The organism is Pseudomonas allii (assembly GCF_055380095.1).
In genome coordinates this window covers 6,257,646-6,368,315 of the sequence record NZ_AP039450.1, presented here as the reverse complement: position 1 = coordinate 6,368,315, position 110,670 = coordinate 6,257,646, and the positions used below count along the sequence as shown (strand labels likewise).

Here is a 110,670-nt window from a genome sequence, read left to right as displayed (position 1 = left end):
CGTGTACCAGTGGGCGCCGCTGATCAGCCGTGAAGGCGGTGTCGATCCCTTCGCCCGAGGCCTTTACGGGTGCAGCGAAATGTTCGTCAACGGCCTGTTGGTACTGGCGGACGCGGGGATTATCCGTCGTAAGGTCTACCCGGACGTAGCGACGCAACAGCAGGCCAACGCCGGCACGCTCGACGATGCGGCGCAGCCTGACGGCATTTCGATCCACGGCGGATTTTTTCTTGGCCCGCGCAGTTTCTACCTGCGCCTGCAGGAAATGACCCACGCCAAGCGCCTCGAATTCAACATGACCCGCATCAGCTACATCAACGAGCTGTACGGCCAGGAAGCACTCAAGCGCCTGCAGCGGCTGGATGCACGGTTTATCAACAGCGCGATCATGGTGACGCTGCTCGGCGCGGGTGTGGCCGACCAGTTGGAAGATGGCCGTGTGCTCAGCGGTGTGGGCGGGCAGTACAACTTTGTGGCCCAGGGCCATGCGCTGGAAGGTGCGCGGTCGATTCTGATTTTGCGCAGTTGGCGCGAGTCAGCGGGGGAGGTCAGTTCCAATATCGTCTGGGACTACGGCCACTGCACGATTCCCCGGCATCTGCGGGATATTGTCATCACTGAATACGGTATTGCCGATTTACGTGGGCAGACGGATGCCAAGGTGATCGAGGCGTTGCTCAATATCACCGACTCACGCTTCCAGGACGATTTGATCAAGGAGGCGCAAAAGGCCGGCAAGCTGTCCAAGGATTTCCAGCTGGAGCCGCGCTTCGCCGATAACACGCCGGAGCGGTTGCAGGGGATTCAGGCACGCCATCGCCGGTTGTTTCCGGAGTATCCGCTGGGCAGCGATTTCACCGATGAAGAGCGGGATTTGTTGCGGGCGCTGAACTGGCTCAAGAGCAAATTCAAGCTGACGGAGATTCTGGAGTTGGGCAAGGCGGCGTTGGATGCACCGGAGCCGGAGGCGTTTCCCAAGCATCTGGAGCGGATGCGGTTAGGTAAGCCGGAGGGGCTGAAAGAGGATCTGTACCAGCGGCTCCTACTCGCCGGCCTACAGGCCACCGCGCACTGACAGACAACACAGAGTCAATGTGGGAGGGGGCTTGCCCCCGATTGCAGTGTGTCAGTCAGCCCATCTGATACTGATACATCGCTATCGGGGGCAAGCCCCCTCCCACTTTTACAACCACTTTGAGGCTGGGGTTATTCGATGAAAGTGACGACGCCACCTTCCAGCGACTTGACCCGCGCCAGCGACTCAACCCGATAACCCTGCGCATCCAATTCCGCACGCCCACCCTGGAACGACTTCTCGATCACGATCCCCAAACCGGCGACGGTCGCGCCGGCCTGCTTGATGATCGAGATCAGCGCCTGAGACGCCTTGCCGTTGGCCAAAAAGTCATCGATCACCAGCACACGGTCGCTGCTGGTCAGGTGGCGAGGGGAGATTGCCACGGTGCTTTCGACTTTCTTGGTGAAGGAATACACCGTTGCCGACAGCAGGTTTTCCGTCAGGGTCAGGGACTGTTGCTTGCGCGCGAAGATCACCGGTACACCCAGGTTCAGGCCGGTCATGATCGCCGGCGCGATGCCCGACGCTTCGATGGTGACGATCTTGGTGATGCCCGAGTCCTTGAACAGTGCGGCGAATTCGTCGCCGATCAGCTTCATCAGCGCCGGGTCGATCTGGTGGTTCAGAAAGGCGTCGACCTTGAGTACCTGATCGGAAAGCACGATGCCTTCTTCGCGAATTTTCTTGTGCAGTGCTTCCACGGAAAGCTTCCTCTAATGACGCGGTGTGCGCCGAAAGTAGATTGAAAAGTAGTCGATTCTAGCGCTTTAACATCGCGCGTATGTCCGCCAAGGCGGTGTTGCCGCGAACGGCCTTCACCTCGGTCGGGGTGTCGTCATTGCCTTCCCAGGCCAGGTCATCCGGCGGCAGTTCATCCAGGAACCGGCTGGGGGCACAATCGATGATTTCGCCGTACTGTTTGCGCTTGGCGGCAAAGGTGAAGGCCAGGGTCTGACGCGCGCGGGTAATGCCCACGTAGGCCAGGCGGCGTTCTTCTTCGATGGTGTCGGCTTCAATGCTGGAGCGGTGCGGGAGGATTTCCTCTTCCATGCCCATGATGAACACGTAGGGGAATTCCAGGCCCTTGGACGCATGCAAGGTCATCATCTGTACACCTTCGGCGCCGTCTTCCTCTTCCTGCTGGCGTTCGAGCATGTCGCGCAGCACCAGCTTGCCGATGGCGTCTTCGACGGTCATCTCGCCGTCTTCGTCTTTTTCCAGGGTGTTCTTCAGCGCTTCGATCAGGAACCAGACGTTGCTCATGCGGTAATCCGCGGCCTTGTCGCTGGAACTGTTGGTTCGCAGCCAGTTCTCGTAGTCGATGTCCATGACCATGCTGCGCAGCGCGCTGATCGGGTCTTCGCCGGCGCATTGCTCACGCACCTTGTCCATGAAGCGCTTGAAGCGCGACAGGCGATCGGTGAAGCGCGAGTCCAGGTGTTCGCCCAGGCCGATTTCGTCGGTGGCGGCGTACATCGAGATCTTGCGTTCAGTGGCGTAGTTGCCGAGTTTTTCCAGGGTGGTGGAGCCGATCTCGCGACGCGGCACGTTGATCACGCGCAGGAAGGCGTTGTCGTCGTCCGGGTTTACGATCAGGCGGAAGTAGGCCATCAGATCTTTTACTTCCTGGCGTCCGAAAAAGCTGTTGCCGCCCGACAGGCGATACGGCACCTGGTGGTGCTGCAATTTCAGCTCGATCAGCTTGGCCTGGTAGTTGCCGCGATAGAGGATCGCGAAATCGCTGTAGGGCCGGTCGGTGCGCAGGTGCAGGCTGAGGATCTCGACGGCCACGCGCTCGGCTTCGGCGTCTTCGTTGCGGCAGCGGATCACGCGGATCTCATCGCCGTGGCCCATCTCGCTCCACAGTTGTTTTTCAAACTCGTGGGGGTTGTTCGAGATCAGCACGTTGGCGCAGCGCAGGATGCGGCTGGTGGAGCGGTAGTTCTGCTCCAGCATCACCACTTTGAGGGACGGGTAGTCGTCCTTGAGCAGCATCAGGTTTTCCGGGCGGGCGCCGCGCCAGGCGTAGATCGACTGGTCATCGTCACCGACCACGGTGAACTGGTTGCGCTTGCCGATCAGCATTTTTACCAGCAGGTACTGGCTGGCGTTGGTGTCCTGGTATTCGTCCACCAGCAGGTAGCGCACCTTGTTCTGCCATTTTTCGAGGATGTCGGCGTGTTCCTCGAACAGCTTTACCGGCAGCAGGATCAGGTCGTCGAAGTCCACTGCGTTGAACGCCTTGAGCGTGCGCTGGTAGTGGGTGTAGACGATGGCGGCAGTCTGTTCCTTGGGGTTGCGCGCATTTTCCAGGGCCTGGGGCGGCAGGATCAGGTCGTTTTTCCAGGCGCCGATCATGTTCTTGATCTCGTCCACGCCGTCGTCGCCTGCGTATTCCTTTTGCATGATGTCGGTCATCAGCGACTTCACGTCGGTCTCGTCGAAGATCGAGAAGCCCGGCTTGTAGCCCAGCCGCACATGCTCCTTGCGGATGATGTTCAGGCCCAGGTTGTGGAAGGTACACACGGTGAGGCCACGGCCTTCGCCACCCTTGAGCAGGGTGCCAACGCGCTCTTTCATTTCCCGCGCAGCCTTGTTGGTAAAGGTCATGGCGACGATGTACTGGGCGCGGATGCCGCACTGCTGGATCAGGTGCGCGATCTTGCGGGTGATCACGCTGGTCTTGCCGGAGCCTGCGCCGGCGAGCACCAATAGAGGGCCGCCGACGTAGTTCACGGCTTCTTGCTGCCGGGGATTGAGTCGGGACATACAGAATTCAGGGAGTCGTTGTTCAAAAGGGCGGGCATTTTAACAGGCTGGCAGGATTCTGCTCTGTCAGAACGACAGTGTGACGTACCACTCGATCTAAATTTGCCGGTTTTGTTACTTTGCCGCAGGATGTGAGGGTTGTTTTGAGGCTAATGTTCACAGTTCGCGTGTTTGATAACCCCTATCATTGGTGATTATCCGGCCGCACGTCATAATGCCCGTCGCCACGAATTTTTGCAGAGTCTAGGGAGCTAGCTTGTCTACGCCTGTCGAACCCTTGCGTTTGCTGCTGCTGGCCGATGAGCCCGCGTGGGCAGCGTTATTGCGCGAGTGCCTGGCGCCGATGGGCGATGGGGCTGTGCTGATCAGCGCACCAAACTGGGAATCCGTGAGCCGTCTGTTCGATGACGACCACAGCGCTGTGCTATTGACCACGCCCGGCCTGCAACCCGGGCCTGGCCGTTGCAGCCTGCCGTGCGTGTTGTTGCTGGAGCAGGAACCGCTGGTTTCACCGCTTGGCGTCAGCGATTGGCTGGTGCGTGATGTATTGGATGCCGACACAGTGCGCCGCTGCCTGCGCCACGTCCGCGAGCGCGGCGTGCTGGAAAACACCCTGCAACGCCTGGCCGAGCAGGACCCGCTCACCGGCATCGCCAACCGCCAGGGCTTCCAGACCCTGTTGACCGCGCGCCTGGCCGAGAACGAAGGCCGTGGCCTGGCCCTCGGCCACCTGGACCTCGACAACTTCCGCCACGCCAACGATGCCCTCGGCCACCAGGCCGGCGACCGGTTGATCCTGCAAGTGGTGTCACGGCTCAAGAGCCAGCTGGAGGTCGGCGACCAACTGGCGCGCCTGGGCAGCGATGAATTCGCTCTGCTGATCGACACCCGTCGTGCGCCCCAGCGTGCCGAGTGGATGGCCGAGCGCATCACCGAAGTCATGGCTGAACCCTATTGGGTGGATGGCGAAAGCTTGCTGATCGGTTGCAGCCTGGGCGTGGCCCATGCCCGCGCTCGCGCTGGCGCCGACCCTTTGATGTGGCACGCTCATATCGCCATGCAGCAGGCCAAGAGCACCCAAGGCTGCACCTTTCATATTTTCAACGAGCGCATCAACCGCAACGCCCGCAGCCTTGCCGACCTGGAAAGCGAGCTGCGCCGCGCCTTGCGCCGTGACGAACTGGAGCTGCATTACCAGCCGCGCCTGGACCTGGACGACGGCCATATCGTCGGCCTGGAAGCCCTGGTGCGCTGGCGCCATGGCGAGCGCGGCCTGTTGCCACCGAGTGAGTTCGTGCCACTGGCCGAACAAAGCGGCCTGATCGTGCCGCTGGGCTACTGGGTGATCTCTCGGGCCCTGCGCGACATGCAAGACCTGCGCGAACGCGGCCTGCCGCCGTTGCACATGGCGGTCAACCTGTCGTTCCGCCAGTTCCAGGACAGCCAGTTGCTCTCCACACTCAGCCGGCTGATTGCCGAGCGGGGCGTGGAGGCGCAATGGCTGGAGTTCGAACTCACCGAAACCGCTGTGATGCGCCGCAGTGACCTGGTCAAGCAGACCATGGATGCCCTTGGCCGCCTGGGTGTGCGGTTTTCCCTGGATGACTTCGGTACGGGTTTCTCATCGTTCGTGCACCTCAACAGCCTGCCGATTGCCTTGTTGAAGATCGACAAGAGCTTTGTCGGTGGCATGGAGGAGCGCGAAGAAAACCGCAAGCTGGTGCATGCCATGATCAACCTGGCGCACAACCTCAACCTGGAGGTGGTGGCCGAAGGGGTGGAAACGCCTGAGCAACTGGCGCTGTTGCGTTTGTTTGGCTGCGACCAGGCCCAGGGTTACCTGATCAGCAAGCCTCTGCCGTTGCCGGAGTTGGTGGAGTACCTGACCTTTGGCAAAAGCCAGCAAGCCTTGCTCGGTTAGAGGTGTGGGAGGGGGCTTGCCCCCGAGGGCGGAGTGTCTGCCAGCTCATCTGTGACTGACCCATTGCTATCGGGGGCAAGCCCCCTCCCACATTTCCTGCCGCGGGGGCTCCTGCCGAATCATCCGCTTCATCTTTGCCTCAAACGCCCAGGTCAGGCTCACCGCCGCGCATGCCAGGCCCAGCGCCAGGCCCCACCACACGCCGGTCGGTCCCCAGCCCAGGGTGAAGGCCATCAGCCAGGCCGACGGTGCGCCAATCAACCAATAGCAGCCCGCGCCGATCAGGAAGGTGGTCTTGGCGTCCTTGAGCCCGCGAATGCAGCCCATGGCGATGGTTTGCACGCCATCGAACAGTTCGAACCAGGCGGCGACGGCCAGCAGGCTGACGGCCAGGACGATCACGTCGTGGAACGCCGGGTCGTTGTGGTCGATGAGCAGGCCGATCAGCGGGTCGGAATAGAGCCACAGCACGCCAGCAAACCCCAGCATGATCGTCGCGCCAAAGCCGATGCCGACGCGCCCGGCCAGGCGCGCCTGCAGCAACTGCCCGGCGCCGTAGTGCTGGCCGATGCGCATGGTCACCGCGTAGGACATTCCCGCAGGCACCATGAACGCCACCGACACAATTTGCAGTGCAATCTGGTGCGCGGCCAACTGCGTACTGCCCATGGTGCCCATGCACAGCGCCGCAAACGCAAACAACCCGACCTCCACCGCATAGGTGCCACCAATCGGCAGGCCCAGCCGCCACAGTTCACGCAGGTACTGAGTGTTGAGGCGTAGCAGGCCGGTGCTCAGCGGGTAGGCCGCGTAGGTCCGGTTGCTGCGGATGTACCACATCAGCGTCAGCGCCATGCCGTTGGCGACGATGGCTGTGACCAGGCCGATGCCCATCAGGCCAAGCTTGGGCAGGCCGAACATGCCTTCGATCAGCGCGTGGTTGAGCAGGTAGTTGATTACCGTACCGCCAAGGCTGATCACCATCACCGGCGTCGCCTTGCCGATTGCACTGGTAAAGCCACGCAGGGCCATGAAACTCAGGTAACCGGGCAGGGCGAACGGCAAGATTGTCAGGAATTGCCCGGCCGAATGCACGTTGGTCTCGGTCTGGCCAAACATCAGCAGCACTGGCTTGAGGTTCCACAGCAGCAAACCGGCCGCCAGGGCCATCAGCCAAGCCAGCCAGAGTCCGGCCTGGGTCAGGCGTGTGGCGCCTTCGATATCGCCCGCGCCGTGACGGATGGCCACCAGGGTGCCCACGGCGGCAATCACGCCGATGCAGAAAATCGCCACGAACGAGTAGGTCGCCGCGCCCAGGCCGCCACCGGCCAAGGCTTCGGGGCTCAGGCGCGCCATCATCAGGGTGTCGGTCAGCACCATCAGCATGTGTGCCAACTGTGAGGCAATCAACGGCCCTGACAGCCGCAGAATGGCCCAGAGTTCGGTACGTGCCGGATGTTGCATGATCATCACGCTCGAAAAGTCAGAGGGTTGGGGAAGGCTTGATTCTCGACGCTCTCGGCTCATTGCACAAAAGGATTAAAGCGATGCTGTGCATGACTTAAACTCATGTCTGCTGATCTGCTAGGGTGCGGTATTGCTCTGTAGGAATTTACCGATGTCTCGACGTCTTGCTCCGCTGTATGCCTTGCGCGCATTCGAGGCCGCCTCTCGGCACAATTCCTTCACCCGGGCAGCGGAGGAGCTCTCCATCACGCAAAGTGCGGTGAGCCGACATATCCGCACGCTGGAAGAGCATTTCGCCTGTCGCCTGTTCCAGCGCAGTGGTCGCACCTTGCAGCTCACCGAAGCGGCACGCCTGCTCTTGCCGGGCGTGCGCGAAGGTTTCGCCGCGCTGGAACGGGCCTGCCATACCTTGAACGCCGAAGACGACATCCTGCGCATGAAGGCACCGTCGACCCTGACCATGCGCTGGCTGCTGGCGCGGCTCAGCCGCTTCCGCGCGTTGCAGCCAGGCAATGAGGTGCAACTGACCAGCGCGTGGATGAGCGTGGACGAGGTGGATTTCAACCAGGAGCCCTTCGACTGCGCGGTGCTGCTGAGCTACGGGCACTTCCCGGCGGACTGGGAGGCCAGCTACCTGTTTCCGGAGCTGCTGATCCCGGTAGGTGCGCCGAACCTGCTGGAGGACGGGCCCTGGGATGCCGCCCGCCTGGCCACCGCGGAATTGCTGCACCCCACGCCCGACCGTCGCGATTGGCGCAATTGGTTGGAGCGCATGGGGTTGTCATCCCAGGTGTCGCTCAAGGGCGGGCAGGTATTCGATACCCTCGAACTGGGCATGATCGCCGCTGCGCGGGGCTACGGTGTGTCCATGGGCGATTTGCTGATGGTGGCCGAAGACGTGGCCCAGGGTCGATTGAGCCTGCCCTGGCCAACGGCGGTGGCCAGTGGCGAAAACTACTACCTGGTATGGCCGAAAACCCGCCCCGGCGGTGAGCGTTTGCGGCGCTTGGCGGAGTTTCTGCAGGCGGAAGTCAAGGCGATGGAATTGCCTCAGGTCGAACGCCTCGAGTGAGGGGCGACAGACTGCTTGTGCAATCGTTTGCGTGATACCCCTGCGGATCGCTCAAGTATTGCCTCGGCTCGCCGAAGTAGGTGTGTTGGAACCATCGTACACCAACGTTTCCCACTGGATAATTTGCCGAGCAACGCTATGAGATCAGGATGATCCTGGCCTCGGCCAGGAGCCGTCATGTCTCAACCTCGCGCCCGGATAGCCTCCCAGTTAGGCCTGGCATTAGCCGTGATTCTGGCTGTCGTCATCAGCGGCAGCACCGTGTTTGCCTTGCGTTCCCTCGACTCCGCCAACCTCGCTACCCGCGAGGAGCACCTGGCCAGCGAGGCACGTTTGCTCGCCGACCAACTCAACACCTTCCACAGCACCTTGCGCGAAAGTACCCAGCGTTTGAGCGGGCTGTTTGAAAAGCGCTTCGGCGCTGGCTTGAGCGTGCATGCGGACCAGCTTGTGACCGTGGCCGGTGTGCAGACGCCTAGCCTGTACCTGGGCAATCAGGTGTTGAACAACAACTTCAATGAAGTGGATGAGTTCAAGCAGATGTCCGGCGGCGTGGCCACGGTATTCGTGCGCAGCGGCGAAGACTTTATCCGCATCAGCACCTCGTTGACCAAGCAGGACGGCAACCGCGCCATCGGTACGGTGCTGGATCGCCAGGGCCCGGCCTACCAGCGGGTGCTCAGCGGGCAGACCTATATCGGTCGGGCGGTGTTGTTCGACCGCTCCTACATGACCCAGTACAGCCCGGTGCGCGACAGCAGTGGGCAGGTGATCGCGGTGTTGTTCATCGGGTTCGACTACACCGATGCGCAGAATGCACAGTTCGACAACCTCAAGCGGTTCCGCATCGGCCAGACCGGCTCCCTCGCCTTGCTGGATGAACAGAAGCGCTGGCTGGTGCCGCCGGCGGGCGTGCAGGCGCTGGATCAAGCCGTGCTCGTGATGCTGGACCTGGCCAAGACGCCGGGCACAGGACGCTTCTGGGCAGACAAAAACGAAGATTTCTACAGCGTGTCGGTGCCTTTCGAAGGCGGGCCGTGGGCCGTGGTCGCGAGCATGCCCAAGGCTGAGATCCGCTCGGTGACATGGGACGTCGGTATCCGCCTGGTGATCGGCAGCGTGCTGGCCATGCTGCTGGCGGTCGGTGCAACGGTGTGGTTGCTGCGCAGCAAGCTGGCGCCGTTGGGCGACCTGGTGCGCCAGGCCGAAGCCTTGGGCGCGGGCGACTTGAGCGCACGCTTGAATGTGTCCAGTCATGACGAAATCGGCCAACTGGCGCGCAGTTTCAACCAGATGGGTGAAGCGCTGTCGACCATGGTCTCGCATATCCGCAAGGCGGCCGAAGAGGTCAACAGCCGTGCGCAGGCGCTGTCCGGTTTGTCCGGTGGCGCCTATGAAGGCATGGAGCAGCAGTCCGGCGAGATCACCAGTATGGCCGGCGCGGTGGAAGAGTTCAGCGCCACCTCGCTGAACATTGCCGACAACATGGGTAGCACCGAACGCCTGGCCCAGGAAAACGCCCAACAGACCCGCATCGGGCGCAACTCGATGCAAGAGGCGTCGTCATCCCTGGAACACATCGCCACTGCGCTCAACAGCACGGCCACGGTGATCAACACCCTGGGCCAACGCTCCCAAGAGATCGGTGGAATCGTCGGCGTGATCACCTCGATTGCCGAACAGACCAACCTGCTGGCGCTCAACGCCGCCATCGAGGCCGCCCGCGCCGGTGAACAAGGCCGTGGGTTTGCCGTGGTCGCCGATGAGGTACGGAACCTGGCGTCGCGTACCCGCGAGGCCACTGACGAAATCTCCGGAATGATCCAGAGCATCCAGCAGGAAACCGGCAACGCCATCAGCACCATGGAGCGCGGCAATGTGTTGATGCAGGAAGGCCTGTCGCGTAACGCTGACGTGGCGTCGGCCCTGGCGCGTATCGACGAGCAAAGCCGCTCGGCCGGTCAGCAGTTTGCCGCGATCACCACCGCCACCCAGGAACAGAGCAGCACCGCGACCTTGCTCAGCAGCAACCTGCAGAGCATCGCGCTGGCCAATAGCGAGCAGCGGGAAGTGGTGTCGAACCTGGCGATTACCGCCAAGGAACTCGAAACCCTGGCGGCGGGCTTGCGGCATGAGGTGGACCGGTTTCGTTGAGGCCTAGCGGTCGCCCAGGCCTGGGTCAACGCGCTTGCCGATGTCCTTCAGGCGCGCCAGTTGGTCGACCATGCCGGGGGCTTCGTCCATGCTGGTGACGAAGGTCCACAGGTAGGTCATGACCGCGTAGATATGGCCGGCCTTGACTGCGGGTGACAGCGCCAACTGGCTGATGGCGACCACAAACAGCAAGGCGGCCAGCGTGCCGAGAAACAGGTACGCAGCCGCCTCGCGATCCGACAGCCAGATGCGCAGGCGTGAAAGGACCCGGTAATGGCGCCGCAGGGTTGGTGCGCCGACTTTTTCCACCAGGCCGATTTCTTTTTCCAGCCGGTTGTTTAGCCGTTCATGCAGCTCCTGGTTGCGCCGGGCAAAGCGTGGCAACAACGTGATGCACAGCACCAGTGCGCCCAGGCACGCCAGGCCTACCCAGGGCTCGATTACGATCAACATCACCGCCGCGCCAATAATCGACACCAGCGCCGTGGCGATGATCGGCACATGCTTCTCAAAGAAGTCGACGAACTCCCGGGCGAGCACCACCCGCGCCGCCGATTTCGACGTGCTGTGGTTCTGCAGGCGTTGATTGAGGATCACCGGCACCGCCAGATCGGCGTAAATCCGCGTGAAGGTTCGCGTATCCAGCGCCCGGCGTGCCGCGCCGACCACCCAGAATGCCAGGACCACGGCGGCGTAGAACAGCGCGTTGCCGGCGTCGCCACGGATGATCGCGTCCACCGCAAACCCGGCAAACAACGGGTAGGCCAGTAGCAGCGCGTTCTCCAGCGCGACCAGCGACAGCGTGGCGGACAGCTTGCCGGGATAGGCTTTGGCGATGGCCTTGAGGGTCTGGCCGGCGGATTGCTGGCCGATTTTCTGGCTTTCTTCAATCAGGATTTGAGGGGTGACGGATGTCATGGATGCACCAAAGGGGTGGTAGACGCTATGATTGAGCGACTGCTCAAGTATCCTTGAGCGATCGCTCAAAAAGCAAGCGCCGCTTATCTGCGGCGTCGAAAGGAATTGCCCATGTCGCGTAACGACCGTAAAGACCAGATCATCGCCGCCGCCCTGGAGCTGTTTCGCAGCAAGGGTTTTGCCGATGTGTCCACCCGCGACCTGGCCGAACATGCCGGCCTGTCCCGCAGCCACGTCTATCACTATTTCAGCGATTGGAAGGAACTGCGCCGCGAAGCCTTCGTGCGGTTTGCCAATGAGCAGTTGGACGAAGTGCGCGCGCCCCTGGCAGAAGCAGCGCCCCTGGACGCCTTTGTGGGGTTTTTGCGTGACTGCCTGCCAAGTACCGCCGATGCAGGGTGGGCACTGTGGCTGGATGCCTGGGACGAAGCGATGCAGGACCCGGAAATGGCCCAGGCTTACCTGGCGATCAACGCCCAATGGCAACGCATGCTCGCCGAGGTGATCGAGCGGGGTGTGGCTGCCAACGTCCTGCGTTGTGACTCGCCACAACGCGCTGCCCGCCAGATCTTTGCCGTGGCGATGGGCTATGCCGACGACCTGATGCTCAAACCCTCCATGGAATCGGCCGAAGCGGCCTTGGATGAAGTGATGGAAGTGGCGCGCCTGCTGTTGGACTTCCCAGACGTACCCTAGCCGACAGCCGCGGGCCGATACTGCAACGCTTCCGCCAAGTGCGGTCGAGTGATGCTCTCGGTGTGCTCAAGGTCGGCCAGGGTACGCGCCACTTTGAGCAGGCGATGGGCCGCGCGCAGGGAAAGCGTCAGCCGTTCACAGGCGGTTTCCAGCCAGCCTTCATCGGTTTTTGTCAGCTTGCAGTGCTTGCGCAGCCCCGGCAGATCAAGGAACGCATTCGCACAGCCCTGGCGTTGCTGTTGGCGATCGCGGGCCTGGGCGACCCGTGCCGATGCCTCGGCCGTGTTATCGCCCGCCTGCTGGGTTGGATTCAATGCGGTGGTTTCTCGCGCCACAGTGAGGTGCAAGTCAATACGGTCCAGCAAGGGGCCGGAGAGCTTGTTGCGATAGCGCTGAACCTGCTCCGGCGTGCAGCGACAACGCCCGCTGGGTTCGCCCATGTACCCGCAAGGGCAGGGGTTCATGGCGGCTACCAGTTGGAAGCGAGCCGGGAAGCTGACGCGATCGCGGGCGCGGGAGATGACGATGTGGCCCGATTCGAGAGGCTCGCGCAGTACCTCCAGCACCTTGCGGTCGAACTCCGGCAATTCATCGAGGAACAGCACGCCGTGATGGGCCATGGTGATTTCTCCAGGCTGCGGTTTCGACCCGCCGCCCACCAATGCCGGACCTGAGGCAGAGTGGTGCGGCTGGCGAAACGGTCGGTGTGGCCAGTGACTCAGCGGCGCCAGGCTGACGACCGACTGGATCGCCGCCACTTCCAGGGCTTCCTGCTCGCTCAACGGTGGCAACAACCCCGGCAGGCGACTGGCAAGCAGTGTCTTGCCGGTGCCGGGCGGGCCGCTGAACAGCAGGTTATGCGCGCCCGCCGCCGCGATCAGCAGTGCACGCTTGGCGGCGAGCTGGCCCTGTACTTCGCTCAGGTCCGGGTATGGCTTGTTCAGGTACAGCAAGCCGTCGGATTTGTAGGGCTCTATAGGCTGATGCCCATTCAGATGCGCCACCACCTGCAGCAAATGATCCACCGCGATCACCTTCAACCCCGAGGCCAGGCACGCTTCCTCGGCATTCGCCCGAGGCACTATCACGGTGCGCCCGGCCTTGCGCGCCGCCAATGCCGCAGGCAACACGCCTTTCACTGCACGCACCTCGCCGGACAGCGCCAATTCTCCCAGACATTCCACGTCGTCGAGCATCAAGGCTGGCACCTGCACGCTGGCCGCCAGGATGCCCAACGCTATCGCCAAGTCAAAGCGCCCGCCGTCCTTGGGCAGGTCGGCGGGCGCCAGGTTGAGGGTGATGCGGCGGGCAGGGTATTGCAGGGCGGAGTTGAGAATGGCGCTGCGCACGCGGTCCTTGCTTTCCTTGACGGCGGTTTCCGGCAAACCCACCAGGGTGAGGGATGGCAAACCGTTGGCCATGTGCACTTCGACGGTGACGGCAGGGGCTTCGACGCCGATCTGGGCGCGGCTGTGGACGATGGCGAGGGACATGCTCGTTCCTTGAAAAGAGGGCCGCTTCCTGCGGTTTTTCAAGGGTAGACGAGGTGGAGAAGTGCGAGGCGAGGGAGGTTTTACAGAACGTATCCAGAGTCGTTCGCAGCGCTTTATGTGGGAGCTGGCTTGCCTGCGATAGCATCGTCTGCGTGCAACAGATACACCGAGGCGTCTGCATCGCAGGCAAGCCAGCTCCCACACTGACCGCGTTTATTCAGCAGAGGGCGGTGTCATCTTGGCTTCCAGCTCAGCGACTTTGGCCTCCAGGCTCTCCAGCCGCGCACGTGTGCGGGCCAGCACCACCATCTGGCTATCAAACTCTTCCCGACTCACCAGGTCGAGTTTGCTGAAGCCGCTTTGCAGCAGCGCCTTGAACTGGCTTTCGATTTCATTGCGGGGCAGCGGGGTGTCGCCGCTGAACAGGCGAGAGGCGTGGCCGCTCAGGGCGTCGAGGAGGTCTTTGGGCGCGAGCATGGGAAATATTCCGGAAAACTGTTGGCCGGCAGTGTATCACGCAGCGTCTATAGTCTTTTCCGTGGCGGCGAGCGCACGCTTTTCGCGCAGCGGTCTGGGCGGTGGCGCACTGTTTTTGTGCGCATTGCCGCCGTCAAAAAGCCCCGCAGGTGGGCAAAAGTGAGCAAAGGACTGATTTCAGTGATTTTTACGGAGCTGGCAAGGTTTCTGCTTAGACGATCATGACCCATGCACTGATGCAGTCGCTGTGACGAATGCAGTGCGCCGACGGATCAGGGGTACAGGTTTCGTCACCAGTGGTTCGCTGGCGTCGTAACGGCAAATGCCGAGGCGACGACGCGTTACAAAGCCAGGCACTGCGCTTAGACTTGAGACGGGTTTGTTTTCCTGGGGCAAGTCCACCAATTCGGGAGAGAGTTTTCATGAAGCTAGTCACTGCCATCATCAAGCCGTTCAAGTTGGACGATGTACGCGAGTCGTTGTCCGAGATCGGCGTGCAGGGCATTACCGTTACTGAGGTCAAAGGCTTCGGTCGGCAGAAGGGTCACACCGAGCTGTATCGCGGCGCGGAATACGTAGTCGATTTCCTGCCGAAGGTGAAGATTGATGTCGCCATTGACGACAAGGATCTTGACCGGGTTATCGAGGCGATAACCAAGGCCGCCAACACCGGCAAGATCGGTGACGGCAAGATCTTCGTGGTCAATCTGGAACAGGCTATTCGCATCCGTACCGGCGAAACCGATACCGACGCAATCTAAGCCGCCAAACCCCAACGCCCCAGGAGAAAACAATATGACTCTGCGTAAATTCGCAGGGCTCGGAGCCCTGTTGTCCATCGTAATGCCAAGCCTGGCCATGGCGGCAGACGAAGTGGCGGCTCCAGTCCTCAATTCCGGCGACACGGCGTGGATGCTCACATCCACCGCGCTGGTGCTGTTCATGACCATTCCAGGCCTGGCGCTGTTCTACGGCGGCATGGTGCGCTCCAAAAACATTCTTTCCGTGATGATGCAGTGCTTCGCCATCACTGGCCTGATCAGCGTGTTGTGGGTCATCTACGGCTACAGCATCGCGTTCGACACGACCGGTATGGAGCAGGGCGTCGTCAACTTCAACTCCTTCTTCGGCGGCATGGGCAAGGCGTTCCTGGCGGGCGTGACCCCGGCCAGCATCACCGGGCCTGCGGCGTTGTTCCCGGAAGCGGTGTTCATCACCTTCCAGATGACCTTCGCCATCATTACCCCGGCGCTGATCGTCGGTGCGTTCGCCGAGCGCATGAAGTTCTCCGCGATGCTGATCTTCATGGCCATCTGGTTCACCCTCGTCTATGCGCCAATCGCACACATGGTCTGGAGCGGTAATGGTGGCTTGCTGTGGGACTGGGGCGTGCTGGACTTCGCTGGCGGCACCGTGGTGCACATCAACGCCGGTGTGGCTGGCCTGGTGGCGTGCATCGTGCTCGGCAAGCGTAAAGGCTTCCCGACCACCCCGATGGCACCGCACAACCTCGGTTACACCCTGATTGGCGCGGCGATGCTGTGGATCGGCTGGTTCGGCTTTAACGCCGGCTCCGCCGCTGCGGCCAACGGCACTGCCGGCATGGCGATGCTGGTCACCCAGATCGCTACCGCTGCTGCGGCGCTGGGCTGGATGTTCGCCGAGTGGATCACTCACGGTAAGCCAAGCGCACTGGGCATCGCCTCGGGGGTGGTGGCCGGCCTGGTGGCAATCACTCCGGCTGCTGGCACCGTAGGCCCGATGGGCGCCCTGGTGATCGGCCTGGTCGCCGGTGTGATCTGCTTCTTCTGCGCCACCAGCCTCAAGCGCAAGCTGGGCTACGACGATTCCCTGGACGCATTCGGTGTACACGGTATCGGCGGTATCGTCGGTGCGATCCTCACCGGTGTGTTCGCAGCCCCTGCACTGGGCGGCTTCGGCACGGTGACTGACGTGGCTGCACAGGTCTGGATCCAGGCCAAAGGCGTCGGCTTCACGGTGATCTACACCGCTATCGTGACCTTCATCATCCTCAAGGTGCTGGATATGGTCATGGGCCTGCGGGTGACCGAAGAGGAAGAGGCGGTCGGCCTCGACCTGGCGCAACACAACGAACGCGGCTACAACTTGTAAGTACGCGAAAAAAAGATGCCCGGCTTGCCGGGCATTTTTTTGTCTGGTGTTTGTCAGTCGTAACACGCTGTAGCGGTTTTTAAGCGATGTTTGTGATGGGATGCACACGGCACTTTTCCGCATGCCAATGTCTTACAGGCATGTAGGCGTATTCGGCACTTTGTTTTTTCCCTGAGCGCGCTAGAATGCGCGCCGATGGGCGGAGAACTGTATGTGGCAACAGACCCTGATTACCCTGCGGGCCAAGCCCCGGGGCTTTCACCTGGTAACCGATGAGTTGCTGGCCGGCTTGCCTGAATTGAAGGCCTGTCGCGTGGGCTTATTGCATCTGTGGCTGCAGCACACCTCGGCCTCGTTGACCGTCAACGAGAATGCCGACCCGGCGGTACGCCGTGACTTCGAACGTTATTTCAACTCGCTGGTGCCGCAAGGCCTTGCAGGGTTCGAACACAACGACGAAGGTCCGGATGACCTGCCGGCGCACTTCAAGGCCAGTCTCCTGGGCTGCCAGCTGAGTTTGCCGGTGAAGGCCGGCCGCTTGGCGATGGGGACCTGGCAAGGTGTTTATCTGGGCGAGCACCGTGATCATGGCGGTGCTCGTAAAGTCCTTGCCACCCTGCACGGTGACGGGGCATAAGCCACTGGTTATCCAGTGGATGTTGATTTTTTTCCGGCAGCCGTCGACAGAGGGTGAAGCTGGGCTATAACTAATCTGCTTTTCGCAAGTCATGAGGTAGAACATGAGCGACGATGATCTGGAAAACGACGAACTCGAAGTAGGTGACGAAGACGACACCGAAGAAGGTCTTGAAGCGGCGGCGGAAGACGTTGCCGACGACGACGGTGGCGATGATGCACCCGTCCCGGCTGCCAAAGGCAAAGCCAAGGCGGCTGTGTCGGTCGATGAATTGCCGAGCGTTGAAGCCAAGAACAAAGAGCGTGATGCCCTGGCCCGTGCGATGGAAGAGTTCCTCGCTAAAGGCGGCAAAGTGCAGGAAGTCGAGGCTAACGTGGTGGCAGATCCACCGAAGAAGCCGGATAACAAGTACGGCAGCCGACCTATCTGAGGTCAGTCACCTGCTTGTAAGAAAAAACCCGCCGTCGCTGCGGGTTTTTTCATGCCCGGAGGTCACCGGCGATAAAAAATGTGGGAGGGGGCTTGCCCCCGATAGCGGTGTATCAGCCAACGAATATATTGGCTGACCCACTGTCATCGGGGGCAAGCCCCCTCCCACATGTTGAGCTACGGTGTTACTTCCAGCTGCGCAGCAGTTCCGGCAACTCTGTCAGGCTACGAATCTGCGCATCCGGACGCTTGTCTCCCTCCCATGCCTTACCCATCGGGTTAAACCACACCGCCCGTAACCCCGCCTGCTGCGCCCCGGCAATATCATCCCCAGGGTGATCGCCAACATGCACCGCCGCACCAGCGTCCACGCCACCACGTTGCAACGCTTCCTGAAACAACCGCACATCCGGCTTGGCGATGCCGATATCTTCGGCGCGCAGCGCAAAATGGAAGTAGTCCGCCAGGCCAACGCGCTGCACATCCGCATTTCCGTTGGTGATCACACCCAACAGGAAGTGCTGGCGCAGCGCCTGGAGCATAGGTTCGGCTTCGGGAAACGGGGTGAGCTGGTGGCGCGCGTGGATGAATGCTTCGAAGCACACATCTGCCATTTCCGTGGCCTCAGGCTGTGGATAACCAGCCTCTTCAAACGCATGCAGCAACACCCGGTGGCGCAGGATGCTGATGCGGTGTTTCAGCTCAGGATGGCGCTCCAGCACCTGCTGGCGAAGACTGGCGAAGTGCTCCAGCGGCAAATCGCCGACTTTGGCGGCGTTGAGCGCCAGCCATTCGCGCATCGACGCCTCGGCGCTGATGATGACGGGAACGTTGTCCCAGAGCGTGTCGTCCAGGTCGAAGGTGATCAGCTTGATACTCATGAGTCGCCGTCCTTGATGCGTTTGGCCCTTGGGTGGGCGCTGTCGTACACCGTTGCCAGGTGTTGGAAATCCAGATGGGTATAGATCTGTGTGGTCTTGATATCGGAGTGGCCCAGTAGCTCTTGCACGGCGCGCAGGTCCTGGGACGATTCCAGCAGATGGCTGGCGAAAGAGTGTCGCAGCATATGTGGGTGCAGGTTCTGCCCCAGCTCTCGCTCCCCGGCGGCCTTCACCCGCACCTGAATCGCCCTTGGTCCAAGACGCCGGCCTTGCTGACTGACGAACACCGCATCGTCCGCCGGGTTGGTCAACAGGCGCAGCGGCAACCACAGCTGCAACGCCTCCCGTGCCTTGCGGCCTACCGGCAGGACGCGGGTCTTGCTGCCCTTGCCGAGCACTTGCACCAGGCCATCTGCCAGGTCCAATTGATCCAGGTTCAGGCCGGTCAGCTCAGAAAGGCGCAGGCCCGAGGAATAGAACAGCTCCAGGATCGCCTGGTCGCGATGGGCGAGAAAGTCATCCTCGACCGCACCATCGAGCAGTTGCAGGGCGCGGTCGGTGTCCAGGGTCTTGGGCAGGCGTCGCTCGCCCTTGGGCGGCGACAGGCCGTTGGCCGGGTCGTGGTCGCACAGGCCTTCACGGTTCAGGTAGTGATAGAGTCCGCGCACCGCCGAGAGCAGTCGCGACAGGCTGCGCGAGGATTGGCCGGCCTGGTGCAGGCGCGCGATCAGGCTGCGCAGGCCCTGGATATCCAGGGCCTTCCAGCTGTCGATCCGTTGTTTCTCGCAGTACGCCAGGACCTTGTTCAAGTCCCGTCGATAGGCTTCCAGGGTATGGGGCGACACCTGGCGCTCGTTGCGCAGGTGAGCGCAGTAAGCGTCCAGTTGCCGTTCCATGGCTAGCGCACCGCGCGCAGGGCGGTGGTGAAGCGCGGCAGGACGCGGCCCAGCACTTCGGCGATGTAGGTCAGGAACAAGGTGCCCACGGAGCTTTTGTAGTGCTGAGGATCGCGGCTGGCGATGGCCAGTACGCCATGCAGGCCTTGATGACTGAGGGCGACGACGGCGGTGGAGCCGATCTGCTTGCGCTGTTCGGCGCCGAACAGGAAGTCCAGCTCATGCTCACGCAAGGTGCCGCTGATGGTCTTGCCTTCGGACAGCAGCCCGCCGATGGCGGTTTGCGCGTCGCTGCCGCTGACCCAGCGACCCACCGGCATCGGGTTGTCGCTGAACAGGATCAGGCTCACGAACGGCACCTGGAAGTCCTGGCGCAGGCTGTCTTCCACCGCGATCACTGTTTCTTCCAGGCTGGTGGCGTCCATCAGGGTCAGGATGAGGCGGCGGGTTTTCTCGAACAGGCGGTCGTTGTCGCGGGCGACGTCCATCAGGTGCGAGAGCTTGTGGCGCATTTCAATGTTGCGCTCGCGCAGGATCTTCATCTGCCGCTCCACCAGCGATACGGTGTCGCCGCGTTGGTGAGGAATGCGCAGTGCCGGCAACAGCTCTTCGTGTTCGACGAAGAAGTCCGGATTAGCCTCAAGGTACGCCGCGACGGCAGCGGCCTCCAGGCTGTCGCTCGGGGTTGCTTGTGCGGGTACTTGAGGCTTATCGGTCATTGGCTTGACTCACTCATAGACGGACCTGTCCTTCGTATACGCGCGAGGCCGGCCCGGTCATCATCACCGGGTGGCCAGGGCCTGCCCACTCGATGGACAAGCGTCCACCGGGCAGGTCGATCAGCAGCGGCGAATCCATCCACCCCTGGCTGATCGCAGCCACGGCAGCGGCGCATGCACCGGTGCCGCAGGCCTGGGTTTCGCCGGCGCCGCGTTCCCACACGCGCAATTGCGCGCGGGTACGGTCGATCACCTGCAGGAAGCCCACGTTGACCCGTGCCGGAAAGCGCGGGTGATGTTCGATCTTCGGCCCCCATTCATGCACGGGGGCGTTATTGATGTCGTTGACCCGCAGCACGGCATGGGGGTTGCCCATGGACACGGCAGCGATGTCGACGGTCTTGCCGTCCACGTCCAACGCATAGCTGACTGCCTGCTCGGTGGCCTGGAACGGAATATCCGCCGGCACCAGGCGTGGCGCGCCCATGTTGACGCTGATCTGGCCATCGCTGCGGATATCCAGCTCGATTACGCCGCTCTTGGTCTCGACGCGGATCTGCCGCTTGGCGGTCAGGCGCTTGTCGAGCACGAAGCGGGCGAAGCAGCGCGCGCCGTTGCCGCACTGTTCCACTTCGGACCCGTCGGAGTTGAAGATCCGGTAACGGAAATCCACTTCCGGGTTGCTCGGCGCCTCGACGATCAGCAACTGGTCGAAACCAATGCCGGTGTGACGGTCGCCCCACTGTTTAGCGTGCTTGGGCAGGATATGCGCGTGCTGGCTGACCAGGTCGAGGACCATGAAATCATTGCCCAGCCCGTGCATCTTGGTAAAACGCAGCAGCATGGCTTACTCCGGCAGCAGGCTTTCGCCAGCATACAACTCGGCTACCGTCTCGCGGCGACGCACTTCAAACGCTTGATCACCGTCCACCAGCACCTCGGCGGTACGCCCGCGGGTGTTGTAGTTGGAACTCATGACAAACCCATAGGCACCGGCCGAATGCACGGCCAGCAGATCGCCTTCTTCCAGGGCCAGCTGACGCTCCTTGGCCAGGAAGTCGCCGGTCTCGCAGATCGGGCCGACGATGTCGTAGGCGCGGGCTTCGCTGGCGCGAGGCGTCACGGCGGTGACATTCATCCAGGCCTGGTACAGCGCCGGGCGGATCAGGTCGTTCATCGCCGCGTCGACGATGGCGAAGTCCTTGTGCTCGGTGTGCTTGAGGTACTCGACCTGGGTCAGCAGCACGCCCGCGTTGGCGACGATATAGCGGCCCGGCTCGAACATCAGCGTCAGTTCGCGGCCTTCGATGCGCTCGCGCACGGCATGGATATAGTCGGCAATCAGCGGCGGCTCTTCGTCGCGATAACGCACGCCTACACCACCACCGAGGTCGATATGGTGCAGGTAGATGCCGCATTCGCCGAGACGGTCGATCAGCGCCAACAGGCGGTCAAGAGCATCCAGGAACGGTGGCAGGCTGGTCAGCTGCGAGCCGATATGGCAGTCGACGCCCAGCACTTCCAGGTTCGGCAGTTGGGCGGCGCGGATGTACACGTCTTCGGCGTCGGCGATGGCGATGCCGAACTTGTTCTCTTTGAGACCGGTGGAAATGTACGGGTGGGTGCCGGCGTCGACGTCCGGGTTGACGCGCAGGGAGATCGGCGCGCGAACGCCCATCTCGGCGGCCACGACCTGCAGGCGCTCGAGTTCGTCGGTGGATTCGATGTTGAAGCAATGCACGCCGACTTCCAAAGCGCGGCGCATGTCTTCGCGGGTCTTGCCGACGCCGGAGAACACGATCTTGTCGGCTTTACCGCCGGCAGCCAGTACACGTTCCAGCTCGCCACGGGAGACGATGTCAAAACCAGCGCCGAGTCGCGCCAGGACATTCAGTACACCCAGGTTGGAGTTGGCCTTGACCGCGTAGCACACAAGGTGCGGCACGCCGTCGAGCGCATCGGTGAACGAGCGGTACTGGGCTTCGATATGCGCACGGGAGTACACATAGGTGGGGGTGCCAAAGCGCTGGGCAATCGCGGACAACGCCACGCCTTCCGCGAACAGCTCGCCGTCCCGGTAGTTAAAAGCGTCCATGGAGTACCCTTATTCGTAGGTGTCGTGCTTATGCGCTTTGGATGGTTTTTGCGACGATTGCGCCTGTTCATTCGGGTCTTTGCTGTCATCGGGCAGGTACAGCGGGCCTTTTTGACCACAGGCACTAACGAGGCAAGCGACCGCGACGAGCGCAGCAAGGGAAGAGATCAGGCGCTTCATGGCGAAATCCTTGAATATGCATTAATTGCGCCCGAGTATACCGACCACCCGCCAGCTTGCCTATGCGCTGGAATACCCGTCCGGCGGGGGTTTGCCGACAGGGTTATGAAGTGGACTACGCTGGCCGTGGATATTTCATACCGCCAATCGCGATGGAATCGGTATCCTTTGCAATCGGCGGGGCTCGCCCGTATCGTGCGGCGCTTGAGCAAAACCAGACACTTTTGAGGTTGCCACAATGAGTTTGACCGAAGCCCGTTTTCACGACCTGGTGGATTCGACCCAGCAGGCGCTGGAAGATATTTTCGATGACAGCGGCCTGGACGTGGACCTGGAAAACTCGGCTGGCGTGCTGACCGTCAAGTTCGAGAGCGGTCAGCAACTGATCTTCAGCCGCCAGGAGCCTTTGCGTCAGCTGTGGTTGGCAGCACGTTCCGGTGGCGTTCACTTCGACTATGACGAAGAAAGCGGCAAATGGCAGTGCGACAAAAGTGAGGAGCTGTTGGGTGAAATGCTCGCGCGCCTGGTCGAGGAATATACCGGCGAAGCGCTGGACGTCGACGAGATTTGATCGTGACCCAGTCTGCTCCCGTACGTCCGCCCAAGCCGCTGTTCAGTAATGTCAGCCCGGCGGTGCCGTCACCTTGTATCAGTTTGTGTCGCCTGGACGAGCAGAAAGTCTGCCTCGGCTGCTTCCGCCATGTGGAAGACATCCGTGAATGGCGCTCTGCCGACGATGCACGGCGCCGGATCATCTGCGCCGAGGCCGAGCAGCGCCGGGCCCACGCCTGAGGCTGTCTTGTTTATTTGTGACGCTGTGGTAGTGTCCGGATACGCCTCAACTCATCGAGGCCCGTGAGAACCCCGCCTTTCCTGGCGGGGTTTTGCTTTTTTGTGCAGAAAAAAGGAGTCTGCCTGAATCATGACCACCGCACCGTCCATCATCCTCACCCGTCTTGACGTGCAGCGTCTGGAGCAACTGATCGACCGCCTGGGCGACGAATCTCCCGGCGTCGAAGCGTTGCAAGCCGAACTCGACCGCGCCGAAGAAGTGGTTGGCCACGATGAAGTGCCTGCGGGTGTCGTGACCATGAACTCCAGCGTGCATTGCCGTGAGCAAGGCAGCGGCAAGGATTACCACCTGACCCTGGTCTACCCGAAAGACGCCAATGCCGATGAAGGCAAGATTTCGATTCTGGCGCCGGTGGGCAGCGCCTTGCTGGGTCTGCAGGTTGGCCAGCACATCGACTGGCCAGCCCCGGGTGGCAAGACGCTCAAGCTGGAATTGCTCAGTGTTGAAGGCCAGCCTAAAGACGGCGGTGCCTTCCCCCTTTAAATCTGGCCCAGTGCCTCGTTAAGCGACAGTTCCAGCTCGGCCTTGTACCGCAGGTACAGGTTGCTTGGGCTTTGCACATCACCGAGCAGGCCGGACAGGTCGAGGTCGGTGATGTAGCAGCGGTAACGTTCGGGCTCCCGGCGTTGCCCGACGATTTCCTGGGCGACCACTGCAAATAGCTGGTCGCCAAATTCCAGTTCGGAAAACTCCCGCTGATTGCAGTACAGGGTGATCCCCACCTGGCCCGGCGCGGCCTTGCCGATAATCGCCTGCACGTCATAGAACGGTTTGTTCGCCGGGTTCAATGGCGCAGGACGAGGCTCGATGCCACGTGCGCGACCGCTGCCCGACGGCAACAGTTGGTAGTACAAGGTTTGCACTGCGCCCAGTGGCTCATGCGGGTCCAGCGGTGACAGCGCGTCGCGGCGATAAATGATCGACTGCAAGAAACGCTGCAACGGCGCCAGCAGGCTCTGTTCGTCATGGAACGGCAAGCGCTGTTGCCACAGCGCGTTGAACTCATCCAGCACATACAGCTCAGCGAAGCCCTCGTTGACCCGGTAAAACACCTGCACACAATCGGGCAGGCCCATCGGCAGCAGCAGCGCCAAGTCGTGGTCCTCCAGCGCCATGGCGTCCAGGTGCAGCGGGCTGTAGCTGGCCAGTTCTTCGCTGAGGTAGGCGATCAGCGCCTCCTGGGTCGGCAGTGACACGTGAGTGGCCTGGCCCGGTATCAACTCCATCACGTGATAGTGCTGCTGCACCTGGAGCAGGTAACGATGATTGCCCTGGCCCAGCAGCAGGTTCTGCGCGGTGTCGAAGATTTCTTCCACGCGCTGGGCAATGAACTGCGCACGGTTGTGACAGAAGCAGCGCACCCGCAGCCGTGGCAGATGGTCGGCCGGCAATTGATTGAGGTAGTCGCGCAGGCAGTCGAGCAGGGCGTGCGGGCCGTCGTAGCGGCTGACCATCACCTCGTTCCAGCTATTGAGCGTGACTTGGTCCAGCGTCAGCACCAGGTTGTCGCGCACCCCGGCATAGCTCAGGGAGTCGGTGCGCTCGGTGGTCATCAGGATGTTCAGGTCGCGGTGGTGCTTGAGCGGGTCGACGCCGACGTTGATCAGCAGCAACACTTCTTCGGGCACCGCCGAGCGCAGCAGGCGTTCTTCATCGACACTGACCAGGGGCAGGGCGATGCTCTGTTGCAGGCTGCCCAGCAGGTTGAACAGCTCGAACTCGGTCATGTCGCTGGTGCCGGGGTGCAGTGCCAGGCGGGTGCTGCTGTCGATCACGCCGTTGCGATGGCACCAGGTGAGCATCTCCAGCAGATCGCGGCTGCGCTTGATCGGCGCGAAGTGCTCCCACTCCAGGGCTGTCAGGTTGCCGTTGTAGAGGCCCCAGTGGTGCTGGCCCGGCTCCTTGCGATTGGGTGATTGCACCAGGGTCAGGGTGTCTTCGGCCAAGTCCGGGGCGATGCCAGGGTTGATGAACTCGACCTTGCCGGCCTTGCGTTCAAAGGCGGCGTACAGGCGCCGACCCAATACGTTGAGGTCGCGTTTGTTGATCAGGCTGACGGTCTGTTCGGTGCGGGCGAACTGGGTCAGGAAGCGATAGCTGTAATTGAGCTCGTTGACCAGCGCCCGGCGCTCGGAAGCAACCTGACGTACTTTCCATTGGCTGCGACTGTCCAGCAGCGTCAGTTGGCGTTGGTCCCAGCCCCACTCATGGGCCAGGCGCTCCAGCAGCAGGCGTTGCCAGCTGGTGCTGCGCTGGCCGGCGCTGAGTTTGCGGTTGACCTTCAGGTACAGCGCGCGCCGCACCAGTTCCAGACGCTCGGGCTCGTTGCGGGCCTTGAGGTATTCCTCGATGCGGCGGTACACCACGATGTACGGGTCCAGCTCATCCAGATCCATCTGGTTGGCGAATACCGCCCGCTTGAAGCGCAGGCTCAGGCAATGCACGTTCGGATGTTCGCTGGCGTAGACCTCGGTCAGCAGCAGCTTGAGCACCGATTTGTAGGGCGACTCGATGCCCTTGAATAGCTGCCACAACCCGGCGCCGATGAATTCGCCCGGCGGGATGCGCGCCAGATGGCCAAGGTCCAGGGTCTCGTCGGCACGGATAAAGCGCTTGGAAATCAGCGTGTGGGTGAACTCGGCATAACGAGTCTCTTCATACACCGGCACCAGCCACCAGATAGGCGTGCGCCCGGCCAGCCAGATGGCGGTGCGGTAGAACTCGTCCAGCAACAGGTAATGCTGGGTGGTGCCGCAATCGTCGGAACTCAGTTGGGTGTCGCGCTCACCGAGCACGAAGCGTGTCGGCTCGATCAGGAAGAAGTGCGCCTCTGCGCCCATGGTCAGGGCCCAGGCTTCCAGCAATTGGCATTTCTTGCGCAGTTCGGCCAGTTCCGTCTCGCTCAGGTCTGCGGCGTGACACACCCACACATCCATGTCGCTCTGGTCGGCCTGGGCCAGCGTGCCAAGGCTGCCCATCAGGAACAGGCCGTGGATCGGCTGTGGTGGGTTGCCGTGGCGTGGCTTGTAGGAGAACGAGCGGGTCAGGCGCTGGGCTTCGGTCAGCGCCTGGGCGTCGGGCTCGAAATTCGACAGGCCGGCCGGTGTACTGCCCGACACATAGCCAGGCAGCAGCGGATGATTGACGTGAAAGAACAGCGGCAACAAGGTCAGCACGCTTTGCTGACGCGGTGTCAGCCCTTCGACAGCCCGGGCCATGCGGCCTTCGTTGAGGGCCATGAAACGCGCGCGCAATTGGGCCAGCACCTTGCGGTCGATGCCTTCGTCCAGGTCGGGGCGGATTTCATGGGTGCGGGTCATGTCGAGGTCGGTGGCTCGCAGGGCCCGACGTGGGCAGCCGTGTAGGAGTTTACAGCCAGTAGCGTAGGAGGTTTAGAGGGAAATGGTTTTTGACGTCAGAATTTTTGCGCGTGCACGGCAACGCCCTTGAAATCCGCACGGGGCGGACTCCATGGGCGGTGTCAGGTATCAGGCGGCTTCTTTGGTGGTGGCGGTGGTCAAGATAGTCAGCAGGGTCTGGGCTTGTTCGGCAGCGTCCCGGCCAAGGCTGGTCAGGTAGCCCCCGTCCGGTTGGTCGATAAGTCCTTTCGCGTGCAGGCGCTTGGCAGCGGCGATGGCAGTGGGCGCAGCGGTCTGGTGAACTTTCAGACCTTCCTTGGTGCTGTCCAATGGGAAGAGTACAAGGATTTCCAGTTCGGCAACCAACTCAGGGGTATACGACATAAGGACTCCAGACTTTCTAAGAATTTATTAGAGGCTAGCAGGCCATAAGGTGAACGCACTTTGCCGAACTGTCCAGCGTGTTGCTGCGCCCCTGGATTATTGCTTTTCCGGAGGCAGTTCCGGCAGGGCGCGCAGTGCAGTTTCATACCATTCGGTATTGAAGGCGCGGTCTTCTTCCAGCAGCGCATCGATCTCGACAGCCAGCACATGGGCCATCAGTTGCAGGATCTCTTCACGCTCGTAACCCACCAGGGTCAATTTGTTGAACGTGGCTTTGGCCGCTGGTGGGTTTTCGCTTTCGATCTGGTTTTCGATCGCTTCGATCAGGGTGTTCTCGGCGAATTCTTCTTCGTCGTTGTCGATATCGGTCGGCTCGCTCATGGCAGGCTCCTCAAGGAAAGGGTGCCAGTCTACCCCCATTCAGGTGGGTGATGCTGCTGGCAAGGCCGGGCCCTGGGGGCTATAAAACTTGCAGCCAACCCCATTCCCGGCCTGGAGGCACCTGTAATGCTCAAGCTCTACGGATTTTCGGTCAGTAACTACTACAACATGGTCAAGCTGGCGCTGCTGGAGAAAGGGCTGCCGTTCGAAGAGGTGCCTTTTTACGCGGGCCAAACCCCGGAGGCCCTGGCGGTGAGCCCGCGAGGCAAGGTGCCGGTGCTGGGCGTGAAACAGGGTTTTATCAACGAAACCAGTGTGATCCTTGAATACATCGAGCATACCCAGGAAGGGCCAGCGCTGCTCCCGGCCGAGCCATTCCAGCGTGCACAGGTGCTGGCGCTGTGCCGGGAAATCGAGCTGTACATCGAGTTGCCTGCTCGCGCGTGTTTTGCCGAAGCGTTTTTCGGCATGCCGGTGCCGGAGGCGATCAAGGAGAAGTCCAAGGCCGAATTGTTGTTGGGTTTTGGTTCATTGGGCAGGCACGGCAAGTTCGCGCCTTATGTCGCTGGGGAGAGCTTCACGATTGCCGATTTGTATTTCATGTACAGCGTGAACCTCGCCTGCGCGGTGGGCGAGAAGCTGTTTGGGCTGGATTGGCTGGCTGAGATGCCAAAGGCCAAGGCGTTGTTGGACAGGCTGCATGCAATGCCCAATGCCCAGAAGGTGGCAGCGGACAGGGAGGCGGCGATGCCGGCGTTTATGGCGATGATTGCTGCCAAGAAATAAGCCAGCACGAGCGGATCAAGTGTGGGAGCGGGCTTGCTCGCGAAAGCGGTGGGTCCGCCAGCGCATGTAGCGACTGACACTCCGTATTCGCGAGCAAGCCCGCTCCCGCAGTTGACCGAGGTGTCTGGTGGTACTCGGTTTCCTGTGGGAGCTGGCTTGCCTGCGATGCTTTTAGCGGCTGGCGAGCAACGCCTGACCGCGCACGACGGCGGCCTTCACCTGCGCCGGCGCAGTCCCGCCAATATGGTCACGCGCATTCACCGAACCTTCCAGGGTCAGCACGGCAAACACGTCCTGCTCGATCTGATCGCTGAACTGGCGCAGTTCCTCCAGGCTCATTTCCGCCAGGTCCTTGCCGGTGTCCACGCCGTACTTCACGGCATGGCCGACGATTTCGTGGCAATCGCGGAACGGCAGGCCACGGCGCACCAGGTAGTCCGCCAGGTCGGTCGCGGTGGAGAACCCGCGCAGCGCCGCTTCACGCATGATCGCGTGCTTGGGCTTGATCGCCGGGATCATGTCGGCAAACGCGCGCAGCGAGTCGCGCAGGGTGTCGGCGGCGTCGAACAGCGGCTCCTTGTCTTCCTGGTTGTCCTTGTTGTAGGCCAGGGGTTGGCCTTTCATCAGGGTCAGCAGGCCCATCAAGGCGCCGAACACGCGGCCGCTCTTGCCACGCACCAGTTCGGGCACGTCGGGGTTTTTCTTTTGCGGCATGATCGAACTGCCGGTGCAGAAGCGGTCCGGCAGGTCGATGAACTGGAATTGCGCGCTGGTCCACAGCACCAGCTCTTCGGAGAAGCGCGACAGGTGCATCATCGCAATACTGGCGGCGGCACAGAATTCGATGGCGAAGTCACGGTCCGACACGCCGTCCAGCGAGTTGCCGCCAACGGCGTCGAAGCCCAGCAATTGTGCGGTGTACTCGCGGTCGATCGGGTAAGTGGTGCCGGCCAGAGCGGCGCTGCCCAGAGGCATGCGGTTGGCGCGCTTGCGGCAGTCCACCAGGCGCTCGTAGTCGCGGCTGAGCATTTCGAACCAGGCCAGCAGATGGTGACCGAAGGTCACCGGTTGCGCGGTCTGCAGGTGAGTAAAGCCCGGCATGATGGTGTCCGATTCACGCTCGGCCTGCTCCAGCAAACCTTTCTGCAGGCGGGTGATTTCGGACAGGATCAGGTCGATCTCGTCACGCAGCCACAGGCGGATATCAGTGGCCACCTGGTCGTTGCGGCTACGGCCGGTGTGCAGCTTCTTGCCAGTCACACCGATGCGGTCGGTGAGGCGGGCCTCGATGTTCATGTGCACGTCTTCCAGGTCGACGCGCCAGTCGAAGGTGCCGGCCTCGATCTCGCCACGGATGGTGGTCAGGCCGTCGATGATGCTATCGCGCTCGGCATCGGTCAGCACGCCGACCTTGGCCAGCATCGTCGCGTGGGCGATGGAGCCCATGATGTCGTGGCGGTACAGGCGCTGGTCGAAGGTGACGGAGGCGGTGAAGCGGGCGACGAAGGCGTCGACGGGTTCACTGAAGCGGCCGCCCCAGGACTGGTTGGTCTTGTCGGTGCTCATGGATTCGCTCGTGATCTGCTTAATAAAGAGGCATGGAAGTGTGCCGGCGATAATAACAGGGTTGCCCGTGGACGCGGTGCCGCGGGTCGTCGGCATTTTTATTTGTGCAAAGGATGGCTAAGTGCCTTGCCGCCGACCGCGTCCAGGACGAGACTGAGCGAAGGGGCTTTATTGAAACGATATTTGACGATTGAGCAATGTCGTCTCAGCGAGCGTCTACAGTTGGACTGATAGTGTGTGAATGCACCAAAGTCGGGTAATGCGGTCAGAGCCCAGACTATCCATTAAAAAAGGGGGGTATTCGGATTGTGTATCAGCAAACCCTACGACGATGCCCGAAGGCAGCAGGTCTTGGGCGCTATTGAACAGGTCCGGGTAAATATGGGTGCCACTCTCAGGGCACTTTTTGCCGCTCGCGCTAGTCTTAGCGTGGATCGCTGTGACGCAAGTCACCGCACCTGTCTACGCTATCCTTGTGCGAGACTCACGCAGGAATCCAGCGCAATATGAATGTCCTGATCGTTGATGACGAACCCCAAGCCCGCGAGCGACTGAGCCGTCTGGTCAGTGAACTCGAGGGTTACGCAGTATTAGAGCCGAGCGCCACCACGGGCGAAGAGGCATTGACGCTGATCGACAGCCTCAAGCCGGATGTGGTGTTGCTCGATATCCGTATGCCGGGCCTCGATGGCTTGCAAGTTGCGGCTCGATTGAGCGAACGAGAGTCGCCACCTGCCGTGGTGTTTTGCGCAGCCGTTGAAGAGTTTTCCGCGGAAACGCTGGAAGCCAGCGGTGTCAGCTTCCTCACCAAACCGGTGGTGGGCGACGCCTTGCTCAAGGCCCTCAAAAAGGCTGAGCGCCCAACGCGCGTCCAGCTTGCCGCCCTGACTCAGCCTGCCGCCCAAAGTGGTAACGGGCCACGCAGTCATATCAGCGCCCGTACCCGCAAAGGCATCGAACTTATCCCGCTGGGTGAAGTGGTCTATTTTATTGCCGATCACAAGTACGTGACGCTGCGTCACCAGGGCGGCGAAGTGTTGCTCGATGAGCCGCTCAAGGCGCTTGAGGATGAATTCGGCGACCGCTTCGTGCGTATCCACCGCAACGCGCTGGTGGCCCGTGAGCGCATCGAACGGTTGCAGCGCACGCCCCTGGGGCATTTCCAGCTATTCCTCAAAGGCCTTAACGGCGACGCGTTGATCGTCAGCCGACGGCATGTGGCCGGTGTGCGCAAGATGATGCAGCAGCTTTAGAACACGGACTTTAGCGAGGCCTGCATTCCATATCCCGGTGCGACGTGGCCAGGGAGGCCCCGCACTTGCTGATTCAAATCAAAGCGTATTTGCCTGAGCTGTTATTATCTGCCGTATCTATTCAGTACGGATTGATCCATGTCCTCTCGCGAAATCCGCATCGCCACCCGTAAAAGCGCCCTGGCCTTGTGGCAGGCCGAATACGTCAAAGCACGCCTGGAGCAGGCCCACCCTGGCCTGAAGGTGTCTCTGGTGCCCATGGTCAGTCGTGGCGACAAGCTGCTCGACTCGCCACTGTCGAAGATCGGCGGCAAGGGCCTGTTCGTCAAGGAACTGGAAACCGCGCTGCTGGAAAACGAAGCCGACATCGCCGTGCATTCGATGAAAGACGTACCCATGGACTTTCCTGAAGGCCTGGGCCTGTTTTGCATCTGTGAGCGTGAAGACCCGCGTGATGCCTTCGTTTCCAACACGTATGCATCGTTGGATGAGTTGCCCCTGGGCAGCATCGTCGGTACGTCGAGCCTGCGTCGCCAGGCACAGTTGCTGACTCGCCGCCCGGACCTGCAGATTCGCTTCCTGCGCGGCAACGTCAACACCCGCCTGGCGAAGCTGGACGCCGGTGAATATGACGCGATCATTCTCGCCGCCGCCGGCTTGATCCGCCTGGGCTTTGAAGACCGTATCACCTCAGCCATCAGCGTCGAGGATAGCCTTCCCGCCGGTGGACAAGGCGCCGTGGGTATCGAATGCCGCACCGCCGACAGCGAAATCCATGCCCTGCTCAAACCCCTCGATCACCACGATACCGAGGTGCGCGTCACGGCCGAGCGCGCCCTGAACAAGCACCTTAATGGTGGTTGCCAGGTGCCGATCGCCTGCTACGCCGTGCTCGAAGGTGAAAACCTTTGGTTGCGTGGCCTTGTGGGTGATCCAGAAGGCGGCACCCTGCTGACCGCCGAGGTCCGTGGTCCGCAACGTGATGCCACTGCCCTCGGTATCCAGGTGGCTGAAGCGCTGCTGGAGAAGGGCGCCGGTGCCATTCTGCAAAAAGTTTACGGCGAGGCCGGCCCGCAGTGACCGAATGGCGTGTGCTGCTGACGCGGCCTGCCGAGGAGTCGATGGCCCTGGCGGCCACGTTGTCCGATGCGGGGGTTTTCAGCAGCAGCTTGCCGTTGCTGGACATTGAGCCGCTGCCGGTCACTCCGGAACAGCAGGCTGTCTTCCATGACCTGAGCCGCTACTGCGCGGTGATCGTAGTGAGCAAGCCGGCGGCGCGACTTGCAGTCGCGCAGCTGGATCGCCCATGGCCGCAGTTGCCATGGTTCAGTGTCGGCGCCGCCACCGCGCAGGTATTGGCGGATCACGGCCTCAACGTTCACTATCCTCCCACTGGCGACGACAGCGAGGCCTTGCTTCAATTGCCTGCGTTGCGCGAGGCTATCGCACGCCCTGGTGCCCAGGTGTTGATCCTGCGAGGCGAGGGTGGTCGTGAGCTGCTGGCGGAGCGTTTGCGTGAGCAAGGTGCTAGTGTCGACTACTTGGAGTTGTATCGCCGTTTCCTGCCGGCCTACCACGCCGGGGTACTGATGCAACGCATCCAGTTGGAACGCTTGAACGGCCTGGTGGTCAGCAGTGGGCAGGGTTTTCTACACCTGCAAGCCCTGGCCGGAGCCGATTGGCCGCAAGTGGCACAGCTACCGTTGTTCGTGCCGAGCCCGCGAGTCCAGGAGATGGCGCGGGCCGCCGGTGCAGAAAAAGTTGTGGATTGTCGTGGTGCGAGTGCCGCGGCTTTGTTAGTGGCGATACGGAGCTATACCGTTCCCACTCTCTGAAACGCAAAGGACGGATACGTGAGCGAAACAGCCTTGCCTAAAGATGAAACCCAACCCGCGCTTGATGCGCCGGTTGAGTCACCGGTCACCGCGCCGCGCCGTGGCAATGGCCTGGCAATCGTCGCCCTGCTGCTCGGCGCCGCCGGTGTTGCCGCGGGCGGTTGGGGGATCTGGCAGGTCCGCGCCCTGCAGGCCAGCAGCCAACAGCAGTTGGGCCAGGTGCAGACCCTCGATGACCAGTCCCAGTCCCTCAAGCAAAGCCAGCAACAACTGGCGGCGCGCCTGGCGCAGTTGCCGGGTGCGGATGAGCTTGAGGAGCGCCGTCGTTTGGTGGCCCAGTTGCAGGGCGACCAGCAACGTCTGAGCCAGCGCCTGGAAACCGTGCTGGGCGCCAGCCGCAAGGACTGGCGTCTGGCCGAGGCCGAACACTTGATTCGCCTGGCGAGCCTGCGTCTGTCTGCCCTGCAGGACATCAACAGTGCGCAGGCGCTGGTACAGGGTGCCGACGAGATTCTTCGCGAACAAAGCGATCCCGGCTCCTACGCTGCCCGCGAGCAATTGGCCAAGAGCCTTGCCGCGCTGCGCAGCACCGAGCAGCCGGACCGCACCGGGCTGTACCTGCAATTGGCGGCCTTGCGCGACCAGGTCGTGCAGTTGGCGGCCATCGCCCCCGAATATCAGTTGACCGAGCCGGCTTCCCAAGGGCGCCCGACCACGGACACCGAAAGCCGCTGGAGCCAATGGTGGGAGCAGCTTTCCCGCTACTTCCGCATCGACTTCAACCCGGACGACAACATTCGTCCGCTGCTGGCCGGCCAAGGCTTGAACCAGGTGCGCTTGGCCCTGAGCCTGGCCCTGGAGCAAGCACAATGGGCTGCGCTCAATGGTGAGTCGGCGGTCTACAGCCGCTCCCTGGGCGAAGCGCGTAGCGTCTTGCAGGACAACTTCAACCAGGACAACCCGCAGAGCAAGGCGATGCTGGCACGTATCGCCGAGCTTGAGCCCAAGGCGGTGTCGGTAGTGACGCCGGACCTGGCTGCGAGCCTGGCGGCTGTGCAGGCGTACCTTGAGCGGCGTCATCTGTCTGCCGACGAAGCCAAGGCGGCGGCGACGCCGGCGAAGCAGGAGTAGAGCCGATGAAACGTTTCTATGTGATCCTGGTGCTGGCGATTGCCATCGCGCTGGCACTGGCGGTGGGCATTTCGAAACACACTGGCTACGTGTTGGTCACCTATCCGCACGTGCTGCATTACGAGTCGAGCCTGTGGGCGACCGTGGTGGCGGTGTTTGCCATCGGTTTGGCGATCTATCTGATCCGCGTGTTGCTGAGCCTGGTCACCACTTCCGGTGGCGTGGTCAACCCGTGGTCGCGGCGCAACCGCAGCCGCCGCGTGCAGATCGCCATCGAACAAGGCCAGATGGACCTCGCCGAAGGCCGCTGGGCCAGCGCCGAGCGTCACCTGCACCGCGCTGCCGAAGCCGAGCGTCAGCCACTGCTGTACTACCTCGGCGCAGCCCGTGCTGCCAATGAGCAGGGGCGCTACGAAGAGTCCGATGGTTTGCTGGAGCGTGCCCTGGAGCGTCAGCCTCAGGCCGAGCTGGCGGTTGCCTTGAGCCATGCCCAGCTGCAACTGGACCGTGGTGATACGGAGGGGGCGCTGACCACCTTGCAGGCGATGCACGAACGCCATCCCCATAATGCGCAGGTGCTGCGCCAATTGCAGCGCTTGCATCAGCAGCGGGGCGATTGGTCATCGGTGATCCGCCTGTTGCCGGAATTGCGCAAGGATAAAGTCTTGCCCGCCAGTGAACTGGCCGAGCTTGAGCGTCGTGCGTGGGGCGAGAACCTCAGCCTCGCAGCCCAACGCGGAGAACAGGGCGAGGCCGGCTTGCAGTCTCTTGAACGGGCTTGGCAACAACTGACGTCCGCTCAGCGTCAGGAGCCGCAATTGGTCCTGGCTTACGCCGAGCAATTGCGCCAACTGGGCGCCGACGCCAAGGCTGAGGAAGCACTGCGTGCCGCGATCAAGCGTGGTTACGACAGCCACCTGATCCGGCTGTACGGTCTGTTGCGTGGCAGCGATCCGGCCCGGCAGCTGAAGTTTGCCGAAGGTTGGCTGAAGGATCATCCTGGCGATGCCAGCCTGCTGCTGACGTTGGGCCGTCTGTGCCTGCAAAACAGTTTGTGGGGCAAGGCGCGGGATTATCTGGAAAGCAGCCTGCAGGTGCAGCGCAACCCTGAGGCCTGTGCCGAGCTGGCCCGCTTGTTGGCCCAACTGGGTGATACCGAGCGCAGTAACCAATTGTTCCAGGAAGGGCTGGGGTTGCTGGATAACCGTTTGCTGGCTTCACCGCTACCCGTCCCGGCCCGGGTTTGAGGTAGGAAGACAGGCGAGGGTTGGCTCGAATAGTTCTGGCAGCCAAACCCTCAGAACCTCGGAAAGCGGTTATCAGCGCGATTGTGGGCAAAGTCCGACGCTCTGTTGTCCAAAGTCTTCCATCTTCTGGCGGGATCTCCTTACCCTCTCGCGGAATCGTCTGATCCTGCATGTATTGAAAGCGGTCAGGCCTTTCCTCTACCGTAGCGACCTATCTTTCGCGATGCGGATAAAGCATGTCTTTGGCCCCTTCACGCTCCTTGTTTTTCCTGGCGTTCCTGGCGGGTGCGCTGACATTGGGCGCCTCGTTTTACCTCGAGTTCGGGGTGTCGTTGCGTCCTTGCTTCCTGTGTCAGATGCAACGGGGTTTCCTGGCCGGTTTTACATTGGTCAATCTGGTCGCCGCCCTCCATAACCCCAAGCGCTCGGTTATCTACCTGTATGGGCTGGCGAGCATGGGCTTCGCACTGCTGGGTGCCATTACCGCCGTACGCCAGGTACTGCTGCAAAACGCCGCACCGGGACAGTCGGCTGATTGCTGGCCCAGCCTGCATTACATGATCGAAAACCTGTCGTTTTGGCAGGCTCTGCAATTGACCGTCAAAGGCACCGTCGACTGCGTTGAGATCAACTGGACGCTGTTTGACTTGAGCCTGCCGGAGTGGAGCCTGCTGTTCTTCATTGGGATGTTGATACTGGGCGTCATGCAATTTTCACAGCTGTTTTTGAGCCAACGTTTGCGCCTGGCGAGGCGCTGATATCGGGTTGCAGTTTGTAGGACGGGATTAAACACTTGTATGAACTTTCTCTCCTGCGTACCTTGAAGCCATAGTCATGCGGGCATAATCTGGCCCGCACGTATTGTTGAAACCGTTTGTCAGATGCGGCCTTGTCCGGCTGCTGCTTTATCCTTGAAGTGTTGCGCGGGCACCAGGCGGCAGCGCCCCTATTAGGGAAGAGAGATCATCATGCTGGAAAGTTGTCAGAATGCTCAGGAACGCTGGGGTGGGGTGCACAAGCTGATCGACAGCTGGTTGAAGGCACGTCACGAACTGGTTCGGGCCTTTGATGCTCTTGGCGCCAAGCCTGAAGCACTGGCCGAGAACCGTGAACCGTTGCAGGACTTTTGTGGTGTGTTGGTGGACTACGTGTCAGCCGGCCATTTCGGTGTCTACGAGCAACTGACCAAGGAGGCGGAGGCCTTCGACGATCAGCGTGGCCTGGATTTGGCGGAGACCATCTACCCGCGTATCGATGTCATCACCGAGAAGCTGCTGGAGTTCACCGACCTGTGTGATGCCGGTAACTGCGTGGCGGATAAATTCAAGGAATTGGGCGCGTTGCTTCACGAGCGATTTGAACTCGAAGACTGCTTGATCGAAGTGCTGCACAACGCCCACAAGGAAGAGTCTGCTACTCAAGCTTGATCCACGACGGCGGTACAAAAAACGGTGCGCATGGCGCACCGTTTTTTATTGCCTCAGTGTCGGGTACCGAGCAATTCGATCTCGAACACCAGGGGTGTATAGGGCGGAATCAATTCGCCGGCACCGTCGGCGCCATAGGCCTGGGCTGATGGAATCACCAGGCGCCATTTGGCGCCCACCGGCATCTGTTGCAACGCGCTGCTCCAACCGCTGATCACACTGTCCAGGCGAAACCATTGAGGTTGCGCGCTCTGGTCGAACACCGTCCCATCGGGTAGCCGTCCCACGTACTTCACTTGAACCTGGTCGCTGGCCTTCGGTTTGTCGCCAGTGCCTGGGGTGAGTTCGGTGAGCAGGACACCATCCGCCAATTCGCGCACACCTTTTGCGGCTTTTTCTTTGCTCAGGAATTGTTGTTCGGCCGCGAGCGCTTTTTCGCTCTGAGGCGCCTGCGCATCAGCTTCGTTTTGTGCTTCGTGCTGGGCCAGAATCTGTTCGATGCGTGCGTTGTCCAGCGCCAGGGGTTTGCCTTGATAGGCTTGCTTGAGGCCGTCGATCAGCGCCTGGATCTGCAGGTCGGGAACCTCCTGGCGCAAGCGTTCACCGAGGCTGGCACCCAGGCTGTAGGCGAGGTCGTGCTGGTTCTGGTCGGTGTTTTTTACCGGCGATTGTTCGCTCGCATTGGCCACCGAAATTGCCAGGCCGAGCACAAGAAAAAGGTAACGCGACATGGGCATCCTCCCGCCGAAAGTGCGACGGATTATGCCAGTGCGGTGACGTAAAAAGTGCCGCGTATTTTCGTTATATCGATAAGAATTTTCTCACGGTGCAACGCAAGGCAAACGATACTGTCAACATGCCCTAGCGGCGGTAAGAGCAGAGGGCTAGTATGAGCCGCACCCACGTCAGCCAGGAGGTAAACCATGTCGGCCAAACAGAAGCCTGTTAATACCCCGTTGCATTTACTCCAACAACTCTCGGGCAGCTTGCTCGAGCATCTGGAAAGCGCCTGTTCCCAAGCGTTGGCCGATGCAGAAAAACTGCTCGCCAAGCTGGAAAAACAACGCGGTAAAGCGCAAGAAAAGCTGCACAAATCCCGCACCAAACTGCAAGACGCCGCTACTGCCGGCAAGGCCAAGGCACAAGCCAAAGCCAAAGACGCTGTCAAAGAACTTGAGGATCTGCTGGACGCCCTCAAGGATCGCCAAGCTGAAACCCGCGCCTACATTTCCCAATTGAAAAAAGATGCCCAGGAAAGCCTGAAACTGGCTCAGGGCGTTGGTCGTGTGAAGGAAGCCGTGGCTAAGGTGTTGGGCGCTCGTACCCCAGCCAAAGCTGTTGCAGCGAGCGCGGCGAAGAAGCCGGCGAGCAAAACTGTTGCTGCCAAGGCACCCGCTAAAGCTGTAACAAAACCTGCTGCAAAACCAGCCGCCAAGCCAGCTGCTAAAACCGCTGCTGCAAAACCAGCCGCCAAGCCAGCTGCTAAAACCGCTGCTGCAAAACCAGCCGCCAAGCCAGCTGCTAAAACCGCTGCTGCAAAACCAGCCGCCAAGCCAGCTGCTAAAACCGCTGCTGCAAAACCAGCCGCCAAGCCGGCTGCTAAAACCGCTGCTGCAAAACCAGCCGCCAAGCCGGCTGCTAAAACCGCTGCTGCAAAACCAGCCGCCAAGCCGGCTGCTAAAACCGCTGCTGCAAAACCAGCCGCCAAGCCGGCTGCTAAAACCGCTGCTGCAAAACCAGCCGCCAAGCCAGCTGCTAAAACCGCTGCTGCAAAACCAGCCGCCAAGCCAGCGGCTAAACCTGCTGCTGCGAAACCAACCGCCAAGCCAGCGGCTAAACCTGCTGCTGCGAAACCAGCCGCCAAGCCAGCGGCTAAACCTGCTGCTGCGAAACCAGGCGCTAAGCCAGCCGCTAAACCTGCTGCTGCCAAGCCAGCAACACCTGCTGCCGCCCCGGCTGCATCCACCGCTCCAACTGCCCCGGCCAGCAGCACGCCTGCCCCGGTAGCGCCAAGCACCACCCCAACTAGCGCTTCCTAAGTACTGGTGGCCACGACGCGCAGCTGTTGCAGCGCGTCGTGGTCAAGGTTGGCGGCATCCTCAGCCGCCAGTCCTTCCAGCCACCCTCGCCGGTCCCCCGCATCGCCAGTCGGCCACGTTTGAGCCAACGCTTCCAGGCGTGCCAGCAACTGCCGTTCGGCGTCTAGCTCCAGGGCCTTGACCCGCTCGCGTAACCCCGCCAACTCCTCATCCTGCTGCGCCATGGCGCGCCATTGCATGCGCACCTGTCGTAACGGTTTGATTACGTGTGTCTGCCAAGGCCCGGCGATCTGTTTCAGCGCCTGCATGCGCTCGGCGGTCGCTGCCACCGCGCGCTGCTCCAGCCACGCACCACATAGCAACAGGCACACGTCCGCACCTTGCTCCTGCAAACGCAGGCAAGCGGACTCGCACCCTGAGCGGGCGTAAGTCGAAAGGGCAAAGCTCCACAGGTCAGCGCACATATTCACACCCAAGCCAGCGGCCAACGAAGCTGGTAGACTCCGCCGCCATTATGATCCGACTTCAAAGCCTAACATTACAGCGTGGCCCGCAACGTCTTCTCGAAGACGCCGAGCTGACCCTGCACGCCGGTCACAAAGCCGGCCTGATCGGTGCCAACGGCGCCGGCAAATCCACGTTGTTCGCCCTGTTGCTGGGTGAGCTGACCCCGGATTCCGGGGACTGCTTGCTGCCGGCCGACTGGCGCATCGCCCATATGCGCCAGGAGATCGACACCCTCGACCGTATTGCAATCGACTACGTGCTCGACGGCGACCTGCGCCTGCGTCAGGTGCAACACGACCTGGCCGAGGCCGAGAAAGCCCAGGACGGCGCCGCACAGGCGCGCCTGCACTCGGAACTCGACAGCGCCGACGGCTACACGGCTGACGCCCGGGCGCGCAAAATGCTCGCCGGCCTGGGCTTTACCAACGAACAGATGGACCGCCCCGTCGCCGATTTCTCCGGCGGCTGGCGCATGCGCCTGAACCTGGCGCAGGCGTTGATGTGCCCGTCCGACCTGCTGCTGCTCGACGAACCGACCAACCACTTGGACCTCGACGCGATCCTGTGGCTGGAAGACTTCCTCAAGAACTATCAGGGTACTTTGCTGCTGATTTCCCACGACCGGGATTTCCTCGATGCCGTGGTCGATAACATCGCCCACGTCGAACAGAAGAAAATCACCCTCTACCGTGGCGGCTACACCGCGTTCGAACGCGCCCGCGCCGAACGCCTGGCCCAGCAGCAACAGGCTTACGAGAAACAGCAGGCGCAACGTGCGCACATGGAAAGCTACATCGCCCGCTTCAAGGCCCAGGCCACCAAGGCCCGCCAGGCCCAAAGCCGGATCAAGGCCCTTGAGCGCATGGAAGAGCTGTCGGCGGCCCACGTCGACTCACCGTTCGACTTCGTGTTCCGTGAGTCGGTGAAGATCTCAAGCCCGTTGCTGGATCTTTCCGATGCGCGTCTGGGCTACGGCGACAAGACCATCCTGGAAAAAGTGAAACTGCAGCTCACGCCGGGTGCGCGTATCGGTTTGCTCGGCCCCAACGGCGCGGGCAAGTCGACGCTGATCAAGAACCTATCAGGCGAGCTGTCGCCATTGGCTGGGCGTCTGACCCGTGGCGAGAACACGGTGGTGGGTTACTTTGCCCAGCATCAGTTGGACTCGCTGGACGCCAAGGCCAGCCCGTTGCTGCACCTGCAGCGCCTGGCGCCGACCGAGCGCGAGCAGACCTTGCGCGACTTCCTCGGTGGTTTCGACTTCCGTGGCGCGCGTATCGACGAGCCGGTGCTGAACTTCTCCGGCGGCGAAAAAGCCCGCTTGGCCCTGGCGCTGATCGCCTGGGACCGCCCGAACCTGCTGCTGCTCGATGAACCGACCAACCACCTGGACCTGGAAATGCGCCTGGCGCTGACCATGGCCCTGCAGGAATTCAGCGGTGCGGTACTGGTGGTGTCTCACGACCGCCACCTGCTCAAGAGCACCACCGACAACTTCCTGCTGGTGGCGGATGGCAAAGTCGAAGAGTTCGATGGCGACCTGGATGACTACGCGCGCTGGCTGACGGATTACCGCCTGCGCAACGCGCCGGTCAGTAACACCCCGGTCAACCCGGACAAGACCGACAAAAAAGCCCAGCGCCAGGCCGCCGCCGCACTGCGTCAGCAGTTGGCGCCGCATAAGCGTGAAGCCGATAAGTTGGAAGTCGAGCTGGGCAAGGTGCACGAGCGCCTGGCCAAGATCGAAACTAGCCTGGGCGACAGCGCCGTCTACGAAGCTGCCCGCAAGGACGAACTGCGCGACCTGCTGGCCGAACAGGCCAAGCTCAAGGTGCGTGAAGGGCAATTGGAGGAGACCTGGATGGAAGCCCTCGAATTGCTCGAAACCCTGCAAGCGCAGCTGGAGGCGCTGTCCTGATGGAGGCGTTGCAACTGCCGATCCCGACGCAGTGGGTCGAACCCGTATGGGTCGGTGTGCAAATCCTGTTGATCCTGCTGGCCGGCTACCTCGCCCAGCGGTTCGTGGCCAAAGGCCTGACTCGCCTGGGGGAGCGCTACCCGTTCCCGCCGCAACTGCTGATGCCACTGCGCGGTGGCCTGCGCTGGCTGATCATGGGCAGTGCGTTGATCTTTGTGCTGGGCCGCCTGGGAGTGTCCGCCACGGTGCTGTGGACGGCGCTTTCCGGGTTTGTCGCGGTGGCCGCCGTGGCGTTCTTCGCCATGTGGTCGGTGTTGTCCAACCTGCTGTGCGCCATTCTGATCTTCACCGTCGGACCTTTCCGCCTGGGTGATATCGTCGAACTGGTGGATACCGTCGACAAACCGGGCGTGAAGGGCAGGGTCGTGGCGATCAACCTGCTCTACACCACGCTGGTCGAAGTGGCCGAGGCCGGTACCGACAGCGCGATGGTGCAGGTGCCTAACAGCCTGTTCTTCCAGCGCTCTGTGCGCCGTTGGCCAGGTACCCATGTCTTTCCGGGCGACCGCTAGTATTCACATCCTGTAAAAATCTATAGCCATCCTTTGGTCGGCGGAGTTAGCTTAGGGCACAACAGCAAACTCCCTCCTGAGGTGTGTAATGGCACTCGATACGTGGCTGGCCTTTTTCCTGGCCAGTTGGATCATCTCCCTTTCCCCTGGCGCTGGCGCCATCGCCTCGATGTCCAGCGGCCTGCAATACGGTTTCCTGCGTGGTTACTGGAATGCCATCGGCCTGCAACTGGGCCTGGCGATGCAGATTGCCGTGGTCGCCTGCGGCCTGGGTGCCATTCTGGCGACATCCTCCACCGCCTTCTATGCGATCAAATGGTTTGGCGTGGCGTACCTGGTGTACCTGGCCATCAAGCAATGGCGTGCCTTGCCCATGGACATGACCGATGATGCGGCCGTGCGCCCGATCGGCAAGCCGATGGCGATGATGTTCCGTGGCTTCCTGGTCAACGCCAGCAACCCCAAGGCCCTGGTGTTCATGCTGGCGGTGCTGCCGCAGTTCGTGAACCCGCAGGCGCCGCTGCTGATCCAGTACCTGATTCTGGGTGCGACGATGATCTGCGTCGATATGGTGGTGATGGCGGGGTATACGGGACTGGCGTCGAAGGTGTTGCGTCTGTTGCGTACGCCTAAGCAGCAGAAGCGGATGAACCGTACGTTTGCTGGGTTGTTTGTGGGCGCTGCGGGCTTCCTCGCCAGCTTGCATCGTGCCACGGCATAACTGACAACACCGGATTAAAAAATGTGGGAGTGGGCTTGCCCCCCGATGGCGGTGTGTCAGTCAGCTAACGTGTAGCTGACCCACTGCTATCGGGGGCAAGCCCCCTCCCACATTAGTTTTGCGGTGTTTGTGAATAGGACGTCAGCGCAAGATCTTCGGCGCTTCATCCCTTGGCAGGTTATTGCGCAACGCAGGCTTGCCCGGGTCTTGATACCCGCCACCCAGTTGCTCTGCCAACTGCCGCGCCACATCCTCACCCAGCGCTTTCGACACTTCCTTCACCACCCGCGGCCGGTTCAGGCTGACGCGTACATCGCGGCTGTTCACCAGCTTGGTGTCCTGGCCTTCACCCATGGCGGTAAACGCCGAGGTGATCTCGTAGGTGCGTGTATTGATCAGGCTGAAATCCGCCACCAGCGTCAGGCCCAGCACCGCCGAGTAGCTGTTGGTGTGGTCCAGGGCGTTGATTTCCTGGGTGAAGTCGATGTCTGACAGCGTGCCGAACAGCACGTAGTCCGCCCCCTTGAAGTGACCGGCCTTGATGCGCTTGATCACGTCGTAGACGTCATCCTTGGCGTCGGCGGTGTAAGGCGTGCCTTGCACCAGTTGGAACTGTCGGGACTTGAGGATCTCGCCCTTGATATCACCGCTGAATTTACGCAGCTCGGTCTGTTCGATGTAGCTGGTGCGGCTCTCGTACTCGCTGTAGTTCGAGGCACCGCTGGCGTGGTAGGCGCTGGCCTGGAAGTTGTTGCTCGCCGACACTTGGTGAATGTATTCCTCGACCCGCGCCTCGTAGGCCAGGTCAGTCACCGCTATCTTCGGGGCGGCCGAGGCGCCAAAGGCGCACAGCAGGCCGATCATGCCGATCCATGCACGCATTGCTTAGCGCTCCGTGGTCTTGCGGATTTCTTTTTCGTCCATCCATTCGGCCAGGCCGCTCTCGACGTCGATCAGTTGCAGGCTGAATTTGTAGAACACGTCCTTGTAGTCCGAGCTGCGCTTGACGATGGAGCTGATGGAGCCTTCCAGGCGGTACTTGGCGGCGACCATGTTGCCGGTCTTGCTCACGGTGGACTTCTTGTACAGGCCGCTCTGGTTCTGCAGCTTGAGCTGGTCGACCTGGCTTTGCATGTCGGTGTTGTCGCTGGCGAAGCGTGCGGTGCCGGTCTTCATCAGCTGGGTCTTGATCGACGTGGTGATCTCGCGGGTATCGATGTACTCGCTGGTCTTGTTCTTCACGTCATACACCTGCACCACCGGGCGACCCTGCAGGATGCCGGACTGGGCCAGGGAGCGGGTCATGCTTTCGGCGATCATCTGCAGGTCGGTGGAGCCGAACTCGTTGGTTACCAGTTCCACGGCCTTGGTATCGCCGTAGCTGATGTTCTTACCGCCCAGTACCGGCGAAGTGTTGGAGCAACCGCTGGCCAGGACGGCAACGATGGCAAGGATCGAGAAGCGTGCAAACATGGGGAAATCTCTCAGCAGCAAAGAAGGACGGCTCAAGGGGTTTTCACTTCAAGACGGAAGTCCGCCGCCTGCGGCAAATTGGCAATCGCCGGCAGGAAGGTCGCCTGGTTGGCGTACAGGTTCAGCACTTTCCAGGTCTCTTCATCGCCCACTGGGAAACCATCGGCACCTAGCCAGGCAAAGCGGTAGTACATCATCTGGTTGCTGCTGGTGATGTTGCTCAACTGCACCTTGGCGGTCAGGAAACCGTTCTCGCGCGCAACGCGGATGGCACCGACAGCGATGCCTTTGAACTTGCCCATCACCACGATTTTGCTCGCGGCGCTACCGGGCTCCGGCGGTGGCGGGGTGGCGCAGCCGGCCAGCAGGACCAGCGCCAGGGCGCCGAGGATGAAATGACGCATAGCGTGCTCCTTACGGTTGTTTGAGGGCGATGGCCTGGGTGGCGGTGTTCGGCACCACATGGGCGGCCAGGCCACCGGCGAATACTTGGTTGCCGACCACGCGCAGGGTGATCACCTGATAGCGCTGGTCGGCCTTGACCGTCACCAGCGTGCCGCCCAGTGCGTTGGGCAGGCTGACCTGGTGTTCGCCGTGCTTGAGGCGCAGGCGGGTCACCTGGGTCATGTCCGGCAGGGTGCGCCAGGTGCGGGTGTCGGCACCTTCGGCGACCGCCGAAGCAATGCCCAGCACCAGGCCCGCCATCGGGTTGGTCTTGTTCAGGTTGTTTTGCGCCACGCCACGGGTGACCGCCCGCACGGTGGTGCGCAGGATGATCCCGGGCATGTCATCGCGCAGGGCGCGGCGGGACATGGCCGTGGTGCTGTTGAGTGCGGTGAGGTTCTGTTGCTGGCCGTCGACGCCGATCTGGGCAAACGTGGCAGTGGATGTATCTGCCTTGATCACCGGGAACGACAGCGGGGTGATCACCAGGTTGCCATTGATCGGGATCGGCAGCGGCAGGCGAATCGAGTCGCGGGCCGGCGCCAGGCCGCTTTGCACCACGATCAGCACGTCGGTTTCATCGGCGCCGACCCTGGATTTGTCCAGGTCCAGCAGGGCCTGCTCCAGCAGCGGGGTATTGGGGCGCAATTCGGCGGCCTTGCGGTAGCCGGGTGCGGCCAGGTCTTTTTCGCCCAGGGCTTCGTAGACGAAGCCCGCCAGGTAATGGCTGAACGCACTCTGGTAGCTGTTTTTCAGGCCGACCACTTCAGGTGCATCGAGGGCTTCCACCGGGTAGCCGCGCAGGTCTTTCATCCGGGTGGTCACGCCTTCGCGCTGGGCTTCGTCCTCACGCTTGAGGTATTCCTTGTCGCGCAGATCGGCGATCACCGCTTCACGTTCGTGGGTCTTCTTGATTTCGATGCGCGCACCGTCGAAGTCGTTCAGGGCCAGCAGGTTCAGCGCCATCTGGGTGGTCAGCATGACCTTTTCGTAGTCATAGCCTTCGTAGCGACGCACCTTGTCGTTGGCCAGGAAACTGCCGAACTGGGCGAGGTATTTTGCGCTGTCGAACTTGACCGACTCTTCCCATTTGTAGACTTGCAGGTCGGCGCTGCGCCAGGCTGTCTGGCTGCCGGTCAAATCACCCTTGGCACGCAGCAACTCGCCCTTCTCGAAGAAATAGAGCAGATCCTTGTCGTCGCCGGTGTTGTTCTTTTCCAGCAGCGTCAGGGCAGCATCGACATTGCCGGTGGCCAGTTGCTGGTTGGTGGCTTGCAGCTCCGTGTCGTAGCTGCGGAACATCGAACAACCGGACAGCAAGGTCACCGCCGCGAGCGCGAGCGAAGGTAAGGCGCGAAATGCCATGCAGACTTCTTCCCTGAAAGTATCAACCGATGTGGTCATTCCTCATAAAAACCAGGAATGAAATTCCCTTTCGCACTAACAGGGCGCGGCATTATAAGCACCATTGCTGGCAAAACAATGGCTTTTTGCCCGACAAAATCGACAAAATCGACAAAATCGACAAAAGCGCCACTAGTCCGTTCCTGAAAATGCCTCGCCTCAAACCACGACAAATCACTTACGCCTTGAGTCAAACCCTTTAAGGCTTAACAATGTGTTACTTCGTATTTCCATTTGAGATTCGTTCATGATTGCCCCCCTTCGTTTTCTCGCCTGGCTGATATTGCCGGCGTTGATGTCGTGCAGCGTTAACCTGTTGGCCGCGACGGCCGAGGGCGCCCCACAAGCCTTGCATTTGCTGGACTACATTGGCGCTGACTACCCTGCGACGGTGGAGGCGGGCGAGGTTATCGATGAATCTGAATACCGCGAACAGCTGGAGTTTCTCGGGGTGTTGCAGGGGTTGGTGGCAGAGCTGCCGCAGCGCCCGGAACGCGTGGCGCTGGTCAAAGGCGTCGACGAACTGTTAGCGGCTGTAACCGCCCATCAGGACGGTACGACAGTCGCCCGCCAGGCCCGCCAATTAGGCGCCCAACTGGCCGTGGCCTATGAAGTCAGCCAGGCCCCGTCGATCACCCCTGATCCAACACGTGGCGCGCCGCTTTATGCCCAGCATTGCTCGGTGTGCCATGGCACTGCAGGCGCGGGTGACGGCCCGGCCAGCGTGGGCATGACCCCACCACCGGCCAATCTGCGTGACGCCGTGCGCCTGGATCGCCTGAGCCTCTACGCGATCTACAACACCCTGGGCCTGGGTGTTGAGGACACCGACATGCCGTCTTTCGCCGACCAGCTGGACGACCGCCAGCGCTGGGACCTGGCCACCTACATCGCCGGCTTTACTGCCGACCCGGCGGCGGCAAAAAGCGAGCAACCGTTCAACCTTGCCGACCTGGCCCGCCAGACCCCCAATGAAGTACTGGCGGCCAACGGCCCAGCCGCCGCCGCAACGTTCCGCGCCCAGCGTGCGCAACCGCCGCAGGTCAAGCGTGGCCCGGCGCAGTTGCTCGACTACACCGCTGCCACCCTGGACAAGAGCCTGGCGGCGTTCCAGAAGGGTGATCATGAGCAGGCCTACGACCTGTCCGTCGCCGCGTATCTTGAAGGTTTCGAGCTGGTGGAAAGCTCGCTGGACAACGTCGACGCCAACGTGCGCAAGGACACCGAGAAGGCGTTGATGGCCTACCGGCAGTCGTTGCAGGACGGTTTGCCGGTCGAACAGGTGCAGCAACGCCTGGACGTCGCCAAGGGCAAGCTTACTGAATCCGCCGGCCTGCTCGGCGGTGATGGCTTGAGTTGGTCGCTGAGCTACATCTCCGGTTTGCTGATCCTGTTGCGTGAAGGCCTGGAAGCGATCCTGGTGCTGGCGGCGATCCTTGCGTTTCTGCGCAATACCGGCCAGCAATCGGCGGTGCGTAGCGTCAACGTCGGCTGGGGCCTGGCACTGCTGGCGGGGCTGGCGACCTGGGCATTGGCCGCGTATGTGATCGACGTGAGCGGTGCCCAGCGCGAATTGCTTGAAGGTTGCACGGCGCTGTTTGCCAGTGTGATGGTGCTGTGGCTCGGCGTGTGGATGCACGACCGCCGCCACGCCGCCGCCTGGCAGGACTACATCAAGAGCAGCCTGGTAGGCGGCGGCGGGCGTTTCGGCTTTGCAGTGCTGGCGTTCTTCTCGGTGTACCGTGAGTTGTTCGAAGTGATCCTGTTCTACGAAACCCTGTGGCTGCAAGCCGGCCCGGCCGGGCACAACGCGGTGCTGGCGGGTGGCGCCACAGCGCTGGTGCTGTTGGTGGGCTTGGCGTGGGTGATCCTGCGGGGGTCGGCGAAACTGCCGCTGGCGTTGTTCTTCGGCATCAACGCGGCGTTGCTGTGTGCGCTGTCGGTGGTGTTTGCCGGGCATGGCGTGAAAGCGTTGCAGGAGGCGGGCATCTTCGGTACGCGGCCGGTGGCGTTCTTTGATTTCGATTGGCTGGGCATCCACGCCGATGCGTACTCGTTGAGTGCACAGGCGGTGGCGATCCTGGCGATTGTGGTGCTTTACGGCCGCAGCCGCCTGGCCGAGAAACGCAGGGTAGTTGCATAACCATGCGAGTGTGGATTGATGCCGACGCCTGCCCTCGGGCAGCCAAGGACCAGGTGGTGAAGTTCGCCCTCAAGCGCCAGTTCGAGGTGGTGCTGGTGGCCGGTCAGAGCCAGATCAAGCCGAGTTTCTCGTGTGTGAAGCTGATTGTGGTGCCCAGCGGCCCGGATGCGGCGGATGACTACCTGGTGGAACACGCGGTGCCCGGGGAGCTGGTGATCTGCAGCGATGTGCCGCTGGCCGACCGCCTGGTGAAGAAGGGCGTTACGGCGCTTGATCCCCGCGGCAAGGAGTTCAGCCCGGCGAACATGAGTGAACGGTTGGCGGTGCGCAATTTGTTCACTGATCTGCGTGAGCAAGGCCAGATGGGCGGTGGGCCACCGCCTCATGGGGAGAAGGACAAGCAGGCGTTTGCCAATGCGTTGGACCGCATTCTCACAAAGTTGATGCGTTCGGCTTGACCTTGTGGCGGGCGGGCTTGCCCCGCGTTGGGCTGCGCAGCAGCCCTAAAACCTGCAGCCATGGTCTGACTGACTCACCGCATCGCCTTAATTGGGGCGGCTTCGCCACCCAACGCGGGGCAAGCCCGCTCGCCACAGTAAGTCGGGTTGCCACAGCAAGTCGGTTTACCAACAAGCGGGTTTGCCAGAGTGCGGGGCTATCAGTCGTTCTCGTGGGTCAGTTCCAACACCCGATCCACCAGCTTGTTGATCCCCGAAGCGACCTCGCTGATGTTCTTGCCGAGCATATAGGCCGGGGTGCTCACCAGTTTGCGCGCCTCGTCTTCGACGATATCTTCCACCGCACATTCCTGGTGTGTGGCGCCCATCTTGTCCAGCGCGGCAGCCGTATCGGCGCAGTTACCGATGGTGCAGATCACGCCGGGGCCGTAGATCTTCGCCGCCAGGGCCGGTGAGATGCAGATCAGCCCCACGGGCTTGCCCGCTTCGGCGAAGGCTTCGGCCAGTTCCAACACCTGCGGGTTGACGCTGCAGCCAGCGCCTTCCACGGCGAAGTTCGAGAGGTTTTTCGCCGTGCCAAACCCACCGGGTACGATCAGCGCATCGAAGTCCCCGGCATTGGCTTCGCGGATATCTTTCACGTCACCCCGGGCGATCCGCGCCGACTCCACCAACACATTGCGCGACTCGGGCATCTCTTCGCCGGTGAGGTGGTTGATCACATGCAGTTGCGCAATATCCGGGGCAAAGCACTGGACCTGAGCGCCACGCTGGTCCAGGCGCAGCAAGGTGATCACGCTTTCGTGGATCTCTGCGCCGTCGTACACGCCGCAGCCGGAAAGGATCACTGCAATCTTTTTGCTCATGGGCATTTCTCCTGGGTTCTTGGCGTTAAATGTCTACTAATTTGTCATCTGTTGCCAATGGGCTCTCGTGCCGCTGCACCTAATCTAGATGTAACAAAAACAAACCGGACCAGACCATGGACTTCGTGCCTTACGCGGTACCGTTTTTCATCGCCTTGATCGTGCTAGAGCTGCTTGCCGACCGCTGGCGCGGCGAGCGTAACTACCGGGTGGCGGATGCCATCAACAGCCTCAGCACCGGAGTGCTGTCCACCACCACGGGGCTGCTGACCAAGGGCGTGGGGATTTTGACCTACGCGTTCGCCCTCAAGCATCTTGCCGTAATCGATCTGCCGGCCCACAGCGTCTGGACCTGGGTGTTCGCCTTCGTGTTCTACGACTTCTGCTACTACTGGCTGCATCGCATGGGCCATGAACGCAACATCCTGTGGGCCGCGCACTCGGTGCATCACCAGAGTGAGGACTACAACCTCAGCACCGCGCTGCGCCAGACCAGTACCGGCTTCCTGCTGAGCTGGATCTTCTACCTGCCCCTGGCCGTACTCGGCGTGCCATTGGTGGTGTTTATCAGCGTGGCATCGCTCAATTTGCTCTATCAATTCTGGGTGCACACCCGGCATGTGCCAAAGCTCGGCTGGTACGAGTGGTTTTTCGTCACACCGTCCAATCATCGGGCCCACCATGCACAGAACGCTCTCTACATGGATCGCAACTACGGCGGGGTGTTCATTATTTGGGACCGACTGTTCGGCACCTTTCAGGTGGAAGACGACAACGAACCGGTGATTTTCGGCGTGACCACGCCGTTGGCCAGTTGGAATCCGCTGTGGGCCAACCTGCAGTTCTATGCCCAGTTGTGGAGTGATGCGCGGCGCACCGAGCGCTGGTGGGACAAGCTGCGCATCTGGTTCATGCGCACCGGGTGGCGCCCGGCGGACGTGAAGGCCAAGTACCCGATGGCCAAGCACGACCTGAGCCAGTTCCGTAAATTCGATGTGCCGCTGGATGTGCGTCAACAGGTGTACATCGCCCTGCAATTTGCGGCCTATGTGGGCTTTGGCAGCTATCTGATGAATTTCGGCGAGGGTTTGCCCACGCCGGCATTGATCCTGGGTTGGAGTGCCATGGCGCTGGGGCTGTTTACCTTGGGCGTGGCCCTGGAGAACCGGCCGTGGGCGTTGAAGGCCGAGCTTTCGCGGCTGGTGCTCAATGTGCCGTTGGTGTGGCTGGCGCCGTTGGTCGGATTATGGCCGGCCAGCAACCTGGGCTGGCTGGGCCTGCTGAGCTATAGCTTGCTCAGTGTGATTGGCCTCTACTGCTGTAGAAGCCGGTTTACTCGACTGGTGTCTTAGGCGGCTCGACCGGGACTGGCTCTGCCGCGAGCCGGGCCTTCGCCTCGGCGCAGGCCTCGCGGGCGATGCGTGCATTTTTGATGCGACGGCGCAGCCACAGGCCGAAGCCCAGTATCAGCAAGGCGCCCAATACCCACAGCTCGTATTTCTTGATGCTGCCCAACATACCTTCCAGCACCGCGCCGAAGTGATAGGCCGCAGCGCCCAAAGCCAAGGCCCAGATCGCAGCGCCAATGCCGTTGAGGATCAGATAGCGCAACGGCGGATAGCCGGACAGGCCGATTGCCACGGGCATGACGGTGCGCAACCCGTACACGAAGCGAAAGCTCAGTACCCAGATATCCGGGTGCTTGCGGATATGCTCAAGGGCCTTGTCGCCCATCAATTGCCAGCGTGGCTTGCGTGCCAACAGCTTGCGGCCGTGTCTGCGGCCCATGTAATACCAAAGCTGATCGCCGGCGTAGCTGCCGAAAAAGGCAACCACCACGACCAGGTTGATATCCATGTATCCACGGAACGCCAGGAAGCCTGCGAGAACCAGAATGGTCTCGCCTTCAAAGAAGGTGCCCAGGAAGAGCGCAAAGTAGCCGAAGTCATGCAGGAATTGTTGAAGCATGGTCTGGGGTGCTGGCGAAATGAACGCGCAGCCTACGCCTTCGTGAAGATTCATGAAAGTATCGAGATGTGTCACGAAGTGAACAATTCCTACAGGAATGCCGAATGCGACTACAGGTCGCATCCTTAAGCACAACTGTCATACCTTCGTCATAATGGCCGCTTATAACTGCAACGCTCGCCCGTAAACCCGGGCTCAGGAGTCTGTCGTGAGCTTTACCCCTGCCAATCGCCTGTTCCCCGCCACCCGTCTGCGTCGCAATCGTCGTGATGATTTTTCTCGCCGTCTGGTACGTGAAAACGTGCTGACGACCGACGATCTGATCCTGCCGGTGTTTGTGCTGGACGGGGAAAATCGTCGGGAAGCGGTGGCTTCGATGCCGGGCGTGGAGCGTTTGACCATTGATCTGTTGCTTCAAGAAGCCGCTGGTTGGGTTGAACTGGGGATTCCGGCCTTGGCACTGTTTCCGGTCACGCCGGCTGAACTCAAGTCGTTGGATGCTGCCGAAGCCTGGAACCCGGACGGGATCGCCCAGCGTGCTACCCGTGCCCTGCGCGAGCGTTTTCCGGAGCTTGGGGTGATCACCGACGTGGCGTTGGACCCGTTCACCACCCACGGGCAGGATGGCATTCTTGACGAAGACGGCTATGTTCAAAACGACATCACCGTCGATGCGCTGGTCAAGCAAGCCTTGTCCCATGCGGCAGCCGGCGCCCAGGTGGTTGCGCCGTCAGACATGATGGACGGCCGCATCCAGGCGATTCGCGAAGCCCTGGAGCTGGCCGGCCACGTCAACGTGCGGATCATGGCCTACTCGGCCAAATACGCCAGCGCCTATTACGGCCCGTTCCGCGATGCGGTGGGCTCGGCGCTGAACCTGGGCAAGGCCAACAAGGCCTCGTACCAGATGGACCCGGCCAACAGCCACGAAGCCCTGCACGAAGTGGCGGCTGACCTGGCCGAAGGCGCTGACATGGTGATGGTCAAGCCGGGGATGCCGTACCTGGACATCCTTTACCGGGTCAAAGACGAATTCAAAGTGCCGACCTTTGTTTATCAGGTCAGTGGCGAATACGCGATGCACATGGCTGCAATACAGAATGGATGGCTGAGTGAAGGGGTGATCCTTGAATCCCTGACAGCCTTTAAACGCGCCGGGGCTGATGGCATTCTGACCTACTTCGCCGCCCGCGCCGCCCAATTGCTTAGAGAGCAACAATAGCCCTCACAGGAACACTCGATGAATACCGAAGGACTCACAGAAGTTGCCGTAAAAGACGCTCACCCGGTGGTTGAACAAGTCACCGAGACCCCGCCGGAGCATGAGCCCGCCGCGCCCGTAGTGGTGGCCGAACCGCCCGTGCCGGCCCCGGTAGCGGCGGTGACCAACCTGGATGACAGCAGCCTGTACATCCACCGCGAGCTGTCACAACTGCAATTCAACATCCGCGTGCTGGAACAGGCGCTGGATGAGTCCTACCCGCTGCTGGAGCGGCTCAAGTTCCTGTTGATCTTCTCCAGCAACCTGGACGAGTTTTTCGAGATCCGTGTTGCCGGCCTCAAGAAACAGATCACCTTCGCCCGTGAACAGGCTGGCGCCGACGGCTTGCAGCCGCACCAGGCCCTGGCGCGCATCAGCGAGCTGGTGCACGGCCACGTGGACCGCCAGTACGCGATCCTCAACGACATCCTGCTGCCGGAGCTGGAAAAACATCAGGTCCGCTTCATCCGTCGCCGTCACTGGACCACCAAGATCAAGACCTGGGTGCGTCGCTACTTCCGCGACGAGATCGCGCCGATCATCACACCGATCGGCCTGGACCCGACGCACCCGTTTCCGTTGCTGGTGAACAAGAGCCTCAACTTCATCGTGGAGCTGGAAGGTATCGACGCCTTTGGCCGCGACTCGGGCCTTGCGATCATCCCGGCGCCGCGTCTGTTGCCACGGATCATCAAGGTACCGGAAGAGGTGGGGGGCGCTGGCGATAACTATGTATTCCTGTCGTCGATGATCCATGCCCACGCCGATGACCTGTTCCAGGGCATGAAGGTAAAAGGCTGCTACCAGTTCCGCCTGACCCGTAACGCCGACCTGGCGCTGGACTCCGAAGACGTCGAAGACCTGGCCCGTGCCCTGCGCGGCGAGCTTTTCTCGCGACGCTACGGCGATGCGGTGCGCCTGGAAGTGGCCGACACCTGCCCGAAACATCTGTCGGACTACCTGCTCAAGCAGTTCAACCTGGGCGAGACCGAGCTGTATCAAGTCAATGGCCCGGTGAACCTGACGCGCCTGTTCAGCATCACCGGCCTGGACAGCCATCCGGAGCTGCAATACACGCCATTCACCCCGCAGATCCCGAAACTGCTGCAAAACAGCGAGAACATCTTCAGCGTAGTGAGCAAGCAGGACATCCTGCTGCTGCACCCGTTCGAGTCCTTCACGCCCGTGGTCGACCTGCTGCGCCAGGCCGCCAAGGACCCGCATGTGTTGGCCGTACGCCAGACCCTGTACCGTTCCGGCGCCAACTCGGAAATCGTCGATGCCCTGGTCGACGCCGCGCGTAACGGCAAGGAAGTCACCGCGGTGATCGAGTTGCGTGCGCGGTTCGACGAAGAATCCAACTTGCAACTGGCCAGCCGCCTGCAAGCAGCCGGTGCGGTGGTGATCTATGGCGTGGTCGGCTTCAAGACCCACGCCAAGATGATGCTGATCCTGCGCCGCGAAGCCGGTGAGATCGTGCGTTACGCCCACTTGGGCACCGGTAACTACCATGCCGGCAACGCCAAGCTCTACACCGACTACAGCCTGCTGACCTCCGACGACGCCTTGTGTGAAGACGTCGGCAAGTTGTTCAGCCAACTGATCGGCATGGGCAAGACCTTGCGCATGAAGAAGCTGCTGCACGCGCCGTTCACGCTCAAGAAGGGCATGCTCGACATGATTGCCCGCGAAACCCAGTTCGCCCTCGACGGCAAGCCGGCGCACATCATCGCTAAGTTCAACTCGCTGACCGATCCGAAGATCATTCGCGCGCTGTACAAGGCCAGCCAGTCCGGCGTGCGTATCGACCTGGTGGTGCGCGGCATGTGCTGCCTGCGCCCTGGGATTGTCGGGGTTTCGCACAACATTCACGTGCGCTCGATCATCGGCCGGTTCCTGGAGCACACGCGGGTGTTCTACTTCCTCAACGGCGGCGAAGAACAGATGTTCCTCTCCAGCGCTGACTGGATGGAGCGCAACCTCGATAAGCGTGTAGAGACCTGCTTCCCGGTCGAAGGCAAAAAGCTGATCATGCGGGTCAAGAAGGAGCTGGAAAGCTACCTCACCGACAACACCCACAGCTGGAGCCTGCAGTCGGACGGTCGCTACGTGCGCAACACGCCGACCGGCAACCAGAACCCGCGCAGTGCGCAGGCGACGTTGTTGGAGAAGTTGGGTAGTCCGATTCTGACGGTGAATTAAAAACCGACGCGGTCTGAAAATGTGGGAGGGGGCTTGCCCCCGATGACGGAGTGTCAGTCAACAGATTCGTTGACTGGTCCACCGCCATCGGGGCAAGCCCCCTCCCACATTTGTTTTGCAGCGTTCTTCAGGTCAGGTCAACGCAGGTTCAGGCTGAACCCCACCCGCGTCAGCCACTCGGCTTCCTGGCCAAAATCCGCCTGGGTCAGTTGGTTCTCATCCAGCCAGCCTTTAGGGAACACCACATCCAGGCTGTCGCCGTCGGCGCGCAGGGTCACCTGGGGCATTGCCTGGGTGCCACGGATGTGGTGGAACAGGATCGCAAACCGCAGCAGCACACACAGGCGGATCAGCTTGATGCCTTCGTCGCCGAATTCAGCAAATTTGTCCTTGGGGATGTTACGGCGATGGCCGCGCACCAGCAGGGCGAGCATTTGCTGGTCTTCGCGGGAGAAACCGGCCAGGTCCGAGTGCTCGATCAGGTAGGCGCCGTGCTTGTGGTAATGGTAGTGGGCGATGTCCAAGCCCACTTCATGCACCTTCGCGGCCCAGCCCAGCAGCTCGCGCCAGACGCCGTCTTCCAGGTCCCAGTCCTCGGCCACCTGGTCGAAGGCGTGCAGGGCTTTGCGCTCGACGCGTGCGGCTTGCTCCAGGTCGACGTGATAACGCTCCATCAACGAGGTGAGCGTGCGCTCACGCACGTCTTCGTGGTGATGGCGACCCAGCAGGTCGTAGAGCACGCCTTCACGCAGGGCGCCGTCGCAGTGGTCCATGCGTTGCAGTTCAAGAGCATCGAAGATCGCCTCGAGAATCGCCAGGCCGGCCGGGAAGATCGCGCGACGATCAGGCTTGATACCGTCGAAGTCGATTTTCTCGGCATCCCCCAGCTTGAACAGCTTGCGCTTGAGCCATGCCAGGCCTTCGGCGTTGACTTCTCCAGTGCCGTGGCCGCCAGCTTTGAGAGCCAGGCCGATGGCGCGGATGGTGCCGGACGAGCCGATGGCTTCATCCCAGGTCAGGCGGTGCAGGGCGTGCTCGATGCTCATGATCTCCAGCCGAGCCGCCGTATAGGCCTGGGCGTAGCGTGCCGGGGTGATCTTGCCATCTTTGAAATAGCGTTGGGTGAAGCTGACGCAGCCCATCTGCAGGCTTTCACGCAGCAGCGGTTCGAAACGCTGGCCGATGATGAATTCGGTACTGCCACCGCCAATGTCGGCGACCAGGCGTTTGCCCGGGGTGTCGGCCAGGGTGTGGGACACGCCCAGATAGATAAGACGCGCTTCTTCACGGCCGGAGATGACTTCTACCGGGTGCCCGAGGATCTCCTCGGCGCGGCGGATGAATTCGCCACGGTTGCGCGCTTCACGCAGCGCGTTGGTGCCGACGATTCGAACGGCGCCCAGGGGCATGCCGTTGATCAGTTGCGCAAACCGCTTCAGGCAATCGAGCCCGCGTTGCATGGATTCTTCGTTGAGCTGGCGCTCGTCGTCGATCCCGGCAGCCAGTTGCACCTTCTCTCCGAGCCGCTCAAGGATGCGGATTTCACCGTTCTGGGCCTTGGCCACGACCATGTGAAAGCTGTTGGAGCCCAGGTCGATGGCGGCGATCAGGGACAGATTCTTGGCTTGGGATTGCGGCATGGTTTGGAGGTCTCGGTCGATAACCTGACCATCGTGCCACGATCGACCGCTGGAGCCAACGCGTAGTGCTTGTGGAATTTTCTTGAGGTCGTCTGTAGGTAATTCTTGTGGGGCATGTAGGTTGCTTTTTTACTCTGCTGTTGGCGAAGTTTCTGAGTGCTGTAGGAATTTTTAACTTTGCACTGTGGAGGGCAGATTGTGATTTTCCCTACAAGTTTAATATCGGTTTCTTTTTGTGAACTGATTCGGGACTACTGCCGAGACATGCATTGCCGACAATTTATTTATAGGGTTCCGACAGTAGTTGACGTGTTGTCTTATTCTTCAATCCGTTGTCGACGAGACAGACTGTCACTCGGCAATAGTGCCGTGGCGTTATTTATTTATGGCTTGTTCTCCAAGGCGATAGTAAATACGCCTGCTAACTTCAAGTAATAGGTCGAACATGAAAAAAATTGTTGGATTGGCGCTCGGTATAGCTTGCCTCGCCGCTGCCGTTGGTGCGCAGGCAACGACGGTTGCCGAGTTGAAGGTCTTAGGTACGATCAAACCTGCTTCTTGTAACCTCAGTATGGTCGGACAGGGCACTGTCCTTTACGGCGATATTTCCTCGAGCTCTTTATCCCAGACGGCCTTTACACCGTTACCGGAAAAGAACACTTCATTCACGATCAACTGCGGCACAGGCCACACACCGTTCGGGCTGACATTTACCGATTTGCAGAATAGCAGCACGGTGCCGGGTATCCTCAGCGCGCTCAACCAAGGTCATAGCGATGTTCACAACTTCGGCCTGGGCACAGTAGGGAGTAACAAAACGGGTGGTTATGCGATCACGCTCAAAAGTCTGCAGTCGCCAGGCGCAACGCTTTCTCTTATTACGCGTGGCAGCAACACCGGTGGATGGCTTGGCGCCAATGATGGCAAAGTTGCAAAGTGGCCAAATCAATACTCCTGGCGCACCGGTACGGCCCTCGTTCCGGCTTCACTCTCCCAGATGACCGGGAACATTGCCGTTAGGGCTGTGATCAATAAAGCTCAAGACTTGACGCTGAACCGCGATATCCCCTTTGAAGGCCGCGCCTCACTGACATTGGTTTACCTCTAAGCGGTTTAACGATGGCCGATCACAAAGTTGATGCTTTTTGATCGGCTATTTTCATATGAACATTTAGTTGCAGTTGCTGACTTAATGCTCTGCGGGGAACAGTGAGTGCGTAGCCTTTCAGTAATAAATAAAGTGCGGTTGTTAGGTGTGAGTGCCTGTCTATGTTTTTCCAATGTTGTCACGGCGGACGGCATGCTGCCGGAGACTTCGGTGGTTATTCTTTATGAAGAACAGGGTGAGGCCACTATAAACATCAGGAATACCGATGCGGGGCCGGCTCTTCTTCACTCGGTCGTGGAGAACGTGCCCGAGGATGGGGAGCCCTTATTGATCGTCACACCCCCGATCACGCGTGTAGAAGCCGGTGACACCCAATTGGTGCGTTTCATTGCCACCTTGAAAGAACCGTTGAAGACCCAGCGCTTGAAGCGCGTGTCCTTTGAGGGGATTCCACAGGTGCGCGCCAAAACGGGTGCGACCATTGGTATCACTGTTCGGCAGAACCTGCCGCTGATCCTGCACCCCAAAGACCTGTCTCGGCATGATTCGCCTTGGGAACTGTTGAAGTGGAGCCGGGCGGGGGACCGTCTCACCGTTCACAACAACAGCGCTTATGTGGTGCGCCTGCTGACGGATGTGCAGTTACTTCCCCAAAAGACCATGGCCACTTTGCCTCGAACCTACATTTTGCCAGGGGAAGTGCTGACGGCACAGGTTGAGGGTAGCCTGGGCGGCGTGGCCGAGATCGAGATCCAGCCGGCCACGGTCTATGGCTTTTCGGTAGACCGCTACCGAGCGCCGATCAATGTCGATGGGAGTTGATCGGCCCATGGCTAACTTGCCGAATATAGGCTTCGCAGCTTCTTATTGGCCGTGTCGACCCACGTTGCTCATGGGGGTTGCGACGTTGTGGAGTTTGCCCAGCCTCGTCTCTGCGCTGGAGTTGGGAGAGGGTTTCGACGTCGCGGCACTGACTACCTACGGCATCGACCCTAAGGTCTCGGACTACTTTCGCAGTGCGGCGCGTTTTCGCGAAGGTACCCAGGTTGTGGGGCTACGGGTCAATGGCAACCCGCTCGGGCTGGTGGATGCGCGGTTCGACTCGCAAGGCCAATTGTGTTTTACCCCAGGGTTGCTGGAGAAAGCCGGCTTGGTGCAGCCGCGTGAAATCGTTCGTGAAGGCAACACTGTCGATGACGCTTGCCATGACTTCCTCGGAGCCTTCCCGGCGACGATGGTGCGGCTGCGACCTGGCATCGATGAAGTGGCACTGGTGGTACCGACTCAATCGTTTCGTGAGCCGCAATGGGAAGCCGGCAGTTTCACCCGTGGCGGCACGGCGGCTCTGTTCAACTATGACGTGCTGGGTTTCGACAGCCGTTCGCGCAGTGGGGACCGCCGGTATGTATCGGCTTATACCGAGGCTGGCTTCAATCTGGGCGACTGGGTTGTGCGCAGTCGCCAGTTCTATATCGCTGACAATGGTGACACCCGTACCGAGCACCTTTATGCCTACGCCCAGCGAGACGTAGCTGCGCTGCAATCGACTTTCCAGGCGGGGCAGATCTCCACCAACAACCCGTTGTTCGGTGGTATCCAGCTGTCGGGCGTGCAGTTTTCTCCTGACGGCCAGTCGCGTGTGCCCGCGGGCAGTAACAATGCGGTCGTAGAAGGCCTGGCCCAAAGCCAATCGCGGATCGAAGTGCGCCAGTCCGGTGTGTTGATTCACAGCACGCTGGTGCCTGAAGGGCCCTTCCGGCTGACGGGTCTGCCCTTGCTCAATGGCACCAGCGACCTGGAAGTCAGCGTCATCGATGTACGAGGTGCCAAGCGCAGTTTCGTGGTCCCGGCGGCTTCGTTCGCGGGCGCCGCTCCGGCAGCTCCCGGCTACTACTTTTCCCTTGGCAAGGTGCGGGAAAACGCATCCAAGAGCGGGCCGCCGCCGATTGTTGCCATGGGCAGTGGCACATGGGGCCTGGGGCGTGATTCGTCTGCGGGCCTTGGCCTGTTGAGTACTGATGAGTACTGGTCGTCTGGCGGCACGTTGAACAGCGTGTTTTTCCAGCGCGTTTCCGTGGGCGCGCGTCACAATCTGTCCCGCGACAATCGTGATGCGCTCTCGGGGTCACGCAGCAGCGTGTCCGTGAGCAGCCCGGTTATTGCCGATGTCGATGTCAGCCTGAGCGCAACCACCCAGACCCGTGGTTATCGTGAGGTGCTTGAGGCCGGGCGTTCATCCCGGGCCGAGGGTCTGGATTCTCGCTTCAAGAATCAATATACGGCCGGCATGAACTGGGTCGACCCTACGCTAGGCGGCTTTTCGGTGGGTTACACCCGTAGTGCCCAATTCGACGGGCGTATGACCGAGCATGTGTTTGCGGCGTGGAACAAGTCATACCGCTATGCCGACGTCGCGCTGATCGGCGATTCGCAGGTGGGTGAGACCCAGGCTCGCCGTGATGTCCTGCGTGACGGTCGCCGCCGCGATTCTGCTCAGGAAGATAAGCTGTCCTTGCGGCTGGAGGTTCGTGTGCCCCTGGGGGCTGATCGGCGTGTGAGCAGCTATCTCAGTCGTCAAGGAGGCCAGTCCCGCGCAGGTAGTTCATACAGTGAACGGGTCAATGAGTACGTGAGTTATGACTTGGGCGTCGAACGCGATCTTAGTCGTCAGGAGCAATCGATCCGGGCCAGTGTGGACGTGCTGCCACGGTATGCCCGAACCGGGCTGGGTGTCAGTCGTGACCCGCAGGGCACCACCTATACAGGACAAGTGCAGGGTGGAATGGTGGCTCATCAGGGTGGGGTGACCTTCTCGCCTTATACCGTGCAGGACACGTTCGGCATCGTCTCGGTGGGTGACATTGGCGCTGCAAAAATCGATACCCCGCAAGGTCCGGTGTGGACGGACTTCACCGGGCAGGCAGTGCTCGCCAATTTGCCCGCCTATACCAACAGCCGCATCGAGGTGCAAACGCAGTCCTTGCCAAAACGGGTCGACCCGAAGAACGGCACCCAAGTGCTGGCGGCAGGTCGAGGTTCCGTCAATAAGGTGGCCTTCGACGTTGTGACTGTGCGCCGTGTGCTGCTGAACGCCAGCGATCAACAAGGGCGGCCGCTGCCTCAGGGCGCTTCTGTATTCGACAAAAACAATCGGTTCCTTACCAGTGTGGCGGGTGACGGCATGATTTTCCTCAACGATGCCAGCGACGCCCAAATACTGCGGGTTCTATTGCCGGACTCGTCCTCTTGCATGCTCAACCTTACCCCCCAGTCGAAGGCCGACAATGACAAGTTCTACGAGACAGGTTCGGCGGTGTGCCATGGCCGTTAAGTTGAAAAGCATGAGCTTCGCGCTGCTTTGTGTCGCGTTGGTAGCCGAGGGGGCGCAGGCGCAAAACTGCCGGCTGTCCGTAAGTCAGCCGCGTGTCGACTATGGTGTCATTCGCAGCGAGGCGTTTGTTGAGCCCCCTGCAATCGTCCTCGGCACGCGCATGGTGCAACTGAACGTACTGTGCGAGGAGCCTGCGGCTATCGCGTTGCGATTTACCGGTGCCGCCAATGGGCAAGGCTTTCTGTTTGGCCGTCAGGGACGTTTCAATCTGACCCTCACGCATGCCCAGGTGGATGGGCGTGCTGTGGAGTGGACGCAGCTACACTTGCCCGGTGAGACTGCCAGCGGGCAGTTATTGCCAGGACAGACGCTGGTGGCACGAGGGACCGGCCGGCGATTGAGCGCCCAGGTGGCAATCGATACCCACCTGCCCGCTGACGCGCTGCATGTTCGCAATCAAACGGTGCTGGAGGGGCAGGGCAGTTTCGAGCTGGTCAGCCCGGCTGCTCCACTGAACCGATGAAGTTGGCCAGTTCGGCGGTTTGCGGGTTGGCGAACAGCACCTTCGGATCGCCCACTTCATGCACCTTGCCCTGGTGCATGAACACCAGCTTGTCGCCGACTTCCCGGGCGAAGCGCATCTCATGGGTCACCATGATCAGGGTCATGCCGTCCTTGGCCAGTTGGCGCACCACGCTGAGCACTTCATTGACCAGTTCCGGGTCCAGCGCCGAGGTGATTTCATCGCACAGCAGCACCTTGGGCGACATTGCCAGGGCGCGGGCAATCGCCACACGCTGTTGTTGCCCGCCGGACAGGCGATCGGGGAAGGCGTCGAATTTCTCGCCAAGCCCGACGCGTTCCAGCATCTGTTTGGCCAGTTGGGCTGCCTTGGCCTTGGGTACTTTCTGCACCACTTGTGGCGCGAGCATGACGTTCTCGCCCACCGTCAGGTGCGGGAACAGGTTGAACTGCTGGAACACCATGCCGACTTTCTGTCGCAGGCTGCGCAGGTCCGCGCGGGCGGCGTCGAGGTATTCGCCATCGACCTCGATCACGCCGTCGTTGATGGATTCAAGGCCGTTGAGCGTGCGCAGCAACGTGGATTTGCCCGAGCCGCTGCGGCCGATGATCGCCACCACTTGGCCTTCATCCACGGTCAGGTCGATGCCCTTGAGCACATGGTGATCGCCGTAATACTTATGCAGGGCGGAAATTCTAAGCAGAGGCATGCAGTCTCCTTTCCAGGTAGCGGGCACTGAGGGACAGGGGGTAGCAGAGTAAAAAGTAACCAAGGGCCACCAGGCCGTAGACCATGAAGGGTTCGAAGGTGGCGTTGGCGAGCATGCCGCCGGTCTTGGTCAGTTCGGTGAAGCCGATGATCGAGGTCACGGCGGTGCCCTTGACCACCTGCACCGAGAAACCTACTGTCGGCGCCACGGCAATGCGCAGTGCCTGGGGCAGGATCACGTAGCGCAGTTGCTCCAGCGGGTTGAGCGCCAGGCTGGCCGACGCTTCCCATTGCCCGTGGGCGATGGAGTCGACGCAGCCGCGCCAGATTTCGGCGAGGTAGGCGCTGGTAAACAGGGTCAGGGCAATCGCGGCCGCCAGCCAGGGCGAGATATCCACACCGAGCAGGGCAATGCCGAAGAACACCAGGAACAGCTGCATCAACAGCGGCGTGCCCTGGAATAGCTCAATGTAGGTGCGTGCGACATTGCGCGGGAAGGCGTTGCGGCTGATGCGCATCGTCATCACCAGCAAGCCGATCACGCCGCCGCCGACAAAGGCAACCAATGACAGCAGCAGGGTCCATTGCAGGCCGGTGGCCAGATTGCGCACGATGTCCCAGAACGAGAAATCACTCATCGGCTGTTCCTCATTACGAAGCGGCGGCCGATCCAGTTGAGCAACTGGCGAATCATCAGCGCCATGCACAGGTACACCAGGGTGGTCAGGGCATAGGTTTCGAACGCACGGAAGTTGCGCGACTGGATAAAGTTGGCGGCAAAGCTCAGCTCCTCAGTCGCGATCTGCGAGCACACCGCCGAACCGAGCATCACGATGATGATCTGGCTGCTCAGGGCCGGCCACACCTTGCCCAGTGCCGGCAGCAGCACCACGTGGCGGAAGGCTTCGAAGCGCGTCATCGCCAGCGCGGCAGCGGCCTCCAGCTGCCCGCGCGGAATGGCCTGGATACCGGCGCGGATGATTTCCGTGGAGTAGGCGCCCAGGTTGATCACCATCGCCAGCACGGCGGCTTGCCACTCGGTGATCTTCAGCCCCAGCGACGGCAGGCCGAAGAAGATGAAGAACAACTGCACCAGGAACGGCGTGTTGCGGATCAACTCGACATAAACGCCGAAGAGCCAGGCGAACGGCTGGATCTTCCACGCCCGCACCACAGCGCCGACGGTGCCCAGGGCCACGCCGAGGATGGCGCCGATGGCTGTCAGTTCGAGGGTGAACAGCGCGCCGCGCAACAGCAGGTCGGTGTTGGCCAGCACCGGCACAAAGTCAAATTGATACGCCATGGGTCAGTTCCGCTCTCAGAGATCGGCGGGCAGTGGCTCTTTCAGCCATTGCATAGCGTTCTTTTCCAGGCTGCCATCGGCCTTGGCCGCGACCAGGATCTGGTTGACCTTCTCCAGCAGGGCCGGCTCGTTCTTGTTCACGCCCACGTACACCGGAGAGTCCTTGAGCTTCACTTTCAACGCCGGCACGCGTTTGGGGTTGCGCTCGCTGATCGCGACCATTACCACGTTGCCGCTGGCAATCAGGTCGACCTGGCCGGCCAGGTAGGCGGCGATGGTCGAGTTGTTGTCTTCGAAGCGCTTGATCGTGGCTTCCTTGGGGGCGACGGCGGTCAGTTCGATATCTTCGATGGCGCCACGGGTCACGCTGATGGTTTTGCCCTTGAGGTCGTCGGTGCTGCTGATGGCGGCGTCAGGCGGGCCGAACACGGCCAGGTAGAACGGTGCGTAGGCCTTGGAGAAATCAATCACCTTCTCGCGCTCAGGGTTCTTGCCCAGGCTGGAGATCACCAGGTCGACCTTGCCGGTGGTGAGGAACGGGATACGGTTGGTGCTGTTGACCGGGGTCAGTTCCAGCTTGACCTTGAGCTGGTCGGCCAGCAGCTTGGCAGTGTCGATGTCCAGGCCGCGTGGCTTCATGTCGGGGCCGACCGAGCCGAAGGGCGGGAAGTCCTGGGGCACGGCGACCTTGAGGGTGCCACGGGCGACGATGTCGTCCAGACCATTGGCCTGGGCGGGTGCCTGGCTCAGCATCAGGCTGGCAAACAGGGCAGTAAGCAGGGCGCTGTAGCGCTTGGTCATGGCAACTCTCCGAGAAGGGCGAAGGGATTTTCTGAATTTGCTCAGTGCACAGCCCATGCCATCACCTTCTGAATCGTCTGCAAGGCCGGTATTTGTTGAGTTTTGGTGGTCGGACTGGTCTGAACAGTGCCGGGGCTTTGCGCACTGTTTTCGAGCGTCGGCAAAACCTCGCGAGCCCCTTTGGGGCGTGGCTTGCCGCCCGCCACGAATAGCTTTACAACTAGCCACTCAGTTGACTGGAACCTTGAGTTTTTTATGAATTCCATCGCCCAAGCCGTACCGGAAGCGGCCCTGCAGGCCATTCGCAAACTGATCAAGGAGCAAGGCTTCGGACCGGGCGATGCGTTGCCGTCGCAACGGGATCTGGCGGTGCAGTTGGGGGTGAGCCGAGCGTCGTTGCGTGAGGCATTGTCGTCCCTCAGCGCCTTGGGTGTGGTCAGTGTGCAGCCGGGCAAGGGCGTGTTCGTGCAGGCGGTCGAGGAGTCGCCAGGGTTCGCCTGGCCCTTTGCGGCGCAGGCTACGCCGCTGGATATCTTCCAGTTGCGCTATGCCCTGGAAGGTTTTGCGGCGGGGCTGGCGGCGGTGACGCTGACCATCGATGAGTTGGACAGCCTGGAAGACAACGTGGAGGCCATGCGCAAAGTGCTCAAGGCCGGCGACTTCGAAGCCGCCGCCCGGCTCGACTTCGAGTTTCACCAGCGCATCCTGCTCGCCAGTGGCAACCAGGCGATGGTGAGCATCCTGAGCGCGAGTGCCGAGGTTTTTCTGGAGAGCCAGAAGCTACCGTTCATCCGACCGGAACGGGCCATGGAGACCTGGCAGGAGCATCGTCGGATTCTGCGCGCCCTGGCCCGGCGCGCCAGTGCGGCAGCGCAGAAAACCATGCAGGAACACGTGCGCAATGCGGCGTTGCGCACCGGCATTGTCTTCGTGACCCCCGTCACTCCCTGAGTTGGGCTATACCCAAACTCATGGGCCATCATAGGAAGACTCAATCAGAGGCGGCTTCCTGAACGGGGGAAGGGCAGCTATGATGGGCCACGTTTTTTTTGCTTACAATCCGGAGACATCCATGAGCAACGATCTTATCAAGCACGTCACCGACGCGACCTTTGAGGCCGAAGTACTCAAGGCTCAAGGCCCGGTGCTGGTTGACTACTGGGCTGAATGGTGCGGCCCTTGCAAAATGATCGCTCCAGTCCTGGACGACATTGCGACCACCTACGAAGGCAAGCTGACCATTGCCAAGTTGAACATCGACGACAACCAGGAAACCCCGGCCAAGCATGGCGTGCGTGGTATCCCGACCCTGATGCTGTTCAAGAACGGCAACGTCGAAGCGACCAAAGTAGGTGCGCTGTCGAAGTCTCAGCTCCAAGCTTTCCTCGACGCGAACATCTAAGCGTCGTCAAAAAAGCCCCGCAAATAGCGGGGCTTTTTCGTGAAACAGGGCTAGACGCTCCGAAACTCAGGTGGTACATTCGGCCCCGCACTGGTTTCTCCACTGCCCCCTGCAAGCCGTCGCCGACGCATTCCTTTTCGATTAGTACGCGATCCTGTCGCCTTCTCTGCGGCGCGGCCTCATTAAGCCAAAAGCTTAATTTCCCCCCTCCATAAATGATTACGTCATTCCTATATGAATCTGACTGAACTCAAGCAAAAGCCGATTACCGACCTGCTCCAATTGGCCGAAGAAATGGGCATAGAAAATATGGCCCGTTCGCGCAAGCAGGACGTGATTTTCTCCCTGCTCAAGAAGCACGCGAAAAGCGGCGAGGAAATCTCCGGTGATGGCGTGCTGGAGATTCTCCAGGACGGCTTCGGCTTCCTCCGCTCTGCTGACGCGTCCTATCTCGCCGGCCCAGACGATATCTACGTCTCGCCGAGCCAGATCCGTCGCTTCAACTTGCGCACCGGTGACACCATCGTTGGCAAGATCCGCCCACCGAAGGAAGGCGAGCGTTATTTCGCCCTGCTCAAGGTCGACACGATCAACTTCGACCGTCCCGAGAACGCGAAAAACAAGATTCTCTTCGAGAACCTGACCCCGCTGTTCCCGACCGTGCGCATGAAGATGGAGGCCGGTAACGGTTCCACCGAAGACTTGACCGGTCGTGTGATCGACCTGTGCGCCCCGATCGGCAAAGGCCAGCGTGGCCTGATCGTCGCGCCGCCGAAAGCCGGTAAGACCATCATGCTGCAGAACATTGCAGCGAACATCGCGCGTAACAATCCTGAAGTTCACCTGATCGTGCTGCTGATCGATGAGCGTCCGGAAGAAGTGACCGAAATGCAGCGCACCGTGCGCGGCGAAGTGGTTGCCTCCACGTTCGATGAGCCGCCAACCCGCCACGTGCAGGTTGCCGAAATGGTGATCGAGAAGGCCAAGCGCCTGGTCGAACACAAGAAGGACGTGGTGATCCTGCTCGACTCCATCACCCGTCTGGCCCGTGCCTACAACACCGTGATCCCGAGCTCCGGCAAGGTATTGACCGGTGGTGTCGATGCCCACGCCCTGGAGAAACCGAAACGTTTCTTCGGCGCCGCGCGCAACATCGAAGAAGGCGGCTCGCTGACCATTATCGCCACCGCACTGGTTGAAACCGGTTCGAAGATGGACGAAGTGATCTACGAAGAGTTCAAGGGTACCGGCAACATGGAACTGCCCCTGGACCGTCGCATCGCGGAAAAACGCGTGTTCCCGGCTATCAATATCAACCGTTCCGGTACCCGCCGCGAAGAGTTGCTGACCGCTGACGACGAACTGCAGCGCATGTGGATCCTGCGCAAGCTGCTGCACCCGATGGACGAAGTAGCTGCCATCGAGTTCCTGGTCGACAAGCTGAAAACCACCAAGACCAACGACGAGTTCTTCCTGTCGATGAAGCGTAAGTAATACGACGTTTCAGGTCCTGAAGAATGGCGCCCCCAGGGGCGCCATTTTTTTGTGCCCATTTTTTAAGCGCTCCTGGCAGGCAAACGCACCCTGGAGCAGGTAGGATGTACGCCTATTTTACGGGTGGCATGGTTAATGAAATTCAAGGATCTTCGGGATTTCGTGCAGCAACTTGAGCAGCGCGGAGAGTTGAAACGTATCCAGATGCCGATTTCCCCGGTGCTGGAAATGACTGAGATTTGCGACCGCACCCTGCGCAACAAGGGCCCGGCGCTGCTGTTCGAGAACCCGACCGGCTTTGATATCCCGGTGCTCGGCAACCTGTTCGGTACGCCCGAGCGCGTGGCTTTTGGCATGGGCGCCGAGTCGGTCAGCGAACTGCGCGAGATCGGCAAGCTGCTGGCCTTCCTCAAGGAGCCCGAGCCGCCCAAGGGCCTCAAGGACGCCTGGTCGAAGCTGCCGATCTTCCGCAAGATCATTGCCATGGCCCCCAAAGTGGTCAAGGACGCGGTGTGCCAGGAAGTGGTCATCGAAGGCGATGACGTCGACCTCGCCATGCTGCCGGTGCAGACCTGCTGGCCCGGCGACGTCGGCCCGCTGATCACCTGGGGCCTGACCGTCACCAAAGGCCCGAACAAGGACCGCGAGAACCTCGGCATCTACCGCCAGCAAGTGATTGGCCGCAATAAGGTCATCATGCGTTGGCTGAGCCACCGTGGCGGCGCACTGGACTTCCGTGAGTGGTGCGAAAAGCACCCCGGCAAACCGTTCCCGGTCTCCGTGGCCCTTGGCGCCGACCCCGCCACCATCCTCGGTGCCGTGACGCCGGTGCCCGACAGCCTGTCCGAGTACGCCTTCGCCGGTCTGCTGCGCGGTAACCGCACCGAACTGGTGAAATGCCGTGGCAACGACCTGCAAGTGCCGGCCACTGCCGAAATCATTCTTGAAGGTGTGATTCATCCGGGCGAAATGGCCGATGAAGGCCCTTACGGCGACCACACCGGCTACTACAACGAAGTCGATAGCTTCCCGGTGTTCACCGTCGAGCGCATCACCCATCGGATCAAACCGATCTACCACAGCACCTACACCGGCCGGCCGCCGGATGAGCCGGCGATTCTCGGCGTGGCGCTTAACGAAGTGTTCGTGCCGATCCTGCAGAAGCAATTCCCGGAGATCACCGACTTCTATCTGCCGCCGGAAGGCTGCTCGTACCGTATGGCCATCGTGACCATGAAGAAGTCGTACCCAGGCCATGCCAAGCGGGTAATGCTCGGTGTGTGGTCGTTTTTGCGACAGTTCATGTACACCAAGTTCGTTATTGTCACCGACGACGACATCAACGCCCGCGACTGGAACGACGTGATCTGGGCCATCACCACGCGCATGGACCCCAAGCGCGACACGGTGATGATCGACAACACGCCGATCGACTACCTCGACTTCGCCTCGCCGGTGTCGGGCCTGGGTTCGAAGATGGGCCTGGATGCCACCCACAAATGGCCGGGTGAAACCACCCGCGAGTGGGGCCGAGTGATCGTCAAGGATGAAGCCGTCACCGCCCGTGTCGATGCGATCTGGAAAGAATTGGGAATAGATTGATGCGTGTAACCCTGCAACCTTCCGGCGCCGTGCTGGAGCTGGTCCCTGGCGAGCGAATCCTCGAAGGCGCGCGCCGCCTGGGCTACGAGTGCCCACAGGCCTGCCGCAACGGCGTGTGCCATGTGTGCGCCGCGCTGTTGGTGGAAGGCCGCGTGCAGCAGGCCGGTGAGGTGCGTGATCACGGTGAGTTCTACACCTGCATTGCCGAGCCGCTGGAAGATTGCATTGTGTTGTGGGATGGCGTGCTGGCGCCGGGAGAGTTGCCGTTGCGCAAGTTGTCGTGCCAATTGAGTGAATGCGTAGAGGTCGGTGGCGACGTGTGGCGTGTGCGCCTGCGTGCGCCGGCCGGCAAGGCGGTGCGTTACCACGCCGGGCAATACCTGATGATCGAGCGCGAGAACGGCGAGAAATCGGCCTTCTCCCTGGCGTCGGCGCCTCATGCCGGACGTGAGCTGGAGTTACATGTACTGGCCCGCGAGGACAGTGCCCGCACTTTGCTTGCGCAACTGCAACGCAACCAGATGGCCCGTGTCGAACTGCCGTTTGGTGACACCCACCTGGCCGAGTTGCCGGACGGGCCGCTCGTGTTGATCGCCGCCGGCACCGGCATGGCGCAGATGCACAGCCTGATCGAACATTGCCGCGCCTCCGGCTTCAAGCACCCGGTGCACCTGTACTGGGGCGTGCGCCGTCCGGAAGATTTCTACGAGATCGAACACTGGGACCAGTGGTTGCAACTGCCCAACCTGTTTTTGCACAAAGTCGTCAGCGATCTGTGCGGTTGGGAAGGGCGCTGCGGGTTGTTGCATGAAGCGGTGTGCGAAGACATCGCCGACCTCAAATCGGTGCACGTCTACGCCAGCGGCTCACCGGCCATGATCTATGGCACCCTGGATGCGTTGGTCGAGGCGGGCATGGATGCGCATCAGATGCGGGCTGATGTATTTGCCTACGCGCCGCGCTGAGAGGCCTGCCGGGGAATGCTTTTGTAGTAAGCAGGCTTGCCCTGCGTTGGGCTGCAAAGCAGTCCCAGTAAAGGCACCGTGCAGTTTCAGTTAAAGCGAGTCGTTTGTTTTGGGGCTGCTTCGCAACCCAACGCAGGGCAAGCCTGCTCACCACAGAGTCAAAAGCGTACGCCGGTCGTCACCATCGCCGCATTGAACCCCAGCAACACCAATTCCGCCGCCACCGGCCCGTAATGGGCGCCAACCGACGGAATGATCACCGGCGCCACGCCGAAACGGTTCAAGGGGATCTTATCGCGGTACTTGCCGCGATAACCCTGGATCGCCCCGCCCGTCAGTTTCAAATACACCGGATAGTCGGCCATGTCGTAGCGTTTACCCGCGTATGCGTAGTACGAGCGCTGGCTGAACGAGTTGCGAAACGTCGCCCCGCCATACACAAAGCCTGAGGCATCATTGCGCTCCAGGCCGATCAGGTCCTGGTTGTTGTTGTGGTCCGGGTCCGGCGCAAAGTGCCGGGTGTAGACGCTGGTCTGCGCGTACCAGAAACCTTTGTCGTCCTCGGTGGCCGGTGTTTCGCCCGCCAGGGCGGTGGTGGCCTGGGCCAGGAACAGCAGGCCAGGCAGTCGGAATTTCTTCATGGGTGCGACCTCGATAGTCGGTTTGATGGGCGGCTAGGTGGGTCGTGATGTGTGCGCTATTTTGACGGCTTGGCGCATTCCCAGGCTGAACCGGGGCTGAAACTACCGGGATTGGCCTGCGCAATCCTGATGAATGGGCGAATTTGCTTATGCAATCGCTTATGCTTTAAAGGTATTTAATTTGTTACATAAATATCCATAAGCTATATCGCAACGGACTACCGATTCTTTCACAACCACCAATCACTGACCGCCACCGCCCGCCAGCCGGATCGATCGTATGAACTCAGAGCGCCACGCTCTGGTTTTTGATTCAAGGGGAGCGGTATGGGGAGCTATAAGCAACACGCGCTGTACACGGCGATTTTGTCAGCCAATTTGCTGACCGCCGTGGGTTTCAATCCTGTCTTCGCGGCCGAAACGTCGGCCACCGATACACCCAAGCTCGACACCGTGATCGTCACCGGCACCCGCGCCCAGGAGCGTACGGCCAGTGCTTCGCTGTCACCCATCGATGTGATTTCCGGCGACACCCTGCGCAGCACCGGCTCCGATGAGCTAGGCGCAGTGCTGGCGCGGCTGATCCCATCGATCAACTTCCCGCGCCCGAGCCTGGTGGACGGTGCTGAGCTGGTGCGTCCTGCGCAGTTGCGCGGCCTGTCGCCGGATCAGGTGCTGGTGCTGGTCAACGGCAAGCGTCGCCATACCAGCGCGTTCGTCAACCTGGGCGGTGCGGTGGGACGCGGCTCGGCGCCAGCGGACCTGAACGCGATCCCGCTGTCGGCGGTAGACCATATCGAGGTGCTGCGCGATGGCGCTTCCGCGCGCTACGGCTCGGACGCCATTGCCGGGGTGATCAACGTGATCCTCAAGCACGCCGACCATGGCGGCTCGATCTCCACCAAGTTCGGCGAATACAAGAAGGGCGACGGTATCCAGCGTAATGTCAGTGGCAACACTGGCCTGGCGCTGGGCGATAACGGCTTCATCAACCTCTCGGCCGAAGGTGCCGATAACGATTACACCAACCGTGCCGGCAATGATTACCGCCCAGCCAGTGTCGGCTCCACCACCTACGGCCAGCGCGTGTTCCGCCAGGGCGAACCGGCCACCAACGAAGGCAAGTTCCAGTTCAACTCGGAATATTCGTTCAACGATGCCGCCGAGTTCTACACCTTCGGCGGCTACAGCAAGCGGCGCGGCGAGACGGCGGCGTTCTACCGGGCGAGCAACGCTTCCAACAACATTGCGGCGCTCAACCCCAACGGCTACCTGCCGTTGATCAAGGGCAACCTGGAGGACACCTCGCTGGTGGTGGGCCTGCGCGGGCTGCTGGCCTACGACTGGCACTACGACCTCTCGGCCAACTACGGCAAGAACCAGTACGAGTTGAGCACCGAAACCATCAACACCTCCCTGGGCCTGGCCACGCCGCGCAAGTTCGACAACGGCACCCTGAGCAACGACCAGAAGCAAGTCAGCCTCGACCTGTCCCGTGAGTTCGACGTGGGCTTCCTGCCATACCCGGTCTCCGTGGCCTTTGGCGGTGAATACCTGCGCCAGGGTTATGAGATTGAAGCGGGTGAACCGGCGTCCTACTACCAGACCGGCAGCTCGGGCCTCGGCGGCTTCCGTGATGCCGACGCCGGCAGCAGTTCGCGCCACAATTGGGCCCAGTACCTGGACCTGGAAACCAACTTCACCGAAAAACTCAGCGCCTCGGCCGCCGTGCGGCATGAGGATTACAGTGACTTCGGTTCCAACGTCAGCGGCTCGTTGTCGGCCCGTTACGACTTCACCCCGCAGGTGGCCTTGCGCGGCAGTATCTCCAACGGTTTCCGCGCACCGTCCCTGGCCCAGCAGAACTTTGCGTTTACCTCGTCGCAGTTGATCGGCAGCGACATCCGCGAGGCTGGCACCTTCCCGGCGTCGAGCCAGGTGGCCCGCCTGCTGGGCGCGGAAGACCTCAAGGCCGAGAAGTCGCGCAACTACAGCCTCGGTCTGGTACTGGAGCCTGCCGACGACCTGACAGTGACCGTGGACGTGTACCGCATCGATATCCGCGACCGTATCAGCCTGTCGTCCAACCTCAACCTGGACCCGGCCACCCAGGCCTATCTGCGCGCCAACGGTGTCGGCAACATCAACTACACCACCGCCCGCTACTTCACCAATGCCACCGACACCAGCACCGACGGCGTCGACCTGGTGGCCAACTATCGCTATCAGTTCGATAACGGCATCCGCTGGAACAGCACCGTGGGCTACAACTACAACCACACCCGGGTGACGGACGTGAAGCCCAACCCGGCCATCCTCGACAGCCTGGGTGCCAACCTGGTGCGGGTGGACCGTCGCGAGAAGAGCGGCTTGCTGGGCGATACCACGCCTGAGCACAAGCTGAGCCTGGGTAACGACTTCACGTTTGGCAATTGGGCGCTGCACAGCAACCTGGTGCGCTATGGTGAATTTACCAGCTACCAAACCGACAAGGTCAACGACCAGACCTTCAAGGCGGCCTGGGTGCTGGATTTGTCGGCGGACTACAAGCTGAAGAACTGGACCTTCACCCTGGGCGGCGACAACGTCACCGATAAATACCCGGAGAAGGTCAACGCGTTCGCCAGCAGCGGTGGCAATTTGGCCTATAGCACTTTTTCGCCGTACGGTTACAGCGGCGCGTTCTATTACGGTAAAGTTGCCTACAACTGGTAAAGCACAGGAGACCTAAGCGATTTGCCATGACCGTTATTGAATCCGATCTTTTGCAATTGGCTTACCCTCCGCGGCTCGATCTTGGGCCGCAACTCACTCACGAACAGTTGATGAGCTCGATGCAGGCCACCATGGCGCGGCATAAGGGTGGGCCGGTCTGGTTATTCGCTTACGGTTCGCTGATCTGGCGTCCTGAATGCTCCTCGACGGAGCGGGTGCGGGCACGGGTCCACGGTTATCACCGGGGCCTGTACCTGTGGTCCCATGAACATCGGGGGACGCCGGAGCTGCCGGGGCTGGTCTTTGGCCTGGATCGCGGCGGCTCCTGCAGCGGGTTTGCCTACCGCTTGCCGGAAGATCAGCTGGAGGCCTCGCTGTACGCCTTGTGGCAGCGCGAGATGCCTTACCCGTCCTACCGGCCCCACTGGCTCAGCTGCCGTCTGGAAGATGGCAGTACCGTACAGGCACTGGGTTTTGTGTTGGAGCGGCACTTGCCCAGCTACGCCGGCAACTTGCCCGATATCGTGCTGAACCATGTGCTGCAAAGCGCTTGCGGGCGTTACGGCACCACTCGCGATTATGTCGAGCAGACCGTCAACGCCCTGCGCAGCCACGCCATGCCAGATAAGAACCTGGAGGCGCGGCTCAAGCGCTGTGCGAAGGACTGTTCAGGCGGTTAGCGCGCCGAGCTGACGCTGTTGGTGTGCCACAGCGTTGGGATCAGGAAGGCGATTGCCAGCAGGCACGCGCCGATCAGCAGCACGAAACCACCGTCCCAGCCGAAATGGTCCACGGTGTAACCCATGGCCGCACTGGCGGCCACCGAGCCGCCCAGGTAACCGAACAGGCCGGTGAAGCCCGCAGCGGTGCCGGCGGCTTTCTTTGGGGCCAGTTCCAGCGCCTGCAGGCCGATCAGCATCACCGGGCCGTAGATCAGGAAGCCGATGGAGAACAGCGCGATCATGTCGATCATCGGGTTGCCCGGCGGGTTGAGCCAGTACACCAGGGTCGCCACGGTCACCAGCGCCATGAACACGATGCCGGTCAGGCCGCGGTTGCCACGGAAGATCTTGTCTGACATCCAGCCGCACAACAGCGTGCCCGGGATACCCGCCCACTCATAGAAGAAGTACGCCCACGACGATTTATCCACCGTGAAGTGCTTGGCTTCTTTCAGGTAGGTCGGTGCCCAATCCAGTACGCCGTAGCGCAGCAGATAGACGAACACGTTGGCGAAGGCGATGTACCACAGCATTTTGTTGCGCAACACGTACTTGACGAAGATTTCCTTGGCGCTGAATTCATCTTCGTGGCTGGCGTCGTAGCCTTCCGGATAGTCGTTCTTGTACTGCTCGATTGGCGGCAGGCCGACCGATTGCGGGGTGTCGCGCATGGTGATGAAGGCAAACGCCGCCACCAGCAACGCCACGGTGGCCGGTACGTAGAACGCCGCGTGCCAGTCGTTGAACCAGGCCATGCCGAGCAGGAACAGCGGGCCGATCAGGCCGCCGCCGACGTTGTGCGCCACGTTCCACACCGACACCACGCCGCCACGTTCTTTCTGCGACCACCAGTGCACCATGGTCCGCCCACTTGGCGGCCAGCCCATGCCTTGGGCCCAGCCGTTGATGAACAGCAAAATGAACATCATGGTCACGCTGGACGTCGCCCAAGGTGCGAAACCGAAAATGAACATCACACCCGCCGAAACCAGCAGGCCGAAGGGCAGGAAGTAGCGTGGGTTGGAGCGGTCGGACACCAGGCCCATGAGGAACTTGGACAGGCCGTAGGCAATCGCGATGGCCGACATCGCCAGGCCCAGTTCGCCACGGGTATAACCCTCGTCGATCAAGTAGGGCATGGCCAGTGAGAAGTTTTTGCGCAGCAGGTAGTACCCGGCGTAACCGAAGAAAATACCGGCGAAGATCTGCCAGCGCAGGCGTCGGTAAGTGCTGTCTATTTTTTCTTCAGGCAGGGGCGCCTGATGTGCGGCAGGACGAAAGAAAGCAAACATTCAAGAGCTCCAGATTTCTTGTTTTGACTGCGGATGCGAATGTTACAGTTTCGTTACCGAAAATAGCATCGCCTCTTATCTATAAACAACCAGAAATGAACGCTAATGAATGTTCCCTTACGAACACCGGAGATCGAAAAGTGGGAGGGGGCTTGCCCCCGATAGCTGTTTATCAGTCTGTATATCTGTGACTGACACACCGCTATCGGGGGCAAGCCCCCTCCCACATTGACGGTATTTCAAATTTTTAGCGGGTTTGGACGACGACCTTTCCAACCGCCTTGCGCTGCCCAAGGTCATTGATCGCCTGGGCGGCCTGTTCCAGCGGATACACCTGCGACACCAACGGCTTCAACTTGCCCTCGCCATACCACGTGAACAACTGCTGGAAATTCGCCGCATTATCCTGCGGCTGGCGCTGGGCGAACGAGCCCCAGAACACCCCAACCACCGCCGCGCCCTTGAGCAGCGCCAGGTTCACCGGCAGCTCGGGAATGCGCCCGCTGGCAAACCCCACCACCAATAAGCGGCCGTTCCAGGCGATGGCGCGGATGGCCTGGTCAAACAGGTCGCCGCCCACCGGGTCGTAGATCACATCGGCACCGTTACCGTCGGTGAGGCGCTTGATCTCGTCTTTCAGGCTGGTTTCGCTGTAGTTGATCAACTCATCGGCGCCGGCGGCCTTGGCCACCGCGAGTTTGTCGGCGCTGCTGGCGGCAGCGATCACACGGGCGCCCATGGCCTTGCCGATTTCCACGGCAGCCAGGCCCACGCCACCGGAAGCGCCGAGTACCAGCAGGGTTTCGCCGGGTTGCAGGTTGGCCCGTTGCTTGAGCGCGTGCATCGACGTGCCGTAGGTCATGCTGAAGGCAGCGGCGGTGTTGAAATCCATGCTTGGCGGGATCGGCAGTACGTTATAGCCCGGCACCGCGACTTGTTCGGCAAAGCTGCCCCAGCCGGTCAGCGCCATGACCCGGTCACCGACTTTCAGGTGGCCGACTTTTTCGCCCACTTCACTGACCACGCCTGCCGCCTCGCCACCCGGCGAGAACGGAAAGGGCGGCTTGAACTGGTACTTGCCCTCGATGATCAGCGTATCCGGGAAGTTGACCCCGGCCGCGTGCACGTCCAGCAGGATTTCGTTCTTCTTGATCGCAGGGCTTGCGACATCTTCCAGCACCAGGGTTTCGGCAGGGCCGAAGGCTTTGCACAGCACAGCTTTCATCGGACTATTCCTTTTGGCGTCGTGGCCGATAAGTGTAGGAGGGTACGCCCGTGGGTCAACGAGCATGCCCAGGCCTGATAAGCCGCCATAAGCTTGTGCTCTGCCTTGCTAGCGTTATGCTACCCGGCAACCGAATGTGAGGAATGAACTGTGAAAGCGTGGATCCTGTTGATGCTGGCCCTGACCTTGCCGATGGCGGCCCAGGCCGAAGAAGCCAAAGAAGGCGAGGCGCCGAAGGTCAGCTATATCAGCCTGAGCCCGCCGTTCGTGGGCAACTACGGCCTGGACGGCACGGCGAAACTCAAGGTGTTCAAGGCCGATATCGCCTTGCGCGTGACTGGCACCGAAGCGGCCGCCGCCGTCAAAGCCAACGATGCGTTGATCCGTAATCAACTGGTGGCGCTGTTCACCCAGCAGACCAACGAGGCGATGAGCACCGTCGAGGGCAAGGAAAAACTGCGCCAGGAAGCCTTGAAGCAGACCCAGCAAGTGATGAACGACGAAACCGGCAAGCCGGTGGTGGAAGACCTGTTGTTCAACAACCTGATCATCCAATAAGTCGCTACGCGACTATCGGGGGCAAGTCGAATCGTCGCACCGCCCCTCCCACAATTGGAATGCGATCAAATGTGGGAGGGGCGGTGCGACGATTCGACTTGCCCCCGATGACGGCGGGACAGGCGCCTCAGGACGCCAGGCTTTTCCTGAACCGCGCCAACGCCACCGCAAAAAACACCAACCCAATCCCCGCCAGCGCCAGCAAGTCCGGCCACACCACGCTCACCCCCGCATCACGAAACAGAATCGCCGCACTCAAACTCACAAAATGCGTCGACGGCGACCCCTGCATCACCCACTGCAACCACTCGGGCATGCTGTCCAGCGGCGTACTGCCGCCCGAAAGCAGCAGCATCGGGATAATCACCGGAATCGCCAGCAGGCCGAATTGCGGTGTCGAGCGCGCCAGCGTCGCGAGGAAAATCCCCAGCGCCGTGCTGGCAAACAGGTAAAGCGCTGTCACGAACAGGAACAACCCCAGCGATCCGGCCAGCGGCACCCCAAGTAAGCCTTTGACCACCACCTCCAGCGACAGCCAGGTACACAGCACCACCACGAGCATGTTGCTCCAGATTTTCGCCAGCATGATTTCCAGCGCCGTCAGTGGCAGCACCAGCAAGTGGTCGAGGGTGCCGTGCTCGCGTTCACGCAGCAGGGCGGTGCCGGTCAGGATAATGGCGAGGATGGTGATGTTGTTGACGATCTGGATAACCGCCAGGAACCAGCCGCCTTCAAGGTTGGTGTTGAACAGCGCTCGGGTAGTGAGCTGCGCGGGTGCCCGGCTGGCGGCATCGGCTTGTCCGCTGTAGGTCAGCAGTTCGCGCTGGAAAATCCGCCCGATGTAGCCCGCCCCCATGAACGCCTGGCTCATCGCCGTGGCATCCACATTCACCTGCACCCCCGGCTGGCGCCCGGCCAACAGGTCGGCCTGGAAATTAGCCGGCACATTGATTACGAAGGTGTACTTGCCGCTGTCCATGACCCTGTCCAATTGGTCATAGGCCAACGGTGCAGGCGCCTGGAATTCGGGCGGTTGCAGCGCTTCGGCCATCTGCCGCGAGAGGGCGCTGTGGTCTTCATCGACAAACGCGACGCTGGCGTTGTGTACACCGATCACCGAACCGGCGGCGGGCATATAGATGGCGACAGTGAAGGCGTAGAACAGAAACAGCAGTAACACGCTGTCATGGCGAAGGCTGGTCAGTTCCTTGATCCCCAGCCGCAGAATGTGCGCGAACTTATGCATCAAGCCTCCTGCTTCTTGAGCATGACCAGGCTCAGCCCGGTAAACCCGACGAAGAACCCGAACAGCGCCAGGCACTGGGGCCACAACTGGCGCAGGTCCAGGGCCTTGGTGAAGGTGCCCACGGCAATGTCCAGGAAGTGCCCGGCCGGAAACAGCATGCCCATCAAGGCCGCCGCGCCTTCCAGGGAAGAGCGCGGCACGATAAGCCCGGAGAACTGGATGGTCGGCAGGCTGGTGATGATCATGGTGCCGAGGATCGCCGCGATCTGCGTACGGGTGAAGGCCGAAATCAGCAGGCCCATGCTGGTGGTCGCCAGCACGTAGAGCAGGCCGCCGAACGCCAGCGTGAGGGCGCTGCCCTTGAAGGGCACGCCGAACAGCCAGCGGTTCATCGCCACCAATACCGTCAGGTTGACCAGGCTCACGGCCAGGTACGGCGCCTGTTTGCCGAGCAGGAATTCCAGGCGGGTCAGCGGCGTGGCGTAGAAGTTGGTGATCGAGCCCAGCTCCTTTTCGCGCACGATACCGAGCGCGGTGAGCATCGCCGGGATAAACGCCAGGATCAGCGCCATCACGCCGGGGCCGATGGCGTTTACGCTGACCACGTCCTGGTTATAGCGAAAGCGCGTTTCCAGCTTGGCGGCGGCCGGGGTGTTGCGCGGTAGGCTACTCAGTTCGGCCAGTTGCTGCAGGTTCTCCTGATGCACGGCCTCCACATAGTTACGGCTGGTTTCCGCGCGAAACGGCATGCCGCCGTCCAGCCACGCGGCCACCGTGGGCTGGCGCCCGGCGTAGAGGTCGCGGCCAAAGCCGGGCGGGATCTCCAGGACCAGTTTGATTTCTGAACGTTGCAGGCGCCGGTGCAGTTCAGTCGGGTCCTGGATGGACGCCTGCTCGGCGAAATAGCGCGAACTGCGAAACGCCTCCAGGTAGGCACGGCTTTGCGGCGTCTGGTCCTGGTCGTAGACGGCAAAGGCGAGGTTTTCCACATCCAGGGAAATGCCATAGCCGAAGATCACCATCATGAACATCGCCCCCAGCAGGGCGAAGGCCATGCGCACTTTGTCGCGCAGCAGTTCCTTGCCTTCGCGGCTGGCCACGGCTACCAGACGGGCCAGGCTGAAACCGCGTTTGCTCAGCGGCGCCGCGCTGGTTTCGCTGACGGTCTTGGCCGGCGCGGTGGGTTCGGCTTCACCTTGGGCCTGTTCCAGGCACGTGACGAACGCGGCTTCCAACGTATCGCCGTGGAATTGCCGTTGCAGCGCATCCGGCGTATCGCAGGCCAGCACCTTGCCCGCGTGCATCAGGGAGATGCGGTCGCAGCGCTGGGCTTCGTTCATGAAGTGGGTGGACAGGAAGATGGTCACGCCTTGTTCGCGGGACAGCTCGATCAGCAATCGCCAGAAGTCATCCCGTGCGGCTGGGTCGACGCCCGAGGTGGGCTCATCAAGGATCAACACTTCCGGGCGATGCAGCACCGCCACCGCCAATGACAAACGCTGGCGCAGGCCGAGGGGCAACTCGCCGGACGGTTGCTCGGCGACGTCACCCAGGTCGAAACGCTGGATCAGCTCATCAAGGCGCGGGCCGCTGTCGGCCTTGGGCAGGTCGAACAGTTGCGCATGCAGCACCAGGTTCTGGCGCACGCTGAGTTCGCCGTACAGCGAAAAGCTTTGCGACATGAAACCCACGCGCTTGCGCGTGGCCAGGTCCTTGGCGTTCACCGGGTTGCCCAGCAGCGTTGCGCTGCCCTCGGTGGCCGGCATCAGCCCGGTGAGGACTTTCATGGTGGTGGTCTTGCCGCAACCGTTGGAGCCGAGGAAGCCGAAGATCTCGCCGCGACCAATCGCAAAGCTGACCTTGTTCACCGCAGTGAAATCGCCGAAACGCAGGGTCAGGTCATGAGCTTCGATGGCGATATCGGTGTTGTCGCTTTGCCTCGGCGGGATCACCAGCGGTTGGTTGTCGCGGGCGCTGTCACCCTGGAAGTGGGTGAAGGCTTCGTCCAATTTGCCGCTGGGTGTCGCGGCGGCCAAGTCGCTGCTCAGACCATCGGCGATCAGCTTGCCGCGATCGAGCATCAGGCAGTGTTCGAACTGTTCGGCTTCTTCCATGTAGGCCGTGGCCACCAGCAATGTCAGTTGCGGGCGTTCGCTGCGTACGCTGTCGACCAGTTCCCAGAAGCGCCGACGTGACAGCGGGTCGACGCCGGTGGTGGGTTCGTCGAGGATCAACAGGTCCGGGTCATGGATCAGCGCGCAGCACAGACCAAGCTTCTGTTTCATGCCGCCGGAGAGCTTGCCAGCCGGGCGCTCGGCAAAGCGCGCGAGATCGGTGGCCAGCAGCAGGTTGTGCATACGCTGGTCGCAATCGGCTTTGGACAGGCCGAACAGCGTGGCAAAGAAACGGATGTTTTCGCTGATGGACAGCTCGGGGTACAGGTTGCCGCCCAGGCCCTGGGGCATAAAGGCAATGCGCGGATACAGGCTGTTGCGGTGGCGGCGATCGTCGATGGCGCCGCCGAGCACCTGCAACTGGCCGTCCTGGAGCTTTTTAACCCCGGCGATCAAACCCAGCAGGCTCGACTTGCCCGCGCCATCCGGCCCGATCAACCCGCAGCGCGTACCGGCCGGCAGGCCGAACGTGATGTCGACCAGTGCCGGTTGCTTGCCGTAGCGGTGGTTGATCCCCGTGGCCTGCAGCGCCAGGGCGGTCATTGCAGGTTGGCCGGCCAGTCGATGTCAGCCGTGCGCACATAGCCGGCGCCGGGCATGCCCGGTTTGGCCTGGGGCACGGCGCTGGGTTGGGTCAGGCGCAGTTTGACGCGAAATACCAGTTTCTGGCGTTCGTCGCGGGTTTCCACTTCCTTGGGGGTGAACTGGGATTTGGCGGCGACAAAGCTGATCTTGGCCGGCAGCGGCTGGTCGGGCAGGGCATCAAGCAGGATGCGTGCGTCGCTGCCGACGGTGAGGCGGCCGGTCACGGAAGCGGGCAGGTAGAGGTTCATGTACTGATCATTAGGATCGATCAGTAGTAACACACGGCCACCCGCGCCGAGCACTTCGCCGGGTTCGGCCAGGCGCAGCTGGATAATGCCGTCGATGGGCGCCCGGAGGCTGCTGTCGTCGATCTCGCTGGTGAGCTGGGCGACCTGGGCCTCGGCGGCGCCAATGGCGGCCTTTACCGAATTAACCTGGGCCTGCGCGGCAATCACGGCGGCGTTGCCGGTGTTCTGTCGCGCCTGCTGCTGATCGATCAGCTGGCTGCTGGCGAAGCCGCGCTTGTACAGCTCCTGGGTGCGCTTGAGTTCCTGGTTGGCCAGCAGTTGTTCGCTCTGGCGCAGTTGCACGTTGGCTTCGGCGGCGGCGAAGTTTTCCTTGGCGCGCAGCACTTCGGCTTCGGCCTGGGCGCGTTGGGCTTCGAGGGTGCGCGTGTCCATGCGTGCGAGCAGTTGGCCCTTGAGCACCTTGTCGCCTTCGTCCACGCGCACTTCGGCCAGGCGTCCTGGGATCTTGGCGGCGATCTGCACTTCGGTGGATTCCAGGCGGCCGTTGCCCATGCTCAGGCCTTCGGGCAGGCGGTCCTGGGTGGAGCGCCAGTAACCGAAGCCGCCAGCACCCAGCAACAGGGCGATAAGCGCAACGGCGAAAAGGCGGGAGGTGTGGTGATTCGTCGACATGGCTGCTTCCTGCGGCGTTAGCGTCCTAGTGTGAGCGGTTTGCCCCAGCGGGGTGTTGATGCCGGTCAGTCAAATCAAATGGATTACGGCCGCCCATTGCTCGGGCGTGACGGCCATCACCGACAACCGGCTGCCTTTTTGTACCAGGGGCAGTTCGGCAAGGGCCGTTTGCTGTTTGAGGTAGCCCAGGCCGAGCACCTTGGGAAAGGTCCGGACATGGGCAACGTTGATCGCGCTCCACGGATTTTTCTCCGGGGTGGCCTTGGAGTCGAAGTAGTGGCTTTCGCGCTCCAGCGCAGTAGGGTCCGGATAGGCCGCCTCGATGATTTTGCCGATGCCGGCAATACCCGGCTCCGGGCAACTGGAGTGATAGAAGAAAAACTCGTCACCCACCGCCATGGCCCGCAGGAAGTTACGCGCCTGGTAGTTGCGTACCCCGTCCCAGCGGGCTTCGCCAAGCTTTTCCAGGCCTTTGATGGAGAGTTCGTCGGGCTCTGATTTCATCAGCCAATAGGCCATTGTTGGGCTCCTGAAATAAGCAGTGGGCAAGTTGTCCTGCAATTTAATGACAAACCGACAGTCGGTTGGCGCCAAGGTTTGCGTGTTGGTTCACGTTACCGCAGAATGCCGGCTTTTAAAGCTTGACGCAGCTGCAACGGACTACTTTGGAACGTTGTTGTCATCGTGTACGAGGTGCCTGCAGGGGGGCAATCGATGCAACGTAAACCGGATTTACTATGGATTTTGGTGATTTTGTTTGGTCTGGGCGTCGTGACCACCGGGTATGCCCAAAGCTTGTGGTCGAACAAGACCGATGCGCCCGTTGAACTGGCTCAACAGCAGCCGCAACCGTTCAAACGCTGACCCTTCTCTACTAAGGCGCCGCTGACTCCAGTGGCGTCTTCGCAATATACCAACGCTTATCGGTGACGGTGCCCGCCAGCGGCACATCCCAGCTGGCCTGCGCCAATCGTTCGACCTTCTGACACTCATGGGCCAGGCCCAGCAGCGTTGGCTTGCGCCAGCTCTGGCGGCGCGTCAGGTAAGCCAGGCTGCGGTCGTAGAACCCGCCGCCCATGCCCAGGCGTCCGCCGACATCATCAAAGCCCACCAACGGCAGCAGCACCAGGTCCAGCGCCCAGACTTTGCGTTGGCGGCTGATGTTCACCCGTGGTTCCAGGATGCGAAAGCGATTGGGCAGTAGCTTCTCACCCGGCCTGACCCGTTGGAACACCATCTTGGTACGCGGCCAGGCGCTGAGCACCGGCAGATAGGTGGCCTTGCCCCGGCGCTGTGCTGCACGCAGCAGCAAGCGCGGATCGATTTCACCGTCCGTCGGTAGGTATAAGGAAATATGTTTGGCCCGGCGAAACAGCGGGTGCTGTGCCAGTTGCCGATACAGGCCCTGGGCGGCCTTGCGCTGCTCGCTCGGCGTGAGGGCGCGGCGGGCCTTGCGCAACATGCGTCGAAGTTGCGGACGGGAAAGCGGCGCAGGTTCGGTCATGGTTTCGGCTCATAAAACAATGCCAGTCCGAGGACTGGCATTGAGTTTGGGAATTCAGGCTCCCCGACAGAGCCGCTGTCGACTTAGCCCTTGAACCCGAAAGTTCAAGGTGGAAGATGCAGTAGGCTTTAAGGCTTTCCGTCTAGCGGACATGCACACCAGCCCAACGTGCAACTTCCAGGGTAGTGCGAATCGGCTCAGGGACATCGCCGACTGGCAAACACGCCAGGGAGTGGGGCGAGTATACCTTAAACAGACGCGGCAATCAGCCCTTGGGTGCTTCCGGATCGCTGGAAAGCACCAGATCGACACGCTCCAGCAAGTCACGCACCTGCTCACGCGTCGAGCCGCTGGCCTGCACGTCAGGGCGTTCCTGCTTATGCAGCAGATCGTGGGTAATGTTCAGGGCGGCCATCACGGCGATGCGGTCGGCGCCGATGACTTTGCCGCTGCTGCGGATTTCACGCATCTTGCCATCCAGGTAGCGGGCGGCGCTCACCAGGTTGTTGCGCTCTTCCTGGGGGCAGATGATCGAATATTCTTTGTCGAGGATCTGCACGGTGACGCTATTGCTTGAACTCATGAGTCTTGCTCCAGGGCCTTCAGGCGCGAAATCATCGATTCGACCTTACGCCGGGCGATTTCGTTTTTTTCAATGAGGTGAGCGCGTTCCTCGCGCCAGGTCTTTTCCTGAGCTAATAGGAGTCCGTTTTGACTCTTAAGTTGCTCGACCCGAGTAATTAGCAATTCGAGTCTGGCCATCAGCGCTTGCAGGTCGGTGTCTTCCATTGGGTTCCACTGGATTTGTCTGATGAATGGCAACTGCAGGATAAACGATCTGACGCCCTTGATAGTCTTGGTACGTCTGCCGGTGCTAGGATACAGCGCTCCATTCTAGACATTGCGCCGTCTGGCGCCTAGCTCACCATGCCTATTCAGAACTCCCCGTACGATGCTTTCTCCAAACTGCTGAGCGCCAGCGGCCACCCCTGCTCGCCAGCCGAACTGCACGGCGTGTTGCTGGGCCGTAGCTGCACCGGCGTCGGCTTCGACGCCGACAACTGGCTGGCCGACGTGGCCGAGCTGCTGGAAACCGAACCGACCGACAACGTGCGCAATGCGTTGATCGGCCTGCAAGAGATGGTCAAGGGCGAGCTGACCGGTGATGACGTCACCGTGGTCCTGCTGCTGCCGACCGACGACGCGCCGCTTACCGAGCGTGCCGCCGCCCTGGGCCAATGGTGCCAGGGCTTCCTCCACGGCTTCGGCGTGAACGCCGGCGGCCTGGAACTGAGCACCGACGCCAAGGAAGTGCTGCAGGACCTGGCAGCCATCTCCCAGGTGCAAGACGCCCTGGAAGAGTCCGAAGACGGCGAGGGCGATTACATGGAAGTCATGGAATACCTGCGCGTCGCGCCGCTGCTGCTGTTCACCGAGACCAAAAAATCGGCTGAGCCGGCTGCACCCAAGCCGTCGCTGCACTAAGAAAGGAAGCCCATCTGCCCATGATCCATATCCCCAAAGCGGAATACACCCGGCGCCGCAAGGCGCTCATGGCGCAGATGGAACCCAACAGCATCGCGATCCTGCCGGCCGCCGCCGTGGCGATCCGCAACCGTGATGTCGAGCATGTCTACCGCCAGGACAGCGACTTCCAATACCTGAGCGGCTTCCCCGAGCCGGAAGCGGTGATCGTGCTGATGCCCGGTCGCCAGCACGGCGAGTACGTGCTGTTCTGCCGCGAACGCAACGCCGAACGCGAACTGTGGGACGGCCTGCGCGCCGGCACCGAAGGCGCGATTCGTGACTTTGGCGCCGACGATGCCTTCCCCATCACCGATATCGACGACATCCTGCCCGGCCTCATCGAAGGCCGCGACCGGGTGTACTCGGCCATGGGCAGCAATGCCGAGTTCGACCGGCACCTGATGGAGTGGATCAACGTGATCCGCTCCAAGGCCCACCTGGGCGCCCAGCCACCGAACGAATTCGTTGCCCTGGATCATCTGCTCCACGACATGCGCCTGTATAAATCGGCGGCGGAAGTGAAGGTGATGCGCGAGGCGGCGCGAATCTCTTGCGCGGCCCACGTGAAGGCGATGCAGGCCAGCCGGGCCGGCCTGTATGAGTTCAGCCTGGAAGCCGAGTTGGATTATGAATTTCGCAAAGGCGGCGCGAAAATGCCGGCCTACGGTTCCATCGTCGCCGCCGGGCGCAACAGTTGCATCCTGCATTACCAGCAGAATGACGCGGTGCTCAAGGACGGCGATCTGGTGCTGATCGACGCCGGTTGCGAGATCGACTGCTATGCCAGCGACATCACCCGCACCTGGCCGGTCAATGGCAAGTTCTCGCCGGAACAGAAAGCGATCTACGAGATTGTGCTGGCCTCCCAGGAAGCCGCCTTCGCGGAGATCGCCCCGGACAAGCATTGGAACCAGGCCCATGAGGCGACCGTGCGGGTGATCACCGCCGGGTTGCTCGAGCTGGGGTTGTTGCAGGGTGACGTCGACGAACTGATCGCCAGCGAAGCCTATAAGGTGTTTTACATGCACCGTGCCGGTCATTGGCTGGGCATGGATGTGCATGATGTGGGCGAATACAAAGTGGGCGGTGAATGGCGTGTGCTGGAAGTCGGCATGGCGTTGACCGTGGAGCCGGGGATCTACATTTCGCCGGACAACCAGAACGTGGCAAAGAAATGGCGTGGCATTGGCGTACGCATCGAGGACGACGTGGTAGTGACCAAGCAAGGCTGTGAAATCCTGACCGGCGGCGTGCCCAAGACCGTCGCCGATATCGAAGCGCTGATGGCGGCTGCCCGATGAGCCGGGTCAACCTGGCGATCATCGGCGGCGGCCTGGTGGGCGCCAGCCTGGCACTGGCGTTGCAGGCCGGGGCCAAGGCCCGGGGCTGGAAGATCGTGCTGATCGAACCCTTCGCGCCGGGCGACAGCTACCAGCCGAGCTACGATGCGCGCTCCTCGGCGCTGTCCTTCGGCGCCCGGCAGATCTACCAGCGCCTGGGCCTGTGGCAGGACATTTCCCGCCGCGCCGAGCCGATCAAGCAGATCCATGTGTCCGACCGTGGGCGTTTCTCCACTGCGCGTCTGTCTGCCATGGAAGAGGGCGTGCCGGCCCTCGGTTACGTGGTGGAAAACGCCTGGCTGGGCCAATGCCTGTGGCAAGGCCTGGACAAAGACGTGGTCAGCTGGCGTTGCCCGGCCGAAGTCACGCGCATGGAGCCGCTGCCCGATGGCTACCGCCTGACCCTTAACGATGAAACCGTGTTGGAGTGCGATCTCGCTGTACTGGCCGACGGCGGCCGCTCCGGCCTGCGCGAGCAATTGGGCATTGGCGTGAAAACCCGCCCGTACAATCAGAGCGCGCTGATCGCCAACATCACCCCGAGCGAAGCCCACAACGGCGAGGCATTCGAGCGCTTCACCGATGAAGGCCCGATGGCCTTGCTGCCGCTGCCAGACAACCGCTGCGCGCTGGTCTGGACGCGCATCGGCATGGACGCGCAGCGCCTGGCCAATCTCGATGAACGCAGTTTCCTCAGTGAATTGCAGGGTGTGTTCGGCTATCGCCTGGGCACCCTCAAGCAGGTTGGTGCCCGTCACCTGTATCCGCTGACCCTGGTGGAAGCCGAGGAGCAAGTGCGCTCCCATCTGGCGATCCTCGGCAATGCCGCCCACAGCCTGCACCCGATTGCCGGGCAGGGTTTCAACCTGTCCCTGCGTGACGCGAATGCCCTGGCCGAGGCCTTGCTGGCCGGGCCGCAGGTGCCGGGTGATCTGGCCACCTTGCAGGGCTACCGCGAGCGCCAGCGCCTGGACCAGAAACTCACCGTGGGCTTCTCCGACCAAGTCACCCGCCTGTTTGGCAGCGCCCAACCGTTGGTCGCCCTGGGCCGAAACATGGGGCTGCTGGGGCTGGATTTGTTGCCCCCCGCCAAACGCTGGTTCGCCCGGCAGGCCATGGGCCTGGGCACGCGTCCCGATGCGTAAGTGGTTGATCGCGCGCCTGGGCAAGGCGCGCTTGTTGCGTTGGGTCATGACCCTGTATCCGCCGTATCTGGGCGCGGGGGTCAGCGTACAGCACATGAGCGCCGATTTTCGTCACGTCAAAGTGCGCATGGGCCTGGGCTGGTACAACCGCAACTATGTCGGCACGCAATTCGGCGGCAGCCTGTATTCGATGGTTGACCCGTTCTACATGCTGATGCTGATGGAGAACCTGGGCCGCGACTACATCGTGTGGGACAAGGCCGCGAGTATCGATTTCATTTCGCCCGGCAAAGGCCCGGTGTATGCCGAATTTTCCATCGACGAGGCCTTGCTGGACGAGGTCCGTCGACACACCGAAGGTGGCGAGAAGTACCTGCCCCACCTCAAGGTGCAGATTCATGACGGCTCCGGCACCCTGGTGGCGCGGGTCGACAAAACCCTTTACGTGCGGCGCAAGCCGCCAGTGAGACAGGCTTAAAGCATGGACATGCGCGCAGATGTGCTGATTGTCGGGGCCGGAATGGTCGGAAGCGCCCTGGCGCTGGCGTTGCAGGGCAGCGGGCTGCAGGTGCTGCTGCTCGACGGCAGCCCGCTGAGCGTCAAGCCGTTCGACCGTGACGCGGCGTTCGAACCCCGCGTGAGCGCTTTGTCGGCTGCCAGCCAGCGCATCCTCGAACGCCTGGGCGTGTGGGACGGCATCCTGTCGCGCCGCGCCAGCCCCTACGGCGAAATGCAGGTGTGGGACGGCAGTGGCACCGGGCAGATCCACTTCTCGGCGGCCAGCGTACATGCCGAGGTGCTCGGGCATATCGTCGAGAACCGCGTGGTGCAGGATGCCTTGCTCGACCGTTTGCACGACTGCGACCTGGGCCTGCTGGCCAATGCTCGCCTTGAACAGATGCGCCGTTCCGGCGATGACTGGCTGCTGACCCTGGCCGATGGCCGCACATTGCGCGCGCCGCTGGTGGTGGCCGCCGATGGCGCCAACTCCGCCGTACGCCGCCTGACAGGCACCGCGACCCGTGAGTGGGATTACCTGCATAACGCCATCGTCACCAGCGTGCGCAGCAGCCAGCCGCATCAGCGTACGGCGTGGCAACGCTTTACCGATACGGGTCCGCTGGCGTTTTTGCCGCTGGAGCGGGATGGGCAGGAGGATTGGTGTTCGATCGTCTGGTCGACCACGCCGGCCGAGTCCGAGCGCTTGATGGCGCTGGATGATGAAAGCTTCTGTCGCGAGCTGGAGCGCGCCTTTGAGGGACGACTCGGCAACGTGATCAGCGCCGACCCACGGGTATGCGTGCCGTTGCGTCAGCGTCACGCCAAGCGCTACGTGGCCGAAGGCCTGGCTTTGATTGGCGACGCGGCCCACGTCATCCACCCATTGGCGGGGCAGGGCGTGAACCTGGGTTTCCTTGATGCGGCGACATTGGCTGAAGTCTTGTTGGCGGCGACCGAGCGCGGCGAGCGCCTGGCGGACGTGAAGGTGCTGAGCCGTTATGAGCGTCGGCGCATGCCGCATAACCTGGCGCTGATGGCGGCGATGGAAGGCTTTGAGCGGTTGTTCCAGGCCGATCAACTGCCGCTGCGCTGGTTGCGCAACGCCGGGTTGAAGATGGTCGACCAGATGCCCGAGGCCAAGGCCGTGTTCGTACGTCAGGCTCTCGGCCTGACTGGCGATCTCCCGGACCTTGCGAAACCCTGATATTGAAATGCGATCCCTTGTGGGAGGGGGCTTGCCCCCGATGAGGCCATCAGCCCACAACCAATCTCCGTCATGCAACATCTGGTAACGCCTCTACCAAGCACTACCAAATGTGAGTCCTTATCATTTGCCCTCTTTTTGCAAATGAGAGACCGCACCCATGTTGGCACCCAAGCGCCTCCTGACTGCCCTGGCACTCACCCTGATCGGCAGCACTACCGTGCAGGCCGCCGACGAAGTGGTGGTCTACTCCTCGCGCATCGATGAACTGATCAAGCCGGTCTTCGATGCCTACACCAAAAAAACCGGCGTGCAGGTGAAGTTCATCACTGACAAGGAAGCACCGTTGATGCAGCGCATCAAGGCCGAGGGCGCAAACGCCACCGCCGACCTGTTGCTCACCGTGGATGCCGGCAACCTCTGGCAGGCCGAGCAGATGGGGATCCTGCAACCGTTCACCTCCCCGGTGATCGACAAGAACATCCCCCTGCAGTATCGCTCGTCAAAACACACCTGGACCGGCTTGAGCCTGCGCGCACGCACCATCGCCTATTCCACTGACCGGGTAAAACCGGGTGACCTCACCACCTACGAAGCACTGGCTGACAAACAGTGGGAAGGCCGCCTGTGCCTGCGTACGGCGAAAAAGGTCTACAACCAGTCGCTGACCGCCACCCTGATCGAAACCCACGGCGCGGCCAAGACCGAAGAGATCGTCAAGGGTTGGGTCAACAACCTGTCCACCGACGTGTTCTCCGATGACATCGCCGTGCTCGAAGCCATCAACGCCGGGCAGTGCGACGTGGGTATCGTCAACACCTACTATTACGGCCGCCTGCACAAGCAGAAACCGGACCTGGCCGTGAAGCTGTTCTGGCCGAACCAGGGCGACCGTGGCGTGCACGTGAACCTGTCGGGTATAGGCCTGACCCAGCATGCGCCGCATCCGGAAGCCGCCAAGGCGCTGGTGGAGTGGATGACCACGCCTGAGGCGCAGAAGATCTTTGCCGACGTGAACCAGGAGTTCCCGGCCAACCCGGCGGTGCCACCGTCAGCCGAAGTGGCGACCTGGGGCAAGTTCGTGGCGGACACCTTGCCGGTGGAAGTGGCGGGCAAGCGCCAGGCTGAGGCGATCCGCCTGATGGATCGCGCCGGCTGGAACTGACACACTACGAGTCAAAATGTGGGAGGGGGCTTGCCCCCGATAGCGGGATATATCAGTTCACTCATCATGGACAGATCCACCGCCATCGGGGGCAAGCCCCCTCCCACATTGGATCGAGTTGAATTAAAGACATTCATTGAGAGCTGACTTTGGCCCACCCCGCCCAACGCCGCTGGTACCTGCCGGTCTTTACCGTCGCCGCCCTGGTGCTGCTGCCGCTGAGCGTACTGTTGCTGTCCTGGCAAAGTATCGACAACCAGATCTGGTCCCACCTGTGGGAAACCCAGATGCCGCGCCTGCTGGGCAATACGCTCACTCTGGTGCTGGGCGTCGGCATTGGCGTAACCCTGTTGGGTGTCAGTCTGGCCTGGCTGACCAGCCTCTGCGAATTCCCCGGACGACGCTGGCTCGATTGGGCACTGATGTTGCCGTTCGCCATTCCCGCCTATGTGCTGGCCTTTGTATTTGTCGGCCTGCTGGACTTCTCCGGTCCCGTGCAAACCCTGTTGCGCGAATGGTTCGGCACCGGGCTGCGCCTGCCACGGGTGCGCTCCACCAGCGGGGTGATCATCGTCCTGGTGCTGGTGTTCTATCCCTATGTTTATCTCTTGGCACGCACCGCGTTCCTGGCCCAGGGCAAAGGCCTGATGGAGGCTGCGCGGGTGCTGGGGCAATCGCCATGGCGAGCGTTCTGGCACGTGGCCCTGCCCATGGCGCGGCCGGCGATTGGGGCTGGAGTCGCCTTGGCGCTGATGGAAACCCTGGCGGATTTCGGCGCGGTCTCGGTGTTCAACTTCGACACGTTCACCACCGCCATCTACAAGACGTGGTACGGCTTCTTCAGTCTTTCCAGCGCCGCCCAACTGGCCAGCCTGTTGCTGCTGGTGGTGATGCTGGTGCTGTACGGCGAGCGGCGCGCCCGGGGTGCCAGCCGGCCAGGCAATGAGCGGCCAAGGGGCAAGGCGCTGTACCACCTGCGCGGGTTCAAGGCGGCCGCGGCCAGCAGTTGGTGCGGGTTGGTGTTCGCCTGCGCGTTTGTCATCCCGATGCTGCAACTGGTGGCCTGGTTCTGGCAGCGCGGCCGCTTCGATCTGGATGAGCGCTATTCGGGCCTGATCCTCCATACGCTTTACCTGGGCGGCATCGCGGCCTTGATCACGGTCAGCGTGGCGCTGGTACTGGCGTTCGCCAACCGCCTGGCGCCGACACGGGCGATCCGTTCCGGTATCAGCCTGGCCAACGTTGGCTATGCCTTGCCGGGCTCGGTGCTGGCGGTATCGATCATGTTGGCGTTCAGCTATCTGGACCGTGAACTGGTGGTGCCGCTGTCCGGCTGGCTCGGCGGGGCGGGCAAGCCGTTGTTGCTGGGCAGCCTGTCGGCGCTGGTGCTGGCGTATCTGGTGCGTTTCCTGGCGGTGGCCTATGGGCCATTGGAAAACAGTCTGGCGCGTATCCGTCCGTCCCTGCCGGAAGCTGCACGCAGTCTAGGTGTGAGTGGCCCACGACTGTTTTGCAAAGTGTATCTGCCGTTGCTGCTGCCGGGGACTTTGAGCGCAGCACTCCTGGTATTTGTCGATGTGCTCAAGGAAATGCCTGCCACCTTGCTGATGCGTCCGTTTGGCTGGGATACGCTGGCCGTGCGGATCTTTGAAATGACCAGCGAAGGCGAGTGGGCGCGGGCCTCTTTGCCGGCGTTGACCCTGGTGCTGGTGGGCCTGTTACCGGTGATTGGGCTGATCCGACGCTCCGCCCGGCAAATCGCTTAGGTGCCAGTCCCACGGCTTGCGGCTACAATGCGCGGCATTCGGTGCGCTTCGTCTTTCGGAGCGGGTCGCTGGACGTGGCTGCAGGCCTTTTAAATCAAGGTGTTCAGCGCGGACAGTAGCTCCGCGCACCTTCGCCAAGCCCGGAAGGAGAAACCCATGGGACAGCGTACGCCTCTGTATGACCTGCATCTCGCCCTTGGCGCGAAAATGGTCGATTTTGGCGGTTGGGATATGCCTCTGCACTACGGCTCGCAAGTTGAGGAGCACCATCAGGTGCGACGCGACTGCGGGGTGTTCGATGTATCTCATATGACCGTGATCGATGTCAGCGGCCCCCAGGCCAAGGAATGGCTCCAGCACCTGCTGGCCAACGATGTCGAACGCCTGCATGACTGCGGCCGAGCGTTGTACAGCGCCATGCTCAACGAACAGGGCGGCGTGGTGGACGATATGATTGTCTACCGCACCGAGGCCGCTTATCGGCTGGTGGTCAACGCCGCCACCCGCGACCAGGACATGGCCTGGATGCACGCGCAACTGGCCGCTTATCAGGTGCAACTGCATGAGCGCCCCGAGTTGGCGATGCTCGCCATTCAAGGCCCCCACGCCCGGCAGAAGATCGCCGAACTGGTCACGCAATCGCGCAGCACCCTGATTCATCAGCTCAAGCCCTTCGAAGGCCACGCCGATGGTGACTGGTTTATCGCACGTACCGGGTACACCGGTGAAGATGGCCTGGAGATCGTCCTGCCCGCTGATCAGGCTCCGGGCTTTTTCAATGACCTGGTGGGCGCGGGTATTTCACCTATCGGCCTTGGCGCCCGCGATACCCTGCGCCTTGAAGCGGGGATGAACCTGTACGGCCAGGACATCCACCAGGAGGTTTCGCCCCTGGCGTCGAACATGGCCTGGAGCATCGCCTGGGAGCCTGCCGAGCGTAACTTCATTGGCCGCGCCGCGCTGGAAGCAGAAAAAGCAGCCGGAGTGCAGTTCAAACTGGTCGGGCTGGTGCTGGAAGAACGCGGGGTTTTGCGTGCTCACCAGGTGGTTCGTATCGCCAATATTGGCGAAGGGGAGATCACCAGTGGTAGTTTCTCTCCTACGCTAAGCAAATCCATTGCCCTGGCGCGTGTACCGACGGCAACCGCTGATCGGGCCGAAGTGGAAATCCGCGGCAAGTGGTACCCGGTTCGAGTGGTCAAACCGACCTTCGTGCGCCATGGCAAAACCTTGATCTAACCTATTTCCGGCAGGCTAATGGCCGCTGACATTACTTCTTGAGGACACAGATTATGAGCGATATCCCTGCCGACCTGCGTTTTGCCGAAAGCCACGAATGGGCACGCCTGGAAGCTGACGGCACCGTGACCGTCGGTATTTCCGACCATGCCCAGGAAGCGTTGGGTGATGTGGTGTTTGTTGAGTTGGCCGAAGTGGGCGCCCAGTTTGACGCTGCTGGCCAGGCGGGTGTGGTGGAGTCGGTCAAGGCCGCCTCGGATATCTACGCCCCGGTTGCAGGCGAAGTGATTGCCGTCAACGAAGAACTGAGTGGCAGCCCGGAGCTGCTGAACTCTGATCCTTACGGCGCTTGGATCTTCAAGCTCAAGCCAAGCAACCCAGCTGACCTGGACAAATTGCTGGATGCTGCCGGCTACAAAGCCGCCATCGGCGAGTAAACACAGGTAGTTGAAACAGTACAAATCAATGTGGGAGCTGGCTTGCCTGCGATGCAGGCACCGCGGTGTATCAGTTACGCCGCAGTGATGCCATCGCAGGCAAGCGCCAGCTCCCACAGTCGATTGCGGTGAGCCGGATTTTTCAGCCTGCTGCCAGTACCGCTTTTACGGCCGCCACCGACCGCTCCACATCCGCCTCTGTCATCGCCGTAAACATCGGCAACGATACGATCAAGCGCCCCACTTTCTCTGCCACCGGGAACATGCCTTCCTTGAACCCCTGCGCCCGATAAAGGCTCAGCAGGTGGATCGGTGGGTAGTGATAGCCAATGCCGACGCCATGGGCCTGCATCTGCTCCATGAAGGTGGCGCGGGCTGGCAGGCCGTCCTGACGTTCCGGCAGCACCAGTTGAAACAGGTGCCAGTTGCTGTTTTCGAAGTCTGCCGGCGGCAGTTGTGCGCCGTACTGCTCTTCAAAGTCACTGCCAAAGCATTTGAAGTAGTGCCGCGCCAGGTTCTGGCGGTGAGCAGTGATCTGCTCGATATGGGCAAATTGCCCCAGGCCAATGGCGGCGGCGATGTCGGTCATGTTGAACTTGCCGCCCAATACATCCACGTCGAGGCCGTCGAAGCCGGTGCGGGTAACGCCCTGCAGGCGGTATTTTTCTGCCAGTCGCGCTTCTTCGGCGTTGTTCAACACCAGGCAGCCGCCCTCGGAAGAGGTGATGTTCTTGTTGGCCTGGAAACTGAACGACGCAAAATCCCCAGTGGCGCCGATACGTTCGCCATCCCAGCTGGAACCCAGCGCCTGCGCCGCATCTTCGATAATGCGCAGGTTGTACTTGTTCGCCAGTGCATACAGCATCGGCATATCCAGGGGCAGGCCAGCCAGGTAAACCGGGATGATCGCCTTGGTGCGCGGGGTAATCACCGCTTCCACCTGGGACAGGTCGATATTGCGGGTCACCGGGTCAATATCGGCAAACACCGGCGTAGCGCCCACTTCCAGAATCACGTTGGCCGTGGCGACCCAGGAAATCGGCGTGGTGATGACTTCATCGCCTGGCCCGATGCCGGCAATGCGCAAGGCAATCTCCATGGTGCAGGTGCCCGAGTTGAAGGTGCGCACCGGCCGACCGCCAAAGTACTCCGACAACTGAGCTTCGAAGGCCTGCACCTTCGGCCCGCTGGTGATCCAGCCCGAGCGCAGTACATCGCCGACCGCAGCAATGGTGGCTTCATCGATGGTGGGTTTGGAAAACGGCAGGAAGGGCAGTTGGCTCATGACGACGAAGGCATCCGTTTCAGGTTGGCGATGAGTAAGCGAAGTATCAGTACCGGCATGGTTGCACGGGTTGACTGAATATAGCCTGTCATCTGTGAATGAATCGTCACCATTGAGCCGAAGAATGCCACGTCGAAGGTGGCATTCTTCTTGGAAGATCAGAAGGCAAGCCGCGCTTCCAGGAACATGTTCTGCTCCTTCAGTTTGCCTTTGAGTTGCTCATCCCGCGCATTTACACGGTTGGCAAAGGTGTTGTAGCCAGTTTCGAGGTCGCCGAGGGCGGTGTAACGATAGCCAGTCCCTAGAGTGAGTCGCTCGCTGGCCTTGGCTTCCAGCCCAATGCCCAGGCTGTAGGCAAGGTTATGTTGGCGGTTGCTGGCGAAACGACGGGTCTCAATGGTTTGATAACCTTCGGACTCAATGCGTGCGATGCCCACACCGGCCATACCGTAAAACGATAGCCACTGGTTGATCGGGATGTCTTTATAGCCGTTGAGCATCAAGCGCTGGCTCTGCACATGCAGGCTGTTGACGTTGGCATTGAAGGGGGCCCAGTAGGATTTGAAGGTCGAACTGTTTGGCATCGTGTACTCCCCTTCCAGGCGCCAGCCACTGTCAAAGGCATACCCCAGGGCGAAGGACGCGACAAATGACTTGCTGCTATCCGGGGCATCCACCCTGTCGGTGACGCGCGGGCTGGTGAGCAGTGCGCTGGAGAGGTTCTGGCGAGCGCTGTTGAATTTGGCTGATCCGTACCAGCTTTCTGCCTGGGCGTAGGCGGTGGCAAATGCAGAGAACAGCAGCGCGTAGGCAATCTTGTGCATGGGCAGTGAGTCGCTTTATTAAAAAAGGAATCCTTAGCTTGCTGCCCTGCAGAGAGAGGCTCGACAGGACTTCTCTGTATTCAGTTGGGAAAACAGCAATGCTTGCGTAGTGCCCCCGTGACGATGACTGTAGGAATTGAGGACAAAAAAATGCCGCTGTTAACAGCGGCATTTTTTATTGGGCTCGAGTTATTCGGTGACTGCGTTTTTCGCGAGGATAGCGTTGGCCAGTTCCATATCCGTGGCCTGCAGGCCAGGGTTGTCGGCGCGGACTTTCTGCATCGCGGCTTCCAGGTATGGGCCACGGATGCCGCCGTCGCTGGCAACGAAGCTGCCGGCGTCGTCTTGGGCGGCGACCACCAGCTTGTGGTCCTTGAAGGTCAGGTACGTCGAGCCGGTAGTGGCGCCCGACGAGATGACATTGCGCCAGAAACTGTCGGCCATGGCTGATCCGACAGGGAGGGAAAGCACAGCAAGGGTTGCGACAGCATATTTGAGACGCATGATGGGTGACTCCGGGTGGGTTATCTGTACTTTATGATTGTAGTTAGCCCAATCGAGTTCCATCACTGACTAAACAGTTTCAACCCTTAACACCACGCCTTCCTGGCCAACCACCCGTACTTGGGCACCTACGGGGCTGTCCGGGCCGGTCACCATCCACACGCCATCACCGACTTTCACCTTGCCCCGGCCATCCACAATCGCCTGGTGTACCACGAAGGTGCGGCCGATCAGCTCGGAGCCGCGTTCGTTGAGCCCCGGCTGGTCGCTGGCCTTGGCGCTGCTGCGCTGACGTTTCCACCAGTACACCGCCGTCATTATCGACAACACGGCAAACAGCAGGAGTTGCCATTCCAGCCCCAGGGGTGGCACCAGAAACTTGATCACGCCTACGGCGGCCGCGGCGATACCCATCCACAACAGGTAACCGCCAGCGCCGAATACCTCAAGAATCAGCAGTACCGTGCCCAGTGCCAGCCAATCCCAGAACGACAGATGCTGCAGGAAATCCCACATGGCGCTGGCCTCAGCCTTTCTTGTTGTCGAACGTTGCCTTGACGATCTCGCCGATACCACCCACCGCGCCGATCACCTGGCTGGCTTCCAGCGGCATCAGGATGACCTTGCTGTTATTGGCCGAAGCCAGCTTGCCCAGGGCGTCGATGTATTTCTGTGCGACGAAGTAATTGACCGCCTGCACGTTGCCCGACGCGATTGCTTCCGATACCACCTGTGTGGCGCGGGCTTCGGCTTCGGCCTGACGCTCACGGGCTTCGGATTCAAGGAACGCCGCCTGGCGGCTACCTTCGGCCTCGAGGATCTGTGCCTGCTTCTTGCCTTCGGCCGTCAGGATCGCCGAGGCGCGCAGGCCCTCGGCTTCGAGGATCTGCGCACGCTTGATCCGTTCGGCTTTCATCTGGCCCGACATCGCGGCCATCAGGTCGGCGGGCGGGCTGATGTCCTTGATCTCGATACGGGTGATCTTGATCCCCCACGGCGCGGTGGCTTCGTCCACGGTCTTCAGCAGTTTTTCGTTGATGCCGTCACGCTGGCTAAGCATGGCATCCAGTTCCATGGAGCCGAGCACGGTACGGATGTTGGTTTGGAGCAGGTTGCGGATGGCGTGTTCGAGGTTGTTGACCTCGTAGGCGGCCTGGGCGGTGTTGACCACCTGGAAAAAGCACACGGCGTCGATCTGCACGGTGGCGTTGTCGGCGGTGATGACTTCCTGGGGCGGGATATCCAGTACGCTTTCCATCACGTTGATCTTGCGACCGATGCGGTCCATGACCGGGATGATGATGTTCAAGCCAGGCTTGAGGGTATTGGTGTAACGGCCGAAACGCTCGACCGTCCATTGGTAGCCCTGGGGGACCACCTTGAAGCCCATGAACAGGATGGCGATGGCCAGCCCCACGAAAAGAAGCAGTACGGTTCCGATCTGCATAGCGATTCCCTATCTGATGGTGTCAGTGAAACGACGTTGGGCCGATTGTAACGGTGTTGTCACCGATAAGAACGGTTTCACTGCTTAACAAACAAAGGATTTGTTACCGAATCCCCGGGAGTCACCCGCAAGACTTCCGCCACCGTGGTGAGCCCCGCCGCGACCTTCTGCATGCCGGCCATACGCAAGCTGCGCATGCCGTGAGTCACTGCTGCCTGGCGCAGGGCCTGCACATCGGCCCCAGGCGTGATCAAAGTCCTGAGCGCTTCGTTCAGAACCATGATTTCGTAAACGCCGGCCCGCCCCTGATAACCGCTGTGTCGACATTCGACGCACCCGACCGCTTCATGGGCGTCACCCAACGCACGCTTGCAGTGGGGGCACAGAACCCGCACCAAACGCTGCGCCATTACGCCGAGCAAGGTGGCTTTGATCAAATAATGCGCAATGCCCAGCTCCTGCAAGCGGCTGATGGCGCTGGGCGCATCGTTGGTATGCAGGGTCGACAGCACAAGGTGCCCGGTCAATGCGGCCTGGATCGCCATTTCGGCGGTCTCCTGGTCGCGGATCTCGCCGATCATGATGATGTCCGGGTCCTGGCGGAGCAGGGCGCGGATGCCGCTGGCGAAGGTCAGGTCGATATTGTGCTGCACCTGCATCTGGTTGAACGCCGGCTCGACCATCTCGATCGGATCTTCCACCGTGCACAGGTTGACCTCGCGCGTGGCCAATTGCTTGAGCGTGGTGTATAGGGTGCTGGTCTTGCCTGAACCGGTAGGGCCGGTGACCAGGATGATGCCGTTGGTCTGGCTTGTCATGGCTTGCCAGCGTTGCTGGTCATCGATGGATAAACCAAGCTGGTCAAAGCCCTTGAGCAGCACCTGTGGGTCGAAGATCCGCATCACCAGCTTTTCGCCAAACGCCGTGGGCAAGGTGGACAGGCGCAGCTCCACTTCCGCTCCGGTCGGGCTTTTGGTCTTGACCCGACCGTCCTGGGGCCTGCGCTTTTCCGCCACATTCATGCGGCCCAGGCTTTTGAGGCGGCTGACGACTGCCATCGTGACCTGGGGCGGGAACTGATAGACGTCGTGCAACAACCCGTCGATGCGAAAGCGCACACGGCCCTGTTCACGGCACGGCTCAATGTGGATATCGCTGGCGCGCTGGCCGAAAGCGTACTGCAACAGCCAGTCGACGATGTTGACGATATGCGCGTCGTTGGCATCCGGCTCCTGGTCGCTGGCGCCGAGGTTGAGCAGTTCGTTGTTGCCCGGTGCCGCAACTTTTTGATCGGCGCCGCTGACGGACTTCGCCAGCCGATAGAACTCGCCGATACAGCGCGTTATGTCCTGGGGGTTGGCCACAACGCGCTTGATCGAGCGCTTGAGCACCTGCGCCAGCCCGGCTTCCCAACTGCTGACGTAGGGCTGGGCGCTGGCGACGGTGACCGTCTGTGCGTCCACCGCCACCGCAAGGATCGAGTGGCGTTGGGCGAACGCATGGGACATCAGCGGCACCACGGCCGCCACATCGATCTTCAACGGGTCGATACGCAGGTAGGGTTGCCCGGCATGCTGGGCCAGCCATTCGGTCAGGGTCTCCAGACTGGGGCCAAGGGCTGCGATGCTCTCGAGGGGATGCACGGTGTTGCTGGCCGGCAGCGCCGACAACTGCTGTGCAACTTCAGGGGGGATCAGTCGCCCTTCGAGCAGAGCCGGCAGCAACTGATGCAGTTCCAAGCGTTGATCAACCGGCATGAAGGTTTTCCTGAGGGCCGTGGGCGTAAACCCCAGGCTAGCCAGCCCCTGAATATCTTCCTCCCGACGTGTATTGCAGGGTCTTACTGAGCAACCGCCATCACTGACTGAGGCCCCGCGGAATCAGCCGACCACACCTCCAGCGTGCACACGCTGATCAGGTTTCGAATCTTTTCACCGATCACCTGCGCACGGTGCCGGCTCAGGCCGTCCATGACGATGTCGATGTTCAGAAAGTCCCCCTCCCGGGTCACCGTGACCTGGCGTGGCGTGAGGAATTGCAGCGCAAAATAGTTGAGTACCCGGCACACCACGTCGGGCTCCGCCTCGGCGACGATCTGGTAATGCGCCTGGCAATGGGCGCTGTTGACGGCCCACGCATCGACGCGGGTAGCGGGGTGGTTGGTTTCGACGGCGTGCATGGGAAAGCTCCAGATTCGACTGGAGAAATTTTTACATTCGCCACCAGAGATTTCTTATCTAAGATGGGCCTGTTTTGTAAAAAATCGAATCAATCAATTCAGAATAAGTGCAATGGAGGGTATTTATATGCACAGCCAGTTGGACGCCTACGACCGCCGTATCCTGGCCCTGTTGCAAGAAGACGCTTCTCTCTCCAGCGCGCAGATCGCCGAACAGGTGGGCCTTTCCCAGTCGCCTTGCTGGCGACGCATCCAACGGCTCAAGCAAGAGGGCGTGATTCGCGGCCAGGTGACCTTGCTGGATCGCAAGAAAATCGGCCTCAACACGCAGATATTCGCCGAAGTGAAACTCAACGCCCACGGTCGTTCCAACTTCACCGAATTCACCGACGCGATTCGCGGGTTTCCGGAAGTGCTGGAGTGCTATGTGCTGATGGGGGCGGTGGATTTTCTGCTGCGCATCGTCACCTCGGACATCGAGGCGTATGAGCGGTTTTTCTTCGAGAAACTGTCGATGGTGCCGGGGATTCAGGAGGTTAATTCGATTGTGGCTTTATCCGAGATCAAATCCACCACCAGCCTGCCAGTATTGCGCTGACAGGGATGGCCTCATCGCGGGCAAGCCCGGCTCCCACATTGGATTGGGTTCACAGATTTCTATGTGTGAACCCAGTCAGTGTGGGAGCGGGCTTGCCCGCGAAAGCGGCCTTACAGGCGCAGCAAGGTCTTCCACGCCCGGTTCTGATACACCGCAATCGCCTGATGCATCCGCGCGTCCAGCGACTCATCGGTGATCGGCTGGTTGGCCAGTTGCACCAACTTGTTCAGCTCGCCGTACAGACGGTCCAGTTCGGGAATGTCGACCACCTGACGCGCATGGTGCAGCCAGGCCTGGATGCGCTCGATGCGTGGCAATTGCTCAGCCAGGTCTTCCGGCTGTTGCTGGTAGCGCGGCAGTTGCAGGGCGACGGCATCGTCGGCCAGCAGGCGCGGCAGCCAGTTGGTGATTTGCGCGGCGCCCTGGCGGTTGCCACGCACGTTGCGGTCGGCGGTCCAGGTGCGCGCGAGCAGCCAGCGCGAAGCATTCAGTGAGAACAGGCCCCAGCGTACGTCGTCCAGTTCTTCGGCGAACTGCTCCGGCGCGGCTTTGCGGATATCTTCGTCGTCATCGCCGGCCTGCACCAGTGGGCGCCAGTCTTCCAGCAGGGCATCGAGTGCGCTGCGCAGTTCGCTGGTTGACTGACGCGGTGCCGCCTGGCCGAGGCTGCCGACCAGGGCACGCAATTCGCCGAGGTTGTCGACCCAGTCTTGCAGCAGGCGCCAGTGGCCATTGAAACGGTATTGCTCGGCCAGGCGCTGGCTGCTGCCCAGCAGGTGCCACATGATCGCGGCGAAGGCGTCATCCAGCGGCATTTCGGCGTGCAACTGTGGTGCCGGCAGGCTCAGGGAGTAGCTGCTGGAGTCATATAGACGGTAGCCGCGCTCGGCCTTGCTGATATCGCACGGCATCAACGCCAGGGTCGCGGCCAGTTCGACGGCCAGTTCCAGCAGGGCAGACGGTTCGCCTTCGCGCAGTTCCAATTCCAGCTCGCAGATTTCTTCTTTCTGCTTGCCGACCACCACGTGGCCCAGGTCCAGGGCGGCTTCGATCACCACCTTGGCCTTGCCACGGCCCCAGGCGATTTCGGCGCGCTCACGCACGAAGTCGGTGGTGAAGATCGGCTTGAGGGTCTTTTTGTCCAGCTCGGCCAGTTGCTCGGGCCAGCATTCGCCGTCGAGTTTCTTTACGTCGAGCTTGGCTTTGGGCAGTTCCCAGTTGTATTCATTACGTTCCGACAAGCCGGCGACGCTCTGGCCACGGGTCTTGAGGGTCTGGATGATGTCGTCACCGTCCTTGCGCAGGCGCAGGGCGACTTTGGCCTGGGCCAGGTCGCGCTCGGGGGTGTCGAAGTACTGGTTCATCAACTCACGGCGTTCCCAGCCACTTTTGTTGCGTTTTTTCAGGAGCGGGTGCTCACGCAGCGCGGCGAGGGTCTCGCGGCTGACGCGGAGCTTGATTTCAGTTTCTTTTTGCATGGCCGGAACATCCAGGATCGGGAGCGCAGCCGGGGAAAAGAGTGGCTGCCAAGGTCGTGCAGTGTACAGGACTGAGCCCGGCAACGCGCCGCAACGGTTTATTGTGTTGTGCAGATGGCTCTATAGTGAGGCTCATCCGGGAAGTCGAGAGGCCGAGCATGCCGTTACCGTCCATGAAAGAGCAGTTTGCCGCGCTGATTGCTGCGCCATCCGTGAGCTGCACCCAGGCCTCTCTCGACCAGACCAACCGCCCGGTGATCGACTTGCTCGCCGCTTGGCTGGGGGATCTGGGTTTCGCTATCGATATCCAACAGGTCAGCCCTGGCAAGTTCAACCTGTTGGCCAGTTACGGCAGTGGGCCCGGTGGCCTGGTGCTGGCGGGGCATAGCGATACCGTCCCTTATGACGCAGCGCTGTGGAAGACCGACCCGCTCAAGCTGACGGAAGTTGACGGTCGTTGGGTAGGATTGGGCAGCTGCGACATGAAGGGCTTTTTCGCGCTGGCCATCGAAGCGGTGTTGCCGCTGCTGGATCAGCCGTTCAAACAGCCGCTGCTGATTCTCGCCACGTGCGACGAGGAAAGCTCCATGTCCGGCGCCCGCGCACTGGCCGAGGCGGGCCGTCCATTGGGCCGCGCAGCGGTGATCGGCGAGCCGACTGGCCTCAAGCCGATCCGCCTGCACAAAGGCGTGATGATGGAGCGCATCGATATTCTTGGCCAAAGCGGCCACTCGTCGGACCCGAGCCTGGGCCACAGCGCGCTTGAAGCCATGCACGACGCCATCGGCGAACTGCGCGGCCTGCGCCTGGCCTGGCAGCGCGAGTACCGCAACCTGCAATTCAGCGTGCCGCAACCGACCATGAACTTCGGTTGCATCCATGGTGGTGACAACCCCAACCGCATCTGCGGCCAGTGTTCCCTGGAGTTCGACCTGCGCCCACTGCCGGGCATGGATCCCCAGGTGCTGCGCGACGCCATCCGCCAGAAGCTCCAGCCGTTGGCCGAGCGCCATCAGGTCAAGATTGACTTCGCGCCGCTGTTCCCCGAAGTACCGCCCTTCGAGCAACCGGAGGACGCCGAACTGGTGCGGGTGGCGGAACGATTGACCGGCCATCGTGCCGAAGCAGTAGCGTTCGGCACCGAAGCGCCTTATCTTCAGCGCCTTGGTTGTGAAACCCTGGTGCTCGGCCCCGGCGACATCGCCTGCGCGCACCAGCCGGGCGAATACCTCGAAATGTCACGCTTGACGCCTACAGTGCGTCTATTGCGGGAACTGATCGAACATTACTGCCTGAAACCTGCATAAATTAACCCCTGCCTGTTCGTACATAGAAGGAGAGTGAGCGTGTCGCCAAGCCTGTTCCGACGATAACCATCAGCCCGCCGTGCGCTTTCACGATTCATCCTTTTTCGGCTGCTTTTTATTACAGGCCCAGGTTCTATGCCCGACTACGTTAACTGGCTTCGTCACGCGTCCCCCTACATCAACGCCCACCGCGACTGCACCTTTGTGGTCATGCTGCCCGGCGACGGTGTGGAGCATCCCAACTTCGGCAATATCGTCCACGACCTGGTGCTGTTGCACAGCCTCGGTGTGCGACTGGTGCTGGTTCACGGTTCGCGTCCACAGATCGAAGTGCGCCTTGAAGCGCGTGGCCTGATCCCGACTTACCACGAAGGCATGCGCATCACTGACGCGGCGACGCTGGAGTGCGTGATTGACGCGGTCGGCCACCTGCGCATCGCCATTGAAGCTCGCCTATCGATGGACATGGCCTCGTCGCCGATGCAGGGCTCGCGCCTGCGTGTAACCAGCGGTAATTTCGTGACCGCACGTCCCATCGGTGTATTGGATGGCGTGGACTACCACCACACCGGCGAAGTACGCCGCGTAGACCGCAAGGGCATCAACCGCCTGTTGGACGAACGCTCCATCGTGCTGCTGTCGCCGTTGGGCTACTCGCCGACCGGGGAGATCTTCAACCTGGCCTGCGAAGACGTCGCCACCCGCGCCGCCATCGACCTGGGCGCCGACAAGCTGCTGTTGTTTGGCGCCGATATGGGCTTGATCGATGAAAACGGTCGCCTGGTACGCGAGCTGCGCCCGCAACAGGTGCCGGCTCACCTGCAACGCCTGGGCAAAACCAACTACCAGGCCGAATTGCTCGATGCCGCCGCCGAAGCGTGCCGGGGTGGAGTAGGGCGCAGCCATATTGTCAGCTACGCCGAAGACGGCGCCTTGCTCACCGAGCTGTTTACCCGGGACGGCGGCGGTACGCTGGTGGCTCAGGAGCAATTCGAGCAGGTGCGCGAAGCGGCGATTGAGGATGTCGGCGGTTTGCTCGACCTGATCAGCCCGCTGGAAGAGCAGGGCATCCTGGTACGCCGTTCGCGGGAAGTGCTGGAGCGTGAGATCGAGCAGTTCAGCGTGGTGGAGCGCGAAGGCATGATCATCGCCTGTGCGGCGCTGTATCAGATCGCCGATTCGGACGCGGGTGAGTTGGCTTGCCTGGCAGTGAACCCGGAGTACCGTCATGGCGCACGTGGCGATGTGTTGCTGGAGCGCATCCAGGCCCGTGCCCGGGCGCAGGGGTTGAAGACCTTGTTTGTCCTTACCACCCGCACCGCCCACTGGTTCCGTGAGCGGGGGTTTGAGCCGAGCAGTGTTGACCGTCTGCCGTCTGCGCGGGCGTCCCTGTACAACTATCAGCGTAATTCGAAGATTTTCGAGAAGGCCCTGTAACCCCATTCTGCAGGAGCCGGCAAGCCGGCTCCTGCAAGGGTCAGGGCTTGACGAATTTATCGGACACGAAAGCCGAGTAGTCCGGCAACACGGCTTCAACCTTTCCCTGTTCCTTCAAGAACTTCGCTGTTTCCCCAATCGCCTTCGCCGTGCCGCCTTTAAGCAATGCGTCGGTTTGCTGCGCCTGGGCATCCGGGAATGTCGTGCCGGCCAGCAGCTCAGGAATGTCCGCAGCATTTGAACCTGTCAGTTTCGCGATTTTCTGCACCGGCTCGGAATCCACGGTCCAGCCGTCTTTATGCGCCGCATACTCGGCGAACGAATCCAGCGTGACCTTGGCAAACTTGGCCACTACGTCAGGATATTTTTCCGCAAAATCCTTGCGCGCTACCCACACCTCAAACGTCGGCGCCCCCCACTGAGCCACCTGGGCCGCGTCTGTCAGGGTCTTGCCGGTCTTGCGGATTTCTCCCAGGGCGGGTGACCACACGAAGGCACCGTCGATATCGCCACGTTTCCACGCGGCGGCAATTTCGGCGGGTTGCAGGTTGACGACTTTGACTTGTTTCGTATCCAGGCCCCAGTGCTTCAGCGCGCCGAGCAGGCTGTAATGAGAGGTTGAGACAAACGGCGTGGCGATGGTTTTGCCGATCAAATCCTTGGGTGCGTCAATATGGCTGCCGTTACGCACCACCAATGCTTCAGAACTATTGATCTGGGCCGATACGATGAACGCAACGATGGGTAGATTGCGTGATGCCGCTGCGGCGAGGGGGCTGGAACCGAGGTTGCCGATTTGCACATCGCCCGAAGCGATGGCAGTTACGACTTCCGGCCCACTGTTGAACCGGCGCCAGGCAATTTTCTCGCCAATGGCCTTCTCATAGAGGCCGTCGGCCTGTGGGACTTTGCTGGGATCGATGCCGGTTTGGTAGCCGATGGTCAAATCGGCGGCTTTGACACCAAAAGAAAGTATTAGTGACACAAAAACTGTAACAAATTGACGGGAGGATGTGCGTTTGGCCATGATGGCGTCGCCTTTTTGATCGTGGGTGACGTATGCAACAGTACGGCCACACTAATCGATCTAAAAAAGCGCTAACAAATACCTTTTAGGCATTAGCTTATGGAGTGGGTCGTCTACCCTGACGGGTCCGCGTCATGAAAAGGCTTATTCCCGAATCGTATGAAAAAGAATGAAACAATTCTTTTTGGGTGTATGAAAAACTCATTACCCTGCAGGGACCAAATCAACTGCGATTAGACGAAGGTAGTAGACACACAAGGTTACGATTGACTTGGTAGTCACTATCTGGCGCTAATCGCGCATCTGTGGATCGAGGGCGTCAGACCCGAGACCAAAGAAATACAAAAATTAGAAATGAGAGGAGCGGTACATGAAGAAGTCAACATTGGCGTTGGCCGTAGCTTTGGCTGCGGTTGCCCAGCAGGCAAACTCCGCCGGTTTCATCGAAGACAGTAAGGCAACACTGGGGCTGCGTAACTTCTACATCAACACTGATAACCGTGACGGCCACCCTAACGCCACGTCCAACACACGTAGCAAAAACGCTGAATGGGGCCAAGGCTTCGATCTGCGTTTCATCTCGGGTTACACCCAAGGTACCGTTCAGTTCGGTGTTGACGCGATCGGCCTGTACGGCGTGCGTCTGGATTCGAGCCGTGCTGATCACGGTAACTACACCGGCACCGCTTCCGGCGGCACCATCTTCCCAAGCGACGGCAACAAAGCCGTCCACGATTACGCCAGCCTGGGCGTGACCGGTAAGGTGAAGATCTCCCAGACCGAACTGAAGCTGGGTACCCTGCAGCCAAAACTGCCGGTTATCGTGACCAACGATGGTCGTCTGCTGCCGCAAACCTTCCAAGGTGGCCAGATCACTACCAACGACATCAAGGATTTGACCTTGGTGGCCGGTCAGGTGGAAAAGGCCAAGGGCCGTAACTCCAGCAACAACGAAAACCTGTCGATTGGCGGCGCCAACGGTAGCTCCAACTACAACGCCGGCAAGTTCAGCAACAAGTTCTACTACGCCGGTGGTGACTACAAGCTGACCAAAGACCTGACTGCCCAGTACTACTACGGCAATCTGGAAGACTTCTACAAGCAGCACTTCCTGGGTCTGACCCACAACTGGGCAATCGGCCCGGGCGTTCTGAAGTCTGACCTGCGTTATTTCAACAGCTCGGACGATGGCAAGAACGGCGACACCGCCGCTTACTACTCCAGCGGTAACTACAACAACTTCAACGCCGGTAAAGGCAAGGTCGACAACAACCTGTACAGCGGCCTGTTCCTGTACACCGTTGCCGGTCACACCTTCGGTGGTGGTTACCAAGTCAGCAATGGCAGCAGCGACTTCCCTTGGTTGAACCAGGGTGACGGCTCGTCGGCTTACATCACTACCGACATGCAGATCCAGAAGTTCGCCCGCGCTGGCGAGCGTACCTGGCAAGCTCGCTACGCCTATGACTTCGCAAAAGTCGGTGTACCTGGCCTGACCGCTGGTGTTGTTTACCTCAAAGGTAGCGACATCGACACCATCGCCAACAACAACGGCCGTGCCGAAACCACTGGTCAATCCGAGTGGGAGCGCGACATCACCGTTGCCTACGTGATTCCAGAAGGTCCGCTGAAAAACCTCGGCGTTGCCTGGAAAAACGCTATGTGGCGTACCGACCTGGCGAACACCCGTTCCCAAGACGAAAACCGCCTGATCGTCAGCTACTCGCTGCCACTGTTCTAGTAGCGTGACGCTGTTGTAAGCCTGTAAAACCCTGCCCGGTGCAACACCGGGCAGGGTGTCTTGCTTTCAAGTCGGGCCAAACCCCCGCAGGCCCTTCCTGACCCCTCTTTGTACAGCGTCTCAAGGCCTTCTCGAACCTTGAAAGCGATGTTGCTCCTCGCCTGCACCCACGTCCAATGAACAGATTTTTAATATTCCTTTATCGTCTAGATAAATCGATATTTATTCTTTTTAAATAATCCGCAATCCATGCACAGTGAGCTCCATAAGCACCCATCAGGAGCCACACCATGAGCCTAAGACTGGGCGATATCGCCCCCGACTTCGAACAGGATTCCAGCGCCGGCACGATTCGTTTCCACGAATGGCTGGGCGATAGCTGGGGTGTGTTGTTTTCCCACCCGGCGGACTTCACCCCGGTGTGCACCACCGAGCTGGGCTTCACCGCCAAGCTCAAGGACGAATTCGCCAAACGCGGCGTCAAGGCCATCGCCCTGTCGGTCGACCCGGTGGACTCGCACCACAAGTGGATCGAAGACATCAACGAAACCCAGAACACGGTCGTCAACTTCCCGATCCTGGCCGACGCCGATCGCAAAGTGTCCGACCTGTACGACCTGATCCACCCCAACGCCAGTGACACCCTCACCGTGCGTTCCTTGTTCGTGATCGACCCGAACAAGAAGATCCGGCTGACCATCACCTACCCGGCCAGCACCGGGCGCAACTTCCACGAAATCCTGCGGGTCATCGACTCGTTGCAGCTGACCGACAACCACAAGGTCGCCACGCCCGCCAACTGGCAGGACGGCGATGAAGTGGTGATCGTGCCGTCGCTCAAGGACGAGGAAGAGATCAAGAAACGCTTTCCGAAGGGCTATCGCGCGGTGAAGCCGTACCTGCGCCTCACCCCGCAGCCTAATCGTTAACGCAGGACCTAATGTGGGTGCGGGCTTGCTCGCGAATGCACACGTTCAGTTGATGCATCTTTTCATGACACACCGCGTTCGCGAGCAAGCCCGCTCCCACAGGTGTCCGTATTTCAAGTCTCACATAGCAGGGGTTTTCAGGCCGTTTCGACGGCCTTTTTTTTCGCCTGGAGATCTATAAGTCTCATATGCATTTAGAGAATAAACAAATGAAAAAATAAGATTTATAGATATATGAATCTGCTGATAAGGTCTGTTCCATCTTGGCGCCATCGCCACACAGCGAACCGCCGACACCTGCTCAAGGAATTCCTGCATGTTGGTTGTAACACTTGGAGGCAGTCCCAGCCAGCGTTCCCGCTCCGGGGTGTTGCTGGATAAAACCCGTCAGTGGTTGCAAGACAAAGGCGTAGAAGTGGTGAGTTACCAGATACGGGACTTCCCGGCTGAGGACCTGCTGCATGCGCGCTTCGACAGCCCCAAGGTCATCGACCTGCTGCAGCAAGTCGCCAACGCCGATGGCCTGGTGATCGCCACGCCGGTGTACAAGGCCTCGTTCTCCGGCGCGCTGAAGACCGTGCTGGACCTGCTGCCCGAACGCGCCCTGGCCCACAAGATCGTGTTGCCGATGGCCACCGGCGGCAGCATCGCCCACATGCTGGCGGTGGACTACGCCTTGAAGCCGGTGCTGTCGGCGTTGAAAGCCCAGGAATTGCTCCACGGCATCTTTGCCGAAGACAGCCAGATCGCATACGGCGAAGGCAGTGCCCAGGCGCAATTGGTGCCGGTACTCGAACAGCGTTTGCACGAAGCCCTGGAAACACTTTATGGCGCCATGGCCCGTCGCCCGAAACCGCTGGACCCCCATGTGTTGAATGAACGCCTGTTGAGTGCTCGCTGGAGCATCTGAGCTTCACCGATATAAAAGAAACACTCACCTTACTCAGCCGCCAACGGCCAAGCAGGTGCAGCCAAAACCCCTAATCGCATTTTTGGAGAGAGCGCCATGCGCACTGTCATCTTGCGTCGTGGTCTGGTCGCACTGTTTGCTGCGGCTGTGTCCTTCGGCGCCATTGTTCAAGCTCAAGCGGCCGAGACCCTGCGGATCGGCTATCAGAAGTACGGCACGCTGGTGCTGCTCAAGGCCAAGGGCTCCCTGGAAAAACGCCTGGCCGCCCAAGGCGTCAACGTGCAATGGACCGAGTTCCCTGGCGGCCCCCAGCTGCTTGAAGGCCTGAATGTCGGCTCCATCGACTTTGGCGTGACCGGCGAAACCCCGCCGGTGTTCGCCCAGGCTGCCGGTGCCGACCTGCTCTACGTGGCCTACGAACCACCGGCACCGACCAGCGAAGCGATCCTGGTGCCGAAAGACTCACCGATCAAATCCGTGGCCGAGCTCAAGGGCAAGAAAATCGTGCTCAACAAAGGCTCCAACGTGCACTACCTGCTGGTGCGGGCTCTGGAAGACGCCGGCCTGAAATACACCGATGTGCAAACCGTATTCCTACCGCCCGCCGATGCCCGTGCCGCTTTCGAGCGTGGCAGCGTGGACGCCTGGGTGATCTGGGACCCGTACCAGGCCGCCGCCGAGAAACAACTGCAGGCCCGCACCCTGCGTGACGGCACCGGCATCGCCGACAACCATCAGTTCTACTTGGCGACCAAACCGTATGCCGAACAACACCCGCAAGTGATCAAGGCGCTGGTGGAAGAAGTGCGTGCGGTGGGCGAATGGTCCAAGGCCAACCCCCAGGAAGTCACTGAACAAGTCGCACCCCTGCTCGGCCTGCCGGCTGACATCACCCTGACCTCGGTGAAACGCCAGGGCTACGGCGCACTGTTCCTGACCCCGGCAGTGGTCGCCGCCCAACAGAAAATCGCCGACAGCTTCTACCAACTCAAATTGATCCCCAAACCCTTGAGCATCAAGGACGTGATTTGGACGCCACCCGCCGCCGTAGCCAAAGCGCCGTAATCCGACTTCTTCAGGAGACAACTCCATGAGCCTCAATATTTTCTGGTTCCTGCCTACCCACGGCGACGGCCACTACCTTGGCACCGCCGAAGGCGCTCGCGCCGTTGATCACGGTTATTTGCAACAAGTGGCCCAGGCCGCCGACCGCCTGGGCTTCGGTGGGGTGCTGATCCCGACCGGGCGCTCCTGCGAAGACTCGTGGCTGGTGGCCGCTTCGCTGATCCCGGTGACCCAGCGTTTGAAATTCCTTGTCGCGCTGCGCCCCGGGATCATTTCCCCGACGGTGGCCGCGCGTCAGGCCGCGACCCTGGACCGTCTGTCCGGTGGCCGTGCATTGTTCAACCTGGTCACCGGCGGTGATCCGGAAGAATTGGCTGGTGATGGCTTGTTCCTCAGCCATGAGGAGCGCTACCAGGCCTCGGTGGAATTCACCCATATCTGGCGGCGTGTGCTGGAGGGCGAGACCGTGGATTACGACGGCGAGCACATCAGCGTCAAAGGCGCCAAGCTGCTTTATCCGCCGATCCAGCAACCGCGTCCGCCGCTGTACTTCGGCGGTTCCTCCGAAGCGGCCCAGGACCTGGCAGCCGAACAGGTGGAAATGGTGCTGACTTGGGGCGAGCCACCGGCCGCTGTCGCGGAAAAAATCGAACAGGTACGGGCCAAGGCCGCCAAGCTCGGGCGCACCGTGCGCTTCGGTATTCGTTTGCATGTGATCGTGCGTGAAACCAACGAAGAAGCATGGAAGGCCGCCGACAAACTGATCTCCCATCTGGACGACGAGACCATCGCTCGTGCCCAGGCGTCTTTGGCACGCTTTGATTCCGTCGGCCAGCAACGCATGGCGGCGTTGCACGGAGGCAACCGTGACAACCTCGAAGTCAGCCCCAACCTGTGGGCGGGTGTCGGCCTGGTACGCGGTGGTGCGGGTACGGCGCTGGTC

At 61.1% G+C, this 110,670-nt stretch carries 108 protein-coding genes and 1 other RNA gene (2 of these 109 running past the window's edge); 59 read left to right on the top strand and 50 right to left on the bottom strand.

Annotated features, from left to right (window positions below):
- On the top strand, positions 1-1,075 hold the 3' portion of the coding sequence (locus ACZ445_RS29355; RefSeq protein WP_058424229.1) for an acetyl-CoA hydrolase/transferase C-terminal domain-containing protein. Its footprint begins 848 nt before the window's first position; 1,075 of the gene's 1,923 nt are visible here — the last part of the coding sequence; the start codon falls outside the window, past its left edge; its stop codon occupies positions 1,073-1,075.
- Between the two features lie 131 nt (positions 1,076-1,206).
- Here ACZ445_RS29355 and ACZ445_RS29350 read toward each other — a convergent pair whose 3' ends face one another.
- Positions 1,207-1,779 carry a xanthine phosphoribosyltransferase gene (locus tag ACZ445_RS29350; protein WP_025856334.1) on the bottom strand — a complete coding sequence of 191 codons (573 nt, stop codon included), beginning with the start codon at positions 1,777-1,779 and terminating at the stop codon, positions 1,207-1,209.
- Positions 1,780-1,837: 58 nt separating this feature from the next.
- The gene (gene rep, locus ACZ445_RS29345) at positions 1,838-3,847 is read right to left on the bottom strand and encodes a DNA helicase Rep (RefSeq protein WP_058424228.1); all 2,010 of its coding nucleotides are present in this window, start codon (positions 3,845-3,847) and stop codon (positions 1,838-1,840) included.
- A gap of 256 nt (positions 3,848-4,103) precedes the next feature.
- On the opposite strand from rep, the gene ACZ445_RS29340 reads away from it, so the two are divergent.
- A complete protein-coding gene (locus ACZ445_RS29340) occupies positions 4,104-5,768 on the top strand; it encodes a putative bifunctional diguanylate cyclase/phosphodiesterase (protein ID WP_058424227.1) in 1,665 nt (554 codons plus the stop codon).
- A gap of 66 nt (positions 5,769-5,834) precedes the next feature.
- Here ACZ445_RS29340 and ACZ445_RS29335 read toward each other — a convergent pair whose 3' ends face one another.
- Positions 5,835-7,238: a NorM family multidrug efflux MATE transporter gene (locus ACZ445_RS29335; protein ID WP_058424226.1), complete on the bottom strand. Its 1,404-nt coding sequence runs from the start codon at positions 7,236-7,238 to the stop codon at positions 5,835-5,837.
- Positions 7,239-7,386: 148 nt separating this feature from the next.
- Between ACZ445_RS29335 and ACZ445_RS29330 the strand changes: the two genes are divergently transcribed.
- Entirely contained in the window at positions 7,387-8,307 is a 921-nt protein-coding gene (locus ACZ445_RS29330; protein ID WP_058424225.1) for a LysR substrate-binding domain-containing protein, read from the top strand.
- 177 nt (positions 8,308-8,484) lie between these two features.
- Positions 8,485-10,461: a methyl-accepting chemotaxis protein gene (locus ACZ445_RS29325; RefSeq protein WP_464704585.1), complete on the top strand. Its 1,977-nt coding sequence runs from the start codon at positions 8,485-8,487 to the stop codon at positions 10,459-10,461.
- Positions 10,462-10,464: 3 nt separating this feature from the next.
- Here ACZ445_RS29325 and ACZ445_RS29320 read toward each other — a convergent pair whose 3' ends face one another.
- On the bottom strand, positions 10,465-11,379 hold the full coding sequence (locus ACZ445_RS29320; protein WP_310862878.1) for an ABC transporter six-transmembrane domain-containing protein: 915 nt from the start codon (positions 11,377-11,379) through the stop codon (positions 10,465-10,467).
- 111 nt (positions 11,380-11,490) lie between these two features.
- Here ACZ445_RS29320 and ACZ445_RS29315 point away from each other — a divergent pair, with 111 nt between their 5' ends.
- Positions 11,491-12,075, top strand: a complete 585-nt coding sequence (locus ACZ445_RS29315) for a TetR/AcrR family transcriptional regulator (protein ID WP_310862877.1) — start codon at positions 11,491-11,493, stop codon at positions 12,073-12,075.
- Here ACZ445_RS29315 and ACZ445_RS29310 read toward each other — a convergent pair.
- A complete protein-coding gene (locus tag ACZ445_RS29310) occupies positions 12,072-13,568 on the bottom strand; it encodes a YifB family Mg chelatase-like AAA ATPase (RefSeq protein WP_310862876.1) in 1,497 nt (498 codons plus the stop codon). The two genes, ACZ445_RS29315 and ACZ445_RS29310, sit on opposite strands and share 4 nt — an antisense overlap.
- A 213-nt stretch (positions 13,569-13,781) precedes the next feature.
- Positions 13,782-14,045, bottom strand: coding sequence for an accessory factor UbiK family protein (locus tag ACZ445_RS29305; protein ID WP_058424222.1), 264 nt, complete (start codon positions 14,043-14,045; stop codon positions 13,782-13,784).
- 422 nt (positions 14,046-14,467) lie between these two features.
- Here ACZ445_RS29305 and glnK point away from each other — a divergent pair, with 422 nt between their 5' ends.
- The 4 genes from glnK (at position 14,468) to sutA (ending at position 17,245) form a co-directional block, all read left to right on the top strand.
- Complete coding sequence (glnK, locus tag ACZ445_RS29300; protein ID WP_002555808.1) at positions 14,468-14,806, top strand: P-II family nitrogen regulator; 339 nt, start codon at positions 14,468-14,470, stop codon at positions 14,804-14,806.
- A 34-nt stretch (positions 14,807-14,840) separates the two neighbouring features.
- The gene (locus ACZ445_RS29295) at positions 14,841-16,178 is read left to right on the top strand and encodes an ammonium transporter (RefSeq protein ID WP_071488051.1); all 1,338 of its coding nucleotides are present in this window, start codon (positions 14,841-14,843) and stop codon (positions 16,176-16,178) included.
- Positions 16,179-16,389: 211 nt separating this feature from the next.
- Positions 16,390-16,815, top strand: a complete 426-nt coding sequence (locus ACZ445_RS29290) for a secondary thiamine-phosphate synthase enzyme YjbQ (protein ID WP_010567185.1) — start codon at positions 16,390-16,392, stop codon at positions 16,813-16,815.
- Between the two features lie 103 nt (positions 16,816-16,918).
- On the top strand, positions 16,919-17,245 hold the full coding sequence (sutA, locus tag ACZ445_RS29285; protein ID WP_015886504.1) for a transcriptional regulator SutA: 327 nt from the start codon (positions 16,919-16,921) through the stop codon (positions 17,243-17,245).
- A 184-nt stretch (positions 17,246-17,429) separates the two neighbouring features.
- Here the strand turns inward: sutA and ACZ445_RS29280 are convergent, their stop codons facing one another.
- From ACZ445_RS29280 to lptM, 6 genes are read right to left on the bottom strand one after another with little or no spacing between them, the layout of a single operon-like run.
- Positions 17,430-18,125 carry an HAD family hydrolase gene (locus tag ACZ445_RS29280; RefSeq protein WP_058424220.1) on the bottom strand — a complete coding sequence of 232 codons (696 nt, stop codon included), beginning with the start codon at positions 18,123-18,125 and terminating at the stop codon, positions 17,430-17,432.
- Complete coding sequence (gene xerC / locus ACZ445_RS29275; RefSeq protein WP_058424219.1) at positions 18,122-19,021, bottom strand: tyrosine recombinase XerC; 900 nt, start codon at positions 19,019-19,021, stop codon at positions 18,122-18,124. The genes ACZ445_RS29280 and xerC overlap by 4 nt, the downstream gene beginning before the upstream one ends.
- A gap of 2 nt (positions 19,022-19,023) precedes the next feature.
- Positions 19,024-19,740 carry a DUF484 family protein gene (locus ACZ445_RS29270; protein WP_025857458.1) on the bottom strand — a complete coding sequence of 239 codons (717 nt, stop codon included), beginning with the start codon at positions 19,738-19,740 and terminating at the stop codon, positions 19,024-19,026.
- Positions 19,741-19,753: 13 nt separating this feature from the next.
- Positions 19,754-20,584 (bottom strand): diaminopimelate epimerase, encoded by an 831-nt coding sequence (gene dapF, locus ACZ445_RS29265; RefSeq protein WP_058424218.1) that lies wholly within the window; start codon positions 20,582-20,584, stop codon positions 19,754-19,756.
- A 3-nt stretch (positions 20,585-20,587) separates the two neighbouring features.
- A complete protein-coding gene (lysA, locus tag ACZ445_RS29260; protein ID WP_310862875.1) occupies positions 20,588-21,835 on the bottom strand; it encodes a diaminopimelate decarboxylase in 1,248 nt (415 codons plus the stop codon).
- Positions 21,836-21,844: 9 nt separating this feature from the next.
- Positions 21,845-22,015 (bottom strand): LPS translocon maturation chaperone LptM, encoded by a 171-nt coding sequence (lptM, locus tag ACZ445_RS29255; protein WP_010207449.1) that lies wholly within the window; start codon positions 22,013-22,015, stop codon positions 21,845-21,847.
- A 238-nt stretch (positions 22,016-22,253) separates the two neighbouring features.
- On the opposite strand from lptM, the gene cyaY reads away from it, so the two are divergent.
- The 3 genes from cyaY (at position 22,254) to rnk (ending at position 23,351) form a co-directional block, all read left to right on the top strand.
- Positions 22,254-22,586: an iron donor protein CyaY gene (gene cyaY / locus ACZ445_RS29250; protein ID WP_058424216.1), complete on the top strand. Its 333-nt coding sequence runs from the start codon at positions 22,254-22,256 to the stop codon at positions 22,584-22,586.
- A 2-nt stretch (positions 22,587-22,588) separates the two neighbouring features.
- Positions 22,589-22,807 carry a DUF1289 domain-containing protein gene (locus ACZ445_RS29245; RefSeq protein WP_058424457.1) on the top strand — a complete coding sequence of 73 codons (219 nt, stop codon included), beginning with the start codon at positions 22,589-22,591 and terminating at the stop codon, positions 22,805-22,807.
- A gap of 130 nt (positions 22,808-22,937) precedes the next feature.
- Entirely contained in the window at positions 22,938-23,351 is a 414-nt protein-coding gene (gene rnk / locus ACZ445_RS29240; RefSeq protein WP_058424215.1) for a nucleoside diphosphate kinase regulator, read from the top strand.
- Here the strand turns inward: rnk and ACZ445_RS29235 are convergent.
- From ACZ445_RS29235 to ACZ445_RS29225, 3 genes are all read right to left on the bottom strand, one after another.
- Complete coding sequence (locus ACZ445_RS29235; RefSeq protein WP_058424214.1) at positions 23,348-26,188, bottom strand: class I adenylate cyclase; 2,841 nt, start codon at positions 26,186-26,188, stop codon at positions 23,348-23,350. The genes rnk and ACZ445_RS29235 overlap by 4 nt on opposite strands.
- A gap of 168 nt (positions 26,189-26,356) precedes the next feature.
- The gene (locus tag ACZ445_RS29230) at positions 26,357-26,611 is read right to left on the bottom strand and encodes a TIGR02647 family protein (protein WP_010207442.1); all 255 of its coding nucleotides are present in this window, start codon (positions 26,609-26,611) and stop codon (positions 26,357-26,359) included.
- 96 nt (positions 26,612-26,707) lie between these two features.
- Positions 26,708-26,992: a hypothetical protein gene (locus ACZ445_RS29225; RefSeq protein WP_058424213.1), complete on the bottom strand. Its 285-nt coding sequence runs from the start codon at positions 26,990-26,992 to the stop codon at positions 26,708-26,710.
- A gap of 126 nt (positions 26,993-27,118) precedes the next feature.
- Between ACZ445_RS29225 and ACZ445_RS29220 the strand changes: the two genes are divergently transcribed.
- Positions 27,119-27,778 (top strand): glutathione S-transferase family protein, encoded by a 660-nt coding sequence (locus ACZ445_RS29220; RefSeq protein WP_033897504.1) that lies wholly within the window; start codon positions 27,119-27,121, stop codon positions 27,776-27,778.
- A 171-nt stretch (positions 27,779-27,949) separates the two neighbouring features.
- Here ACZ445_RS29220 and argH read toward each other — a convergent pair whose 3' ends face one another.
- Entirely contained in the window at positions 27,950-29,344 is a 1,395-nt protein-coding gene (gene argH, locus ACZ445_RS29215) for an argininosuccinate lyase (protein WP_058424211.1), read from the bottom strand.
- A gap of 506 nt (positions 29,345-29,850) precedes the next feature.
- Between argH and ACZ445_RS29210 the strand changes: the two genes are divergently transcribed.
- The 7 genes from ACZ445_RS29210 (at position 29,851) to ACZ445_RS29180 (ending at position 36,237) form a co-directional block, all read left to right on the top strand.
- Complete coding sequence (locus ACZ445_RS29210; RefSeq protein ID WP_058424210.1) at positions 29,851-30,597, top strand: LytR/AlgR family response regulator transcription factor; 747 nt, start codon at positions 29,851-29,853, stop codon at positions 30,595-30,597.
- 138 nt (positions 30,598-30,735) lie between these two features.
- Positions 30,736-31,677 carry a hydroxymethylbilane synthase gene (hemC, locus tag ACZ445_RS29205; RefSeq protein WP_058424209.1) on the top strand — a complete coding sequence of 314 codons (942 nt, stop codon included), beginning with the start codon at positions 30,736-30,738 and terminating at the stop codon, positions 31,675-31,677.
- A complete protein-coding gene (locus ACZ445_RS29200; RefSeq protein ID WP_058424208.1) occupies positions 31,674-32,432 on the top strand; it encodes a uroporphyrinogen-III synthase in 759 nt (252 codons plus the stop codon). Before hemC ends, ACZ445_RS29200 begins: the two co-directional genes overlap by 4 nt.
- 18 nt (positions 32,433-32,450) lie before the next feature.
- The gene (locus ACZ445_RS29195; RefSeq protein ID WP_058424207.1) at positions 32,451-33,563 is read left to right on the top strand and encodes a uroporphyrinogen-III C-methyltransferase; all 1,113 of its coding nucleotides are present in this window, start codon (positions 32,451-32,453) and stop codon (positions 33,561-33,563) included.
- A gap of 5 nt (positions 33,564-33,568) precedes the next feature.
- A complete protein-coding gene (locus tag ACZ445_RS29190; protein WP_058424206.1) occupies positions 33,569-34,810 on the top strand; it encodes a heme biosynthesis protein HemY in 1,242 nt (413 codons plus the stop codon).
- 236 nt (positions 34,811-35,046) lie between these two features.
- A complete protein-coding gene (locus tag ACZ445_RS29185) occupies positions 35,047-35,568 on the top strand; it encodes a disulfide bond formation protein B (protein WP_058424205.1) in 522 nt (173 codons plus the stop codon).
- A 210-nt stretch (positions 35,569-35,778) separates the two neighbouring features.
- A complete protein-coding gene (locus tag ACZ445_RS29180) occupies positions 35,779-36,237 on the top strand; it encodes an Rsd/AlgQ family anti-sigma factor (protein WP_058424204.1) in 459 nt (152 codons plus the stop codon).
- Positions 36,238-36,290: 53 nt separating this feature from the next.
- On the opposite strand, the gene ACZ445_RS29175 is transcribed toward ACZ445_RS29180, so the two are convergent.
- Positions 36,291-36,968 (bottom strand): FKBP-type peptidyl-prolyl cis-trans isomerase, encoded by a 678-nt coding sequence (locus ACZ445_RS29175; protein WP_058424203.1) that lies wholly within the window; start codon positions 36,966-36,968, stop codon positions 36,291-36,293.
- Positions 36,969-37,160: 192 nt separating this feature from the next.
- Here ACZ445_RS29175 and ACZ445_RS29170 point away from each other — a divergent pair, with 192 nt between their 5' ends.
- A complete protein-coding gene (locus tag ACZ445_RS29170; RefSeq protein WP_464693859.1) occupies positions 37,161-38,276 on the top strand; it encodes an AlgP family protein in 1,116 nt (371 codons plus the stop codon).
- On the opposite strand, the gene ACZ445_RS29165 is transcribed toward ACZ445_RS29170, so the two are convergent.
- Positions 38,273-38,740 carry a TIGR02444 family protein gene (locus ACZ445_RS29165; protein ID WP_058426427.1) on the bottom strand — a complete coding sequence of 156 codons (468 nt, stop codon included), beginning with the start codon at positions 38,738-38,740 and terminating at the stop codon, positions 38,273-38,275. The genes ACZ445_RS29170 and ACZ445_RS29165 overlap by 4 nt on opposite strands.
- A gap of 50 nt (positions 38,741-38,790) precedes the next feature.
- Between ACZ445_RS29165 and ACZ445_RS29160 the strand changes: the two genes are divergently transcribed.
- The 3 genes from ACZ445_RS29160 to ACZ445_RS29150 all read left to right on the top strand — a co-directional run bounded on the left by ACZ445_RS29160 (position 38,791) and on the right by ACZ445_RS29150 (position 41,994).
- Entirely contained in the window at positions 38,791-40,701 is a 1,911-nt protein-coding gene (locus ACZ445_RS29160) for an ATP-binding cassette domain-containing protein (protein ID WP_179040878.1), read from the top strand.
- Positions 40,701-41,273: a mechanosensitive ion channel family protein gene (locus ACZ445_RS29155; RefSeq protein ID WP_028618427.1), complete on the top strand. Its 573-nt coding sequence runs from the start codon at positions 40,701-40,703 to the stop codon at positions 41,271-41,273. Before ACZ445_RS29160 ends, ACZ445_RS29155 begins: the two co-directional genes overlap by 1 nt.
- 88 nt (positions 41,274-41,361) lie before the next feature.
- Positions 41,362-41,994 carry a LysE family transporter gene (locus tag ACZ445_RS29150; RefSeq protein ID WP_028618426.1) on the top strand — a complete coding sequence of 211 codons (633 nt, stop codon included), beginning with the start codon at positions 41,362-41,364 and terminating at the stop codon, positions 41,992-41,994.
- 141 nt (positions 41,995-42,135) lie between these two features.
- Here the strand turns inward: ACZ445_RS29150 and ACZ445_RS29145 are convergent, their stop codons facing one another.
- From ACZ445_RS29145 to ACZ445_RS29125, 5 genes are read right to left on the bottom strand one after another with little or no spacing between them, the layout of a single operon-like run.
- Positions 42,136-42,876: a hypothetical protein gene (locus tag ACZ445_RS29145; RefSeq protein ID WP_058426429.1), complete on the bottom strand. Its 741-nt coding sequence runs from the start codon at positions 42,874-42,876 to the stop codon at positions 42,136-42,138.
- Positions 42,877-42,879: 3 nt separating this feature from the next.
- Positions 42,880-43,467, bottom strand: a complete 588-nt coding sequence (gene lpoB, locus ACZ445_RS29140; protein WP_058426430.1) for a penicillin-binding protein activator LpoB — start codon at positions 43,465-43,467, stop codon at positions 42,880-42,882.
- 32 nt (positions 43,468-43,499) lie between these two features.
- Positions 43,500-43,871, bottom strand: a complete 372-nt coding sequence (locus ACZ445_RS29135; RefSeq protein ID WP_008439304.1) for a YcfL family putative periplasmic lipoprotein — start codon at positions 43,869-43,871, stop codon at positions 43,500-43,502.
- 10 nt (positions 43,872-43,881) lie between these two features.
- The gene (locus ACZ445_RS29130) at positions 43,882-45,276 is read right to left on the bottom strand and encodes a COG3014 family protein (RefSeq protein WP_058426431.1); all 1,395 of its coding nucleotides are present in this window, start codon (positions 45,274-45,276) and stop codon (positions 43,882-43,884) included.
- A 35-nt stretch (positions 45,277-45,311) separates the two neighbouring features.
- Complete coding sequence (locus ACZ445_RS29125) at positions 45,312-45,488, bottom strand: hypothetical protein (RefSeq protein WP_464707845.1); 177 nt, start codon at positions 45,486-45,488, stop codon at positions 45,312-45,314.
- Between the two features lie 74 nt (positions 45,489-45,562).
- On the opposite strand from ACZ445_RS29125, the gene ACZ445_RS29120 reads away from it, so the two are divergent.
- Both ACZ445_RS29120 and ACZ445_RS29115 read left to right on the top strand, forming a co-directional pair.
- Positions 45,563-47,458 carry an FTR1 family protein gene (locus ACZ445_RS29120; protein WP_464707844.1) on the top strand — a complete coding sequence of 632 codons (1,896 nt, stop codon included), beginning with the start codon at positions 45,563-45,565 and terminating at the stop codon, positions 47,456-47,458.
- Positions 47,459-47,460: 2 nt separating this feature from the next.
- Complete coding sequence (locus ACZ445_RS29115; RefSeq protein ID WP_058426433.1) at positions 47,461-47,916, top strand: YaiI/YqxD family protein; 456 nt, start codon at positions 47,461-47,463, stop codon at positions 47,914-47,916.
- Positions 47,917-48,116: 200 nt separating this feature from the next.
- On the opposite strand, the gene elbB is transcribed toward ACZ445_RS29115, so the two are convergent.
- Positions 48,117-48,782, bottom strand: a complete 666-nt coding sequence (gene elbB / locus ACZ445_RS29110; RefSeq protein WP_464707843.1) for an isoprenoid biosynthesis glyoxalase ElbB — start codon at positions 48,780-48,782, stop codon at positions 48,117-48,119.
- Positions 48,783-48,898: 116 nt separating this feature from the next.
- On the opposite strand from elbB, the gene ACZ445_RS29105 reads away from it, so the two are divergent.
- A complete protein-coding gene (locus ACZ445_RS29105; RefSeq protein ID WP_179029084.1) occupies positions 48,899-50,134 on the top strand; it encodes a sterol desaturase family protein in 1,236 nt (411 codons plus the stop codon).
- Here ACZ445_RS29105 and ACZ445_RS29100 read toward each other — a convergent pair.
- Entirely contained in the window at positions 50,115-50,750 is a 636-nt protein-coding gene (locus ACZ445_RS29100) for a DedA family protein (RefSeq protein ID WP_058426693.1), read from the bottom strand. The two genes, ACZ445_RS29105 and ACZ445_RS29100, sit on opposite strands and share 20 nt — an antisense overlap.
- A 208-nt stretch (positions 50,751-50,958) precedes the next feature.
- Here ACZ445_RS29100 and hemB point away from each other — a divergent pair, with 208 nt between their 5' ends.
- Positions 50,959-51,972 (top strand): porphobilinogen synthase, encoded by a 1,014-nt coding sequence (gene hemB, locus ACZ445_RS29095; protein WP_179029083.1) that lies wholly within the window; start codon positions 50,959-50,961, stop codon positions 51,970-51,972.
- An 18-nt stretch (positions 51,973-51,990) separates the two neighbouring features.
- Entirely contained in the window at positions 51,991-54,213 is a 2,223-nt protein-coding gene (gene ppk1 / locus ACZ445_RS29090; protein ID WP_058426437.1) for a polyphosphate kinase 1, read from the top strand.
- Positions 54,214-54,350: 137 nt separating this feature from the next.
- Here ppk1 and ppx read toward each other — a convergent pair whose 3' ends face one another.
- Complete coding sequence (gene ppx, locus ACZ445_RS29085) at positions 54,351-55,853, bottom strand: exopolyphosphatase (RefSeq protein WP_058426438.1); 1,503 nt, start codon at positions 55,851-55,853, stop codon at positions 54,351-54,353.
- A gap of 445 nt (positions 55,854-56,298) precedes the next feature.
- Here ppx and ACZ445_RS29080 point away from each other — a divergent pair, with 445 nt between their 5' ends.
- The 4 genes from ACZ445_RS29080 (at position 56,299) to ACZ445_RS29065 (ending at position 60,815) form a co-directional block, all read left to right on the top strand.
- Positions 56,299-56,961 (top strand): DUF1120 domain-containing protein, encoded by a 663-nt coding sequence (locus tag ACZ445_RS29080; RefSeq protein ID WP_179029602.1) that lies wholly within the window; start codon positions 56,299-56,301, stop codon positions 56,959-56,961.
- 132 nt (positions 56,962-57,093) lie between these two features.
- On the top strand, positions 57,094-57,783 hold the full coding sequence (locus ACZ445_RS29075; protein WP_081049326.1) for a fimbria/pilus chaperone family protein: 690 nt from the start codon (positions 57,094-57,096) through the stop codon (positions 57,781-57,783).
- Between the two features lie 70 nt (positions 57,784-57,853).
- Complete coding sequence (locus ACZ445_RS29070; protein WP_464707842.1) at positions 57,854-60,292, top strand: fimbria/pilus outer membrane usher protein; 2,439 nt, start codon at positions 57,854-57,856, stop codon at positions 60,290-60,292.
- Complete coding sequence (locus tag ACZ445_RS29065; protein ID WP_464707841.1) at positions 60,282-60,815, top strand: DUF1120 domain-containing protein; 534 nt, start codon at positions 60,282-60,284, stop codon at positions 60,813-60,815. The genes ACZ445_RS29070 and ACZ445_RS29065 overlap by 11 nt, the downstream gene beginning before the upstream one ends.
- Here the strand turns inward: ACZ445_RS29065 and ACZ445_RS29060 are convergent.
- Genes ACZ445_RS29060 through ACZ445_RS29045 form a run of 4 tightly spaced genes read right to left on the bottom strand, consistent with a single transcriptional unit; the run spans position 60,787 to position 63,627 of the window.
- A complete protein-coding gene (locus ACZ445_RS29060; RefSeq protein WP_058426443.1) occupies positions 60,787-61,524 on the bottom strand; it encodes an amino acid ABC transporter ATP-binding protein in 738 nt (245 codons plus the stop codon). The two genes, ACZ445_RS29065 and ACZ445_RS29060, sit on opposite strands and share 29 nt — an antisense overlap.
- Positions 61,511-62,161 carry an amino acid ABC transporter permease gene (locus tag ACZ445_RS29055; RefSeq protein WP_058426444.1) on the bottom strand — a complete coding sequence of 217 codons (651 nt, stop codon included), beginning with the start codon at positions 62,159-62,161 and terminating at the stop codon, positions 61,511-61,513. The genes ACZ445_RS29060 and ACZ445_RS29055 overlap by 14 nt, the downstream gene beginning before the upstream one ends.
- Positions 62,158-62,826 carry an amino acid ABC transporter permease gene (locus tag ACZ445_RS29050; protein WP_058426445.1) on the bottom strand — a complete coding sequence of 223 codons (669 nt, stop codon included), beginning with the start codon at positions 62,824-62,826 and terminating at the stop codon, positions 62,158-62,160. The genes ACZ445_RS29055 and ACZ445_RS29050 overlap by 4 nt, the downstream gene beginning before the upstream one ends.
- A 15-nt stretch (positions 62,827-62,841) precedes the next feature.
- Positions 62,842-63,627, bottom strand: a complete 786-nt coding sequence (locus ACZ445_RS29045; protein ID WP_017530859.1) for a transporter substrate-binding domain-containing protein — start codon at positions 63,625-63,627, stop codon at positions 62,842-62,844.
- A 255-nt stretch (positions 63,628-63,882) separates the two neighbouring features.
- Here ACZ445_RS29045 and ACZ445_RS29040 point away from each other — a divergent pair, with 255 nt between their 5' ends.
- The 5 genes from ACZ445_RS29040 (at position 63,883) to ACZ445_RS29020 (ending at position 69,090) form a co-directional block, all read left to right on the top strand.
- The gene (locus ACZ445_RS29040; protein ID WP_058426446.1) at positions 63,883-64,578 is read left to right on the top strand and encodes a FadR/GntR family transcriptional regulator; all 696 of its coding nucleotides are present in this window, start codon (positions 63,883-63,885) and stop codon (positions 64,576-64,578) included.
- A 121-nt stretch (positions 64,579-64,699) separates the two neighbouring features.
- Positions 64,700-65,029, top strand: coding sequence for a thioredoxin TrxA (gene trxA, locus ACZ445_RS29035; RefSeq protein WP_003213989.1), 330 nt, complete (start codon positions 64,700-64,702; stop codon positions 65,027-65,029).
- 234 nt (positions 65,030-65,263) lie between these two features.
- Positions 65,264-66,523 (top strand): transcription termination factor Rho, encoded by a 1,260-nt coding sequence (gene rho, locus ACZ445_RS29030; RefSeq protein ID WP_016973082.1) that lies wholly within the window; start codon positions 65,264-65,266, stop codon positions 66,521-66,523.
- Positions 66,524-66,658: 135 nt separating this feature from the next.
- Positions 66,659-68,125, top strand: a complete 1,467-nt coding sequence (gene ubiD, locus ACZ445_RS29025; protein ID WP_464707840.1) for a 4-hydroxy-3-polyprenylbenzoate decarboxylase — start codon at positions 66,659-66,661, stop codon at positions 68,123-68,125.
- Positions 68,125-69,090 (top strand): CDP-6-deoxy-delta-3,4-glucoseen reductase, encoded by a 966-nt coding sequence (locus tag ACZ445_RS29020; RefSeq protein WP_058426447.1) that lies wholly within the window; start codon positions 68,125-68,127, stop codon positions 69,088-69,090. The genes ubiD and ACZ445_RS29020 overlap by 1 nt, the downstream gene beginning before the upstream one ends.
- Positions 69,091-69,248: 158 nt before the next feature.
- Here ACZ445_RS29020 and ACZ445_RS29015 read toward each other — a convergent pair whose 3' ends face one another.
- Positions 69,249-69,731: a sn-glycerol-3-phosphate transporter gene (locus tag ACZ445_RS29015; protein WP_179029600.1), complete on the bottom strand. Its 483-nt coding sequence runs from the start codon at positions 69,729-69,731 to the stop codon at positions 69,249-69,251.
- A gap of 327 nt (positions 69,732-70,058) precedes the next feature.
- On the opposite strand from ACZ445_RS29015, the gene ACZ445_RS29010 reads away from it, so the two are divergent.
- Positions 70,059-72,446 (top strand): TonB-dependent receptor plug domain-containing protein, encoded by a 2,388-nt coding sequence (locus tag ACZ445_RS29010; protein ID WP_464704576.1) that lies wholly within the window; start codon positions 70,059-70,061, stop codon positions 72,444-72,446.
- Positions 72,447-72,472: 26 nt separating this feature from the next.
- Positions 72,473-73,126: a gamma-glutamylcyclotransferase gene (locus ACZ445_RS29005; RefSeq protein ID WP_058426450.1), complete on the top strand. Its 654-nt coding sequence runs from the start codon at positions 72,473-72,475 to the stop codon at positions 73,124-73,126.
- On the opposite strand, the gene glpT is transcribed toward ACZ445_RS29005, so the two are convergent.
- Positions 73,123-74,460, bottom strand: a complete 1,338-nt coding sequence (gene glpT, locus ACZ445_RS29000; protein WP_025857408.1) for a glycerol-3-phosphate transporter — start codon at positions 74,458-74,460, stop codon at positions 73,123-73,125. The two genes, ACZ445_RS29005 and glpT, sit on opposite strands and share 4 nt — an antisense overlap.
- Positions 74,461-74,707: 247 nt before the next feature.
- On the bottom strand, positions 74,708-75,685 hold the full coding sequence (locus tag ACZ445_RS28995) for an NADPH:quinone oxidoreductase family protein (RefSeq protein ID WP_058426451.1): 978 nt from the start codon (positions 75,683-75,685) through the stop codon (positions 74,708-74,710).
- 150 nt (positions 75,686-75,835) lie between these two features.
- Between ACZ445_RS28995 and ACZ445_RS28990 the strand changes: the two genes are divergently transcribed.
- On the top strand, positions 75,836-76,243 hold the full coding sequence (locus ACZ445_RS28990; protein WP_032884296.1) for a flagellar basal body-associated protein FliL: 408 nt from the start codon (positions 75,836-75,838) through the stop codon (positions 76,241-76,243).
- 127 nt (positions 76,244-76,370) lie between these two features.
- Here the strand turns inward: ACZ445_RS28990 and ACZ445_RS28985 are convergent, their stop codons facing one another.
- The 4 genes from ACZ445_RS28985 to ACZ445_RS28970 form a co-directional block, all read right to left on the bottom strand.
- Complete coding sequence (locus tag ACZ445_RS28985; protein ID WP_058426452.1) at positions 76,371-77,489, bottom strand: ABC transporter permease; 1,119 nt, start codon at positions 77,487-77,489, stop codon at positions 76,371-76,373.
- Positions 77,489-80,206 (bottom strand): ribosome-associated ATPase/putative transporter RbbA, encoded by a 2,718-nt coding sequence (rbbA, locus tag ACZ445_RS28980; protein ID WP_464707839.1) that lies wholly within the window; start codon positions 80,204-80,206, stop codon positions 77,489-77,491. The genes ACZ445_RS28985 and rbbA overlap by 1 nt, the downstream gene beginning before the upstream one ends.
- Positions 80,203-81,168 carry an HlyD family secretion protein gene (locus tag ACZ445_RS28975; protein ID WP_058426454.1) on the bottom strand — a complete coding sequence of 322 codons (966 nt, stop codon included), beginning with the start codon at positions 81,166-81,168 and terminating at the stop codon, positions 80,203-80,205. The genes rbbA and ACZ445_RS28975 overlap by 4 nt, the downstream gene beginning before the upstream one ends.
- 69 nt (positions 81,169-81,237) lie before the next feature.
- Positions 81,238-81,687, bottom strand: coding sequence for an EVE domain-containing protein (locus ACZ445_RS28970; protein ID WP_058426455.1), 450 nt, complete (start codon positions 81,685-81,687; stop codon positions 81,238-81,240).
- 195 nt (positions 81,688-81,882) lie between these two features.
- Between ACZ445_RS28970 and ACZ445_RS28965 the strand changes: the two genes are divergently transcribed.
- A complete protein-coding gene (locus ACZ445_RS28965) occupies positions 81,883-82,032 on the top strand; it encodes a hypothetical protein (protein ID WP_010207387.1) in 150 nt (49 codons plus the stop codon).
- Between the two features lie 10 nt (positions 82,033-82,042).
- Here ACZ445_RS28965 and ACZ445_RS28960 read toward each other — a convergent pair whose 3' ends face one another.
- From ACZ445_RS28960 to ACZ445_RS28945, 4 genes are all read right to left on the bottom strand, one after another.
- Positions 82,043-82,672 (bottom strand): 5-formyltetrahydrofolate cyclo-ligase, encoded by a 630-nt coding sequence (locus tag ACZ445_RS28960; protein ID WP_058426456.1) that lies wholly within the window; start codon positions 82,670-82,672, stop codon positions 82,043-82,045.
- A gap of 56 nt (positions 82,673-82,728) precedes the next feature.
- Positions 82,729-82,907: non-coding RNA, 6S RNA (gene ssrS, locus ACZ445_RS28955), on the bottom strand.
- A 30-nt stretch (positions 82,908-82,937) separates the two neighbouring features.
- A complete protein-coding gene (locus ACZ445_RS28950; RefSeq protein WP_058426457.1) occupies positions 82,938-83,255 on the bottom strand; it encodes a cell division protein ZapA in 318 nt (105 codons plus the stop codon).
- Positions 83,252-83,461, bottom strand: a complete 210-nt coding sequence (locus ACZ445_RS28945; RefSeq protein WP_007982902.1) for a TIGR02449 family protein — start codon at positions 83,459-83,461, stop codon at positions 83,252-83,254. Before ACZ445_RS28945 ends, ACZ445_RS28950 begins: the two co-directional genes overlap by 4 nt.
- A 138-nt stretch (positions 83,462-83,599) precedes the next feature.
- Here ACZ445_RS28945 and ACZ445_RS28940 point away from each other — a divergent pair, with 138 nt between their 5' ends.
- From ACZ445_RS28940 to gcvH, 9 genes are all read left to right on the top strand, one after another.
- Entirely contained in the window at positions 83,600-84,157 is a 558-nt protein-coding gene (locus ACZ445_RS28940; protein WP_058426458.1) for a YecA/YgfB family protein, read from the top strand.
- Positions 84,158-84,177: 20 nt separating this feature from the next.
- Positions 84,178-85,500, top strand: a complete 1,323-nt coding sequence (gene pepP, locus ACZ445_RS28935; RefSeq protein WP_058426459.1) for a Xaa-Pro aminopeptidase — start codon at positions 84,178-84,180, stop codon at positions 85,498-85,500.
- The gene (gene ubiH, locus ACZ445_RS28930; RefSeq protein ID WP_065880228.1) at positions 85,497-86,684 is read left to right on the top strand and encodes a 2-octaprenyl-6-methoxyphenyl hydroxylase; all 1,188 of its coding nucleotides are present in this window, start codon (positions 85,497-85,499) and stop codon (positions 86,682-86,684) included. Before pepP ends, ubiH begins: the two co-directional genes overlap by 4 nt.
- Positions 86,677-87,162 (top strand): DUF4442 domain-containing protein, encoded by a 486-nt coding sequence (locus tag ACZ445_RS28925; RefSeq protein ID WP_058426461.1) that lies wholly within the window; start codon positions 86,677-86,679, stop codon positions 87,160-87,162. The genes ubiH and ACZ445_RS28925 overlap by 8 nt, the downstream gene beginning before the upstream one ends.
- A 9-nt stretch (positions 87,163-87,171) precedes the next feature.
- Entirely contained in the window at positions 87,172-88,389 is a 1,218-nt protein-coding gene (locus ACZ445_RS28920; protein WP_179030103.1) for a 2-octaprenyl-3-methyl-6-methoxy-1,4-benzoquinol hydroxylase, read from the top strand.
- A gap of 160 nt (positions 88,390-88,549) precedes the next feature.
- Positions 88,550-89,554: an extracellular solute-binding protein gene (locus ACZ445_RS28915; RefSeq protein ID WP_058426463.1), complete on the top strand. Its 1,005-nt coding sequence runs from the start codon at positions 88,550-88,552 to the stop codon at positions 89,552-89,554.
- Between the two features lie 149 nt (positions 89,555-89,703).
- Positions 89,704-91,320, top strand: a complete 1,617-nt coding sequence (locus tag ACZ445_RS28910) for an ABC transporter permease (RefSeq protein ID WP_179040826.1) — start codon at positions 89,704-89,706, stop codon at positions 91,318-91,320.
- Between the two features lie 156 nt (positions 91,321-91,476).
- Positions 91,477-92,559, top strand: coding sequence for a glycine cleavage system aminomethyltransferase GcvT (gcvT, locus tag ACZ445_RS28905; protein WP_058426465.1), 1,083 nt, complete (start codon positions 91,477-91,479; stop codon positions 92,557-92,559).
- Between the two features lie 53 nt (positions 92,560-92,612).
- Positions 92,613-92,996: a glycine cleavage system protein GcvH gene (gene gcvH, locus ACZ445_RS28900; RefSeq protein WP_058426466.1), complete on the top strand. Its 384-nt coding sequence runs from the start codon at positions 92,613-92,615 to the stop codon at positions 92,994-92,996.
- A gap of 142 nt (positions 92,997-93,138) precedes the next feature.
- Here gcvH and ACZ445_RS28895 read toward each other — a convergent pair whose 3' ends face one another.
- From ACZ445_RS28895 to ACZ445_RS28865, 7 genes are all read right to left on the bottom strand, one after another.
- Positions 93,139-94,281: a DegT/DnrJ/EryC1/StrS family aminotransferase gene (locus tag ACZ445_RS28895; protein ID WP_464707838.1), complete on the bottom strand. Its 1,143-nt coding sequence runs from the start codon at positions 94,279-94,281 to the stop codon at positions 93,139-93,141.
- A gap of 158 nt (positions 94,282-94,439) precedes the next feature.
- Positions 94,440-95,105 carry an outer membrane protein gene (locus ACZ445_RS28890; protein ID WP_058426468.1) on the bottom strand — a complete coding sequence of 222 codons (666 nt, stop codon included), beginning with the start codon at positions 95,103-95,105 and terminating at the stop codon, positions 94,440-94,442.
- A 189-nt stretch (positions 95,106-95,294) separates the two neighbouring features.
- On the bottom strand, positions 95,295-95,609 hold the full coding sequence (locus tag ACZ445_RS28885) for a DUF2388 domain-containing protein (RefSeq protein ID WP_003176799.1): 315 nt from the start codon (positions 95,607-95,609) through the stop codon (positions 95,295-95,297).
- Positions 95,610-95,678: 69 nt separating this feature from the next.
- Positions 95,679-96,125 carry an NfeD family protein gene (locus ACZ445_RS28880; protein WP_071490443.1) on the bottom strand — a complete coding sequence of 149 codons (447 nt, stop codon included), beginning with the start codon at positions 96,123-96,125 and terminating at the stop codon, positions 95,679-95,681.
- 10 nt (positions 96,126-96,135) lie between these two features.
- On the bottom strand, positions 96,136-97,056 hold the full coding sequence (locus ACZ445_RS28875; protein WP_010207363.1) for an SPFH domain-containing protein: 921 nt from the start codon (positions 97,054-97,056) through the stop codon (positions 96,136-96,138).
- Positions 97,057-97,133: 77 nt separating this feature from the next.
- Entirely contained in the window at positions 97,134-98,813 is a 1,680-nt protein-coding gene (locus tag ACZ445_RS28870; RefSeq protein ID WP_058426470.1) for a GspE/PulE family protein, read from the bottom strand.
- Between the two features lie 83 nt (positions 98,814-98,896).
- Positions 98,897-99,235, bottom strand: a complete 339-nt coding sequence (locus tag ACZ445_RS28865) for a hypothetical protein (RefSeq protein ID WP_058426471.1) — start codon at positions 99,233-99,235, stop codon at positions 98,897-98,899.
- Between the two features lie 127 nt (positions 99,236-99,362).
- On the opposite strand from ACZ445_RS28865, the gene ACZ445_RS28860 reads away from it, so the two are divergent.
- A complete protein-coding gene (locus ACZ445_RS28860) occupies positions 99,363-99,833 on the top strand; it encodes an Lrp/AsnC family transcriptional regulator (RefSeq protein WP_058426472.1) in 471 nt (156 codons plus the stop codon).
- 110 nt (positions 99,834-99,943) lie between these two features.
- Here the strand turns inward: ACZ445_RS28860 and ACZ445_RS28855 are convergent, their stop codons facing one another.
- Positions 99,944-101,311 (bottom strand): CYTH domain-containing protein, encoded by a 1,368-nt coding sequence (locus tag ACZ445_RS28855; protein WP_464704571.1) that lies wholly within the window; start codon positions 101,309-101,311, stop codon positions 99,944-99,946.
- Between the two features lie 158 nt (positions 101,312-101,469).
- On the opposite strand from ACZ445_RS28855, the gene argE reads away from it, so the two are divergent.
- Positions 101,470-102,618, top strand: coding sequence for an acetylornithine deacetylase (gene argE / locus ACZ445_RS28850; protein ID WP_058426474.1), 1,149 nt, complete (start codon positions 101,470-101,472; stop codon positions 102,616-102,618).
- Positions 102,619-102,753: 135 nt separating this feature from the next.
- Positions 102,754-104,055 (top strand): amino-acid N-acetyltransferase, encoded by a 1,302-nt coding sequence (gene argA, locus ACZ445_RS28845; protein WP_058426475.1) that lies wholly within the window; start codon positions 102,754-102,756, stop codon positions 104,053-104,055.
- A gap of 40 nt (positions 104,056-104,095) precedes the next feature.
- Here argA and tauA read toward each other — a convergent pair whose 3' ends face one another.
- A complete protein-coding gene (gene tauA, locus ACZ445_RS28840) occupies positions 104,096-105,082 on the bottom strand; it encodes a taurine ABC transporter substrate-binding protein (protein WP_058426476.1) in 987 nt (328 codons plus the stop codon).
- 370 nt (positions 105,083-105,452) lie between these two features.
- Here tauA and ACZ445_RS28835 point away from each other — a divergent pair, with 370 nt between their 5' ends.
- The 5 genes from ACZ445_RS28835 to ssuD form a co-directional block, all read left to right on the top strand.
- Positions 105,453-106,823 (top strand): OprD family porin, encoded by a 1,371-nt coding sequence (locus tag ACZ445_RS28835; RefSeq protein WP_058426477.1) that lies wholly within the window; start codon positions 105,453-105,455, stop codon positions 106,821-106,823.
- Positions 106,824-107,113: 290 nt separating this feature from the next.
- Positions 107,114-107,752, top strand: coding sequence for a peroxiredoxin (locus ACZ445_RS28830; protein WP_348061479.1), 639 nt, complete (start codon positions 107,114-107,116; stop codon positions 107,750-107,752).
- A gap of 316 nt (positions 107,753-108,068) precedes the next feature.
- Positions 108,069-108,662: an NADPH-dependent FMN reductase gene (gene ssuE, locus ACZ445_RS28825; RefSeq protein ID WP_058426479.1), complete on the top strand. Its 594-nt coding sequence runs from the start codon at positions 108,069-108,071 to the stop codon at positions 108,660-108,662.
- Positions 108,663-108,758: 96 nt separating this feature from the next.
- On the top strand, positions 108,759-109,727 hold the full coding sequence (locus tag ACZ445_RS28820) for a sulfonate ABC transporter substrate-binding protein (RefSeq protein WP_464704570.1): 969 nt from the start codon (positions 108,759-108,761) through the stop codon (positions 109,725-109,727).
- A 25-nt stretch (positions 109,728-109,752) separates the two neighbouring features.
- A protein-coding gene (ssuD, locus tag ACZ445_RS28815; RefSeq protein WP_179029207.1) for an FMNH2-dependent alkanesulfonate monooxygenase crosses the window boundary here: on the top strand, positions 109,753-110,670 show its 5' portion. It continues 231 nt past the right edge of the window; 918 of the gene's 1,149 nt are visible here — the first part of the coding sequence; its start codon is at positions 109,753-109,755; the stop codon falls past the right edge of the window.

What these genes read in the sequence shown, in the direction of transcription:
- rep (WP_058424228.1), bottom strand. Translation starts at nt 3,847, where the DNA reads ATGTCCCGACTCAATCCCCGGCAGCAAGAAGCCGTGAACTACGTCGGC.
- ACZ445_RS29335 (WP_058424226.1), bottom strand. Translation starts at nt 7,238, where the DNA reads ATGATCATGCAACATCCGGCACGTACCGAACTCTGGGCCATTCTGCGG.
- ACZ445_RS29330 (WP_058424225.1), top strand. Translation starts at nt 7,387, where the DNA reads ATGTCTCGACGTCTTGCTCCGCTGTATGCCTTGCGCGCATTCGAGGCC.
- ACZ445_RS29325 (WP_464704585.1), top strand. Translation starts at nt 8,485, where the DNA reads ATGTCTCAACCTCGCGCCCGGATAGCCTCCCAGTTAGGCCTGGCATTA.
- ACZ445_RS29320 (WP_310862878.1), bottom strand. Translation starts at nt 11,379, where the DNA reads ATGACATCCGTCACCCCTCAAATCCTGATTGAAGAAAGCCAGAAAATC.
- ACZ445_RS29315 (WP_310862877.1), top strand. Translation starts at nt 11,491, where the DNA reads ATGTCGCGTAACGACCGTAAAGACCAGATCATCGCCGCCGCCCTGGAG.
- ACZ445_RS29310 (WP_310862876.1), bottom strand. Translation starts at nt 13,568, where the DNA reads ATGTCCCTCGCCATCGTCCACAGCCGCGCCCAGATCGGCGTCGAAGCC.
- ACZ445_RS29305 (WP_058424222.1), bottom strand. Translation starts at nt 14,045, where the DNA reads ATGCTCGCGCCCAAAGACCTCCTCGACGCCCTGAGCGGCCACGCCTCT.
- glnK (WP_002555808.1), top strand. Translation starts at nt 14,468, where the DNA reads ATGAAGCTAGTCACTGCCATCATCAAGCCGTTCAAGTTGGACGATGTA.
- ACZ445_RS29295 (WP_071488051.1), top strand. Translation starts at nt 14,841, where the DNA reads ATGACTCTGCGTAAATTCGCAGGGCTCGGAGCCCTGTTGTCCATCGTA.
- ACZ445_RS29290 (WP_010567185.1), top strand. Translation starts at nt 16,390, where the DNA reads ATGTGGCAACAGACCCTGATTACCCTGCGGGCCAAGCCCCGGGGCTTT.
- sutA (WP_015886504.1), top strand. Translation starts at nt 16,919, where the DNA reads ATGAGCGACGATGATCTGGAAAACGACGAACTCGAAGTAGGTGACGAA.
- ACZ445_RS29280 (WP_058424220.1), bottom strand. Translation starts at nt 18,125, where the DNA reads ATGAGTATCAAGCTGATCACCTTCGACCTGGACGACACGCTCTGGGAC.
- xerC (WP_058424219.1), bottom strand. Translation starts at nt 19,021, where the DNA reads ATGGAACGGCAACTGGACGCTTACTGCGCTCACCTGCGCAACGAGCGC.
- ACZ445_RS29270 (WP_025857458.1), bottom strand. Translation starts at nt 19,740, where the DNA reads ATGACCGATAAGCCTCAAGTACCCGCACAAGCAACCCCGAGCGACAGC.
- dapF (WP_058424218.1), bottom strand. Translation starts at nt 20,584, where the DNA reads ATGCTGCTGCGTTTTACCAAGATGCACGGGCTGGGCAATGATTTCATG.
- lysA (WP_310862875.1), bottom strand. Translation starts at nt 21,835, where the DNA reads ATGGACGCTTTTAACTACCGGGACGGCGAGCTGTTCGCGGAAGGCGTG.
- lptM (WP_010207449.1), bottom strand. Translation starts at nt 22,015, where the DNA reads ATGAAGCGCCTGATCTCTTCCCTTGCTGCGCTCGTCGCGGTCGCTTGC.
- cyaY (WP_058424216.1), top strand. Translation starts at nt 22,254, where the DNA reads ATGAGTTTGACCGAAGCCCGTTTTCACGACCTGGTGGATTCGACCCAG.
- rnk (WP_058424215.1), top strand. Translation starts at nt 22,938, where the DNA reads ATGACCACCGCACCGTCCATCATCCTCACCCGTCTTGACGTGCAGCGT.
- ACZ445_RS29235 (WP_058424214.1), bottom strand. Translation starts at nt 26,188, where the DNA reads ATGACCCGCACCCATGAAATCCGCCCCGACCTGGACGAAGGCATCGAC.
- ACZ445_RS29230 (WP_010207442.1), bottom strand. Translation starts at nt 26,611, where the DNA reads ATGTCGTATACCCCTGAGTTGGTTGCCGAACTGGAAATCCTTGTACTC.
- ACZ445_RS29225 (WP_058424213.1), bottom strand. Translation starts at nt 26,992, where the DNA reads ATGAGCGAGCCGACCGATATCGACAACGACGAAGAAGAATTCGCCGAG.
- ACZ445_RS29220 (WP_033897504.1), top strand. Translation starts at nt 27,119, where the DNA reads ATGCTCAAGCTCTACGGATTTTCGGTCAGTAACTACTACAACATGGTC.
- argH (WP_058424211.1), bottom strand. Translation starts at nt 29,344, where the DNA reads ATGAGCACCGACAAGACCAACCAGTCCTGGGGCGGCCGCTTCAGTGAA.
- ACZ445_RS29210 (WP_058424210.1), top strand. Translation starts at nt 29,851, where the DNA reads ATGAATGTCCTGATCGTTGATGACGAACCCCAAGCCCGCGAGCGACTG.
- hemC (WP_058424209.1), top strand. Translation starts at nt 30,736, where the DNA reads ATGTCCTCTCGCGAAATCCGCATCGCCACCCGTAAAAGCGCCCTGGCC.
- ACZ445_RS29190 (WP_058424206.1), top strand. Translation starts at nt 33,569, where the DNA reads ATGAAACGTTTCTATGTGATCCTGGTGCTGGCGATTGCCATCGCGCTG.
- ACZ445_RS29185 (WP_058424205.1), top strand. Translation starts at nt 35,047, where the DNA reads ATGTCTTTGGCCCCTTCACGCTCCTTGTTTTTCCTGGCGTTCCTGGCG.
- ACZ445_RS29180 (WP_058424204.1), top strand. Translation starts at nt 35,779, where the DNA reads ATGCTGGAAAGTTGTCAGAATGCTCAGGAACGCTGGGGTGGGGTGCAC.
- ACZ445_RS29175 (WP_058424203.1), bottom strand. Translation starts at nt 36,968, where the DNA reads ATGTCGCGTTACCTTTTTCTTGTGCTCGGCCTGGCAATTTCGGTGGCC.
- ACZ445_RS29170 (WP_464693859.1), top strand. Translation starts at nt 37,161, where the DNA reads ATGTCGGCCAAACAGAAGCCTGTTAATACCCCGTTGCATTTACTCCAA.
- ACZ445_RS29165 (WP_058426427.1), bottom strand. Translation starts at nt 38,740, where the DNA reads ATGTGCGCTGACCTGTGGAGCTTTGCCCTTTCGACTTACGCCCGCTCA.
- ACZ445_RS29160 (WP_179040878.1), top strand. Translation starts at nt 38,791, where the DNA reads ATGATCCGACTTCAAAGCCTAACATTACAGCGTGGCCCGCAACGTCTT.
- ACZ445_RS29155 (WP_028618427.1), top strand. Translation starts at nt 40,701, where the DNA reads ATGGAGGCGTTGCAACTGCCGATCCCGACGCAGTGGGTCGAACCCGTA.
- ACZ445_RS29150 (WP_028618426.1), top strand. Translation starts at nt 41,362, where the DNA reads ATGGCACTCGATACGTGGCTGGCCTTTTTCCTGGCCAGTTGGATCATC.
- ACZ445_RS29145 (WP_058426429.1), bottom strand. Translation starts at nt 42,876, where the DNA reads ATGCGTGCATGGATCGGCATGATCGGCCTGCTGTGCGCCTTTGGCGCC.
- lpoB (WP_058426430.1), bottom strand. Translation starts at nt 43,467, where the DNA reads ATGTTTGCACGCTTCTCGATCCTTGCCATCGTTGCCGTCCTGGCCAGC.
- ACZ445_RS29135 (WP_008439304.1), bottom strand. Translation starts at nt 43,871, where the DNA reads ATGCGTCATTTCATCCTCGGCGCCCTGGCGCTGGTCCTGCTGGCCGGC.
- ACZ445_RS29130 (WP_058426431.1), bottom strand. Translation starts at nt 45,276, where the DNA reads ATGGCATTTCGCGCCTTACCTTCGCTCGCGCTCGCGGCGGTGACCTTG.
- ACZ445_RS29120 (WP_464707844.1), top strand. Translation starts at nt 45,563, where the DNA reads ATGATTGCCCCCCTTCGTTTTCTCGCCTGGCTGATATTGCCGGCGTTG.
- ACZ445_RS29115 (WP_058426433.1), top strand. Translation starts at nt 47,461, where the DNA reads ATGCGAGTGTGGATTGATGCCGACGCCTGCCCTCGGGCAGCCAAGGAC.
- elbB (WP_464707843.1), bottom strand. Translation starts at nt 48,782, where the DNA reads ATGAGCAAAAAGATTGCAGTGATCCTTTCCGGCTGCGGCGTGTACGAC.
- ACZ445_RS29105 (WP_179029084.1), top strand. Translation starts at nt 48,899, where the DNA reads ATGGACTTCGTGCCTTACGCGGTACCGTTTTTCATCGCCTTGATCGTG.
- ACZ445_RS29100 (WP_058426693.1), bottom strand. Translation starts at nt 50,750, where the DNA reads ATGCTTCAACAATTCCTGCATGACTTCGGCTACTTTGCGCTCTTCCTG.
- ppk1 (WP_058426437.1), top strand. Translation starts at nt 51,991, where the DNA reads ATGAATACCGAAGGACTCACAGAAGTTGCCGTAAAAGACGCTCACCCG.
- ppx (WP_058426438.1), bottom strand. Translation starts at nt 55,853, where the DNA reads ATGCCGCAATCCCAAGCCAAGAATCTGTCCCTGATCGCCGCCATCGAC.
- ACZ445_RS29080 (WP_179029602.1), top strand. Translation starts at nt 56,299, where the DNA reads ATGAAAAAAATTGTTGGATTGGCGCTCGGTATAGCTTGCCTCGCCGCT.
- ACZ445_RS29070 (WP_464707842.1), top strand. Translation starts at nt 57,854, where the DNA reads ATGGGGGTTGCGACGTTGTGGAGTTTGCCCAGCCTCGTCTCTGCGCTG.
- ACZ445_RS29065 (WP_464707841.1), top strand. Translation starts at nt 60,282, where the DNA reads ATGGCCGTTAAGTTGAAAAGCATGAGCTTCGCGCTGCTTTGTGTCGCG.
- ACZ445_RS29060 (WP_058426443.1), bottom strand. Translation starts at nt 61,524, where the DNA reads ATGCCTCTGCTTAGAATTTCCGCCCTGCATAAGTATTACGGCGATCAC.
- ACZ445_RS29055 (WP_058426444.1), bottom strand. Translation starts at nt 62,161, where the DNA reads ATGAGTGATTTCTCGTTCTGGGACATCGTGCGCAATCTGGCCACCGGC.
- ACZ445_RS29050 (WP_058426445.1), bottom strand. Translation starts at nt 62,826, where the DNA reads ATGGCGTATCAATTTGACTTTGTGCCGGTGCTGGCCAACACCGACCTG.
- ACZ445_RS29045 (WP_017530859.1), bottom strand. Translation starts at nt 63,627, where the DNA reads ATGACCAAGCGCTACAGCGCCCTGCTTACTGCCCTGTTTGCCAGCCTG.
- ACZ445_RS29040 (WP_058426446.1), top strand. Translation starts at nt 63,883, where the DNA reads ATGAATTCCATCGCCCAAGCCGTACCGGAAGCGGCCCTGCAGGCCATT.
- trxA (WP_003213989.1), top strand. Translation starts at nt 64,700, where the DNA reads ATGAGCAACGATCTTATCAAGCACGTCACCGACGCGACCTTTGAGGCC.
- rho (WP_016973082.1), top strand. Translation starts at nt 65,264, where the DNA reads ATGAATCTGACTGAACTCAAGCAAAAGCCGATTACCGACCTGCTCCAA.
- ubiD (WP_464707840.1), top strand. Translation starts at nt 66,659, where the DNA reads ATGAAATTCAAGGATCTTCGGGATTTCGTGCAGCAACTTGAGCAGCGC.
- ACZ445_RS29020 (WP_058426447.1), top strand. Translation starts at nt 68,125, where the DNA reads ATGCGTGTAACCCTGCAACCTTCCGGCGCCGTGCTGGAGCTGGTCCCT.
- ACZ445_RS29015 (WP_179029600.1), bottom strand. Translation starts at nt 69,731, where the DNA reads ATGAAGAAATTCCGACTGCCTGGCCTGCTGTTCCTGGCCCAGGCCACC.
- ACZ445_RS29010 (WP_464704576.1), top strand. Translation starts at nt 70,059, where the DNA reads ATGGGGAGCTATAAGCAACACGCGCTGTACACGGCGATTTTGTCAGCC.
- ACZ445_RS29005 (WP_058426450.1), top strand. Translation starts at nt 72,473, where the DNA reads ATGACCGTTATTGAATCCGATCTTTTGCAATTGGCTTACCCTCCGCGG.
- glpT (WP_025857408.1), bottom strand. Translation starts at nt 74,460, where the DNA reads ATGTTTGCTTTCTTTCGTCCTGCCGCACATCAGGCGCCCCTGCCTGAA.
- ACZ445_RS28995 (WP_058426451.1), bottom strand. Translation starts at nt 75,685, where the DNA reads ATGAAAGCTGTGCTGTGCAAAGCCTTCGGCCCTGCCGAAACCCTGGTG.
- ACZ445_RS28985 (WP_058426452.1), bottom strand. Translation starts at nt 77,489, where the DNA reads ATGCATAAGTTCGCGCACATTCTGCGGCTGGGGATCAAGGAACTGACC.
- rbbA (WP_464707839.1), bottom strand. Translation starts at nt 80,206, where the DNA reads ATGACCGCCCTGGCGCTGCAGGCCACGGGGATCAACCACCGCTACGGC.
- ACZ445_RS28975 (WP_058426454.1), bottom strand. Translation starts at nt 81,168, where the DNA reads ATGTCGACGAATCACCACACCTCCCGCCTTTTCGCCGTTGCGCTTATC.
- ACZ445_RS28970 (WP_058426455.1), bottom strand. Translation starts at nt 81,687, where the DNA reads ATGGCCTATTGGCTGATGAAATCAGAGCCCGACGAACTCTCCATCAAA.
- ACZ445_RS28965 (WP_010207387.1), top strand. Translation starts at nt 81,883, where the DNA reads ATGCAACGTAAACCGGATTTACTATGGATTTTGGTGATTTTGTTTGGT.
- ACZ445_RS28960 (WP_058426456.1), bottom strand. Translation starts at nt 82,672, where the DNA reads ATGACCGAACCTGCGCCGCTTTCCCGTCCGCAACTTCGACGCATGTTG.
- ACZ445_RS28950 (WP_058426457.1), bottom strand. Translation starts at nt 83,255, where the DNA reads ATGAGTTCAAGCAATAGCGTCACCGTGCAGATCCTCGACAAAGAATAT.
- ACZ445_RS28945 (WP_007982902.1), bottom strand. Translation starts at nt 83,461, where the DNA reads ATGGAAGACACCGACCTGCAAGCGCTGATGGCCAGACTCGAATTGCTA.
- ACZ445_RS28940 (WP_058426458.1), top strand. Translation starts at nt 83,600, where the DNA reads ATGCCTATTCAGAACTCCCCGTACGATGCTTTCTCCAAACTGCTGAGC.
- pepP (WP_058426459.1), top strand. Translation starts at nt 84,178, where the DNA reads ATGATCCATATCCCCAAAGCGGAATACACCCGGCGCCGCAAGGCGCTC.
- ubiH (WP_065880228.1), top strand. Translation starts at nt 85,497, where the DNA reads ATGAGCCGGGTCAACCTGGCGATCATCGGCGGCGGCCTGGTGGGCGCC.
- ACZ445_RS28925 (WP_058426461.1), top strand. Translation starts at nt 86,677, where the DNA reads ATGCGTAAGTGGTTGATCGCGCGCCTGGGCAAGGCGCGCTTGTTGCGT.
- ACZ445_RS28920 (WP_179030103.1), top strand. Translation starts at nt 87,172, where the DNA reads ATGCGCGCAGATGTGCTGATTGTCGGGGCCGGAATGGTCGGAAGCGCC.
- ACZ445_RS28915 (WP_058426463.1), top strand. Translation starts at nt 88,550, where the DNA reads ATGTTGGCACCCAAGCGCCTCCTGACTGCCCTGGCACTCACCCTGATC.
- gcvT (WP_058426465.1), top strand. Translation starts at nt 91,477, where the DNA reads ATGGGACAGCGTACGCCTCTGTATGACCTGCATCTCGCCCTTGGCGCG.
- gcvH (WP_058426466.1), top strand. Translation starts at nt 92,613, where the DNA reads ATGAGCGATATCCCTGCCGACCTGCGTTTTGCCGAAAGCCACGAATGG.
- ACZ445_RS28895 (WP_464707838.1), bottom strand. Translation starts at nt 94,281, where the DNA reads ATGAGCCAACTGCCCTTCCTGCCGTTTTCCAAACCCACCATCGATGAA.
- ACZ445_RS28890 (WP_058426468.1), bottom strand. Translation starts at nt 95,105, where the DNA reads ATGCACAAGATTGCCTACGCGCTGCTGTTCTCTGCATTTGCCACCGCC.
- ACZ445_RS28885 (WP_003176799.1), bottom strand. Translation starts at nt 95,609, where the DNA reads ATGCGTCTCAAATATGCTGTCGCAACCCTTGCTGTGCTTTCCCTCCCT.
- ACZ445_RS28880 (WP_071490443.1), bottom strand. Translation starts at nt 96,125, where the DNA reads ATGTGGGATTTCCTGCAGCATCTGTCGTTCTGGGATTGGCTGGCACTG.
- ACZ445_RS28875 (WP_010207363.1), bottom strand. Translation starts at nt 97,056, where the DNA reads ATGCAGATCGGAACCGTACTGCTTCTTTTCGTGGGGCTGGCCATCGCC.
- ACZ445_RS28870 (WP_058426470.1), bottom strand. Translation starts at nt 98,813, where the DNA reads ATGCCGGTTGATCAACGCTTGGAACTGCATCAGTTGCTGCCGGCTCTG.
- ACZ445_RS28865 (WP_058426471.1), bottom strand. Translation starts at nt 99,235, where the DNA reads ATGCACGCCGTCGAAACCAACCACCCCGCTACCCGCGTCGATGCGTGG.
- ACZ445_RS28860 (WP_058426472.1), top strand. Translation starts at nt 99,363, where the DNA reads ATGCACAGCCAGTTGGACGCCTACGACCGCCGTATCCTGGCCCTGTTG.
- ACZ445_RS28855 (WP_464704571.1), bottom strand. Translation starts at nt 101,311, where the DNA reads ATGCAAAAAGAAACTGAAATCAAGCTCCGCGTCAGCCGCGAGACCCTC.
- argE (WP_058426474.1), top strand. Translation starts at nt 101,470, where the DNA reads ATGCCGTTACCGTCCATGAAAGAGCAGTTTGCCGCGCTGATTGCTGCG.
- argA (WP_058426475.1), top strand. Translation starts at nt 102,754, where the DNA reads ATGCCCGACTACGTTAACTGGCTTCGTCACGCGTCCCCCTACATCAAC.
- tauA (WP_058426476.1), bottom strand. Translation starts at nt 105,082, where the DNA reads ATGGCCAAACGCACATCCTCCCGTCAATTTGTTACAGTTTTTGTGTCA.
- ACZ445_RS28835 (WP_058426477.1), top strand. Translation starts at nt 105,453, where the DNA reads ATGAAGAAGTCAACATTGGCGTTGGCCGTAGCTTTGGCTGCGGTTGCC.
- ACZ445_RS28830 (WP_348061479.1), top strand. Translation starts at nt 107,114, where the DNA reads ATGAGCCTAAGACTGGGCGATATCGCCCCCGACTTCGAACAGGATTCC.
- ssuE (WP_058426479.1), top strand. Translation starts at nt 108,069, where the DNA reads ATGTTGGTTGTAACACTTGGAGGCAGTCCCAGCCAGCGTTCCCGCTCC.
- ACZ445_RS28820 (WP_464704570.1), top strand. Translation starts at nt 108,759, where the DNA reads ATGCGCACTGTCATCTTGCGTCGTGGTCTGGTCGCACTGTTTGCTGCG.